The sequence below is a fragment of the Chitinophaga sp. Cy-1792 genome, from assembly GCF_011752935.1.
In the GTDB taxonomy this organism is placed as follows: domain Bacteria; phylum Bacteroidota; class Bacteroidia; order Chitinophagales; family Chitinophagaceae; genus Chitinophaga.
The window spans coordinates 1211102-1326444 of sequence record NZ_VWWO01000001.1 but is presented as its reverse complement, the minus strand read 5'-3'; the positions used below and the strand labels follow the sequence as shown (position 1 = coordinate 1326444).

The window sequence follows — 115343 nt, the reverse complement described above, 5'->3', positions numbered from 1 at the left end:
GCCGTGAAAGGATGGAGCAGCAGCTATGCCCCTGTAGGCATGGCCGGCACCAATACCGGCGTACTGGAAGTAAGCACTATTCCTAGTCTCAACCTGGGCAAACGCCTGGAATGGCTGATAGGTTATCCACATGGCTGTATCGAACAAACCACTTCCGGTGTGTTCCCGCAACTGGTATTAAACCAGCTGATGGACCTGAAAGACAGCCAGGTGGCTGAGATAGATCGAAATGTGAAAGCAGGTATCAATAAACTGCGCTCCTTCCAGACCTCCGATGGCGGCTTCGCTTATTGGCCGGGAGAGCCTAAGTCGGACGAATGGGGCACCAACTACGGCGGACATTTCCTCGTAGAAGCACAGTCGCGTGGTTATTCCATTCCTGCAGGCTTACTGGATGGCTGGAAGAAATACCAGAAAAACAAAGCCAATACATGGTCGCCGAATTCCACCAATTTCTATGGTGCGGATCTTACACAGGCATATCGTTTATACCTGCTGGCATTGGCAAAAGTGCCTGAGCTGGGCGCCATGAACAGACTGAAAGAATTCAAATACCTTTCTGTACCTGCAAAATGGCGGCTGGCAGCAGCCTACAAACTGGCTGGTCAGCCAGAAGTCGCTAACAGTCTCACACAAAACCTGGGCACTGAAGTAAAAGCTTATAACCAGCTGGGAGGAACGTTTGGTTCCGATCTGAGGGATAAGGCAATGATCCTGGAAACAGAGGCAGTATTAGGTCAGAATACCAGAGCCACTGCACTGGTGAAAGAGATTGCAGCCAACCTCGCGCAAGATAACGCTTGGTACAGCACGCAAACAACGGCTTACTCACTGATAGCAATTGCCAAATATTGTGGTGTTAATAAAGGAAGCAGCAAGATGAACTTCAGCTATACCATCAACGGTACAAAAGGTACGGTAAACAGTAGCTCCTTTGTTTCACAGATTCCTTTGACAGCAAATACTGCAGGTAACATCACGATCAATAACAACGGCAACAACCTGCTGTATATCCGTGTCATCCTTCGTGGACAACCGGAAGCAGGCCAGGAACCGGTGGCTACCAACAACCCTGATATACTCGACATGAAAGTGCAGTACCTCACCAGGGAAGGACATGCAATTGATCCTACCAAACTGAAACAAGGGGAGGACTTCGTTGCATCAGTAACCATCCGTAATCCGGGCAAACGCGGCTACTATGAACAAATGGCGCTTTCACAGATATTCCCTTCCGGATGGGAGATCCTGAATACCCGCCTGATGGGCAATGACAGCGCAAATCACTCTTCACCGGCTACGTTTATGGATATACGTGACGACAGAGTTTATACCTACTTCAATATTGAAGAAAATAAAACCCGTACTTATAATGTATTGCTGAATGCAGCTTACCTGGGAAGGTTCTATCTGCCGGCAACTACTACAGAAGCAATGTATGATAATACCATTCATGCATTTGCGCCGGGTAAATGGGTAGAAGTGACGAAGTAGGAGAAAGATAACGTTAAATAGCAAGGCCGTCTCTAGTGAGTAGAGACGGCCTTATTTGTTATGTGATTTTAATATGAGCTGTATTATTTCCACAGGTCTTCGTTTTCCCAGCCGGGAAGGAAGCCCATTTTTTGTAATGGAACATTTGGAGATTTTTCAATTAAGTACTTTAGCCGTTCGCTAAAATCATTATATCCACAACGATCAAGCAAGTATTTCACTGTACATAACTGAGTATATAAGTAACGTTTACCCAATCCTTCAGGATATTTCTTTATCCAGTAATTATTGGCCTTAGTTAATTCTTTGGGAATAAAAACAAACCAACGGTAACATAAACGGTTATGATGAGCACAATGATTTCTCAATGCAGAGACTACCATAAGCCAATTATCTAACCAAACATATGTTGGCAAGCCGAATTTTATAGCTATTATTTTTTTCTCTGGCAATTTCCTGGCAATATTTCTGTACAGTTTGGAAAGAGTACCAAAACTTAGTACCTGTACAATTTTCCAAGCGGGTGGATATTCCGCTGTTCCGTATCGTCTGGTATGAATTGTTAAAAATTCCTCAGTGTTTCGTTCCAATTCCGATTTAATAAAATCCATATTATCATTAAATCGGTCTACATCTTCAGCATTCCTTGGATCACTATACCATTGCCCTCCATAGGCCAAAGACATTGTGTCTGTAATACTCGCACGTAAAGAAATCTCTATTCGTTCAATAGCATCGAGTAACAATAATCTTAACCCCCTATCAAAATTATATAGCTCTACTACAGAATTGAATTTAGTTCCCTTAATGAAAATATTATTCGTTGTATCACGTTGTAATACTTGCCAGAAATCGGCTAATCTGAAAAAACCTACGTGGGTCAAATACTCTTCTGCTAAAGTTACATTCTCTATTAGAAGACCACGACGCTTAAGGAGAATAATTTGTTCAGATATGGTTGTTGCGGGCTTATTATATGAGGAGATCATATAAAAAAATGTCTCGCCGTGGGACGCTGATCTGAATGGGTAGCGTGGCGAGATCTGTCAATTCAAAATTAACTTAAAATATTTTACCAGCCAAATTCATTTTCATAAAAAATAACAATTCTCACCAAATTATTTTTCAGATTAAAAATGAATTATTAGAATGACAGGATGACAAACAAAATGATAATACAATTTAACAAAATCGTTATCATATAAAATCTGCGATACCTGACGCAACCCGCTACCCATCTATATAATAGCAAAACAATAAATCTGATTTAATCATAAAATATTTTTCAAGGTTATAAAAAAAATTCATTCAAACAATGATGATGCATCAAATCATTGCATGCAATTTATAGCGTTAGACAATACAAACCCTGTTCATTTTCATTCAGGGATTTCATCAAAAAACCTGATAATGAACAGATCACTTATAAAATCCTTTATGAGAAATACAGGCTAAAAACAACACACAAATACGCAGCATGAATCTGCTGATATCAACATGAAATCATTTTTACAATTATCTGCTGAGAAAAAATCTGGAGAGAGAATTATGGGAAGTGATTAAAAAAAAATGTTCCGCCGTGGGACGCTGATCTGAATGGGTAGCGTGGCGGAATCTATTAAGTCAAATGTAGTACAATAAACATTACCAGCACTGTTCATTTCATTCAATCACCATCTTACAAAACATGATAATGAACAGATCACAAAATGTACTATCATTGTAGTCACATGACCCTGGAACAAATTAAAAAGTGGAGTAAAAAAAGAAAGTGGTGGCTCATCGCCGGCACCATCATCCTCATTGCCTATTATTGCTGCCTGCCACGACAACTGTTTACCAGTCCTACTTCTTTTGTACTGGAAGATAGCAACGGCGACTTACTGAACGCTACCATCGCCACAGACGGACAATGGCGCTTCCCCTACAGCGAACACGTACCTGATAAATTCGCTAAATGTATTATCGCCTACGAAGATAAACGCTTCCGATACCACTGGGGCGTAGATCCCATCGCTATGGCCCGCGCAGTAAAACAAAACTTCAGCGGACATAAAGTAGTCAGCGGTGGCAGTACACTAACCATGCAGGTGATACGTATCGCAAGAAATAAACCACGTACTATCTGGCAAAAATGCATCGAAGCAGTACTTGCTACCAGACTGGAATTCGCTGCCTCTAAAAAGAAAATCATCGCCTTATACGCCGCCAATGCACCTTTCGGGGGAAACGTTGTTGGCCTCGAAGCCGCCTCCTGGCGCTATTACGGCCGAAAAGCCGAACAATTATCCTGGGGGGAAATGGCCGCTCTCGCCGTATTACCCAATAGTCCGGCATTAGTACACCCCGGTCGCAACAGACAAACGTTAATGACTAAACGTAATCAGTTGCTGCAAAAACTCTGGCAAAATAAAACAATCGATAAAACCACTTACGAACTGGCTAAGCTGGAACCATTACCAGATCAGCCGCTTGCGCTGCCGCAATATGCGCCGCACCTGCTCGACCGCTTCAGAAGCGACTATCAGCAGCAAAAACAATCCGGCGAAACACGCATACAAAGCACACTTGATGCCTCGCTGCAACGCAATGTAACGGACATCACCACCAGGTACCACGCCACTTATAGAGCCAACGGCATTAACAACGCTGCTGTGCTGGTACTCGATGTGGAAACAGGCAACACCCTCGCATACGTAGGAAATATCTACAATCCCGCTGATTCCGAACTGGAAAGTCATGTGGATATTATCCAGGCCAGAAGGTCTCCGGGAAGTACACTGAAGCCCGTACTATACGCCGCCATGCTGCATGATGGGCTTATCCTCCCGCATACGCTGATACCAGATATTCCAACGCAAATTGCCGGCTATTCACCGCAAAACTTCGACCTGGGCTATGATGGCGCTGTTCCGGCCTCCCGCGCACTGGCAAGATCCCTCAATATCCCTGCCGTTCGCATGCTCCAGATATACCGCTACGAACGTTTCCATACGTTACTGAAACAGATGGGAATCACCACACTCAATAAGCCCTCCGACCATTACGGCTTATCCATGATCCTCGGCGGAGGTGAAACAACACTCTGGGAAATGTGCGGGATGTATGCCAGTATGGCCCGTTTGCTATTGCATGTACAACAATACAATGGAAAATATGATATGGATGATATCCATCCACCTAACTATAAAAAAGACGCGGTACAACCTTCAGAACACGGCCTGAGTAAAAACACTCCACTGGACGCTGCCTCCATCTGGTGGACCTTTGAAGCCATGACAGAAGTCATGCGACCTGGCGAAGAATTGCTATGGCAGCAATTCTCCTCTACTCAGCGCATTGCCTGGAAAACAGGCACCAGCTTCGGCTTCAGAGACGGATGGGCGATCGGTGTAACACCGCAATTTGTAGTAGGAGTGTGGGTAGGAAATGCTGATGGAGAAGGCAGACCAGGATTGATAGGAGTCCAGACCGCCGCACCGATTCTCTTCGATGTATTCCGTCAGCTACGTACCAACGGCTGGTTTGAAGAACCCATCCATCTGATGAAAAAAGTGGAAGTATGCCGGAAAAGTGGCTACCGCGCTACTGAACTCTGCGAGGAAAAAGATTCCATACTGGTACCCATGGCAGGTATCCGTGCCGGCGTTTGCCCATACCATCAGCTGGTCCACCTCGATAGAACCGGGAAATACCGCGTAACTGAAGCCTGCGAATCGCCGCAATACATGCAACATAAATCATGGTTTATACTGCCGCCTTCACAGGAATATTATTACAGAAGTAAAAACTATTATGAGGCACTGCCTCCCTATAAGCCGGATTGTCTGGCATCATTAGGACAGGAAAAGGCACCGATGGAACTGATATACCCACGCCCTAATGCACGCATATTCGTTCCCGTAGAAATCGACGGAAACGCCGGTCAGGCTATCTTTACAGCCACGCACCGGAATACGTCCGCCAAAATCTTCTGGACACTGGACAATGATTTCCTGGGCACTACCGTCGAATTCCATCAGATGGCACTCCGGCCTAAAGCCGGCAAACATACTATTACATTGGTAGATGAAAACGGAGAACGGATTTCCTGCGATTTTACTATTCTTGATAAGAACAGAGATTAAAAAAAGACGTGCCGTATGGCACGTCTTTTTTTAACAAAACACAGGTCTTTACTACTCCGCCGCAGGAAACCCAAAGGCCTTCCTTCACTGGCTTTGCGGGAAAACTAGTAATTGTACTTATCTTTCCACAACTGCTTCAGATATCTCCTCAACTCATCTTCCCTCGGATTTTTCCCCGGATCATAAAACTTCGTCCCTTTGATGGCATCAGGCAGAAATTCCTGTGACACAAAATTATTTTCATAATCATGTGCATACTGATAGCCTTTATTATAGCCCATTTCTTTCATCAGTTTCGTAGGTGCGTTCCTGATATGCATGGGCACCGGCAGATCACCGGTTTTAGCTACTATAGACTGAGCTGAATTAATGGCCATATATGCAGCATTACTTTTCGCTGAAGAAGCCAGATAAGTCACGCACTGTGAGAGAATAATTCTCGACTCCGGATACCCTATCAGGTTAACTGCCTGGAAACAATTTGTTGCCAGCAACAATGCATTGGGATTGGCATTTCCAATATCTTCAGAAGCAAGAATCACCAATCTTCTGGCAATAAATTTCACATCTTCTCCGCCGTCGATCATACGCGCCAGGTAATATACGGCAGCATTAGGATCACTCCCGCGAATAGATTTTATAAATGCTGAGATAATATCATAATGCTGCTCACCACTTTTATCGTAGATGGCTACCCGCTGCTGCGCAATATCCATTACCTGCGCATCTGTGATGACGATAGGATCTGTTTGGATAGTTCCGGCTACCAGCTCAAACAGGTTCAGGAGTTTACGGGCATCACCGCCGGAAATATTAAATAAAGCAGTTGTTTCCTTTAACTCGATATTTTTCGATTGCAGCCATTTATCTTTTTCCATGGCCTGTTTCAGCAACTGCATCAGTTGCTCGGGGCCTAGCGGTTTCAGCACGTATACCTGGCTCCTCGACAATACCGCCGCATTTACTTCAAAAGACGGGTTCTCTGTGGTGGCACCTATCAGGGTGATAATCCCTTTTTCTACGGCACCCAGCAAAGCATCCTGCTGCGATTTATTAAACCGATGTATTTCATCTATAAACAGCACCGCATGTTGTTGGCGGCGGGCCATTTCAATTACTTCTCTTACTTCTTTGACACCTGCAGAAATCGCACTCAGCGTGTAGAACGGTACGTTGAGGGTATGCGCAATAATATTGGCGATGGTCGTTTTACCGACGCCGGGAGGCCCCCATAAAATCATAGATGGAATTCTTCCCTGTTCGATGGCTTTACGGAGTATACTATCTTTTCCTGTCAGGTGTTCCTGCCCTACCAGCTCATCTAATGTAGCTGGCCGTAGCCGCTCTGCCAGTGGTTGCATAAGCTATTCTTTTTGTTTGCCCGGGTTAACGAGCGGAATTTTTGTCTTATCCTGTTCAGGATGATTGATGGAATTCATTTTGAAATTCATGATCTCACTGATCGACCTGGCCCTCGTAATAGCCAGTTCAGCAATTTCTCCGCTGAATAATTCATGGACCGTACCTTCAAACAACTGCAGCCAGCGCTGAAAATGAACCGTCTCCAATGGTACCAGTTTATTGATACGGAAATGAGGCTGCATGGCATTGCCTTTATAGGTGCCTTCCAGCAACAGGCTCTCCCAGAAATCATACATGACAGGAAGATGTACCGGCCAGTCTACTTTAGCAATGTCATTAAAAATATATCCGATCACGTCATCTTTCCTGGCACCTTCATAAAAAGTATTCACCAGCCTTTCAATATCCTCACGGGTGTTAATGTCGTGCTTTTCCATGACGTATCATTTATAACATAAGGTTATCATCTTCCGGATGAATATGATCAGTGTGGTCGTTCTGTTCCTTATATACTTTCAGAAACCGGAACGACATCGTCGCAGTTAACAGAAACAAGATACAGATACACAGGAAGAATTTAACCATTCCGCTAAAAGCCCCGGAAGCAATCATCTCCCGCTGATCGGCAGGCATATTACTCTTTTCCATGGCCTCTTGTATGGCTACAGGAGAAGTATTCAGGTAAGATACAATGAGAAATATCATCAGCACAGAGAAAGAGATCATGACAATACCCGTAATCCGCAGTCGGGATGGGGTGCTTTCTTTCAGGTGTATCTCCGGCGACATAATACTCCTTTGCAGGTACAATGATAATATACTGTGCACCATACAGGATCCTACTACCGCCAGTAATATTAATGACTGTAAATTCAAGCCAGTCATTAATAGCGCTGCCAGAGAGGAAAAGGCCAGCATTCCTGCAAAAAATAAGGCTATAACGGTAAATATCCTGTATAATCTAAACTCAAAAGTCATTGATTTCCATTTTTACGAGTTACAAACCTACCTAATAAATCAGAATTTTCCGGTTTTTAGGTATTTCTGGAAGATTTACCGAAGTTTACCGCTTATACAATAGGGATTGTGTAAGATGATCCCTTTTATATAACTTTAGTTAAAACCTGATTATAATATGAGTAAAACCAATTCGGTAAAGTTATCGATGCTGGCTGCGGTAATTGCATTCTCAGCATGTAACTCCGGCAACTCCTCTCAAAACACTGCCGACACCACAAAGGTTCCCGCCTTCAATATGGCAGACATTGACAGCACCTTCAAACCCTGCGACGACTTCGACAACTACGTTAATGGAAACTGGAAAAAACACAACCCGGTTCCTTCTACAGAAAGCCGCTGGGGCGCCTTCGGAATCCTCGATAAGGAAAATAAAGAAGTCCGCCTGAAAGGTATTATCGCCGAAATCAGTAGCCAGAAAGACCTGAAAAAAGGTACCGAAGAACAACAAATTGCTGATTACTACGCTTCTTTCCTGGATACCGCTACCATCGAAAAACGAGGCATCACTCCCTTACAGCCTTACCTTGATCAAATTAATGGTGTCAAAACCCTTGCCGACTGGGCCAGCGTTACCGGCGACCTCCAGCGAATCGGTATATCTACTTTCACTGGCTTTGGCGTAGACGCTGATGCAAAAGATAGTAAAATGAACATCCTCTACCAGGGCCAGGATGGTCTGTCTCTGGGAGAAAAAAGCTATTACGAAAGACAAGACTCCGCTACCAAAAACGTTCGCGACGAGTTTGTTAAACATATCGATAAAATGTTTACCCTGGCAGGCTTCACCGAAGCTAACCCTGGTAAAACCATCCTCGACTTCGAAACCAAACTGGCTAAAGCACAGCTCTCTAACGTAGAACTCCGCGATCCGGTTAAAACTTATAACCGTGCTGCCTACGGCGAACTCAAAAAACTGGCACCGGATTTCGACTGGGATGCCTTCACCCAGAAACAGGATATCAAAGCTGATACCCTCATCATTCAGAACAAAGCATACCTCACCGCTGCCAACGGCATCGTGAAAGCTACCCCGCTGGATGTACTGAAAACTTACTCCAAATGGCAACTGCTGACCCGCTTCGCTGGTTACCTGCCTAAAGGCCTGGATGATGAAAACTTCCGCTTCTTCGGCACCGTTTTAACCGGTAAAAAAGAACAGAAACCTCGCGTAGAACGCTCTATCCGCTCTACAGACAATACCCTCGGCATGCCACTGGGTAAACTGTTCGCTAAAAAATACTTCCCTGAAACTTCTAAAAAGAAAGTTTCCGAGATGATCGAAAACGTACGTACCGTATTTGGTGAAAGAATCGACAAACTCTCCTGGATGGGCGATTCTACCAAAGCTATGGCACATAAAAAACTCGCCACCTTTACCTACAAAATCGGTTATCCTGATAAATGGAAAGACTATTCTTCTATTGATATCCAGAAAGATAAACTGGTGGAAAACACCGTATCTGCTATTCTGTACCACCATAAAGAAGATGTAGCTAAAATCGGTAAACCTGTGGATAAAGCAGAGTGGATGATGACACCGCAGACCGTAAACGCTTACTACAACCCATTAAATAATGAAGTAGTATTCCCTGCCGGTATCCTCCAGCCTCCTTTCTACAACGCTAACGCTGATGACGCTATCAACTACGGCGGTATCATCGCTGTGATCGGACACGAATTTACCCACGGCTTCGATGACCAGGGTTCTCAGTTCGATGCAGATGGTAACCTGAAAGACTGGTGGACAAAAGCTGACCGCGCTAACTTTGATAAACTGGCTAACCGCTACGCTGATTACTTCAGCAGCATCCAGGCTTTACCAGGCTTCAATATCAACGGTAAACTTACCCTCGGTGAAAATATCGCTGACCTGGGTGGTCTGACACTGGCCTACCACGCACTGGAAAAATCCTTCGCAGGTAAAGAACAACCTAAACCTATCGACGGATTTACATGGCAGCAACGCTTCTTCCTGGGCTGGGCACAGGTTTGGCACGAAACCATCACCGATGCGGCACTCCGCAACCAGGTACAAACCAACCCTCACTCTCCGGCAAGATATCGTATCCTCGGCCCACTGCCTCACCTGGTGGAATTCCAGCAGGCATGGAGCTGTACCGATTCTACCAAAATGGCTTTGCCAGCAGATAAACGTGTAGTTATCTGGTAATAAATAATAATATATCAGCGCTGTAAAAGAGAATAAAAACGAAATCCCCCCAGTGTAAACCGGGGGGATTTCGCTTTAAATGACCGACCTTTGCAACTTCAGCATCTAAAAATTATTACAGATATGAAATATGTTCTCGTAGCAGCGGCATTGTTTATCATCTCCTGTGGTCAACAATCCAAACCGGCACAATCAGATAGTAAAAGCACCGAAACACAGGAAACCGCAGCTCCTGTAGCAGCGTCAGACAAACTCCCTGATCCTGTATGTGAAATGCCTTACGATACCAGCTATCACGAATGGACTGTTTATAAAAACGATACCATCCATTTCTGCTCTAATACCTGCAAGGAAATCTTCCTGAAAAATCCGGAAAAACAAATGGCCAAACTGGGAAAATAAACCCGGTCATATAAATAATTATCAACTAATGGCAGTGGTTCAGGTAACCGCTGCCATTTTTTATTGCAGAAAATCACCATCTATAATCAACAGCTTTACTCCTGATTCCGTACTCGAACGATGATTACTCAACTCGTCCGAAACAACGTATGTCATTCCCTGCTGCAGCTCAAACTGCTCCCCGTTATCCAGCTCACTGATAAAACTACCCTCCAGGCAATGGACGATATGTCCCTTCTTACACCAATGATCTGCAAGATAACCAGGCGAATAATTTACAATACGTAAGCGTAAACCAGGCAATTGGAGCGTTTGCCATAATGCCGTGCCAGTAATGCCCGGATGGGTGGTAGAGGGAATAGCACGCCAGTCTATACACTGAAAAGGATGTTTCATAGTCCCGTAAAATATAAAAGTCCGGCTGCTGCTGCAACCAGACTTTATAAAACAATTACGGTTTAGCTTAGATTAAAAAGAAATATTTTGTTGGGGAGATTGCCTGTTATTATTCATCAACATATCCAGTGAGATATCCAGCTGATAATTCCTTTCTTCTTTTTTAGGCTGAAGAGAGGCAATCTGGTATATATGCTGACTTTTATTGGTAAAGGGCTTATTATCTTTATTACATAACTCTAAAGTGAAATTGAAGCGTTCTTCTACTTCTTCTTCAAATTCTCTCAGACTTAAAGTTTCATCAATAGGGAATTCCACCAGTGAATCTTCATCAAATCCGGCTTCCTTCAGTGTATCGAATGCATTGGCAAGGGAATGACGCATATATACTGTCACGTTACAGGACAGCAGACGTTGGATCTGCATCTGCAGGAGGGAAATGGTCATTAGTGGATGTAACTTCAGTACTTTCATTTTGCTGTATGATCTTTCAATTCCAAATGGTCCAATACGGATACTTAATAATTTATTTTTCAGCAAAGCTAGCTGGCTACTTTTAATTTAATATTAAGTACCTGTTATGTTTATGTGAAAATTATGAATGAAATAGACATTAATAAATAAACGAATACAAAAGGTGGTTTATTACCTCAGCGCAGACCAAAATCATTGGGAGTAGGAAATACGAGGGGGAGATCATCTTCATCTTCCGGAAGTACTACTTTAGATTTAGATACGGGATGTTGGTATAAGGTCCATTGGTGGTTGGCATATTCCAGCGCGGTAAGGCTTTCTACCCAGTCGCCGGAGTTCAGGTAGGTCACCGTTTTACCGGCTACCTGCATTTCTTTGATCAGTGGCTGGTGGATGTGTCCGCAGCAAACCACGTCAATATTTTTATCAACAGCGATCTCTGCCACTGTCTGTTCAAAGTCGGAAATAAATTTCACCGCCTGTTTTACCCCTTGTTTTACTTTTTTGGAGAAAGACATCTTTTCCCGCCCAAAGCGCTCTAAGGTGTTATTTACCAGTCGGTTAAGAATAATCAGCAAATCATATCCCTTCCCGCCCAGTTTGGCCAGCCATTTAGAGTTTTTCATGGTGATATCATATACATCTCCATGGAAAAACCAATGTCTTTTGCCATCAACTTCAAGGAATAACTTGTCATCGATACGGAAATTACTCAGTTCAAAGCCTGAATATTTACGTAAAGCCTCATCATGGTTACCGGTCAGGTATACCACTTCGGTTCCTTTTCCGATCATTTTCAGGATGCGGCGGATGACTTTAGTGTGTGCTTTAGGGAAATAGCGCTTGCTAAACTGCCAGATATCGATGATATCCCCGTTCAGCACGAGGATCTTCGGATCTATGCTATCCAGGTACTGAATCAGCTCTTTTGCATGACAGCCGTATATTCCGAGGTGTACATCGGAGATTACTGCTATTTCTAATGAACGCTTTTCTGACATCAATTGTAGGTATGAACAAGTGGCTGCCCAGCTTGCTTTATGAGTGTAATTTTCAATACAAAGGAAAAATCGCTATATTACTTTTATATTAATCCAATGTTAAGGAATTATTAATTCCTGCTTTGGATTCGAACCAATGCGTCAGGCGGACTATTTTTGCGGCAAAATTTTTAAACTCAAACGTATGGGAGGCTTCAATTCTTTTGTTAAATTATTCATGCCGAAAGACCGGGTATTTTATTCTCTGTTTGAAGATGTAGCTTCCAATTTAGTGGAAATGGCACAGGTCCTGAACGAACTGGTTGCCACTACAGACCTTTCTGTCAGAAAGGATAAAGTACACCTGATCGAACGTCTGGAGCACAAAAACGATGATTACACCCACCGCATATTTGTTGAATTAGGTCAGAACTTCATTACCCCGTTCGACCGTGAAGACATCCACTACCTTGCTGCTACTTTAGACGACGTTGCCGATTATATCCATGGCTCTGCCAAAAGAATGGATATCTATAAAGTTCATAATATCAACGACAGCATCCGTAAACTGGCTGAACTCATTCACCTCGGTGTGCTCGAACTCCATAAAGCTATTCATGAGCTCCGTACCATGGCCAACATGCGCATCATCACCGATGCATGTGTAAAAATCAACAGCCTGGAAAACCATGCTGATGACATCTACGACATGGCAATCGCTGATCTGTTCGAAACAGAACAGAACGCAGCTGAACTGATCAAAATGCGTGAAATTTACCAGGCACTGGAAATCGCTACAGACAAATGCGAAGACTGCGCCAACGTAATCGAAACCATTATCATTAAGTACTCTTAATCAGAGTCACTTTGCCTGTCCTGAACGTATAATCACGGTAGCACCATGACATTACTCGTAGTTATTATTATTCTGGCATTCATTTTCGACTATATCAATGGTTTTCATGATGCCGCCAACTCTATCGCAACGATAGTATCGACCAAAGTACTGACGCCGTTTCAGGCCGTACTTTGGGCCGCCTTGTTCAACTTTGCCGCCTTCTTTATTGCCAAATACATAATTGGAGAATTTAAAGTAGCCAACTCTGTTGCCAGCTCAGTTTTTGAACAATACATTACACTTAAAGTGATCCTCTGCGGCCTTATTGCTGCTATTACCTGGAATCTCTTTACCTGGTGGCTGGGTATCCCGTCCAGTTCCTCCCATACCCTTATCGGAGGCTTCATCGGCGCCGCTGTTACCAGCGCCCGTACCCTGGATGTGATCAACTACCACAAAGTATTACCTATCGTATACTTCATCGTACTGGCGCCACTCATTGGTATGGTGGTGTCATTTATTATTACCCTTATCATTGTAAACGTTTGCCGCCGCGCCAATCCTTTCCGTGCGGAAAACTGGTTCAAACGCCTGCAGCTGGTATCCAGCGCGGCACTGAGCCTTGGCCACGGTAGTAACGATGCACAAAAAGTAATGGGTATCATCGCAGCAGCCATGGTCTCTGCAGGTTATATCCCTAACCTCAAAGCCATGCCAGACTGGATTCCACTGGCCTGCTTCTGCGCCATCGCACTCGGTACGATGAGCGGCGGTTGGAAAATCGTTAAAACAATGGGTACCCGTATCACCAAAGTAACTCCGCTGGAAGGCGTTGCTGCTGAAAGTGCCGGTGCCATCACCCTCTTCTTTACAGAACACCTCGGTATCCCGGCCAGTACCACACACGTTATTACCGGTGCCATCATGGGTGTAGGCGCAACAAAACGCCTCTCCGCTGTAAGATGGGGCGTTACCGTTAGTCTCCTCTGGGCATGGGTACTCACCATTCCTATCAGCGGACTCCTGGCAGCACTGGTGTATGCGATCACCAGCATCTTCATTTAATCATCTGATAATAACAATATTGCCAAAACCGGAATCTATGATTCCGGTTTTTTTATTTTATCCCTATTAAATATTGCTGAAACCAGCTTTCAGCATTTTCCCCGACCTTCAAATCCTGCTTTATTATCTGTTAATCTCTCTAAAAAATAATTCACGCAAACGTGTGCTCTTTATTTCTACCTATAAACTACTATTTTTGTACGATTACTAAAGCAATCCAAAACCAATGAAAGGAATTATCCTGGCCGGCGGTTCCGGCACCCGACTCCACCCCATAACATACGCGATCAGCAAACAGATAATGCCAGTCTATGATAAACCAATGATCTATTATCCGCTGTCAACCTTGATGCTGGCGGGTATTAAAGAGATTTTGATTATCTCCACTCCTCATGATCTTCCTGCTTTTCAACGCCTGTTTGGTGATGGAAGCCAACTTGGACTGAAACTTAGCTATGCAGAACAACCGCAGCCTAACGGCCTCGCGCAGGCATTCGTAATCGGTGAATCGTTTATTGGAAAAGATAATGTTGCGCTCGTTCTCGGTGATAATATTTTCTACGGCGCAGGCCTCGGTACACAACTCGCCAACAACGCAACTCCTGATGGCGGTATCGTATATGCATACCAGGTATCCGACCCAGAAAGATATGGCGTGGTTGAATTTGACGACCAGATGAACGTAGTATCCATAGAAGAAAAACCCACCCAGCCTAAATCTAACTACGCTGTTCCCGGACTTTATTTCTATGATAACGAAGTAGTGGAAATCGCTAAAAACCTGGAACCTAGCCCCCGCGGTGAATATGAAATCACAGATGTGAATAAGGAATATTTGAAGCGCGGCAAATTAAAAGTTTCTATCTTACCCCGCGGTACCGCATGGCTGGATACCGGTACCTTCGACTCCCTGATGCAGGCTTCACAGTTTGTTCAGGTAATAGAACAACGACAAGGCATAAAAATTGCCTGTATCGAAGAAATTGCCTACCGTAAAGGATTTATTGATGCTGCTCAACTGAAGCAACTCGCCAAACCTTTGCTGAAAAGCGGTTATGGACAATACCTTGAAACTGTCCTCCAACAAAAAATGATCTGATATAAAATAAAATCGTAAATCGAAATTATCATGAAGGTTCTTGTTACCGGTGGTTGTGGCTATATTGGCGCCCATACTATTGTAGATCTTATTAATCATGGATTCGATGTTGTTTCCGTAGACAGCAACATCAGAAGTACCACACAATTGTTGGACGGCATCGAAAAAATTACCGGAAAAAAAGTCCGTAATTACAAAGTAGACCTTTGTAACCTGGAAGATACCCATGCTGTATTCCACGAAAACCGTGATATCGTTGGGGTTATCCACTTCGCTGCTCTCAAAACCGTCCCTGAGTCTGTAGCTGATCCTTTACTGTACTTCCACAATAACCTGACCTCTCTCATCAACGTACTGAAATGCGTGAAGGAATTCAATATCCCTAACCTGGTATTCTCCTCTTCCTGCTCTGTTTATGGTAATACCAAAGCATTGCCCGTTGTAGAAGAAACACCATTAGGCGAAGCTCAATCTCCTTACGCACGTACCAAACAGATGGGCGAACAAATCATACAGGACTATAGTCATGTAAATGATACCCAGTCTATTATCCTCCGGTATTTCAACCCGGTTGGTGCACATCCATCAGGGCTGATCGGTGAATTACCACTGGGCAAACCGGATAACCTGGTACCTGTAATCACCCAGACAGCTATCGGAAAAATCCCGAAAATGACGGTGTTCGGAGAAGATTACGATACCCGCGACGGTTCTTGTGTACGCGACTATATCCATGTTACGGATATCGCCAACGCACACACGAAAGCATTACAATACCTGATCGAAAAACGTAATAATACCAATTGCGAAATCTTTAACCTGGGTACTGGTAACGGTGTTACCGTACTGGAGGCTATCAAAGCATTTGAAAAAATCTCCGGTGTAAAACTCAATTACGCCATGGGCCCACGTCGTCCGGGGGATGTAATCGCTATTTACGCGAACAACACCCGCGCAAAAGAAAAATTAGGCTGGTTACCTCAGATTGGTATAGAAGACTGCATGCGCACCGCATGGCAGTGGGAGGTAAGCCTTCGCAATAAAGTGCTGAGTAATTAGAACTCATCAACCTAATTGTTTACTTTTACGACATAATTTTAAAAGAACCGCAATGGTAAAAGATATTCAACCGATGAATGAGAAAGAAACCCGCGCCGGATTCGGTGAAGGGATTCTGGAACTGGGTCGTAAAAACCCTAACGTCGTAGCCCTGACAGCTGACCTGCTCGGCTCCATGAAACTCAATGCCTTTATTAAAGAATTTCCTGAACGTTTCGTACAGGTTGGTATCGCCGAAGCTAATATGATCGGTATCGCCGCTGGTATGACTATCGGTGGAAAAATTCCATATACTACCACTTTCGCGAACTTCTCTACCGGCCGTGTTTACGACCAGATCCGTCAGTCTGTTGCCTATTCCAACAAAAACGTAAAGATCTGTGCTTCCCACGCTGGTCTGACCCTCGGTGAAGATGGTGCCACCCACCAGATCCTCGAAGATATTGGTATGATGAAAATGCTGCCAGGTATGGCTGTGGTCGTTCCATGCGACTTCAACCAGACCAAAGCTGCTACCATCGCTATCGCTGACCACGAAGGTCCTGTTTACCTCCGCTTCGGTCGTCCGAAATGGCCTAACTTCACCCCGGAAAATCAAACCTTCGAACTCGGAAAAGCACAGATTCTCCACGAAGGAAACGATATCTCCCTCTTCGCTTGTGGCCACCTCGTATGGATCGCCATCGAAGCCGGTAAAATCCTGGAAGAAAAAGGTTATAGCGTGGAAATCATCAATATCCATACTATCAAACCACTGGACGAAGAAGCTATCATCAAATCCCTCACCAAAACCGGTTGCGCTGTTTCTGCAGAAGAACACAACGTACTCGGCGGCCTGGGAGACAGCATCGCACACGTAGCAGCACGCCACATCCCTGTTCCTATCGAATACGTTGGTACCAACGATACCTTCGGCGAATCAGGTAAACCTGTGGAACTGCTGACCAAATACGGTCTCGATGCAGCTCATATCGTTGCAGCAGCTGAAAAAGCTATTGCCCGTAAAAAGAAATAATGCTATTTTTATATAGATAGAAATTGGAAAGGTCTCTACTAAGTAGAGACCTTTTTAATTTATTCTCCCGTGAGATGTGGCCCCACCACTGGTGGGGCTACATCTCACGGGGTTTTGACTGAAGCCGGAGGCTTCGGCCAAAACCCCGGACATTCGCTAAAAGAAAGTCTGGCTGAGCCTATTAAACTATTTGATCTTTTTTTTATCTATATTGAAGACATAAACCTGTCATGAACCATTTAACCTATGGCCGTTACACAGGACGATAAAGAATTACTTGGCTTATACCGCAACGCGGATACCCGGGAAAAAGGCTTTACGCTCATCATACGCAAATACCAGGAACGGCTCTACTGGCACGTTCGAAGGCTCGTTGTTGACCACGACGACGCTAACGATGTGCTGCAGAATGTATTCATTAAAGTCTGGAAAAATCTGGAAGGATTCCGCGAAGATGCACAGCTATATACATGGCTGTATAAAATCGCCACCAACGAATGCCTTACCTTTCTTGAACAGTTGAAGAAAAAACATTCAGTATCCCTCTCCGATGTGGAATCAGGACTAGCTAACAAATTAAAATCTGATACGCAGTTCGATCCCAATAAATTGGAATGGAAACTACAGAAGGCCATCTTACAATTACCTGAAAAACAGAGAATTGTATTTAACCTGAGATATTACGATGAAATGCCGTACGAGCAAATGAGTAAGGTGTTGGAAACCTCGGAAGGCGCTTTGAAAGCCTCTTATCACCATGCGGTGAAAAAAATAGAGGAATTTATTAAAAATGGTTGATATGCCCCAGTGTATCAGGTATTTTAATCAAGTTTTAAACTTTTTTAGAGAAAGATTAAAATATCATTAAACCATTAGCAACGGTAGCTGTCTAAAAAACGAGATGAAAAGGGGAAACGACATATTACATGAACTGCAACAAATAGCTCCTCTGGCCCAATGGCCTGAGAACCTGCCCTTTACGGCACCGGAAGGCTATTTCGAGCACCTGCCTGAAATTATTTCAGACAGATTACGCATGTACGATGCACTCAATATCTCTTCCATTAACCCATATACTGCTCCTGACGGCTACTTTCAAAGCTTACCCGCCATCATCCTTCAACGGATACATCATGAAAATGAATCATCCGTAGAGGAAGAACTGGAAGAATTGTCTCCTTTCCTCGCTGCTATGCCCAGGAAATCGCCATTTTCCGTTCCCACCGATTACTTTAATCAGCTAGATTTTATTAATCATAATGATGAACAGGTAACACCCCGGCCAACCCCGGTTATTCCCATTAATCGCCCTGCTAAACGCAATAACTGGAAGAAATGGGCTGCTGCTGCATGCCTCGCCGCAATTGTCAGCACCAGCGCACTACATTTCCTTAACGGCGCGCATCACCACGATACCAGCTACTTCGAACAGGAACTGGCCAACATCAGCGATGAAGCCATCGTCAGTTACCTGCAAAACCATGCAGACCCGCTGGACAACGAATCCATCTTCGCACAGGTGGCCCAATCCGGCCAGCTCAACAAAATGGATGACGCCGCCCAGACAGGCGAACAATCACCTACATCCGCATTAGATAAATATCTTCAGGAAGCAGATCTATCTAATGAGTTACCTAATAAGTAATCAATGAAACAGTTTTCGAAAATATGGTTTCTAGTTGTTGTAATGCTCATCAGCATTACCCCCCATATCTTCGCGCAGGAAGATGATGCAGAGAAACTTAAATCACTACAGGTTGCATTCCTCGCCAGCAAATTAAACCTCACCCCACAGGAGGCACAACAATTCTGGCCGGTCTACAATAATTACAGAAGCGAAATTGACCAGCTCCTCGCCGATAAAGCAAGGAATAAAAATATCGATGCCAAAATGGACCATGCCAGCGACGCTGATGCTGTCGCCAGAAACAGCATGGACAAAGACCTTAACTTCGATAAACGCTACCTCGATATCAAAACAAAATATACCGCCGAATTCCAACGCGTACTGCCCGCCCGAAAAGCCGGCCAGGTCTTTAACAGCGAAAAGGAATTCAGACACCTCGTGATATCACGGCTGAGTAGCAACGCCCAGCAACAACAACGCATCAATCGCCTTAACCAGCAACAAATGCGAACCGGCAGACACTAACATTCTTTCCAATAAAAAATGGGCAGACGTTACTAACGTCTGCCCATTTTTATTGCTGAAAATCTTTATCAGGACATCGCTTTATAATGCGCCCTTACCTGCTGCACCAACCCCTTCTCATTTAATACCATCAGTTCCGCACTTAAACTGTTATTCACACTTTTATAGTACAACACCACTGAACTCATGCCTTCCAGCACATGGTACAATTCAAAATGTAAATCAGGATAGGCCTGCAAGGCACGCTCAAAATAGGAACGCAACGCCGCCTTTCCCTTAATACGTCCGGCCGGATCATTGTTGATACGCACAATTACAGGTGAATAAAATTCAATATCATCATCATAATGGGACATAATCGCATCCATGTCATGGGCATTCCAGGCTTCCAGCCACGCCATTGCTACTGCTGTTAATGAAGTCATCTTTTTTTAACGGCAAGATAGAAATTACCACCGCTATGCTATTGGCTGAAAAGCTCAAATCAAATGGCTTCCCGCCATTGCAGCGGCGTCATGCGGAAATATTTTTTAAACTGGTGATAGAAGTGAGATAAGTCCGAAAACCCGGTACTATAGGCTATTTCGTTGATAGGAACCGCCGCGGTACGCAGTAGCAACGCCGCCCGTTGTAAACGCATCTCCCAAACCCACTGCATCGGGCTTTTATCATAAATATCCTTGAAACGCCGCTTCAAGGTAGCCACACTCATATGCCCCAGCTGTGCCAGCTGCTCCAGCGACCGGGTTTCAGGTATACCCATCCCCAGATTTTCCATGACTACCGGCCAGTCATGCGCTGCGGTATTCCCCAGCATCTCTGTAACATAAGGATGGGCCGACATCAAATGCGCTATCTTCTCCAGCAGTTCCTGTGGCTCACTGACAGGTGAACTGCTATTGAAATCCTTCATCAGCTGCCCGGATAGGGAATGCCAGTCTGCTGTTACCGGTAAATCCAGCATACCTGCTGATATGGTATTGGCAGATGTCCGCTTTTTTTGTGGAAATAGATGGGTAGGCAGAATGATATTGATACTGGAGAAGGGTTCACTCGTACGGAGTATTTCAGAACTGATCAGGGTGCCGGCAGGTATCAGGAAAACATCGCCCTGCTGCAGTGAAAAGACCCTGCCACCATTGTACATGCGTTTCCGACCGCTGGTGATCAGGTTCAGAATAGTGACTGGGGTAAATAATTCATGTGTGGCTGCCTGCGGAAACCTGCCACAGGCAGCCCAGTCGCGCCCCTCGTGCTGCCACGTGGTTATCTGCGACTGCCCACTCAAATGAAAAGAATCATACCTGCTGTACATCCTTATGGGTGGAATGGGAAAATCTGTTTATTCGAATGTAGTCGTTGGCGTTTTTACATCATGGTAGAAAAGGAAATTCCAGCCTTCCTGTCTGCCACGCTCCAGGTACTCCTGACGCAGTTCCATGGCGCGTTTGCCATCGTAGTCGTATTTGGCTACAAACCTGTTCTTCATCTGCGACAGCTGTGGTGCTTCATCTCCTCCAAAGAAAACTTTATCTTCTCCGTCATCTACCAGGAATACCTGGTGGTAAGGGCAATGGCCGCCGGATAATTCATAATGAATATACCCGTCGATAGTACCGTTGCCGGAGGTAAAGATGACGTTATCACGCTGCTGTAGCAGGATGATATCTTCTGAATGATAGGATTTACCGGCATGCTCCATCGCATATAACATCTCCTCATTATTCACATAATAAGTGGCATTGGGAAAAGTCAGGGTACGCTCGCCGGTAACTGGATCCACGGCTGATACGCCACCAGAGTGGTCTTTATGAAGATGGCTCATCAACACCTTGGTAATCTCCATGGGGTTGATGCCATTGTCGATCAGGTGTTGATGAATCTGTAAGACCCCGTCGTCGTTACGAAAGCCGAGGCCGGTATCAAAAAGTATATAATCGCGGTCTGTGATGACCAGGAATGGTTGAATTTCTACCAGCAGAGAACCTTGCGGTCTGTCCTGCATTTTGTCTGTTGCCAGGTTAAAAGGCTTGAAAAGCTTGGTCCCGTCTACTGTAAAAGACCCTTCTGAAAGAGGAATAATACGTGCCATTTTGCAAAGATACTAAATATCAAATCCCCGTTTCGGACTGATCAGCTTATCTCAATACCATCTGCCTGTCGGCATCCAGTCGGAGCATAATGAATATCAGCATCGTGAAGGCCAGCAAAGAGCTACCGCCATAACTTACCAGTGGTAGCGGGATACCGATTACCGGCGCCAGCCCTATGGTCATGGATATATTGATAGCGAGGTGGAAGAAGATGATACTAGCCACCCCATAGGCATAGACTCGTGTAAATGTCGATCGCTGTCGTTCCGCCACATGTATGATCCGGAAGAGCAATGCCACATAAATAGCCAGGAATATCACACTGCCGAAGAAGCCAAAGTCTTCCCCGATGGTACAGAAGATAAAGTCGGTACTTTGTTCCGGTACGAAGTCGTAACGGGTTTGCGTTCCTTTCAGATAGCCTTTACCCCAGAAGCCTCCGGAGCCAATGGCGATCATACTCTGACGGGTATTATATGTAGCTTTCGGATCGTTCTCTTTACCCAGCATTACCTCGATACGTCGTACCTGGTAGTCTTTCAGGACTTTGGTAAATGCAAATGGTACGATAAACATTACGAAGAGGGAGCAGAATGCATAGACACCGAGTATCACCAGCAGCCTGGACCGTTTTCGTTTTATTTCCCGCCTGCTGAAGTAGATGATCAGGGCGGTTATAACAGAGAAGATAATGAATAGTATTTGCTTATCGACCAATAGTGCCGACAATACCAGCACAATACCGGAGAATGCGATCACCAGTAATACCCCTGGCAAACCTTCGCGGTACATTACCAGGAAGAAGGAGAAGTACACCAGTGCCAGCCCTGTTTCAGACTGAAGAATAATGATACCTGCAGGTACGAGGGCGATGGCTGCTGCGATAAGCCGGGATCGTAACTTATTAAAATCCGTTTCCTGCGACGATAAATACTTGGCAAGCGCAAGGTTTGTACAGAGTTTAGTGAGCTCTGCCGGCTGAAACTGGAAACCTCCTATTACCAGCCAGGAGTGCGATCCTTTAACGTCTTTACCTATTCCCAACACCAACAACAGTAATAAAATCCCGCCCGCATAAGCCAGGTTGGCCGTAGCCGTAAAGAACTTACTATCCGTCAGCCATATGACCGATGCAATTATTATGGAAATACCGAACCACATCAACTGCCTGGAATAGTTTTTATTGAGATGGATAATATTTTGCCAGATATTATCATCCCCCCGGTATTCCGCAGCAAATATGGACATCAGGCCTATGATCACCAATGCCAGGTAGAGGCCTACTATAGGCCAGTCTATCCCTTGGGTCAATTTGGTTTGCGCGCGGTTCATTATCTGTTAATTCGTTTGTCGTTTATGGGAAAATGTTATTGTTTTTTTCTGATAACGGTAGCATTCAGTGAATCCAGTTTAGACCTGTTTCTCATGTTTTCAGGAATAGTAACTGTTTCCATTACTGTTTTCAGCAGCGGCTGACGCTTGGTAGCGATAGAATCTTTCAGGTATTTTTCTATCATCAGGGAAGCGATAGGCGCTGCGTATTTGGCACCGAAGCCGGAACGTTCTACAACTACACAGATGGCGATCTTTGGATTTTCTGCCGGAGCAAAAGCGATGAACTGTGCGTGGTTAGGCATTTTGGTGCGCTTACCATCAACGATGGCGTAGTTTTCTGCCGTACCTGTTTTACCACCGATGGTAATGCCATCGATTTGTGCCACACGGCCGGTACCACTTTCCACCACATCTGTCATCCCGTGGATTACAGCGCTATAGGCGGTATCAGAGATATGGGCCACCACGTGACGTTGTTTATACTTATCCAGCAGGTGTGTATCATCATTATCGATACTTCTCACGAAGTGAGGAATATAGAATGCGCCTTTATTGGAGACAATACACATGGCGTTCGCCATCTGGAGCGGTGTTGTTTCTACCTCACCCTGGCCGATACCGAGGAACACAGATGTACAGGAATTCCAGCTGCCTTTATATTTGGCGTCGTAGTATTTTTTGTCAGGGATACGGCCTGGTCTTTCAGAAGGCACGTCTACACCGATTTTATGACCGAAACCGAAGCTATTCATATAATCCGCCCATTTCTGCATACCGCCTACCCGTATACCACCCCATTTAGGTGCATCCACACAAAGGCGGTAGGTATGGGAGAAGTATGCGTTACAGGAGTGGGAAAGGGCTAATCTCAGATTAGCAGCATGGCCTGGATCATGGTGTTCACATTTGATGGGCCTGCTACATCCGTAATAGGCACCAAAGCATGGATAACCGGTACTAGGCGTAATAACGCCTTCATCGAGGCCCACCAGCGCGATCATTGGTTTAAACGTAGATCCGGGAGGATATTGTGCCTGGATAGCACGGTTAAACAGCGGTAAGGTGGTATCTGTATAGAGTTTATTAAAGTTGGCACTTCTGAAGGAACCTGTCAGCAGGTTTGGATCGAAGCTGGGACCACTCACCATGGCTAATATACCGCCATCCTGCGGGTCTATGGCTACGATGCTGCCTATTTTGCCATGCATCAGCTGTTCACCGAAGGCCTGTAATTCTATATCGAGGCTGAGGCGCAGGTTTTTTCCGGCGATGGCAGCACTGTCAAATTCTCCGTTTTCGTAGGCACCCTGTGGTCTGTTCAGGTTATCTTTTACGAGGTACTGAATACCACGCTGTCCCATCAGGACACTTTCATATGTTTTTTCCAGACCTGTCATACCGAGATAATCACCGGAGTTATAGGAGGCGTAGTTGGAATCCTTTAACATGGTAGGGGAAATCTCCGCGATATATCCCAGGATATTGGCGGCGGCGCCATAAGGGTAGGAGCGGATCTGTCTTGGAATCAGTTCAAACCCTGGCTGGAAGTTGTACATACTTTCCTGTAGTTGTCCGTATATTTCAGCAGGGAGCAGGGAAGAGAATACCGATTGCCTTACTGCACCATTCTTTTTGATACAGTCGGCAATTTTCTTTCTGAATTCCTCTTTATCGATTTTGAGGATACGGCAGAGGTAGGCAGTATCGATATTTTTTACGCTTTTGGGCGTAACGACGAGGTCGTAGAGGACGTCGTTGCTGAGAACGGGACGACCTTTACGATCATAGATGATACCACGGCTTGGGTATACGACTTTTCTCAGTACGGCGTTGGCATCGGCGAGCTTGGCATATTTTTTCTCTACTATCTGTAGGAAAAACAACCTGGCAACGATGATGCAAACCATGCCAAGAATAATCAACATTATTACTCTTCTCCTGGGCTGATTAAAAACAGACATGCTATAGTTGTAGCTTTTAGCTATGGGCGCTTAGCTTTGCGAAATTAAGCGTACCAGCTTTTATTATTTGCAAATTTAAACTATCAATTGATCCCACGCGCAGCAACCTACGCTTTCCGCTATTTTCTGGAAAAGAATAACATTTCGTACAGAAGGATGAGGAAAAGACTGGCTGCGGATGACAGGATTATCTTAAGCAGCAGGTATAACGGGTTTGCAAAGCTGAATACTTCAAGTGTAAAGTAGACGGCATGGTGCAGGAATACCAGGATCGCTGCATAGATCATGAATTGGGACACGCCCATACTGGTCATGGAAGGGGTTTTCTGGGTTGTTTCGAACCCACCCTGCGGTGACAGTATATTTATAATAAACGGGCGCAGATAAGCTATAAAAACACAGGCAGCAGCGTGTACACCCATGGTGTTCATGAACATATCGAGGGAGATGCCCATTAAGAAGCCAAGCACCATCAAAGCGGGGCGGGGCAGGTTAAAGGGAAGTACCAGGATGAAGAGCATGTACAGGTATGGACTCACGAGCTGGTGAATCAATATTTTATTGAGTACAAACACCTGTATCAGTAACAGGAGCACAAAGCGGATAATATTTCTTAACAGTATACTCATTTAATCAGCTTGTAAGTCGAATCTTCCAGACTTTGTTGTTCATCTTTCAGCAGGTTCTCGATCACGTAAACATATTGGAGATTATAGAAATTGGTCGCCAATCTCAGTTTTACGGTGAGGGAGGTGCTTGATTTATCCCCTTGTGAATATCCTTCGACATAACCGATAGGGATATTTTCAGGGAATAATGCGGAGAATCCGCTGGTTACGACGGTATCACCTTTGTGCATTTTGGCACTTTTCGGGATATCGCGGAGGGTAGCATATTCCGGGTCGTCGCCGTCCCAGTGTACGGAGCCCATTTCTTTTCCTTGTGCCAGACGGGCGGAGATAGAAACGGAATTGGATTTAGATAGCAGGGAGAGGACAACCGCGTAGTTATCACTTACAGACCTTACTACCCCTACCACACCACTAGGGCTGATAACACCCATATTAGGGCGTATACCTTGTTTGGAGCCACGGTGGATGGTGATATAGTTCATTGGTTTATTCAATGAGTTGTTCACTACTTTGGCTTCGAAGTAGTTGAAGCGTCTTATTTCGGTGCTGATCACTTTACGGACGGAGTCATCGCTGTATTTGCGAAGGGTATCTATTCTGACACCGTTGGTGGTGATCATGCTGTCGTAGCTGCTGCGGAGGTCATTATGCAGGCGCATGTTTTCTGCTACGAGACTGTCGTTGGTAGCTTTCAGGTGAAAGTAGTACTGTATATTGTTGTATTTGTCGTAGAGCTTACCGCTAATATTGTTGGCGGAGTTAATGTAGGCGGTATGCTGCAGGTTATTGTTTTGAAATACCAATACAATACAAATCACTTCCAGCAGCAGAAATAAGAAGAAGTTGAAATATCGCCTAAAGAAAATGATAAGATTTCGCACAAGCGCGCTGGGATTTTGAGATTTGTTGATTTAGGGTAACAGTTCCCTGCTACCCTAAATCTCAAAATAGGTTTTATTGCATCAGGAACGGATACTTACCAACATGCTTGAGGGCGATGCCGGTACCTCTAACTACTGCACGCAGCGGATCATCTGCTACATGAACAGGGAGTTTGATTTTCTGGGCAAGGCGTTTGTCCAGACCACGCAGCAGTGCACCGCCGCCGGTCAGGTAAAGTCCTCTGCGGTAAATATCTGATGCCAGTTCCGGTGGCGTTGTTTCCAGCGCTTTCAGGATGGCTTCCTCAATTTTAAAGATGGATTTATCCAGTGCTTCCGCGATTTCCTGGTAGGAAACCATGATTTGCTTAGGAATACCGGTAACGAGGTCACGACCATTTACCGGGATGTCATCAGGTGGGTTGTCCAGTTCTTTCAGGGCTGACCCGATGTGGATTTTGATTTGTTCAGCGGTTCTTTCACCGATGAGCAGGGAGTGGTAGCGACGGAGTGCTTCCATGATATCGGCAGTGAATTCATCACCGGCGATACGGATGCTCTGGTCGCAGACAATACCTGCCAGTGCAATAACGGAGATACCAGTGGTACCACCGCCAATATCGATAATCATGTTACCCACAGGCTCTTCTACGTCAATGCCAATACCCAGTGCGGCAGCCATTGGTTCATGAATGAGGTAAACTTCTTTCGCTCCGGCCTGTTCGGCAGAGTCACGTACAGCTCTTTTTTCCACTTCAGTAATACTGGAAGGGATGCATATTACCATACGCCAGCTGGGAGCAAACAAAGGCTTCTTGGGGTAGATCATTTTTATCAGTTCCCTGATCATGCCCTCCGCGGCGTTGAAGTCCGCGATAACGCCATCTTTCAGGGGACGTATAGTACGAAGATATTCGTGTGTTTTTTCGTGCATCATCATGGCTTTCTTACCAACCGCCACAATTTTGCCGCTAGCCCGTTCTATCGCTACAATGGAAGGCTCGTCCACAACCACCTGGTCATTATGTATTATCAGCGTGTTAGCTGTACCTAAATCAATCGCGATTTCCTGCGTTAAAAAATTAAAAAATCCCATTGTTGATACGGTCAAAAATTAGAATGCAAAAATGAATAATTCCAACGAATATACGATGCAAAAAATGGATATTCCTGCAATAATACGGCTAAATATTAAAAAATCTTATTTGTTGTATAAACGGCATAGTAACTGCTCTCTTTAAGTACCGATCAATCCAACGGATTTAATCCCGTTTTAATAATTCCTAGTCTAAAAATAACGCCTTACGTGTCCCGCTTTGTGATAGAATAACAGTCCCCCTTACTGTTTACAGTTAACAAGTTACAGAATTGAAATGACCAAAAAGTAAATTTATGCAAAAAAACCGCAGTAACCGCGGCAAAGCCCCATGCAATCTATCTACTTTCTGGCCAGGCCGGTATAAACATTTGGTTAAATAAACTCGTAACCTATATCCCTGCGGAATGTTTTCCCTTCAAACTCAATCTGGTTGGCGGTTTGAACGGAGTGTACCAGTGCAAGGGCCAGCGTATCTGCCAGTGAGGTAATTGCCAGTACACGACCGCCGTTAGTCAGTACTTTATCCCCATCATGGCGGGTACCTGCATGAAATACGATCTGATCATGCGTAGGAGCAGGAATATTTGTAATCACCTTATTCTTCTCATATGCCTCCGGATACCCCTGAGACACCAGCATCACAGTAGCTGCTGCACGCGGATCTGTGTAAATCGTCTGCGAAGAAAGCTTTCCTTCGTTTACAGCTACGAAAAGCTCCAACAGATCGTTTTGTAAACGTGGCATTACTACCTCCGTTTCCGGATCGCCCATCCGACAGTTATATTCTATCACGAACGGCTCTCCACCTACATTAATCAGGCCAAAAAACACAAATCCTTTATAAATAATTCCTTCTTTTGAAAGTCCGTCAATCGTCTTACGGATGACCTTGTCTTCCACCAGTTGCATAAACGCCGCATCCGCAAAAGGAACAGGAGATACAGCCCCCATACCACCGGTATTCAGCCCCAGATCTCCCTCACCAATACGTTTGTAATCTTTCGCCTCCGGCAGGATCTTATAAGTATGACCATCTGTAATAACAAAAACAGACAACTCAATACCCGTCAGAAACTGCTCTATCACCACCTTCTTACTGGCATCACCAAATTTAGCAGATTTAATCATCTGGCTAAACTCTTCCAGTGCCTCATCATGGTTAGAGGTAATCACCACACCCTTACCTGCTGCCAGACCATCGGCCTTCAGTACAATTGGTAAGGAATGCTCCTTAATGTAAGCTACCCCTTCTTCATAATTATTTTCGTCGAACTCTCTGTAAGCTGCGGTTGGAATACCCTGACGCTCCATGAACAGCTTGGCAAACGCCTTACTTCCCTCCAGCTGGGCACCTACTTTGGAAGGTCCCATCACCGGAATATGCTTCAATGCCTCATCCTGTACGAAAAAGTCATAGATACCATTCACCAGTGCCTCTTCAGAACCAGGTACCACCAGGGTAATTCCGTTCTCCAGACAGAATGATTTTATCTTGTCAAATTCGCTTACACCCATGTTCACATTGGTACCACATTGAGAAGTACCAGCATTTCCCGGAGCAATAAACAGTTTTCCGCAGAGCGGACTTTGCGACATTTTTAAGGCCAGTGCATGTTCCCGACCACCACTTCCTAATAAGAGTATGTTCATAATGAATTAATACAGATGCGAAAGAAAGTGCAAAGAAAGTTCAAAAAAGCGCAAAAATTGTCCTTTTCTACCATTTTTTTACTGAGATAGATGATTTTCTTTAAATTGCCTGTTTAAAGCTATACAGTACCTTAAAACAATCTTGAATAAAACTGACCATTTATGACGCAAACTGCTGTCGCACAGGGCCCGGAAATCGTCTCAGAAAAGGGACATCCGAAAGGCCTCTCAGTGCTATTTGCCACGGAAATGTGGGAAAGGTTCAACTTTTATGGGATGAGGGCATTATTGACCCTCTTTCTGGTAAATGCACTGCAATTCTCTGAAGCTGAATCATCTTATGCCTATGGCGGGTTCCTCGGACTCTGCTATCTTACTCCAATGCTCGGTGGTTATATCTCTGACCGCTACCTCGGCAACAGGAATTGTATCTTATTAGGTGGCTTTGTAATGGGTATCGGACAACTACTCATGGTACTCAGTGCTACCTTATACACCGGCAGTGTAGACACCGCCCGCCTGGTAATGTGGCTGGCCCTCTTCGTAATCATCTTCGGTAATGGCTTCTTCAAACCTAACATTTCTTCCATGGTAGGTAGCCTGTACCCTAAGAACGACAGCCGCCTCGATGCCGCATTCACCATCTTCTACATGGGTATCAACATGGGTGCATTCCTCGGTATGCTCATCTGCCCTATCCTGGGTGATGTGAAACTCACCGACGGTACCCGCGTAGTAGCCGCCTTCAAATGGGGCTTCCTCGCTGCCGGCCTGGCCATGTTCCTCGGTACCGTACTGTTCTACTTCCTGAAAGACAAGTACGTGGTTACACCGGAAGGTAAAGCCATCGGCGCCAAACCAACCTTTAACGCAGCTGCCAGCACAACGGGCGAAGCTGATAAAGCGAAATTTACTTCAGGCGCCATCGCTGGCTGTGGTATCCTCCTGGCAGCCTTATTCCTGATATTCCACTTCGTAGCCAATGATCCAAATCCAATCAAATCATGGATTTATCCATTTATCTACGCTACAGGTATCTCACTGGCTATATTAATTCTGACAGATAAATCTATCACCCGCGTTGAAAAACAAAGAATCCTCGTGCTCTACTTCGTGGCATTCTTCGTGATCTTCTTCTGGGCTTGTTTTGAGCAGGCTGGTTCTTCCCTGACATTCATTGCCGACAAACAGACCGACCGTCGCCTCTTTGGATGGGATATGCCTCCTAGCTTTATCCAGAACGCCAATTCCATCTTTATCATCATATTCGCACTGCCTTTCTCCTGGTTATGGATCAAATTGCAGAAACGTAACATGGAGCCTATTTCTCCTGTGAAACAGGCATTAGGTCTGGCCCTGTTATCCCTCGGCTTCCTGATCATTGCCTTCCAGGTAAAAGGCCTCGGCGATGCCAAACTGGGTGTTATCTGGCTGATCGTGATGTACCTGTTCCATACCCTCGGTGAATTGTGCCTTTCTCCAATCGGCCTTTCCCTGGTAGCGAAACTGGCACCTCACCGTTTCTCCTCCCTGCTGATGGGTGTATGGTTCCTGGCAAATGCCGCTGGTTATGCACTGGCAGGTACCCTGGGCGCATTACTGCCTCCAAATCCGGAAAACTATGCTGATGCTGCAAAAGCAGGCGTAGATCTGAAAGGTATCCTGGACGGCACCGTTTCCGCTACCCCGGATATGCTGGCTGCACTGGAAAAATTGAAATTGGCGGCTCATTACCCTAGCTTCGTAGGCTTCACCATCCATAACCTGTTCGAGTTCTTCATGATCTTCGTGATCCTCCCGGGTGTGGCTGCAGTGCTGCTCTTCATGATTTCTCCATTCCTGAAAAGATGGATGCACGGCGTTAAATAATAATATTACCGCTAAAAAGCGTTATTATAACGTATAAAATAAAAAGCCCCGCTACTTGCAGCGGGGCTTTTTATTTTGTACGTTATATTTGTTTTTATTCAGATCTTATAAATTATGTCCGACAACAACTTCAAACCTTTTGTTCCCGCCAGTACCAACATGAAAGAGCTGACACTCAAGTCAATACTGCTCGGTTGCGTATTCGGTGTCATCTTCGGTGCGGCTACGGTATACCTGGCCCTGAAAGCCGGCCTCACTGTATCTGCCTCTATCCCCATCGCGGTGATCGCCATTACATTAGGCAGAAAGTTTTTCGGCACCACGATCCTTGAAAACAATATTATCCAGACAACCGGATCTGCCGGCGAATCCATTGCCGCAGGTGTTGTGTTCACCCTTCCCGGCTTCCTTTTCCTCAGCGACGGAGGCGGCACTGAATTCTTTAACTATATCACCATCCTTACCCTGGCCATTATCGGTGGTATCCTGGGTACCCTGATGATGATACCTTTACGCCGCTCCCTCATCGTAAAGGAACATGAAACACTCCCTTATCCTGAAGGTACCGCCTGCGCAGATGTACTCATTGCCGGCGAAAAAGGCGGCGACTTTGCCAAAACAGCCTTCTGGGGCCTCGGCTTCGCCTTTGCCTATGCGATACTCCAAAAGATATTCCATGTAATCGCGGAAACTCCCGGCTACATGACCAGACAGGTGAATAAATTCTTCCCATCCGCCAACCTCAGCGCAGATATCACCCCGGAATATATGGGTGTGGGTTATATCATCGGCCCACGCATCGGTGGTGTACTGGTAGCCGGTGGTGTACTGTCGTGGCTCGCACTCATTCCCCTGCTGGCGTCTTTACTGCCTGCAGACATGATTGCTACCCAACTCGTTAAGTTAGGTTACCTGGCCAATCTTCAAACGCCGGGCGGACAAGGTACCTGGGACCCGGCTACCCATACCTTCAATGATTATGCCTCCGCGATTTACTATGCGTACGTTCGCCAGATAGGCGCCGGCGCCGTAGCTGCGGGTGGCTTCATCACCTTACTCAAAACAATCCCTACCATCATATCTACTTTTAAAGGTAGTCTGGGTGCTGTGAAAAGCAGTGCTGCCGGCACTACCGGCGAAGTTCCAAGAACGGAAAAAGACCTGAGCCTCAAAGTAGTAGGTATCGGTAGTCTGGTACTGATCGTACTCATGGCATTATTGCCACAATTACCTGGTGGTTCTGTAGGACAGAAATTACTGGTAGGATTACTGGTTGTTATTTTTGGTGCATTCTTCGTAACTGTTTCCAGCCGTATCGTAGGTCTGATCGGTTCTTCCAACAACCCGATCTCCGGTATGACCATTGCCACCCTGATGGGTACCTGCCTGGTTTTCATCGCAGTGGGCTGGACTGGAAAAGTTTATGAGCCGATGGCATTGGTAGTAGGTAGTATGATCTGTATTGCAGCAGCGAATGCAGGTGGTACTTCCCAGGATTTGAAATCCGGGTATATCGTAGGGGCCACACCTATGAACCAGCAGCTGGCATTGTTTATCGGCGCCATTGTATCTTCCATCGTTATCGGTCTTACCGTTAAATTCCTGGACCGTCCTACAGCAGAGATGATCGCGCACGGCGTAAAAGACCATGCTATAGGCAGCATATATTTCCCAGCTCCTCAAGGTACATTAATGGCAACATTGGATAAAGGTATCCTTGATGGTCACTTAGATTGGCAATTTGTACTTGTGGGTGTGTTTCTGGCTATAACTATTGAGCTCTGCGGGGTTAATGCTTTATCATTTGCGGTAGGAGCATACCTGCCACTTTCTACCACGCTTCCAATTTTTATCGGTGGTGTTATCCGTGGTGCAGTCGATTACAAAAAGAAAAAAGATAATATTCAGACTACACCGGAAGAAGAAGAATTAGGTAAAGGAAACCTTTTTGCTACAGGATTAGTGGCCGGAGGTGCTGTAGCTGGTGTTATCATCGCTATCATGGCTGGTTTCGACAGCACTGCCGGATTCCTTGCCAAACTAAATCTCCAGGAAGGTTTCACAAAAACTTTGGGAGAAGGTGGATACTTTATACTTGGAGCAGCATTCTTTGCGTTTATGGGTTGGTACCTGTACCGAATTGCGAGAAAATAACAAATTGATCGAAATAATATCTTAATTTTATCAGATATATTAAGAAAACCTATGCGTATTTTGATATCCGCACTGCTCGGCGCTATACTTATGCTGGGCGTGTCCTGTGAAAAAAGCACAACGAATCCGAATGAAGCAACCGATAGAAAGTTTGTTTCCATGAAACTGGATAACAGGATCTATCTGGCTGAAAAGCCCCAGGCTACGATTTACACTCCCAACCTGGTAGATGAGGATCCGAATAATGATTATCTGACCATGGAAATTCTCGCTACTACTTACAGTGGTGATAATATCAGTTTCAAACTGGCTACCGATCAGCCAACGTTTGTACCGGGCGTATACTATACCAATACTACCGGTAACAGCATGACGATGTACCTCCTCAGCCAGAGTGGGTCGACCCTCGTTACTGATCCTACCAGCTCAGGTTTCACCATTACCATCAGCAGGATCAACAGCTTATACGTGGAAGGTACTTTCAGCGGTACACTCAACGATGCAACAGGTGGTACAGGTACAAGAACCGTTAGAGATGGTAGCTTCCGCTCCCTCGTAAGGTGGGTACAGAAATAAACCGTTAAATTAAGCATTGCCATAAAAGAAGAAACCCGGTCCAGCGACCGGGTTTCTTCTTTTATACAAAGTTTAAATGCTGGTAATCTGCTTTTAAAATCGCTTTATCATCTGCCCCTAACCACCTGGATAACAGGGTCGCATATACGCTTTTGAAATCTACGTTATACCGTAAATCGCCATCCATCAGGTTCATCAGGTCAGGGCCGTCGTTCAGTACGCCCTTTTCCTGCAAACCGCCGCCAATCAGGAACATATTATTGGCAGTTCCATGATCGGTGCCACCACTGGCATTCTGACTCACCCTACGACCAAATTCAGAAAACGTCATCACTACCACATCCTGAAAACGGTTGTTCTTTTTCAGGTCGCCGGTAAAAACAGTCACCGCATCACTCAGCTGCTGAAACAGCCGTTCCTGCTGTTGCTGCTGGTTTACATGCGTATCAAAGCTGCCGTGCGACACGTAATAAACTTTGGTATTGATATCTGACATAATCAGATTGGCGATCGTTCGCAAGTTCTTACCCAGCTCCGTATTAGGATAGCTTTCTTTAGACTGATATGTCTTAAACTGTTGCTGGATATAGGACGCAGACGAAATCGTTTCGCTCATTGTCTTATACAGGTAATCCACATTATGATGTTCATCATCGTGGCCGCCATGTTGCAGCAGATCTTTAAAGAAGGGATTATTACTTGTTCCGAATAACCGTGTAGGATCCGTCAGGGCAAGGCCTTTGGCACTATCTCCCTTCAGCGCCAGGCTCAGCGTATCATCAATTTCAAGTGCTTGTGTAGGCTTATCACAACCCTTACATTGCGCATCCAGGTAACGTCCTATCCAGCCATCAGACCAGATCTCGTTAGACTGACTGGCCGTATGCCAGATATCCATTGAACGGAAGTGCGAACGGTCAGGGTTGGGATAGCCCACATTATTCAGAACACCCAGGGCGCCATCGTCGTACAACGATTTAAAACCCTTTAACGCGGGATGTATCCCCAGATTATCAGTGAGCGACAAAGCATCGGTTCGCTTAATACCCAATGCAGGCCGCGACCTGTAGTAAATATCATTACGGTAAGGTATAATCGTATTCAGGCCATCATTTCCGCCGGATAACTGAATAATCACCAACACTTTATTGCCCGGAGGCACCAATTCGCCACGCTCCAGTGCTTTCAGAAACTTAGGCATCATCATCGCTGCTGAGGCCAGTGAGCCTACCTGTAGAAATCGTCTGCGGTTTATTATATGCATAATTATTTTTTTGGGAGATGAAGAACAGATTAACACAACTGGTATTCCGGCATACTCATTACATCGATGGATACCGTTTTAATATAGGCTTCCCTGTTAGACATATCTGCATATTTTTCCAACAGTTGCTTATTGGCATTACCTGGCACCACCAGCAAAGACCCGGCTATGCTATCTGCCAGCGCTTCTCTTGGCACCTGCTCAAAACCTTTAATGTAAGGATCCCAATCTATATGTGCGTTAATCTTTTTCGAATATTGCTTTTTAAGAAAATCATTGATCTGTAACGTCATCTTATAATTTCCACCATCTCCCATCTCCGGCATAATTTCCTTGGGTTGTATATTCAATGCCTGTGAATAGAAAATTATCTGTGGTACACGTAACCTGAACATCAGGCTCGAGCTATCGATCCAGTTCCTGCCGCCAGGCCATCCGGCTACGTTTGGCGGATAAAACAGCACCTGTCCGAGTATACGCTGAAATACCAGCATCGTTGCCTCTTCATCAAAAGTCATTGGTACCGCACGTCGAATACCTACCAACAATTCCACCGGTGATTTTATTTTGTTACCCACATACTTCGGGTCATAAAACCAGTCAGACATAAATATCTCCCGCATCAGTGATTTTATCTCATAACCAGAGTGGTAAAAGCTCTCGGCCAGCTGATTAATTCTTACTTCATCAGGATTATCATCTACAAAAAAGCGATAGATTTTTGTGGTAATAAATTTTGCACATTGCCGCTGGTCCAATAAAATCTTCAACACATCATCGCCATTGTAATTACCATGTTTTCCGAGAATATGTTTATCACCATCATCATGCAACTTATCTCTGAACTTAAACTCTCCGGTTTCGTCAAAACTCCATCCTGTAAAGGCTCTTGCCGCTTCCTTCACATCTGTTTCCGTGTAATTTCCACGGCCCAGTGTAAAGAGTTCCATTACCTCACGCGCAAAATTTTCATTGGGATGCTGTTTCCTATTTTGTTGGTTGTTTAGAAACTGCAACATCGCCGGCGATTTAGAGACTTCTGTTAACAGATCGCCAAAATTGCCGAGCGCATTCTCCCGTATAACACCTAATAATTGCTGGTTGTATAATACATCCTGCGTACGGCAGGCAAAGTGTCCATGCCAGAAGAGACTCATTTTTTCGCGCAGCGGATGCTCACTGCCGGCCATTTCCTTCATCCAGGAGAGGTTCAGGTCTTTGATTCCCTGTACATTTTTCTGCTGTACTGCCTTTTTCTCGTCGGGTGTCATGCCTTTGATTTTTTTAAAATCAGGCATATCGGCATCGCTCATCACATTTACGTCAGGAGTCCTGTTTCTTCTACCAATGAGTATTTGATTTACAACAACTTTCAGTCGTTTATCCGACCAGTCGTTGATTACAGAAAGCGGCTCTCCAAAGCCTGCACGCCAGGCCAGGTGTTGCATTTGTATTTGCGGAGAGAGTGAGGCCATAGGTTTTTGATTATTTACACTATGACAGCAAATAGGATTCCGGGTTTAACGGAATTTATATATTGGGAAGGAATCGCCTTTTTTGAACACAGATTCTCCTACCGGCAGTACCATGAACGCATCGGCCAGCAGCAAGCTGGCAAGGTCTCCTGAGCCTTGGTAGGGTTGTGGAACTGCCATTATTTTTCCGTGTGGCTGTGCATGCAATTTAACAGGAAGATAATACTCCAGGTTAGGCTCAAAAACCACTTTGGAAGACAATACAGCATATTGGGGAGGAGTGGGTACACATCCCATTGCCGCTAACAACCAGGGTTGTACGTAGCGGTAAAAACACATGAAGCCGGAAACCGGATTTCCCGGCAAGGCAAAAACCACAGGACCTTCCTGGAAAGTGCCGAACAGAAAGGGTTTCCCCGGGCGTTGTTGCACTTTATGAAATACCTGTTTCATGCCCAGCTGCTCCAATACTTCCGGCAGGTAGTCAAATTTTCCGGCAGATACGGCGCCGGAGCTGATCCATACATCCGTATCAGCGATCAGTGGCTGCAGCTGTTCTGCCATGCTGGCCGGATTATCTTCCAGGTGCACCACCGTAGCCGTGATGCCCATTTGTTCCAGAGAAGCACTGAGACTGTACACATTAGACATGCGTAGCTGATGTGGCAATGGAATGGTATCTACCGGCACAAGTTCATTTCCGGTGGCAATCACCACTACTTTCGGTCGCTGGCTCACCATTACCGTGGTTTTGCCCACAGTAGCCAATACACCTGCTTCTGCGGGCCCTAATACAGTACCGCTGTCCATCAATACGGCATCCTGGCTCACATCACTACCTTCTCTGTGGATATGTTGTCCCTTTTTTACGGGATGTTTTATAATAAATCTTTTAAAGCCCTCATTTTCAGAACCTTCCAGCTGCTCATATTGTACAATGGTATCTGTCAGGTCCGGCAATACGGCGCCGGTCATTACTTCCAGGCAATTAGCAGTATTAGACAACTGCAACTGCGGTGCGCCGGCAGCCTGCACATCTTCCACCACGAATACACGCTGGCCACGGGCATAGGAATCATACCTGATGGCGATGCCGTCCATCATCACTCTGTTAAAGGGAGGAAAAGGTCTGTCGGCCAGCACAGGTTCTCTCAGAATGCGGCCTGTAGCCTGCGTAAACGGCACCATTTCCGTTCCGGTATCGCGTACTGTTTCCAGTACAGCATTATAGGCTTCAGTGACAGTCAGCATCATTTGTATTATTTTTGTGGGTGGAGTAGTGCTCTAAATTTATGCTTTTATGGCCAATCAATCAAACACCGGTTTTACACACCTCAATGAATCCGGGCAACCAGCGATGGTAGATGTCAGTGAAAAAAGCCTGACTTCCCGTGTAGCTGTTGCGGAAAGCAGGGTTTATCTTCCTGCAGTAGTAATAGAACAGTTTCAGGGAGAAGATATCCGTACCCGCAAGGGTGGCGTATTTCAGACGGCCATCATTGCCGGTATTATGGCAGCCAAGAAAACGCCGGAACTGATACCATTGTGTCATACCTTGCTGCTAGATGGTTGTGACGTAAAAATCAGTCTGGAAGGAGAGGAGGCCGTTATCAGGTGTACGGTTAAAACTACCGGCAAAACCGGCGTAGAAATGGAAGCCCTGACCGGTGCTTCAGTAGCCGCGCTCACTGTTTATGATATGTGCAAGGCGTTTACTCATGACATGATTATCCGGGAAACAAAACTGATCAGTAAAACAGGAGGAAAAAATGATTTCAGCCGATAAAGCGCCTCTGAAAGGCCTGTTGCTCTGTGGTGGCTACAGCACGCGTATGCAGGAAGATAAAAGCAGTATCGATTACTATGGCATGCCGCAGTGGCAATACATGGTACAGCTGTTATCCACACAGCTACCCGAAGTATATATTTCGTGTCGTCCCGACCAGATCAATACCGGCACGGGTTTCAGCAGTTATCCACATCTCATTCCTGATGCGGTAGATGCCAGCGGACCGTCTGCGGGGCTACTGAGCGCCCATGCTCTTCAACCGGAAACGGCCTGGCTGGTGGTGGCCTGCGACCTGCCATTGCTGACAGCGCATAGTCTGGCGTTATTAATAGCAGAGAGAGATAGCGACAAAGCGGCTACCAGCTTCATCAGCCCGTTCAATCATCTACCCGAGCCATTGATTGCCATATGGGAACCGACAGCCCTTGCACAGTTGAAAATCAATGCACTCGAAGGACAAAAGCAATGTCCCCGCAAAACATTATTATCTGCAGATATAAAAATATTGGAAAATCCCTGGTCGGATGAGCAGTTCAATGCGAATACACCAGCAGAGAAATCTGAAATTTTAAATAAGATCAGATAACTTCTCCGTCAGCAAAAAATTCTTTTTTCCAGATAGGAACTTTGGCTTTGAGGGTATCAATTGCATATTCACAGGCGTCGAAGGCTACGCCCCTGTGTACAGAAGAAACGGCTACAACCACGGCTACATCTCCCGGCAACTTATCACCTACGGCATGTAACAGTGCGATTTTATGTATAGGCCATTGGTTTTCTACTTCTATTGCAATTTTCTCCATTTCTTTAATGGCCATTTCCTTATAGCTTTCATAGAAGAGTTTGGTAACAGCGCGTCCTTTGGTATCGTTGCGAACCTTACCTGTAAAAACTACTTCTCCGCCACAGGCAGGAGAATGAATAAAATCCAATGCTTCCTGGATCGTAATTTCGGTCTCTATTTTGATTAATACATCCATTATTGTAGAAATTTCCGCGATCAGCCCCCGCTTACAGGTGGAATAACTGCTATCTCATCAGCAGGGCTAATAACCTGTGTATCAGCCGCATATTCTTTATTAACCGCTATCATTAATGAGTTGAGCCGCGCCATTCCGGGATATTCCTGCAACAACCGCTGTTTCAGCTCACCCACAGAATGAATACCCGAAGGGAGCTCCATCTGTGAAACGCCTGTTATATCTTTGGTCACACCGAACAGCAAAAGGCCCATATACGTTAAAATTATTGGTTAAAACTACGATATCGCGCTGATAAAGTAGTAATTTTAGTACGAGGTAAAATCATATTTTATGAAGATAAGACTCAGAGCAAACAGTATCAGGTACCGCCTTGACAAAATCGATATGGAGCTGCTGGAAACGGTTAGTAAAGTTGAGTCTATCACACATATCGGCACTGGTACCCTGCACTTTGTGATCAGGGGTAAAGATATTCCTGCACCAATCGCCAAGCTGGAACATGACGGTGTACATCTTCTTATTCCAATTCCACAACTGCAACTTTGGATCAGCTCCGGTGATGTGGGCTTCAGCCTGGATATTCCCAATGCCGATGGTTCCACTCTCGCGATACTTGTAGAAAAAGATTTTAAATGCCTGTCCGATCGTGATGAAGATGACAGCCAGTCATTCGATAACCCGATGGCCAGCAAAAACTGTTAGCCGATGCTTGTGGATACCCATGGCAGAATGGTGGATTATGTAAGGCTTTCAGTGACTGATCGCTGCAACCTCCGCTGCACTTACTGTATGCCTGCCAATATGAAATTTGAGCAGACAACAGCCCTACTTACTGACGATGAAATTATCCGGCTGATAAAAATTCTCAGCTTTGATGGTATTACCAAAATAAGGATTACCGGAGGAGAACCATTTTTACGTCCTAATCTGATCTCGCTGATAGCGCGATTAAAAAATATTCCCGGCATCCAGGAAGTGGCCATCACTACCAATGGCGTCTTAACAAAAAAATTCATTCCTGATCTTATCTCATTGGGTATCAATAAGGTGAATCTAAGTCTGGATACCCTTGACGCCGCAAAATTCGAACGTATTACCCGCCGTAATAAATTCAAGGATGTGCAGGAATGCCTCCATGCCATGCTTTCGCACCACATGCAGGTAAAAATCAATATGGTGGTGATGGAAGAGGTGAATACAGATGAGATCATTGATTTTGCAGAGCTCACCTGTCTGCAGCCCATATCTGTAAGATATATTGAAGAAATGCCCTTTAATGGCCAGGGGAATGAGTTTTCCGGCATTAACTGGAATTATAAGCGTATAATCGATACCGTTAGATCAAAATACGAACTGACTAAACTCGAAGATGCGCCCAACGCTACTGCCATGAATTACAAGATTCCCGGCTACTATGGCAATATAGGCGTCATACCTGCGTATAGCCGCACTTTCTGTGGTACCTGCAACAGATTACGTATATCCGCTACCGGTAGTATAAAAACCTGTTTGTATGGTAATCATATGTTCAATGTCAGAGACCTGATGCGGTCCAGGGATTTTGAGGATATTAATATTCGTGCTGGCCTGAAGGCCGCTATCAATGCACGTTTTATTGATGGGTTTGAAGCAGAGAAGTATTTTATTCAGGATCAGAAAGAGAGTATGAGTATTATTGGAGGATAAGGTTGTCTATTCCAACGCCCTTAATACATTAAATGTTTTCACGACATCACTCATAAACTTTCTGTCAGAAGCACCTGTTGTTTTCATCTCCCAACTGCGCGTCAGGCTATTGAAGGCAGGCAAATGCCGCACAGTAAACTGTGTATTATTGATACCATCCAGGTAATCCAATGCATGCATTACTGATACCTGATCAAAATAGAGATTGGTTTGGAGGAGATAATATTCAAGATAATTGTCGAGATATTTTACTGATGCAGGGGTATTGAAATAAGATAGGACATGTGCATATGTCTCTCCCGCAAAACATACTTCACTCTTCAACAGGTGTACACCGATGATCTCAATAAGATCGTCATAACCTTTTACAGCGGCAAAATAAGCCCCAACAGTGCGCGTGCGCCAATCAAAATGTCCCAATAACTGCAAACAGATTTCCTTGTCAACAGCTCTTATATCATCAGCCAATGACTGAAATATCTGTGCTGGTGTATTTGGAAGCACCATACATAAGGCGCCCCATCTGTTTAAAAAATCCCGGGAAGGTTCAGTTGCATTTTTATAAGATTCCAGTGTCTGAAACGGAGAGGCATGGCGTACGGTAGCGCCGGCAACATGCAATGCTATGGCTTCTTTTTCTGTCGTTCTGTTAAATAGGTCTCTAAAAAACTTTATCATCAGCTATCTATTTAATCAACATCCTCACACCTGCATACAAAATCAACACTGCTGTAGCACCCGCTACCCACTTAGGTTTCAGTACTTTGGCACTCAGTCGTGCGCCTATTTGCCCGCCTAAAATAACAGCTATCAGTAACGGCAATACGAAATCTATATTAAATACAACCTGCTTCTTTACTATCTGTCCGAAGATGCCTGAAATAGAGTTTACCAGGATAAAAAAGCTGCTGATACCGGCGATATTTTTAGAAGTATCGTACTTACCCAACTTCAGGACTGGCGCCAGATAGATACCGCCACCAATACCCGTCATGCCCGACAGCAGCCCGATGGCGCCACCGATAAGTCCGTAGACGGTATTATTGTGAGATTTTACTTCTTCTATCTCTTGCTTACGTTCAAAAAACAAACGGATACACATCAGCACCGCCGCCAATGTAAGTGCGATGCCCAATACCAGGAAAAAGGTAGACTGCTTGATTGGCAGCCAGCTTCCCAGGAAGGCCAGCGGCACACTCACCAGGGATATCTGTAATGCTTTTTTCATAGGAAGATGGCCTTCCTTATAGAAATGATAAACACCGCCCACTACAACAGCTATGTTGCACAACAGCGCTGTTGATTTCATCAGCTGGAAATCTACGCCCCATAAGGCTAAAATAGCAAGGTAACTGGAGCCGCCTCCAAAGCCGGCAGCAGAGTACATGAGGGCTACCAGGAAGAATAGTAAACAAAGGGTTGTGATCACAGCTGTAATATTAATAAGTTGCCATAGTATCATCTATTGCACAGGCCCAGGCATGAATGCCACCTTCCACATTATATACATTTTTAACGCCCATTTCTGTGAGGCGCTGCGCCACCGCACGGCTCCGCATCCCATGATGACAAAGCACCGCCACGGGGCCTTTCAGTGTTATCTTCGGAAAAGATTGTATCACCGTTCCCATCGGCATCAGCAGGGAATTATCTATATGACAGATCTCCCACTCATCTTCTTCACGAACATCTAACAATAAAAATTCTTTACCTGCATTTCTCCAGGCCTCCAGTTGCTGTACAGACAAAGATTGTACACCGGTAATCTCACATACGTCCTGGGCATAATCTGGTTGTAACGCAGCAATTTTTTTATTCTCTTCCACAGCTTTTATATTGAAGATATGCTGTGTATTATGCAGCGTATCTATCGTCATTAATTGATTTTTTAAAGGAGTACCGATACCGGTAATGATTTTCACGACTTCGTTGGCCTGATAGGTGCCGATGATGCCAGGCAGCACACCTAACACCCCAATTTCGCTACAGTTAAGCATTTCGCCAGGCGCGGGCGCCTCAGGGAAAATACAGCGGTAGGTGGCGCCATCTTCATAATTGAAAACGCTTACCTGTCCTTCGTATTTATAGATAGCCCCATATACCAGCGGTTTGCCGGCAATGACACAGGCGTCGTTGATCAGGTATCGGGTACCGAAATTATCTGTACAATCTACTACCACATCATATTTCTCTATGATAGACAATGCATTAGCTGTGGTGAGCCAGGTATCATAGCTATCAAAAGTAACTTCAGGGTTCAGTTGTTTGAGGCGGCCCACAGCCAGAGCAATTTTAGGCTTGCCCTGGTCGGCGGTGGTATAAAGCACCTGTCTTTGCAGGTTGGTGATGGACACGGTATCATGTTCTACGATGCCGATCCTGCCTACGCCCATGGCTGTCAGGTATTGCAGCACGGGCACTCCCAGTCCGCCGGCGCCAATTACCAATACGGCTGCCTGTTGCAGCAATTGTTGTTTAGCGGGTCCAAATCCTTCGAGTCTTGTTTGCCTGTCGTATCTCATCTTGAGCTGATTGAGGATTAAAGGTAATAAATCAGGCGTCGAAATAATAGTTATACACGTCTGTACATTGTCACGAGATCGCTGTAAATGCCTGGACGGAGCTGGATACCATCGGGGAGGCGCCCGCACTCGTGGAAATCGAAGTTCCTGTAAAGCTGCATGGCTCTTTCGTTGGCGGCAGCCACCTGCAGGTACAGCAGGGAAATATCTTCGTGTTGTTCGGCCCAGCGTAGCATGGCCGTCATCAGGCGGCGGCCTACGCCCATACCATGATAGGCTTTGGCCACGCCAATGCCCATTTCCCCGATATGCGGCCGCTTATCATGGCCGGTGTTATCCACATTAACGGCGCCGATGATACGGTCATTTACGGTAGCCACCAGCAATAGCTGCCGGTGTTTGTCGATGTGCGCTTTAATAAATGCTTCTTCAGATTCAGCGTCCAGCTCCAATGCTTCCTGTGGTGTCAGCAAAAGGTAGTCTGTTTCGGTGGTCATGCGTTGGTAGTTAGAGAGCAGATTTGCGGCGTCTCTCAGTCTTGCCTCACGTATTACCAGTTCTTCCCCGTTGGGTAAAAAGTGTCGCATGGCAAAGTTGGTATTATTGCAACGAAAATAAAAAAAGCGACCGTTTCCGGTCGCTGATTGTTTTAAACCTTACTAAAAAAGTTGATTATGATGCTTTAGCATTTGTTTTTACAAAGTCCAGTACGGCCGCTTTCTGGTCATCTGTTAATTTGGCTTTTCTGGCCATTTTATCAATAATACCAGGCCACTGTGTTGCGGTACGGGTTTCTGGCAATCTGTACCCGTGGCACTTGTTGCAATTTTGGCGGAAGACAGTTTTACCGTCAGAATCCGGGTATTTTGCGAAAGCAGCTTCCGTCTTGGCTGCGCTGTCTGATGGTGTTGAACTTTTGCTGCAACCCCACAGAACAACAGCGATGACTGTTAACTGGAGTAGTGTTTTCATAAAATTAGTTTGTGTAATACCAGATTAATTTGACCACACTCAAGTTACTAATATTTATGAAATTTATCATTACTGGATTTTACCCGCACCAAAATATGCCTGCAGCACAGCCGGAATATGGATACCATCCGCAGTCTGGTTATTTTCCAGGATACATGCCATGATACGTGGCAATGCCAAAGAACTACCATTTAATGTATGTGTCAGCTGAGGCTTACCGTTGGCTTCCTTAAAACGGATTTTCATACGGTTAGCCTGGTAGCTTTCAAAGTTGCTCACAGAGCTCACTTCCAGCCATTTCTGCTGTGCAGTGCTATATACTTCAAAATCGTAAGTTATAGCAGAGGTAAAGCTCATATCGCCACCACAAAGGCGGAGAATACGATAAGGCAGCTGTAAAGATTGTAACAGGCTTTCCACATGGGCTACCATTTCATCCAGGGCTTCAAAAGATTTCTCCGGATGAACGATCTGAACGAGTTCCACTTTATCAAACTGGTGAACACGGTTCAGGCCACGAACATCTTTACCATAAGAACCGGCTTCACGGCGGAAACATGGTGTATAGGCAGTCATCCGAACAGGCAGATCGGTATCTTTCAGGATCTCGTCGCGGTAAATGTTGGTAACCGGAACTTCTGCTGTTGGGATCAGGTAGAAATTATCTGCTGTGGCGTGGTACATCTGGCCTTCTTTGTCTGGCAGCTGACCGGTACCAAAGGCACTGGCTTCATTAACCAGGTAAGGAGGTGCATATTCAGTGTAACCCGCATTGATGTTATAATCCAGGAAATACTGGATCATAGCGCGTTGCAGACGGGCACCCTTGTTTTTATACACAGGGAATCCGCTACCGGTGATCTTATTACCCAATTCGAAATCGATCAGGTCGTATTTTTTTGCGAGGTCCCAGTGAGGAACAGCTCCTTCATGTAATTCAGGAATGTTACCGTTGCGGCGTACCTCTACGTTATCTTCCGGTGTTTTACCTGCTGGCACCTGCGCTGCCGGCAGGTTAGGCAGTTTCACCAATGTATCGATCAATTCTTTTTCAGTAGCGTTCAGCTCTTCATTTACAGGAGCCAGGCGTTCTTTCAGTGCATTTACTTTCGCACGCATCTCTTCACCAGCCTCTTTATTGCCTGTGGCCATCAGTTTACCAATTTCCTTGGACAAACTGTTTACCTGTGCCTGGGTTTCATCATATTCGAGGGTCAGCTTTTTACGCTTGTCGTCCAGCGCAATTACTTCATCTACCAGGTTTATCTCTTTAAAATTCTTGAGTGCCAGTCTTTCCAGCACTAACTCTTTATTTTGACGTATAAACGGTACTTGTAACATTATTACAGATTAAAAATTTGAGCAAATATAAAAGCTTTTGGCTGTTAGCCCATTAGCAGGCTAACTTTCCTGGGCTTATATGAGATATTTTCCTACTATCGGCACCCTGCGACCCACGCCAAAGGCTTTTGAAGATACCCGGATAATAGGACAGAACTGATTTCGCTTGTATTCATTGGCGTTGACCATCTTTAAGGTCCGCGAAACCAAAGCTGAGTCGAAGCCATGTGCAACAATCTCACGAGGGCCCTGATGGCGCTCTATGTACTGATACAGCAGTTTGTCGAGTACAGCGTAATCAGGCAGACTATCAGAATCTTTCTGACCAGGCCTGAGTTCTGCCGAAGGCGCTTTCTCAATAATATTTACCGGGATAATTTCCTTATCTCTGTTAATATATCTTGCCAACGCATACACCTGCATTTTATACACATCCCCTAAAACGGACAATCCGCCAGCCATATCTCCATATAAAGTGCCATACCCTGTGGATAACTCACTTTTATTGCTGGTATTCAATAAGATATACCCGAATTTATTAGATAATCCCATCAACAGGTTCCCCCTGATGCGAGACTGTGTATTTTCCTCTGCCACATTAAAAGGCAGCCCCTGGAAATAGGGCTCCAGGGTTTCCAGGAAGGTTTCATAAATTTTATTGATACGAATGATATCGTATGGATTATCCAGATTTTTGGACAGCGCGACAGCGTCGTCCACGGAATGCTCCGTAGAATAAGGGGAAGGCATCAGTACGGCACGTACATTTTCCTTGCCCAGGGCGTCGCAGGCGATGGCCAGGGTCACTGCGCTGTCGATACCACCGGAAGACCCGAGGATGGCCTTTGTAAAGCCCATCTTCTTAAAATAATCTTTTATACCCAACACCAGCGCATCATAGATACGATCGATATTATGGTCAAAAACCAGTTCTGTCAGCGGCGTAAACACCGGCTGATCAGCCACTGGCTTACCATTACTCAGCAAGGGTTCCAGCTCAGCGCCGCCCATGGCCTCTTCGAAGTAAGGCAGTTCTTTCACAATATTACCCTGCGCATCAAAGATCAGGGAACCACCGTCAAATACGATTTCTGTCTGGGAGCCAACAGTATTGCAATAGAACATCGGCAGGCGGTATTTCAGCACATTCGCACGAATGATCTCTTTCCTGTCTTCGTCGTGGTCGTAATCAAAAGGAGACGCACTCAGATTGATCATTACGTCCGGCTGCTGCTCCATGAGTTTATCCATCGGGCAGATGCGGTAGAGGAGGTTCTCACCGAGGTTCCAGATATCTTCACAGATGGTAACCGCCAGCCTTTTGCCTTTGAACGGAACAATATTCCATTCGAAGGAAGGTTCAAAGTAGCGGTATTCATCAAATACATCGTAGGTGGGGAGTAAGGTTTTGTGGATAACCTGTTTTACTTCCCCTTCGTGCAGAAACCAGGCAGCATTGAACAGATGCTTACCCTGCGCCTGTTCGTTACGCGCCGGACAACCAACCAGCACGCCTATATCTGTGGCATGTGCCTTTATCGTATCGATGGCAGCATAACACTGGCGGATAAAATCATCGAATTCGAGGAAGTCACGCGGAGGATATCCACATACAGAGAGTTCAGAAAACACTACCAGGTCGGCGCCCTGCGCCTTAGCGGCAGCAATGCCTTCAATAATTTTAGCAGTATTCAGTTCGAAATTGCCTATATGATAATTCTGTTGTGCCAGTATAATCTTCATAAAATCAAAATTAGTGATGCTTAGAAATAAACACCTAATCGCAGTGCAAAGCTATTTAAATTCACTCTGCCATCATTCCATTTGGCGTTACGGGTAACGTCGATGAAACCGTTCTGGTAAATAAGACCTACAGAACCGGTCAGGTTATCACCCAAACGGTAGTCTACGCCTGCACCTATTAACATACCGATATTGATTCTGTTTATATCGGAGAGAATATTCACCTTATCGAAAGTCTGGGTGGCGGTGGTTACATCCGTTCTGGCGCTAACCGGGAACGCGAAATAGGTTCCGAATTGTCCCCAGAAAGCCATTCCCATATCGTTTTCATTGGTTTTCAGCTTTAAAGCCACGGGAATCTGGATATGAGTCAGCTTAAAATTATATTCCGAAGGCAGAGCTTTATAGTCGCTCAGTCCTTTACCGGCATCATATTTCAGTTTGCTTCCGCCCAGTACCACGTTAAAACCGGAGGCGATGGCATAATTCCCTTCCGGGTTCAGGCTGAAGTCGGCCATAAGACCGAATCCCAGTCCGGCTTTGGCGCCTGTTCGCGAGACGCCCGATTCCTGTGGGTTCATTATTGAGATCATCGGGTCGAGATTAAAACCCAATCTTACTCTTTTTCCAAAGTTGTCATAATTGTGCTGTGCCATTGTCCCTTTCACTACTCCCAACATCATCATTAGCAATAAAATCCGCTTCATATTAAGGATATTGTCTTTTTTTAAGTACAAGGTAAATAATAAATTTACCCTTTATTCAGTTTTTAAGAGCGATGCAAAGTTACACTAATATACACACCCGTTTTAGCTGGCTGTTGCTGGCTTTTCTGGCATTTGCTGCCTGTAAATCCGGTCCCAGGGCTCCTGATGTGAGTAATATATCCGTCAACGTTAGCCCGGAAAGGTTTGATTCTGCGTTATTTACGTTAGATACGAACCATCTTCAGCCAGGCCTGCAGCAGCTCCACGCTGCCTACCCGATGTTTCTGCCGGTATATATGACCGACATTATGAACCTCGGCGCCTATTCGGACAGTAGTCAGCAGATCCTGCAACAATTGCACCTGTTTCTGACCAACAAGGACTTCCGTCAGCTGCAAGTGGCTGTAAAACAGAAGTTTGGCAATCTGGAGCCGGTAAAAAAAGAGCTGACACAGGCCTTTCAATATACCAAATACTATTTTCCTAAATTCAGAACACCGCAGGTGGTTACTTTCATATCCGGCATCGCCAATTATGGCGCGGTAACGATGGATACCATCCTGGGTATTGGCCTTGATATGTATATGGGGGAAGATTTCCCGCCATATCATATGATCGAGGACTTACCTGATTATATGATCCGTCGTTTTTCACCGGAATATATCACCGCCAACTGCATGCAGGTGCTGGAGCAGCAAATGTACCCGGCTGGCCGCGACGGTGGTCACCTGCTTTCCCAGATGATCGATGCCGGCCGTCAGCAGTATTTCCTCGATAAAGTATTACCTAACACTGCGGATACTATCAAGCTGGGATATACGAAAGCACAGCTAAGCTGGTGTTATGATAATGAGCAGATGATCTGGCAGTTCTTCATACAAAATAACCTCCTTTATAATACCGACTGGCAGGAAATCAGCCATTTTATGGGTGATGGCCCTGCTACACAGGGTATGCCTGAAGGCTCACCGGGTAAGATTGGTAATTTTGTAGGCTGGCAGATTGTGAAGAAATACATGGATAAGCACCCAGAGCTGAGTTTGCAGCAACTGATGGAAATCAAAGATCAGATGCAGATCTTTAACGAGGCGAAATACAGACCGAAATAGATGATATGTCAATAAAAGGACAGGTCCGACCATATGGCCGGACCTGTCTTTTTTTATAAAGTTAAATAAGACTAGTTCAGCTTAAATGGTACAATCATCTGGAATTCCGGAATCTTCACGTCGAACAGCTTTTTATCCAGCTGGTTTTCCATCTGGTAGGTGCCGTACATTTTGCCGATTTCGGTGCGGAGGTTCGATCCCGAGACGTACTGATAAGTTTCGCCGGGAGCCAGTAATGGTTGTACCCCTACTACGCCTTCACCTTCCACTTCGCGGTGGTTACCATTGGAATCGATGATGTACCAGTGGCGACGGAGCAGCTTGATAGGGAAAGTATTGTTGTTTTCAATAGTAATACGGTAGGCGAACATAAATTCGCTGCCAATAGGATTTGAATAATCCGGTTGGTAGAATGTTTCCACGCTGATTGTGATTCCTTCTGTTACCTTCTTTACCATATAACAACCTTTAACGTAAAAATAAGGAAAAATACGGGCCAATTTCCTGCTTTAACGATTTTTTAGAGAATTTCCACGTCCCGCAGTACACCGGGATCCCGTTCTGCAGCCCTGGCGGCCACTTCAAAGTGATTATTATAGTACCCTTTCCGGATCCATTCTACAATATAAAAATACAGGAAGCGAAAAGTGCCGAATTCACGGTATTGATGCAGGTGGCAGGCTTCATGTCGTACCCAATGGATATCTGACAGGAATTCTTCCCTGGTGGTACCATGTAAATGAATAGTTGTTCCTACTACCATTGCAAGGCGCTCAGACTTCATCCTTTTTGCAGCCACTGCGGCCAGCCGGGAGTCTACCCGGATCGTTGCCTTTATTTTTTCCACAGTATCTATCTCCTTAACGTAAATCTAGCAGAATTATTGAAATTGGGGAAAAGCTATTTACCCATTGCCATGTAAGTACCATTGACAGTAACAGCTACTACTTCCGCAATGTTCTTTACAATGATGGTTGGGATCTTAATATTATGGTCTGCCAGTCGCACATTGAATTTGGCGTTAGCTTTGAGCGCACCGCCCTGGGCTACGATCGTAGCTTTTACGGTATAGGCTTTACTAACCCCATGCAGATTAAGCGTACCGGTTACAGTTACATTATAGGTACCATCCTTACTCAGGTCGACGTTATCCGTGATTTTCCCGTTAAACACCGAATTAGGGTATTTTCCACTTTCCATATATTCCGAATTAAAGTGCTCCTGCATCAGGCTTTCTTCAAACTCAAAGGAAGTAATAGGTACCTGGAAGTTAATCGCTCTTGTTTTGATGTTTATAGCAGATACAGCCTGGGTACTTTTGGCTTCAATATCCTCCAAGGGTGCGGATGAGTAAAAGGAGATCGTGGCTCCTTTGGCAGTAACAATATCCTGAGAATATCCGATAATACTTAATGCCATACATAGGGCCAGCATCAGGAAGCGTTTCATGACAGTTGATTTTATATTGCAAAGGTAGCAGCTTTTAGTTCTCATAGCGACCTAAAGATTTAGCATAGCAGTCTGATAACGATTATGGATCAGCTGTATAACTTGTGTCTCTGGCAGAAAAAATTATCTTTGTAACAAACACCATTGACTGTGAATATTGATCAACTCTATAACATCTACCTCCAATACCCGTCTATCCAAACAGACACCCGTAAACTGAAAGCCGGCGATATCTATTTCTCGCTGAAAGGCGCCAACTTCAACGGGAATGAATTTGCAGCCAAAGCTCTTGAAGCAGGAGCAGCCTTTGCTGTGGTAGATGAAGAAAAATATTTTACCAATACCGATAAGATGATGCTGGTGGATGATGCACTGGAAGCCTTACAGCAACTGGCGCTGAAGCATCGTCAGCAGCTGGGCATTCCTTTCCTCGCCATAACAGGCACCAATGGTAAAACTACTACTAAGGAACTGGTTAATGCCGCTTTATCTTCCAACTATAAAACCTACGCCACCGTTGGCAACCTGAATAATCACATCGGTGTTCCGCTGACGATCCTCAGTATTAAGTCTGATGTAGAAATTGCCGTTATTGAAATGGGTGCCAACCATCAGCACGAAATTGAAGCCTATTGCAAAATAGCGCTGCCTACGCATGGTATCATTACCAATATCGGTAAGGCCCACCTGGAAGGATTCGGCGGTGTGGAAGGCGTAAAGAAAGCCAAAGGAGAGCTATACGATTACCTGCGTGCACATAATGGCACCGTGTTCGTATGCAATGAGTATGATTACCTGGAAGAGATGAGCAAAGGTATCCCACATATTGTGACCTATGGCCGCAAAGCAGCAGATTATACCGGCAATCCCCTTGCTGAAAAAGCATTCCTGGAAGTACAAGTTACCGGCGACAGCCAGGTTGGACTCATACAGACCCAACTGGTAGGCGCTTATAATTTCCCGAATGTTATGGCTGCGGTAGCCGTTGCCAGTCATTTTAAGGTACCACAACAGAAAATTGCACCGGCCATTGCTGCGTATGTTCCTTCCAACAACCGCTCACAGGTAATGAAGCAGGATAGCAATACCATCATTATGGACGCTTACAATGCGAACCCATCGAGTATGAAAGCAGCGCTGGAAAACTTTGCCGGATTGGATGCCCCTAAAAAGGTACTGATGCTGGGCGCCATGATGGAGCTGGGAGAAGATAGCGTTAAAGAACACAAAGCATTGGTAGAACTCCTGGAACGCCAGCACTGGGACGCAGTTGTTTTAGTAGGTGGCGATTTCAAAAAAGTAAACCATCCATATATCTATTTAAATGATGCATTGGAGGCCAGGGACTGGCTGGCACAACAGCATTTCACCAATACCTACATCCTCGTAAAAGGCTCCAGAAGCACTGGTATGGAGCGTGTTATCTCATAAACAAAGGCAGATTCCGGTTAAAAACACATAGAACAAATGTTAATGATTTCATAATTTTTATATATCTATGCATTAACATAGGTTCATGACCTTTAACCAAAATCTGAATTAAATGAATCCCAAACTTTCCCATGTTCTGTGGAGTATACTCTGCTGCGTACTCCTGTTGCCCCGTTTGCTCTATGCCCAAGAGACCACTGCCGATATTTCCGGAATCGTCAGCAGTGCAAAAGACCCGGTTCCGGGAGCCAGTATTGTGGCGATACATCAGCCAACAGGTACTAAGTACACTGCGTTATCCCGTAAAGATGGCCGTTTTAACTTACCCAACCTCCGCGTAGGTGGTCCGTATGTAGTAACGGTCACGTATGTAGGATTTAAAGACGAAAAGAAAGATAACATCTTCCTGTCCCTTGGCCAGGACTATAAGGTGGATATCAGTCTGCAGGCGGCTACCAGCGCATTAAGTGAAGTGGTAGTAAAAGCTGCCGGCGCACAAAACAAAGTATTTAACAAGAGCCGTACCGGTAGTCAGGAAGTGATTACCCGTGCGCAAATGGACCGCCTGCCTACGATCAGCCGTTCCATGCAGGACTTCACCAGGTTAACACCATCTGCCAACGGTCTGAATATTGGTGGCAGAAGTAATCAGCTCAACAACATTACCGTTGATGGCGCCAACTTCAACAACGCATTTGGTTTACAGCCCACCCTTGGCTCTCAAACCAGCTCTCAGCCTATCTCTCTCGAAGCACTGGAACAGATCCAGGTGAATGTTTCTCCTTTCGATGTACGCCAGGGAGGCTTCTCCGGCGCCGGCATCAACAGCGTTACAAAAAGTGGCACCAACGATTTTAAAGGTACCGTGTATACCTACGTACAAACGCCGGGATTGCAAGGTCTGAAAGTAGGTACCGCCACGGTTCCCAAGCCTACATTCAATTATAACCTGCGTGGTTTTAACGTAGGTGGTGCAATAGTTCAGAATAAATTATTCTTCTTCATAAGCGCCGAATCAGAGCGCATCGATGCACCAGCAACCAGTCTGGTAGCCAACAAACCTGGTCAGGTAGCAGGAGGCAACGTATCACAGGCAGTTGCCGATACGCTGGATGCACTGAGAAAATTCCTGATCGATAAATATAACTATGACCCAGGTGCTTATCAGGGTTATACGTATAAAACATACAGTGATAAAGTAACGGTAAAACTTGACTGGAACGTTAATTCCCGTAACACATTTACGTTTAAGTATAACTACCTGAAATCTTATAAAGATATTCCGGCCAGTAACAGTGGTGCTCCCGGCAGCAACCGTCAGCCAAGCAATACAGGCCTGCCTTTCAGCGGAAGCGGTTACAGGATCAACAATAACTTCAACATCCTTATTGCCGAGCTGAATACCCGTATCGGTAATAATGCTTCCAACAAGTTACAGGCAGGATTTAGTGCCATGCGCGATTTCAGGTCTTCTCTCTCTGCAGGTCAGTTCCCGCTGGTAGATATCATGAATGGCCAGGGCGCCAGCTATACCGCTTTTGGCTATGAGCCTTTTACATACAATAATAAGCTGAACACCAATGTATTTCAGCTGTCAGATATCTTCAATCTCTATCGCGGCGCACACGAAATCACCATCGGCACTCAGAACTATTACAAAACTTTCGTGAATGGTTTTGCACCAAACTATGTAGGTAACTATCGTTATAATACCCTGAGCGATTTTTATGCCAGCGCAAAAACAGGTGCATTGACAACGGCCCGTTATGCGCTGTCATACGCCAGCACACCTGATGGTTCCTTTCCATTTGCCAAAATCAACTCCCTGGAATTAGGGTTATTTGTACAGGATAAATGGAGTGCTACAAAATATTTCACCCTGACATACGGTTTACGTGTAGACGTTCCCATAATTGGCAATACCTTCACCAGAAACGATTCCCTGACAACACTTACCTTCAGGGATGGTGCAAAACTGGATGTGGGCCAACGTCCTAAAACAGCGCCGTTACTGAGTCCGCGTGTAGGCTTTAACTGGGACATCACCCACGACAATCAGACGCAGCTCCGCGGTGGTATTGGGTTATTTGCGGGTCCTCCGCCGGCAGTATGGTTAAGCAACCAGGCCGGTAACAATGGAGTACAGTTCGGATCATTTACCTATACTGCTACTTCCACCACTACCATTCCTTATCCTTTTGATCCAAGTGCCGACAAATACCGTCCGGGCCCGGGTCAGTTATCCACAGCATATAACGTAGCCGCCATCGATAAGAATTTCAAATACCCACAGGTACTGAAAGCCACGCTGGCCGTTGACAGAAGGCTGCCGCTGGGCATCGATGCAACACTGGAAGCTAACTACTCCAAAGATATCAATGCAGTATATTTCCAGAACGTGAACCTGCCTGCAACAGGCCTGGTGCTGGATAGCACACCGGATCACCGCACCCGCTATGCGTCTTCACAGATTTATGGTCCTGGTAAAAATACGTTGAGCAATCCGAATATCAGCGACGCCATTCTGATGAAGAATACCAATAAAGGATACAGCTATTTCATCACATTACAGTTACAGAAAAATACACAACATCTGTCGCTGAGTGCAGCCTATACTTACAGCAAGGCACGTAGCGTAAACGATGGCGGAAGCATTGCACAGAGTAACTGGCGCGATCGTCCGGTGAGCGGCGATCCTAATGCAGATGTATTGGGATATTCCAACTTCTATCTGCCGCATCGTGTTATTGCTACTGCATCTTATCGTTTTACCTGGGCGAAGCATTTTGCCACCTCTTTCGGTATGGTATTCGAAGCAGCGCCTAATGGTGTAGTTAGTTATACTTACAACGGAGATCTTAACAACGATGGATCTAACGGCAACAACGACCTGATCTTTATTCCTGCCAATGCCAGCCAGATCAAACTGGTGCCGGTAGGTTACGGGGATGCCGGTTATAATCAGGCGACCAATGCTGATAAACGCAGCAGCGGCGTAATCTGGAACCAGCTGGACAACTTCATTAAGCAGGATAATTACCTGAGCAGCCACAGAGGAGAATATGCAGAACGTAATGGCGTAGTATTACCATTCTTTAAACGTGCAGACCTGAATATCACACAGGATATTTTTGTATTCACAGGTAAAGACAAAACCAAACATACGATCCGTCTTACCTTCGATATTATCAACCTGGGTAATTTCCTGAACAGAAGATGGGGTACCTATAAAATTTCCAATGTTAGTTCTTTCCTGAAATACGAGGGATTATATCGTGATCCGGCTACCGGTCAAACGACCGCTGCACCTGCGTTCTCGTTCCCTTACCTGGATGCGAAGAATGAAATTCCGGTAACAACATCCTATAGAGATAATACCGGTACTATCAGCCGCTGGCAAGGACAGTTTGGCGTGAGATATATTTTCAATTAAGACATTTGTTTACATCAAAAAAAAGTCATCTCTTTTGAATAGAGATGACTTTTTTTATACGATAAAAAAGTTAAAGATTATTTGTGTGGCTGTGTATTTTCCAGCGCGTTCTTTTGTTCAAATTTTAAGCTGATATTCAGATCACCAAAGGTTTTGATAAACAACAGTATGGCGAGAATAAGCGTAAACAGGAAAGAAGCGATGACACCGGCTAAAACGTTAGTACCAAATGAAGTAGTAAATGGTTTAATAACATTCTTTAGTATTTCAGCCTGATTTTGAATTGCCAGTGTTCTTTGATTCTTTACCTCCTCAGTAAGAATATATTTAATAAACTCCTGAACAATTGATTCAGCTTGAATTCTGTAACTATCTAATGCGCTATCAGAAGAAGAAAAATTATTGAATGGGACTAAATCAATATCCGTTAAGACATTCCCACTTTCCCTTTGTTTTTCGATATATTCAATTTTACTTTTTTTGTACATCGAATAGGCGATGGGTCCAACAATAATATCATTCCCTTCTATAATTTTAGCATAGACATGATTATAATTTCTTTCCATACTTTCCAAAAGCTTTAGCAGCGGCTTCATTAATTTCTTCCCAGCTATATTCTATAACTCTTTCAACCCCATTCTCCATCAATTTGATGGTAACGATTCCGTTGTATTCATCTAAATAATGCGGCTTGCGGCCCGCCATTCTGCTAGCCCGTCTGATCGCCTCACGGGAGATTGTAAAATGTTGGTTTTTCATTTTCTGTATTTTTAAAGATTAATCAAACAATGAGTATAAGTTACGATAAAATTATTCAGCTACAAAGTAGATGTGGCACGCATCTACATATTAGAAAGTTGAAATGGAGATACTACGTACTATGGTTACGGAAATATATATACGAAAGAAGCCGGCTCATAAGAGTCGGCTTCCGTTTTTTGATTATGTCAAGCTCTATTTCTAATTGTAAATAACTAAGATGAGAAAGTTAGTTTGCGCTTTATATATTATGTAAGTAAAAATATAATGCACTGCACAATTCAAAGAAAAAATAAAGCGTTTATAAGAATGTATAACGTCATAACTATCCCACAAATTCGGTTGGCCTTTACATTTTAGATAAAAAAAAAGACCTGCAAGCTAAAAAACCCGCAGGTGTTCATAACCTATGCCAACTTTAGAGTAATCGTTAAGAACTTAAACAGACTGAGCTGTATTTTAAGCTCCAATATTTTTATGTGATTATGTTATTGTTTTTGTGTGTTTATATAGATAACGTAGTAGAAAATACTTTTGTTCAGTTATTTTGAAATTTTTTTTGGTTTTAACATCGCCCTTTCTGGCGGGGTTGTATTATAACTTACGAGCCCTTAAATATTTTGGATTGCTAAAATGGAAAAAAAATAAAAAAAATTATAATTAAATATTTTTTAAATATTTAAGGTATCTGAAATAAGTATTTTAGCAAATCTCCTCCCAAATAGCAACCCGGGTACTCTTCCTATTCTCAGGATGGACAAAGCATATCAGCAAATTGCCCTGCCCCTTTTTTTAAGATTTTGTCCGGGAATTTAACTCCTTCCTTCTTCAGACATTACATTTCTCCATAGCTTTCCTATACTTCAATAGCGGTAAGATCCATACCTTGAGTCCGGAACTTATTTTTGAAAGGTCGTATTTTTGTTGAATGCTGAAACTCCCGATATATCTGGATAATAATGCCACTACCGCTGTAGATCCGAGGGTACTGGAAACGATGTTGCCGTACTTTACCACACAATATGGTAATGCAGCCAGCAGGAGTCATCCCTTTGGATGGGTGGCGGAAGAGGCTGTTGACTATGCCCGGGAGCAGGTAGCACAGCTGATCGGGGCCGTAAAACAGGAAATCGTTTTCACCTCCGGCGCTACAGAGGCCGCTAATCTGGCCATCAAAGGGGTTTATGAAATGTACGCCGGCAGTGGTAATCATATTATTACCTGTGTTACCGAGCACAAAGCCGTCGTAGATACCTGTCGCCACCTGGAAAAAAAAGGTGCCCAGGTAACATGGTTACCGGTTAACGAGCAGGGCCTCATCTCTATCGAAGCACTGGAGGCGGCCATCACCCCGCAAACCATCCTCATTGCCATCATGTATGCCAATAACGAAACCGGCGTCATCCAACCGGTGAAAGAAATTGGCCGGATTGCTAAAAAACATAACGTAATTTACTGCTGCGACGCCACACAGGCAGTAGGCAAGATCCCGGTGAATGTGCTGGAAGATGATATTGACCTGATGATGTTTAGCGCACATAAGATTTATGGTCCTAAAGGCGTTGGTGCTTTGTATGTGAGACGTAAGTCGCCAAGGGTAAGACTGGCGGCCCAGATAGACGGCGGCGGTCATGAAAGGGGTATGCGCTCAGGCACCCTGAATGTGCCAGGCATAGCAGGTTTCGGGAAGGCATGTGAATTATGTGGAGAAGAAATGCGTACAGAAGGCCCCCGCCTGGCCGTATTGCGCGACAAGCTGGAGCTGGGCCTCCTGCAACTGGAAGCCTCCAGGCTGAACGGCGGCGGCGCTCCAAGGTTACCACATACGGTAAACATCTCCCTAAACTACCTCGAAGGACAAACACTGATCATGGGCTTTGCTAAAAAAATCGCCCTCAGTTCCGGGTCGGCCTGTACTTCTGCATCCATGGAACCCAGCTACGTGCTGAAAGCCATGGGTATAGATGATATGCTCGCCAGAAATGCCCTCAGAATGGGTGTTGGCAGATTTACTACTCCGGAAGAAATCGATTTTACCATCGATACCATTACCAGGGCAGTAATAGCCATGCGGGAGATCAGTCCGGCCTGGGAAGCCTACAAACAAGGCCAATAGCCTATGACATTATTATTTTGCCGGACAAAATTCCGGTCATCTGCACAATAATAATTCAGTTATAACCAATATCTAATAACTATATATTTGCATCTTTACTAATTACTATTCATGCTAGCCATCTTTAAGAAAGAGATAAACCAGTTTTTCAGCGGCGTAACCGGCTATGTAGCCATTATACTGTTTTTACTGGCAAACGGGCTTTTTCTGTTTGTATTCCCGGATACCAGCCTGCTGGATACCGGCTATGCAAACCTGGACCCGCTCTTCGACCTCGCACCACTGTTATATCTGTTATTGATTCCTGCCATTACGATGCGCAGCTTTGCCGATGAGTTCAAAACCGGCACCATGGAATTACTCAGTACCAAGCCGCTTGGCGGCTGGCAAATCGTGCTGGGTAAATTCTTCAGCTCCCTGCTCATCGTGGCCATCTCCCTGTTTCCTACCATTATCTACTATTTCGCCATCCGGCAGCTCAGTGTTAATCCGCTGTTGCTCGACAATGGCGGCATCATAGGTTCCTACATCGGGCTATTGCTGCTGGGAGCAACCTTCACCGCCATCGGTGTATGGTCGTCTTCCCTGACAAGCAATGCCATGGTGGCTTTCCTCATCGCAGTTTTTACCAGCTACATTTTCTACAACGGGTTTGATGCGATCAGCAAAATCCCGGCATTCAGCGGGGGCGCCGATTTTTACCTGCAAATGGCAGGAATAAAATTCCACTATGTGTCTATCAGCCGCGGCGTGATCGACAGCAGAGACGTGATCTACTTCCTGAGTATCACCGGACTGATGCTGTATCTGACTAAACTATCTCTCCAACGAAAACTCTGGCAAAACGGATAAGGATCTCATGGCAACGACTATACGAAAAAAATATTTCCAGCGGGCAATAGGTGTTATACTGGTTCTTATCGGGGTAAACATAGTAGCAGCCTATATCCACGGCCGCTGGGACCTCACCGCAGAAAAAAGATATACGCTCTCTTCCAAAACTATCAAACTGTTAAAAAAACTGGATAGTCCGGTGGAAATCGAAGTGTACCTGAAAGGCGACTATCCCGCCTCCTTTAAGCAGCTGGCGCAGTCCACACAGGAGCTGCTGGAAGAATTCCGGGAATATGGTAAACAGAATATCCGCTTCACCTTTGTAAATCCAGGCGAAGGCCTCAGCGATACCGCACGCATGAAATTCCTGGGCGAACTCACCGCACAAGGTATCATGCCTTTTAATATTAAAGTACAGGAAGATGCACACGACAGCTATGCGCAAAAACTGATCTTTCCTGGTGCCATGCTGCATTACAAAGACAAAAAAACAGGTGTCAACCTCCTGAAAAATCAGGGCGGACAGGATCCCATGCAAACCATGAACAGCTCGGAATCCCTGCTGGAATACCAGTTTACCAGTGCTATCAGCAAACTGATGGAGTCCGAAAAACCACTCATCGGTTATATGATGGGCCATGGCGAAAGCCTGGGCGCTGAAGTCTATGACGCACTCACCACCTTACAGAGCAATTATAATTTAGATACCCTTACGCTTCAGACCACTCCATACATACCAAAAGATTTTGATGTGATACTGTTCGCCAAGCCGTCAGATGCTTTCAGCGATGCTGATAAATTCAAAATCGACCAGTATGTAATGAATGGTGGTAAGGTGATGTGGTTTATTGATGAAACCAACGCCTCACTGGACAGTCTGCAGAAAAAGGAGTCCTTCCTCGCGTTCGACAAGGGTTTGAACCTGGAAGATATTTTATTCCGTTATGGCGTACGCATCAACCAGGACATCATCCAGGATTTGCAAAGTGATGCGGTGCCCCTGGTGGTAGGCAATGTTGGCAACAGGCCACAGATACAGCCTTTGCCATTCCCGATGTTTCCGTTGCTGACCCCGACAGGTGCGCATCCGATTGTTCGTAATATGGATTTAGTGCTGAGTCATTTTGCGAGTTCACTGGATACCATCCGGAATGATGATATTAAGAAAACGATTTTGCTGACCAGTTCACGCACCAGTAAAACAATGCGTGTACCGGCAGAGATAAGCTGGGAGAGCCTGAAAGTGCAGCCAAATACACGGGAATACCGTAAATCCTTTATTCCGGCAGCAGTGTTGCTGGAAGGAAAGTTCACTTCTCTATATCATAATCACGTAGACCCTGCTGTGGCCGGGCCTTTGGAGCAGGCTTCCCGTACACCGGTGAAGTCGGTAACTGATAGCGCCAATGCGATGATCGTTGTGAGTGACGGGGATCTGATCGCTAATGCGGTGTCCCGTAAAGAGGGGCCATTGCAGATGGGTATCAATGAGTACAATCCTGGCTATGCCTTTGCCAATAAGGAGTTCATGCTGAACTGCCTGGAATACCTGACGGGCAGACAAGACATTATGGAAAGTCGTAATAAGGAAATCACTTTACGATTGCTGGATGCAGAAAAGGTAAAGAAAGAAAAGACCAAATGGCAGATTATCTGTTTTGCAGTACCAGTGGGATTAATCCTGCTGTTCGCTATGGTCTTCCTGTTTATTCGTCAGCGGAGGTTCGCAGAATAGATCCCACTTAACTTATTATCTTTGCCTTTCACATAATTCAACTGTCTTATGACACCCACGCAGTGGACGTACGTTATTTTCGGGATTGTGATCATTGTGGCATTGATCTTTGACCTGGGGTTACTCAGTAAGAAAAATGAGCAGGTTACAATCAAAAAGGCACTGATTCAGACTTGTTTCTGGGTAGGGTTATCGTTACTGTTTTTCGGTTTTATGTGGCTGGAAGATGGCCATGAGGCGGCAATCAGCTATCTGAGTGCCTACCTGATGGAGTGGTCTTTATCGATCGATAATATTTTTGTATTCATTCTCATATTTGGATTTTTTAAAATTAAAGAAGAGAATTATGCCAGGGTATTACTGATAGGTATCCTGATGGCAATTATATTCAGAGCAATATTTATTAGTCTTGGTGTTGTTCTGATTCATAAATTTGAGTGGATTCTCTATATCTTCGGGGTATTCCTGGTATATACGGGTGTGAAGATGTTCAGCGCGAAGGATGATGATGAATTCAATCCGGAGGATAATTTTGCATTACGATTCGTAAAGAAGTACATGCGCTGGACGACAGAAGATCCGCAAGGGAAATTTCTGATCAAAAGAAATAACAAAACCTACCTGACTACTTTATCTGTGGTAGTAGTAATGCTGGCGGTTACAGATATTGTATTTGCACTGGATTCTATACCGGCAGTATTTGCGATATCACAGGACCCGATGGTAGTGTTTACATCTAATATCTTTGCAGTACTTGGGTTAAGGTCTTTATTTTTCCTGTTGAGAGGAGCGGTAGATCAGTTCGACTATCTGCCTAAAGGCATTGCCACTGTATTAATTTTTATTGGCCTTAAAATGCTCGCAGAGTATTTTATACATATACCAGTATACGTATCACTGATCGTGATTGTAGTATGTCTGGGTGGTTCTATTCTTTATTCCCTTTACCATAAAAAGAAAGAATTACCGAAAGGACAAGTGAAGTAAAAGGCAGCTGCGAAATTCGTTTTTGTAGCCGTCAAGTGATTATTCAAACTGATAAAAACGTGTATAACGCAGCGAGTATCAACAAAGTCCTGAAAGGAGAGTTGTTGCAGGAGACTGGATTTTCAGAAATTGATAACATCTTATTGGACAGCCGTAAGCTGATATTTCCGGAAACATCCATATTTATTCCTTTGGTGAGCACCAGGCGTAATGCTCATCAGTACATTGACGAATTGTACAAAAAAGGGGTCAGCAACTTTATTATCAGTGAGGCTGTACCATTGGAGAAATATCCCAAAGCCAACTTTATTCTGGTGAAAGATACACTACATGCATTACACGCATTAGTGGCCTGGCACCGGGCACAATTTCATATCCCTGTCATCGGGATTACAGGAAGTAATGGTAAAACCATTGTGAAGGAATGGCTTTTCCAGTTGCTGGAAAAGGATTACAACATCGTTCGCAGCCCAAAAAGTTATAACTCACAGATCGGGGTACCATTATCTGTATGGCAGATGCAGCCCGAACATCAGCTGGCGATCTTTGAAGCCGGCATCTCCCAGCCTGGAGAGATGGTCAACCTGGAAAAGATCATCCGCCCAACCATAGGCATCTTCACCAATATCGGAGAAGCACATAGTGAAGGGTTTCTGAATATCCGTCAGAAAATAAATGAGAAGCTGATCCTCTTTATGAAGAGCGATATTCTGATTTATTCCAAAGATTACCTGGTACTCAATGAAGCCGTTTTGTCTTTCCACAACCAGATGGGAGAGGAAGGGCCTGAGCTGTTTTCCTGGTCCAGGAAAACGGATGCAGACCTGCGTATCGTAAGCACCGATAAGCATGATCATCATACCACCATTGAAGCGACCTATAAAGGGGAGCACCTGAATATACGTATTCCTTTTACAGACGAAGGCTCTGTGGAAAACGCCATTCATTGCTGGGCGCTGATGCTGTATCTGGGTAAGGAACAGGATGTTATTCAGCAACGTATGGACCTGCTGAGCAACATCGCCATGCGACTGGAGCTCAAACAGGGCATCAACAACTGCTCTGTTATCAACGACAGCTACAACCTGGACCTCGGTTCACTGACCATTGCGCTGGATTTCCTGCAGCAACAGCAGCAACACCAGATCCGCACTGTTATCCTCAGCGATATCCTCCAGAGCGGAAAAAGTGATGCCACCTTGTATGAGGAAGTAGCCGGACTGCTGAAGCAGAATGGTATCAATAAACTGATTGGTATCGGTAAGAATATCAGCAGAGAGAAAAAAAGTTTTCAGCAGGTAGAAGAACTGAAATCCCAGTTTTTCAATACGACAGATGAATTCATCCAGCAATTCAGCGCGGACCAGTTCCAGTACGAAACCATACTGGTAAAGGGTTCCCGGATATTTGAGTTTGAGCGCATCGGTAAGCTGCTGGAGCAGAAAGCACATCAGACGATTCTGGAAATCAACCTGAGTGCGATCGCACAAAATGTAAAGTATTATCAGTCGCTGCTGAAGGCGGATACCAAGCTGATGGCTATGGTAAAGGCATTCAGTTATGGCAGCGGCAGTTTTGAAATAGCTAACTTATTGCAATTCCATGGGGTGGATTACCTGACGGTAGCCTATGCCGATGAGGGGGTGGAACTGCGCAGGTCTGGAATTACCATGCCAATCATGGTAATGAACCCTGAGCCGGCCAGTTTCGACGCCATTCTTCACTGGAACCTGGAACCAGAGATCTATTCAATGGGTATCCTGATGCAGTTCCTGGAAGAAGTGAATGCGGCGGGCAAAACGGATTTTCCGGTACATATCAAGCTGGATACCGGTATGCACCGACTTGGCTTTGTAAAAAAGGATATTCCTGAACTCATTCAGGTACTGACAGCAGGTCAGCAGCTGAAAGTGCAGTCGGTGTTCAGTCACCTGGCTGCCAGTGAAGATCCTGCGGAGGATGCCTTTACGCAGCACCAGGGCCGCCTCTTCTTTGAGATGAGCCATGATCTGCAGAAGGCGCTGGGCTATACTGTTATCCGCCATATCAGCAACAGTGCAGCCATTGCACGTCATCCGGAATTGCAACTGGATATGGTGCGTCTGGGCATTGGCATGTACGGTATTGATAGCACCCGGGATGTACAAGATCAGTTGAGGAATGTAAGCACCTTAAAAACTACGATTGCCCAGCTGAAAGAGCTGGAGGCAGGCGATACCGTTGGCTACGGCCGTAAATGGGAGGCTAAGCAGCCGGCAGTAACGGCAACGGTGCGTATTGGTTATGCCGATGGCTATAGCCGGAAAATGGGGAATAGTCGTGGTAGCATGCTCATCCGTGGCAAGCTGGCACCGGTAATAGGTGTTGTGGCGATGGATATGTGTATGCTGGATGTGAGCCATATACCGGATGTTGCAGAGGGTGATGAAGTCATTGTATTTGGCCAGGATTTGCCGGTACAACAGCTGGCAGATTGGGCGGAAACTATACCTTACGAAATATTAACAGGAATTTCACAGCGCGTCAAAAGGGTATATTTCCAGGAATAAAGCAACTTGCAGGTACAGTTTGTGCCGAACGGGTTTCCGACTTTGAAATAAACCATTATTTTTGATAAAATTTTAATATCACTTGAAGTATCGTCACGTCATCATCATTGTCTTACTCATTTTGGTCGTTGACCAGTCGCTCAAATTCTGGATTAAGACACACATGTTCATGCAGCAGGAGTATATTATATTCCCTAACTGGTTCCGTATCCATTTCATTGAAAATGAAGGGATGGCATATGGACTTTCCTTCGGTGGCGACTTTGGGAAGATTTTCCTGACTTTGTTCCGATTGGGTGCTGTAGTAGTAGGTTTCTATTACATGAAGAAGCTGGTAAAAGAGAAATACAGCACTGGCTTGCTGATCTGCGGTTCCTTAATTCTGGCTGGAGCAGCCGGTAACCTGATCGACAGCATGTTTTATGGCCTGATCTTCAATGATAGTATTGGTTACGAAGTAGCACAGTTCCTGCCCGCAGGCGGTGGCTATGGCAAATTCCTTCATGGCCGCGTGGTAGATATGCTGTATTTCCCATTGTATGAAGGGTATCTTCCTAAATGGATCCCATTCAAAGGCGGGGATTACTTTGTGTTCTTCCGTCCGGTATTCAATGTGGCTGATGCCGCGATATCCGTAGGCGTAGTAGCTATTCTGCTGTTCCAGAAACGTTTCTTTGGCAGACATATGCATCCTAAAAAACCTGCAAGTAACGCTATTGCAAATGATCATGTAGCGTAAAAGCTCATCATCTTATATTATTAAACGGCAGCTATCTGGCTGCCGTTTTTTTGTGCCTGTTGCTCGCAAGCGCGCCTTCGGCGCTGTTATTTTGCTCGCAAAGCAGCATAAGTTGCATAAGCAGCAAAGGCCTGCGTTTTGCTGTTTAGTGTTTTATAGAGAGATTTTGCTTTTCCTCTCGCCCTTCGGGCAGATGCCTGTATTTTTTTTGCAGATGATTAAATTATACCCGAATCTCTTATATATCAATATCTTAATACCAGATATTTCTACCTGACAAAACCCTTTCCTGCTGCAATTTTCAGAGATTTCCGGCCTTTTGCTTTGAAATAAAAAATTCCCGACCTACATTTGTCTACCAATTCTATAGACTATATGGTTTTAATAATGGCAAATATAATCCTCCTCTCTCGATGTTGTTGATTAACAACCGATAGTGGCTTTCCTTACCCCTTTTTTCAATCAATAATCTAATAACGCACTGATTTTTATGCAAAAGTTTTTACCTATAGTGGTTAAATACCTGCTGATAGCGCTGGTATTTAGTCCAACCTTCGTACAGGCCCAGTTAAACGGGTCGTATATCATCGAAGGGAAAATTGTAGATGCCAACGGCGCTGGCTTACCTGGTGCTTCTGTACAGATAAAAGGAACTTCATTTGGTACTGCAACAGATACAACCGGTCATTTTTCCCTGACCAACAATGCTAAATTCCCCTACAAACTGGTAATCCGCCTGATCGGGTATCAGCCGCAGGAGTTTGAGGTAAAGAATAGCAACAGCAAACTGGCGATACAGTTATTCACACAGTCGCTGCTGGTAAATGAAGTGGTGGTATCCGCCTCCCGTCAGCAGGAGAAGCTGTTACGTTCGCCGGTAGCCATTGAAAAGCTGGATATCCGCGCTTTGAAGGAAACACCTTCTTCTACCTTTTATGATGCCCTCGGCAACCTGAAAGGTGTACAGATGACCACAGCAGGACTTACCTTCAAGGTGTTCAACACCCGTGGCTTCAACGTTCCCAACAACTTCCGTTTCATGCAGCTGGTAGATGGTGTGGATAACCAGGCCGCTACGCTCGGCGTACCACTGGGTAACGCCATCGGCCCTACGGAGCTGGATATCTCCAGCGTGGAAGTGACGCCAGGTGCATCTTCCGCCCTGTACGGTATGAATGCGATCAATGGCATGTCTAACCTTACCACTAAAAATCCATTCGAATACCAGGGCGTCAGCGTATACCAGAAATTTGCTGTTAACCACGTCGGTGAAAAAGGCGCCAGTGCAAAACCACTTACGGAAACGGCTGTACGTTATGCACAGTCCTACGCTCCCTGGTTTGCCTGGAAAATCAACTTCAGCTATATGGAAGGCACCGACTGGTATGCCGACAGTCATAACGACTTTAACCCGCAAAGCAAAGCCAATCCCGACTTTCCGGAACTGAGCGGCCCTAACAACATCGCCAATGATGCCTGGAATAAATATGGTGATAACGCCAATATTCAGATCATCGATAAAGATAACAGAGCGTATAATGTACACCGTACCGGTTATTGGGAGAAAGATCTCGTAGGAGATTATAAAGTAAGAAATACTAAAGTAGATGGTAGTCTGAATTTCCGCCTGCCACATAAAATAGAACTTTCCTACGCATACCGCTATGGCCTGATGGATGGCTTCTTTCAGCGTGGTAACCGTATCGGTCTGAAAAATGTATCTGTTCAAAACCATAAAATCGAACTGGTACATCCCGACTTTACCCTCCGCTCTTATGTATCTATCGAAAATACCGGCGATAGCTATAATATGAACCCGCTGGCAGACAACCTTGAGAAATCATTTAAGTCTGACAAGGTGTGGACTGCGGATTATACCAAAGCCTTAAATACCGCGCTTACCAATGGTGCCAGTCTCGTAGACGCCCACGCAGCTGCACGCGCAGCAGCCGATGCCGGCAGATGGACACCAGGTACCGCAGCCTTTGATGCACAGGTGGCAAAAATCAAAAGTGTAAATGACTGGGACATCTACCCAACATCTAAAAATCCGAATAACACCACAGGTGGTGCTGCATTATTGCAGATGAGCCGCTTCTATCATACAGAAGGAACCTGGAACCTCCGTAAATACGTGCATTTCATGGATGTATTGGTAGGTGCCGACTACAGAACCTACGAAATCATTCCAGACGGTAATAACTTCGTAGACTTTTCCCTGCCGGCAGACAAACGCAATCAGCCAGGCGGTAAGCATATCTGGTACGGCAAAGCCGGCGGTTTTGCGCAGGGAGCCAAAACCTTCTTCAACGATGCCCTGAAGATCACAGCTTCCCTTCGCTACGATAAAAACCAGCAGTTTGAAGGTAAGCTGAACCCACGCATAGCTGCGGTTTACAGCATCAAAGACAAACATAATTTCCGCCTCTCCTGGCAGAACGGTTTCCGGTTCCCATCATTATTTGAAGCCTATTCTTTTGTGAATAACGGGCAGGTTAGGCGTGTAGGTGGTCTGGCGTTCATAGAACAGGGGCTTGGCTATTTCAAGAATTCCTTCCTTACCAGCACCGTGGATGCCTTTGGTGTAGCGGTAAATAAGACCATCAATGCGGATCATGTCACCAAAGATCAGGCGGCCGCCAAGAATGCAGGCATCCTGAAAGTGGCAAATCTTGATCCGATCGTTCCTGAAGAGATTCATTCCTTCGAAGGTGGCTATAAAGCAGTATTGATCAACAACAAATTATTTGTTGACGTAGATGGTTATTATAGTTCTTACAAGCATTTCATCGGCCAGATAGAAGCAGTAGTACCTACCAGCGGCAACGTTAATACCCCTGATCAGTCTGTGCTGAATCAGATGCTGGATAAGAGTTTACAGAATCGTTACCGTGTATGGACCAACAGTAAATCCACCGTTAGCAACTATGGATTTGCGGTAGCGGTGACTTATGATATTTACAAGTCTTACACCGTGAGTGCCAACGCCAACTACAACAAGCTGGTAACGGATAAAACCAAGGATGATGCACTGGTACCGGGTTTCAACACGCCGGAATGGTTTACCAATATCAGCTTTGGTAACCGTAATGTATTGCCAAACTTTGGCTTTAACGTAGTATGGCATTGGCAGGATGCATTCTACTGGCAGAACCTGTTCGGTAATGGTAATGTGCCTGCCTACAGCACCGTTGATGCGCAGGTTACGTATCGTGTTCCGAAGATCAAAACTTCTTTTAAAGTGGGTGCTTCCAACCTGTTTAATACTTCATATTTCCAGTATGTGGGTGGGCCTACGATTAAGGGATTGTATTATGTGACGCTGACATTTGATGATGTGTTTAAGAAGAAATAATTTTTAGGGAATGTTGGCCTTCGGCCAACATTCTTTTCTTAAATTGGCCCCCCGCGCTGACGCGCGGGGGGCCAATTTATATATAGACAATGCAGCCGGGATTATTTTATATCTTCACCTGGTTGGTGAGTGGCAGGCCTTTTTCAAATTGCTGAATATTATTCAAGGTTGTTTCAGCAATTTGTGTGAGTGCTTCACGGGTGAAGAAGCCCTGATGAGAGGTAATCACTACATTCGGGAAGGTGATAAGCCTTGACCATACATCATCCTGGATGATGACATCAGATAAATCATGAAAGAACAGGTTTTCTTCCTGTTCGTACACATCAATGGCCAATGCGCCGATATGTCCGTTCTTCAGCGCCTCCACCACAGCTTTTGTGTCTATCAATCCGCCGCGGCTGGTGTTTAACAGGAATACACCACGCTTCATCTGTGAAATAGTGTATGCATTAACGAGATGTTTTGTTTCCGGCGTAAGCGGACAATGCAGGGAAATAATATCTGCATCTTTCAAAATTGTTTCCATGGAAACATATTCTACACCGGCATCTTCCAGACTTTTATTATTAAACATATCATAGGCTAATACCTTACAACCAAAGCCCAGCATAATTCTGCAGAAGATAGCGCCAATATTTCCTGTACCAACCACCCCAACCGTTTTACCATACAGGTCAAATCCTTCGAGTCCGTTTAAGGTGAAATTATTATCACGGATACGGTTATACGCTTTATATATTTTTCTATTCAGTCCCAGTAATAAAGCAACGGCATGTTCGGCTACCGCATGTGGGGAATAAGCCGGAACCCTAACTACCGGCAGGTTTAATTCTGCAGCTACTTTCAGGTCTACGTTATTAAAACCGGCGGCGCGGAGAGCGATCAGTTGAATGCCTTTTTCCTTTAGCTGACGGAGTATGCCGGCATCGAGGTGGTCGTTGACGAAGGCACAGATGACTGATTCTCCGGGTTTGATAAGTGCGGTATTATCAGCGTTGAGCGGGTATTCGAGGTAACGGAGATTATAATTAAAGGCAGCATTGGCTTTGTTGAAATATGCGATATCGTAGGGCTGGGCGCTATAGAAAAGTACATTCATTTCCGTTAGTATTGAGTTATACTAAAGATAGCAAAAAGAAAGGCGCCTCTACTGGGTAGAGACGCCTTGTATACAGATAAAAATATCTCTTATTTGATATCACCCACCATGTGAGCAGGAACTACCCATTCGTCGAATTCAGCAGGGGTTACATAACCCAGTTTCACTGCCATTTCTTTTAGTGTAGTACCTTCTTTATGTGCTTTCTGTGCGATTTCAGCTGCTTTATAGTAACCAATTTTGGTATTCAGCGCAGTAACCAGCATCAGCGAGTTTTCCACATGCTTTTTGATATTAGCTTCGATCGGTTCGATACCTTCCGCACATTTATCGTTGAAGCTTACGCAACCATCACCGATCAGGCGTGCAGAGTGCAGGAAGTTATAGATCATTACCGGTTTGAACACGTTCAGTTCGAAGTGGCCGGTAGCGCCGCCGATGTTGATGGCAACATCGTTACCCAGTACCTGTGCAACGATCATGGTGAGCGCTTCACACTGTGTAGGATTTACTTTACCTGGCATGATAGAAGAACCTGGTTCGTTGTCCGGGATGTGGATTTCGCCAATACCGGCACGAGGGCCAGAGCTGAGCATACGGATGTCGTTCGCGATTTTCATCAGGCTTACTGCAACAGTTTTCAGGGCGCCGTGCGCTTCAACGATAGCATCGTGAGCAGCCAGGGCTTCGAATTTGTTTTCAGCGGTGATGAAAGGCAGACCGGTCAGGTCAGCGATATTTTTAGCTACGTTTTCAGAGTAGCCTTTAGGCGTGTTGATACCAGTACCTACGGCAGTACCACCCAGTGCGAGTTCGCTGAGGTGAGGCAGGGTATTGTTGATAGCTCTCAGACCGTGGTCCAGCTGAGATACATAGCCGCTGATTTCCTGACCCAGTGTGAGTGGGGTAGCGTCCATGAAGTGGGTACGGCCGATTTTCACGATATGTTTGAAAGCTTCGGCTTTCTGGGCGAGGGTATCGCGGAGTTTTTTGATACCTGGAATGGTAGTTTCCACCAGAATTTTATATGCAGCGATGTGCATGGCAGTAGGGAAGGTATCGTTGGAAGACTGTGATTTATTCACATCATCGTTAGGATGGAGGAATTTCTCTTTATCAGTCAGCTGTCCGCCATGAACTACGTGGCCGCGGTAAGCTACCACTTCGTTTACGTTCATGTTAGACTGGGTACCGGAGCCTGTTTGCCAAACTACCAGTGGGAATTCGTTATCCAGTTTACCTTCCAGGATTTCATCACATACACGGCCGATCAGGTCGCTTTTTTCCTGTGGCAATACGCCAGCCTGGAAGTTAGTCAGTGCTGCTGCTTTTTTCAGGTAAGCAAAAGCTTTGATAATTTCTTTAGGCATCTTGTTGATGTCCTGTGCGATCTTGAAATTTTCAATGGATCGCTGTGTCTGAGCGCCGTAATAAGCATTAGCAGGCACTTTCACTTCGCCCATTGTGTCTTTCTCTATTCTGAATTCCATAGCGTAAACTTTTAAGGCTACAAAAGTAGCTAATTACAGGTTATTCCCCTTTGAAATTCGGTTGTCTTTTCTCCACAAATGCGCTGGCGCCTTCTTTAAGGTCTTGCGTAGCAAAGCATGCCGCGAATTCTTCAATTTCCAGTTCGAAGCCATTTTGTTCTTTATCGATGGCAGCATTTACGCATTTGATGACCCTGGCAACGGCCAGGGGTGCTTTTGTATGGATTTTAGCGAGCAGGGATTTAGCTTTAGGGAGAAGATCGGCCAGGGGGGTGATATGATTCACCAATCCCCATTGGAAGGCGTTTGCGGCGTCGATCATATCGCCTGTCAGCATGAGTTCAACGGCTTTTCCTTTACCGATCAGCTGGGTGAGGCGTTGGGTACCGCCATAACCGGGAATGAGGCCCAGGTTGACTTCCGGCTGTCCGAACTTAGCATTTTCGCTGGCAATACGGAAATGGCAGGCCATGGCCAGCTCACAACCGCCTCCCAGGGCGAAGCCATTCACGGCGGCCACTATTGGTTTAGGGCAATTTTCTATACGATGGAAGACCACATGACCTTTGGATGCCAGTTCTTCCCCTTCTGAAGGCGTGAGTTGAAGGAATTCTGAAATATCCGCACCGGCAACAAAAGCCTTCTCGCCGGAACCGGTGATGATGGCGCTCTTTACTTCTTTTTTACTATATACTTCATCAATAGCCAGGGCCAGTTCCGTCATGACGGTCTGGTTGAGGGCATTCATCTTATCCGGGCGGTTGATGGTAATAATGAGCGTATTATCTTCCAGTTTGGTGCTGATTGTCTGGTACATGCGTCTACATTTTTAGTGTATCCAATATTAAGAAATTTTCCGCGGAGGCATAAAAAAACCAGCCGGATTTACGGCTGGTCTATTTTGGGGTGAGGGCATTCGTATTAGTATTCTACTTCCATTTTGGCGTTGCCGCTTTTGAAGCGTACATAGTTGGTCTTTTTATGTGCATACCTGTATACATGGCTGTTGAAATTGTAGCTGAGTGTTACGAAGAACAGCTTGGCATCCAGGTTTTTGTATGGGTAAACGGCGTTGCCGGAAAGTTTATCTGTTTCTTTAAAATCTTTATTGAAGAAATTCTGCGGGTAGTACTGCACTTTCAGGCCGAAAGAAGGGGCGAAGCGCATACCGGCAAAGAAAGATGGCATAATCAGCGGGGTACGGTCGCTGAACCACTCATTAAATTTGTGGACTTTATCACCGTTTACGAACTGTTTTTCCTTGTAGTTGAAGGCCAGATCGGCTTCCGCACCGGCAAAGAAGAAGAAGGTACCTCTGTGAAGGTCGCCGACTTTGAAACCCAGCGGAATACCGAAGGTATAGACGCGTTGTTTCAATTTAAGGCTATCGTAAGGCTTGGAAATCAAGCCGATGTTCTTGATATTGAATCCGGTGAAGATGCCGAAGTGACGACCGAAGTCCTTGTTATAGTTGGTTCCTACGTTAAAAAACAGGGAGAATCTCGGGATATTACGCATATGTTCTCCGTTATTCTGCATATTGGCAAAGGAGAGGATACCTACATCCCCGCCACTGGTACGGTAAATTCCTTTACGATACTTAGGATATTTTCCAAATATGATACTCAGGAGTGGCCCTTTTTCTTTGGTAATCGTACTATCGTTTGCGTTAGTTGTGCTGGTTTCAGTTGAATCAGTTTTTTCCTGGGCAAAGGTGCTGGTAGTGGCCAACAGCAGCAGCAACAGGAGTACAGGTATCGATTTGGTCGTCATAAATGGCGGGTTTATTTAAGTATAATTATGATGTATCTGATCAGAAGACGACCCGAAAATCAAAAAGTTACGGCTACAAGATAATTTTTTAAAAAATTTCCGGGAGCGACTGTCAATCGTGTTTTTTCTATGCTATTTTTTCTTCCCGGGGACATCAAAATAAAATTAATTATTATATATTCCGGGAAATATGTGAAGGCTGGGCTTATCCATATCCAACAGGATAATGAATAGCTGAAAGCTAAGCACTATTCCTTACATTTGCAGACACATTTATATTCTTATGAGCGAAGAAAGGTCACTCAATTTTTTAGAACAAATAGTAGAAGAAGATCTGGCCAGTGGGGCCACAGGAGGCCGTGTGCTTACACGTTTTCCACCAGAACCCAACGGCTACCTGCATATAGGTCATGCCAAGTCGATATGTCTGAACTTCGGCCTGGCTCAGAAATACAATGGTAAAACCAATCTCCGTTTCGATGATACCAACCCGGTAACTGAGGACACGGAATATGTGGAATCTATCAAAGCAGATATCCGCTGGTTGGGATTTGAATGGGAGAAAGAGCTGTATGCCTCCGATTATTTTGAGCAACTGTACCAATATGCGGTGGAGCTGATCAAAAAAGGGCTGGCATATGTGGAAGATGCTACTGCAGAAGAAATTGCTGCCATGAAAGGTACGCCTACCACGCCAGGTACCAATAGTCCGGCCAGAAGCCGTTCTGTAGATGAAAACCTGGACCTGTTCGAGCGTATGCGTAAAGGAGAATTCAAAGACGGAGAAAAAACCCTCCGGGCCAAAATAGATATGGCTGCTCCCAACATGCATATGCGTGATCCGCTGATGTACCGCATCAAACATGCACATCACCACCGTACCGGCGATAAATGGTGCATCTACCCGATGTATGATTTCGCCCATGGCCAGAGTGACAGCATTGAAAATATCACGCATTCCGTTTGTACACTGGAATTTATTCCTCACCGTCCGCTGTACGACTGGTTTATCAAGGAGCTGGACATCTTCCCTAGCCACCAGTACGAGTTTGCCCGCCTGAACCTGAACTACACCGTTATGAGTAAGCGTAAGCTGAAACAACTGGTGGAAGAAGGTATCGTAAATGGCTGGGACGACCCGCGTATGCCTACTATCAGTGGTTTACGCCGCCGTGGCTATACACCGGCAAGTATCCGCAGCCTCTGCGAGCGCGTAGGTATCCAGAAACGTGATAATATTATTGAATATAGCCTGCTCGAGTTCTGTATCCGTGAAGAACTGAACAGAACCGCCAACCGTGCCATGGCTGTACTTGATCCTGTAAAGCTGGTGATCACCAACTATCCTGCAGATCAGGTAGAAGAAATGGAAGCAGAGAACAATCCGGAAGACCCGAATTCAGGTACCCGCAAGCTGTACTTCAGCAATACCCTGTATATCGAGCGTGAGGACTTTATGGAGAACCCTCCTAAAAAGTACTTCCGCCTCGGACCAGGTATGATGGTACGTCTGAAAAATGCTTATATCATCAAAGGGGAAAGTGTAGAGAAAGATGCTGATGGTAATATCACCACCATCTATGCTACCTATCTCCCGGAAAGCAAAAGCGGCGGCGACACCAGCGGCCTGACCGTAAAAGGTACCATTCACTGGGTAAGCGCTGCACATGCTGCCACAGCAGAAGTGCGTATTTACGACAGGCTTTTCAATGTGGAAAACCCTAACAGTGAAGAAGGCGACTTCAAATCCTATATCAACAAGGATTCGCTGCAGGTAATTACCAACGCCTACGTAGAACCAGGCCTGCTGCAGGCAAAACCTGGCGACAGGTTCCAGTTTATGCGTAAGGGTTATTTCAGTGTAGATCCGGACAGCACGCCTGAAAAGATCGTGTTCAACAGAACTGTTACGCTGAAAGACAGCTGGGTAAAAGAAACAGCTAAAACTAAATAATCAGCTTACTATAAAAGAAAAGCGCTCTCTACCAGGTAGAGAGCGCTTTTCTTTTTATACTTCGTATAGACTATACGGTTAGGATTTTGCCTGGGTTTCGTCCCATGCTTTACGATAGGTATCGATACCGATAGCGATACGTTTCTGGGTTTCTGTGATACCCAGCGTAGCAGCGATATCGAATACCGGAGGACCGAATTTGCCACCGGTGAGCATGATACGGAAAGGCAGCTGCACATCGCCCATTTTGAGTTCCATTTCAGCAGCCAGCTGTTTGAAGCTCTCTTCCAGTTCTGCGGCCATAGGCGCAGGGAACTTAGGCAGTTTATCGATATTTTTCAGCCAGGTGTTGAAAAACTTCTCTTTATAGATGGTCCATTTAGGTACAACAGGCGTTGTATCCAATGATTTAGGACGTTCGAAGAAGAAGAAGCTATGTTCGTAGAAGTCTGCAAGTAAGTGCAGACGGTCTTTCACCAATGCAACTACATCAGAAACGAAGCGGATATCGGCGTGGATGTCATGCTCTGCCAGCATAGGCTGCAGGAGTTCTGCCAGGCGGTCTTCATCTGCTTTGAGAATGTACTGATGGTTGAACCATTTGGCTTTCTCGAAGTCGAATTTAGCACCGGCTTTATGTACGCGGTCCAGGGAGAATTTCTGAATAAGTTCTTCCATGGAGAAGATTTCCTGTTCAGTACCGTCGTTCCAGCCGATCATGGCCAGCATGTTAACGAAAGCTTCCGGCAGGAATCCGAGTTCGCGGAAACCTTTGGTGAACTCGTTGGTGCGAGGGTCTGTCCAGTTCATGGCGTATACCGGGAAACCGAGGCGATCGCCATCGCGTTTGCTGAGTTTACCGTTGCCATCTGGTTTCAGGATCAGCGGGAGGTGCGCCCATTCAGGCATATCTTTTTCCCAGCCCAGGTATTTCCAGAGGAGGATATGAACAGGAGCGGAAGGCAGCCATTCTTCTCCGCGGAAAGCGTGGGATATTTTCATCAGGTAATCATCTACTACCACGGCGAGGTGATAGGTAGGCATACCATCAGCTTTCAGCAAAACTTTATCATCTACCAGACCGGTATTGAAAGTTACTTCTCCTCTGATCATATCGGTGAAGGTCAGGTTGTCGTTTTCCGGCATTTTGATACGGATAACGTGTGGCGTGTTACGTGCCAGCAATTCCTGTACTTCGCTGTCGAGCATATTGAGAGAGTTCTTCATTTGCTCACGAACGATGTGATTGTATTGAGGGGCAGGATTTTCAGGGCTTTTCAGCCTTTCTCTCATGCTTTCCAGTTCTTCCGGGGTATCGAAAGCGTAGTAGGCATGACCGGATGCTACCAGCTTATCCGCGTATTCGCGGTATAATGGTTTACGCTCGCTCTGGCGGTATGGTTCGTAAGGGCCACCTACACCAGGGCTTTCGTCTGGCTGGAGACCACACCAGCGGAGACATTCATTGATATAATCTTCAGCGCCCGGAACGAAGCGGGTCTGGTCAGTATCTTCGATGCGAAGTACAAAATCACCGTTGTGGTGTTTTGCAAATAAGTAGTTGAATAAAACGGTGCGCACACCACCAAGGTGTAAGCCACCAGTAGGACTGGGCGCAAAACGCACTCTAACTTTCCTGTGATTCATAGGAGACAAAGTTAAGGGTTTTAGGAATTGGCTTCCAGCAATTAGCATCAGCAGATTAAAATTTTTTAATCCTGTCCCGTTGCCATTCACATTGAGTATATTGCATACATATCATGTAAAATGTTGCCTCTTTCATGTTCTATCTGACCAAAACACCCGGCATAATAAAAGCCATATACAGCAGCTGTATCTGGAATATGCCAGCAAGCAGTAACTCCGTTTACCTGACCTTTGATGATGGACCACATCCCGAAGCTACTCCTTTTGTATTGGACCAGTTAAAGAAGTATGATGCAAAAGCTACTTTCTTTTGTATTGGTAAAAATGTGATTGAATATCCCGAAATATACCAGCGGATATTGGAAGAAGGCCACAGTACGGGTAATCATACACACAATCATCTCAACGGATGGAAAACCAGTACAGACAAATATATTGAGAATATCCTGCAAGCCAGGGAATATATTGATTCTCCACTATTCCGGCCTCCATATGGGAAAATAACACCTTTTGAGATCAGGATGTTGAAAAAAAAGATCCCGGGGGCGAATGTAATCATGTGGGACATTCTGAGCGGTGATTTCGATGTGGATATTAACGGAGAGGCCTGTGTTCAGAATGTTGTTTTCAAGCTGAATCCGGGCGCTATTGTCGTTTTCCATGATAGCACCAAGGCCTGGAGCCGTTTATCCTATGCACTTCCCCGTGTGCTGGAATTCTGCAAAAAGCAGAAGTATGCCTTAAAGGCACTCTAAAAATAAAGGCAGCCGGTACGCCCGACTGCCTGTTGCACTATTAGTCCGTATAAGTATTTACTAGAGTGTTATATCCTTCACTTTGTCGCCAACAGTGATAGTAGCCTTATTATCACAGGTACCATCGCCATAGTCGATCGTTCCGGTTACAGTACCAATAACGATTTGCAGTTGTCCTTTTGAGATATACTGGCAGTTCCAGGCTTTCACCAGGGCTACAGGCGTAGATAAAGCAGCGCTGTATGCTACTGTACCGGCAGCATTGGCGCTGGAGATAGTACCGTTGCCAGTTACTGAGAATACATCATCACCAGGATTTACAGGCGTTTTACCGCCAGCGATCTGTTTTACCGTTTTGGTAGTGTTGTAAACGATATAGGTAGTATCGTTCAGTTTCACCTTTCCATCAGTGATTTTCTGGGTATAGGTAAGTCCGCCGTCTGCTGTTGCGTGATAGCTGATACCGGAATAGGTAACGGTACCGGAAACAGGGTAGCCATTCACCGTGTAATTGGAGAACGTTACAGTAACGGTAGCGTTGCCAGACCACAGCGGAGCACTGAAGGTAGCATTAACAATACCTCCGCGAACACCGATAAAAGAATTGGAAGAGCAGGATGTACCGTAGTTAATGGTTACTGTTCTTGGCCATACACCTGCGCTATAGGTGTCCATTGACACTTCCGGGCAGGAGCCGGATGCCTGCAGGCTTTTATCTCCAACAGCTATACGTGCCGTATTGGAGTCGAGGCCCTGGCCGGAAGACGCGCTGGAAACAGATGCAAACACATCCGCATAGATGGCGTTTACCTGCGTTTCGTGGCTGCCTGCCAGTATCACCTGATTATCTGTCTGATTGTTGCCAACAGGATTAGTAGGTGGATTCGTAGTTGAACTATTATTGTTATTGTCTTTTTTACAGGCAAAGAACAATCCGGTCGTCAATATACCGGTGAATGCCCATGCCAGCACGCGATTTGTGCTGAAATAGCTTTTCATAGTGATAGATTTTTAGCAATTCGGTTTTTCTGGCTGTACCTTTGTTATTCCATAAAGATAGGATTTTATATTATAAAAATAATGTTATGTTTTGGATAGATACCCACGCACATTTATATTCAGAAGAATTTAGTACTGATAGAAAGGAGATAATAGCCCGGGCATTATCAATGGGCGTGGAAAAGTTATTTCTACCGAATATTGATGAGGATTCCATTCCGGGCATGCTGGAGCTGGAGGAGGCATATCCGGCGCATTGTTTCCCGATGATGGGGATACATCCCTGCTATGTAAAGCCCGATTATGCTCCTCAGCTGGAATTAGTTCGGCGTCAGCTGGAGCAGCGAAAATACTGGGCGGTAGGAGAGATTGGATTGGATTTTTACTGGGACAAGACTTATGTACCGCAACAGTATGAAGCATTCAGGGCACAGCTGAAAATGGCCAGGGAACATGGTTTGCCGGTAGCCATACACAGCCGTGAATCGACACGGGAGTGCATAAACGAAGTGAAAGCCTTACAGGACGGCAATCTGAGTGGCGTATTCCATTGCTTTTCGGGCACGCAGGAAGAAGCGCAGGAGATCATCGACCTGGGATTTTACCTGGGAATAGGCGGAGTAGTGACTTTCAAGAAGGCCGGACTGGACAGGATCATAGAAGGAATAGACCTGCAGCACATTGTACTGGAAACGGATGCACCGTATCTGGCGCCGGTTCCATACAGAGGTAAGCGCAACGAGAGCAGTTATATTCCGTTGATAGGTGAGAAAGTAGCGGATGTAAAAAATCTAAAAATAGAAGAGGTAGCCGCTATTACCAGCAGTAATGCCCGGAAATTATTCAAAATGCTCTAACCTTTTAAAGGATAACTTTGCATAGAACTGGCAGACTTAGCACAATGAGTAAAATATTGATTATTTACACGGGCGGAACTGTAGGGATGATCTATGACGACAAAACCAAAGCACTGCGCCCGATAGGATTCAACGAGATCAGGAATAACTTGCCTGAGCTATATAGGATGGGAATAGACTTCTATGTTTATGCATTTAATCCACCTATTGATTCCTCCGATATGCAACCTGAAATATGGGTGGAACTGGCCAGTATCATTGAGGACCGTTATGACCGTTACGATGGATTTGTAATTCTTCACGGCTCCGATACAATGGCGTTTACCGCATCGGCATTAAGTTTCATGCTGGAGAACCTCTCCAAGCCAGTGATACTTACCGGATCACAACTTCCAATCGGAAAGATACGTACAGATGCCAAGGAGAACATTATTACCGCAATGGAGATTGCCTGTGCCAAGCACAATGGCAGTAATGTAGCGATGGTACCGGAAGTATGTATCTACTTTGACTTTTCCCTGTTCAGGGGAAATCGTTCCAAGAAGTACAATGCTGAAAAGTTTGAAGCATTTTATACCATGAACTATCCGCAGCTGGCGGAAGCAGGTATAGATATTAAATACAAGACGCAATCTATTTTACCGACACCGGCTGCATCATTGAAAGTTCACAAGGAGCTGGAAACGAATATCACGGTACTGAAACTGTTTCCGGGTATTACCCGCAGGGCAGTGGAGGCAACGCTGAATATACCGGATCTGAAAGGCGTTATCCTGGAGACTTTCGGTAGTGGTAATACGACCACGCAATCGTGGTTTGTTGATTGCATCAAAAGGGTATCTGATGCAGGCGCGCTGGTATTGGATATTACGCAATGTGATGGTGGTTCTGTGGAACTGGGTAAATATGAAACCAGTCAGCACTTGCTGGACATGGGCGTTGTAAGTGGCCATGACCTTACATTTGAGGCGGCGGTAACGAAGCTGATGTTTGTATTGGGTCAGGGGCTTACACTGGAAGAAAGTAAGACAATGATGGAAACACCGCTCCGCGGGGAGTTAACGATTGCTGAAGTGTATTAGTAGCAGTTATATTTTATGCAAACGGGAAGATGTCGAAAGATATCTTCCCGTTTTTTTATGTTCATCAATTTGTGATATATTTATAGTATAGATTGTTTATTACCCTGTACCCCAAGATTTTATATAACCTCTAAACAATTGCTCTTATGAATGTCTCTTCTTCGCAAAAATTCATTGCAGAATTCTTCGGCACCTTCGTGTTGGTGTTTATGGGCACAGGCGCGGCTGTACTGGCCGGGGCACATGTGGGCTTTTTAGGGATCGCATTTGCATTTGGGTTATCAGTACTGGTAATGGTGTATGCTATCGGTTATATTTCCGGCTGTCATATCAACCCTGCTATTACTATTTCCATGCTGGCCTTTGGCAAAATTTCCGGTAAGGATGCGGTGTCCTATATCATCGCACAGGTATTGGGAGCTATTGTGGCATCCGCGTTACTTTACTTTATTGCTCAGGGCAAGGCTGACTATTCACTGGCAGCAAATGGCCTGGGTGCAAATGGTGTAGGTGAAGGTTCTCCTGATCATTACAATCTTGTCAGCGGTCTGGTAGCAGAAATAGTGCTGACAACCATCTTCCTGGTAGTTGTGCATGGCAGTACCAGTAAAAACACCACCAATATTGGTTTTGCAGGCGTCGCTATTGGCCTCTCCCTTACCCTGATCCATATTGTGGGTATCCCTGTTACAGGAGTGTCCGTAAATCCGGCCCGTAGCATTGGTCCTGCGCTCTTCGTTGGAGGTGCTGCTTTGTCTAACCTATGGGTATTCATCGTTGGGCCTATCATCGGAGGCCTTATTGGTGGCGCGATTTGGAAACTATACGATAATAAATAAAAAAAAATTGGAAATATTAATTTTAAGATTATCTTTGCAACCCTGAAACGGAAAATCAACCTCTCCGTTTTAGTATCAAAAAGATAATCACGGAAGAGTGCAGGAGTGGTTGAACTGGCACGCCTGGAAAGTGTGTATAGGTGAAAGCCTATCAAGGGTTCGAATCCCTTCTCTTCCGCAAGCTTTAAGCCCTCAGATCGAAAGACCTGGGGGCTTTTACTTTTAAGGCTTCCTCACCAGCACCACATGCAGGTCATCATCTTTTTTAATTTCCCAGCCATTATTTAACTGCAACTCCCAGCCACTTCCTTTTGCTGTATTATTTTCCACAGAGATGTATTCTGGCGCTGACAATGTAACCACTTTCCAGTCTTTCATCAACATACCGCCATCGGTAACAATCAATTTACCCCATACATCATTTACTTCTGCGGTAGGATATACTGTTCCCAATTGGCCTAAATCGAATAAATTGTTGGGGTTGAAGCCGATACTCATGTTTTCGAGATTAATGACCAATACCGGCAGTTCAGCAAAACGGTGCGTATACCTGGCCACCTTCACTAATCTTTTATCTTCTTTCTCTTTCTCTGTTTGAAGAATAGCCGCTCCATTATACTGCTTTGCCATCTTATTTAGCGCAACATCCGTAATTGGTTCGGGTGTTTTCAGGTGGTAGTATTTCTCCACAAGGGCAGACAAAGAGGACGTTGAGTCGATGTTGCGTGTCCAGGCAGGAAATTTCTCATACAACAAATACCCGTATACAGGGCCTGTAACATATGCCATTGATCTGATAATTGATTTCTTTGAGGCTGTTTTATCAATTTCATCGTTTAAGTGCTGGTGTATGCTTGCTGCGGGGCGTCCTAATATCATTCCGGTGTACTCTGCCAATCCTTCGTTCATTTCAAGGATACGTTCTCTGGGGAAGGTAGCAGGGAACAGCTGTTGTCTTTTTCTATGGAATAACAAAGCATTTGACAGATCATTTTTACGCTGCTCAACCGGTTTGTTGAGTGCGGCTTTTAATGCCTGCAATTCCAGCAAAAAGTACACACGTCCGTACATGGTTGCCAGGTGATCCACTGTTGGGCTATTATCCGGTAAATTAAGCTGGCGTTGTATCCGGTGAAAGCTTTCGTGCATCATCAGACTAAGGCGCTCATCTTTGTCGGACGGCAATGGCCATAATACGAGTGTCCATAAACGATTTTGCCAAAGCGTAGCAGTATTGGCAAGGATAATATCAGCGGGCAGCTTTCCTACATAAACCCCTTCCTGTTTTTTTATGAAGATGCCTGCGCTGTCTGGTACATTGGTATATGCTACTCTTGAATTGGGTTCTACAAATATCATCGGGCCATACAGTGGTAAATTCCATACTTTCTGGCCCCTGGCTGCCGAATCAGCTTCACTGAAGTAATGGGCAGCCTGCAGGACAACAGTATCACGATCCTGCGCATTGCCACTGTATATGGCGGTAAATAGCAGCGTGACAACAAGGATTGTTCTCATAGTTTCTTTTTACGAAAAATACGCTTCAGACAGGGAAGAATCAGCCGATTTACATAAAGTGAAGGATTTACTATACTATCGGTGTTTCCTATTGCTATCTGCCATTAATCCCGCTTTTATGTCTGTTGCTATAATGGAAAAGACTTACTTTCCCGTTTTGCTTAAATTGGAACATGAGACGTTTTTTAATGCATTCCTTCTTCTGGCTTGGTTTCTACTTTATGTGGAACCAGATCATGTATTTCTACATTAGCGATACTGGGAACCGTCTTTATTTTTCTGCACTGGATGTCAGCTTGATTATCTGTGCGTTCTATGGCGTATATGCGTGGCTGATGCCATCCTACTTTAAGCATAAACAGCTGCTTAGGTTGCTGGTACAGTCATTTATCTGGCTGGGTTTACTGGCAGGAGGCTATGCATTTATCATGAAGATATTCCTGACCCACATGCTGGTGCCCATCCATTTTGATTTTTCCTGGAACTATACAGACCTGCAGTACAATCGTTTTTTTATAGCTTTAGTGGGGATACTTGGGGGCGCCTTTCTTAAGCTGGCGCTTGATCGCATCAATACTCAACGTAAACTGGATGCTATGGAAAAAGCCAATTCTCTCGCAGAACTAACTTACCTCAAAGCACAGCTGAATCCACATTTTTTATTTAATTCTCTCAACAGCCTGTATACACAGCTAGACTTTGACGTACCGCAGGCAAAGGTTACATTGATATCTATTGCTGATTTGCTGCGTTATCAGTTGTATGAATGCAATAGCGATTATATTCCGTTGTCAAAAGAATTCATCTACCTGGAAAATTATTTTAATCTTCAGCGAATCCGCACAGATGCCACGGCCAGTCTGAATATCATCGCTATGAACCAGGACCTTAAAATTGCGCCTTTGTTACTGATGCCATTTATAGAGAATGCATTTAAATATGTTTCTGATGATGACAACCGGGAGAATATTATTCAGATTGATATTCAGCTGACAGATGACCAACTTCATTTTTATTGCATGAATTCTACTGCCAGGAAACAACCCACCAACAACCGCCATGGTGTCGGGTTACAGAATGTAAGGCAGCGACTGGAATTAATGTACCCTCATCAACACCAGCTGGAGATCAGCGAAAATGACAACAGCTTTTCCGTTCATTTAAATCTAACATTACAAAGATGCTAAACTGTATCATTGTGGATGATGAGCCATTGGTCCGCAAACAAATTGAAAGCTACATTGAACAGATACCATTTCTACATTTAGTGGGCACTGCCCGTAATCCGGTTGTAGCACAGGCTATATTGTCTACCGAAGCTGTGGACCTGATTTTCCTGGATATTAAAATGCCACAAATGAGTGGCATCGAGCTTTTGCAAAAACATAGCATTTTTCAGCAGGTCATCTTTATTACTGCTTATCCTGAATATGCCTTACAGGGCTACGAACTGGATGTTACCGACTACCTGATGAAGCCTGTTACTTTTGAGCGCTTCCTGAAAGCCTGTGAAAAGGCCAATGCCAAGGTATCCGGCGCTTCCACGGTAAAAATGAACAGGGAACAGCCGGATTCATTATATGTACGATGTAATCATCGGCTGGAAAAAATACTGCTCGCTGATATTCTCTTCATTGAAGCGAAGTTGAACTATGTACAGATTGTAACTCCCAATAAAAAATATATTGTCTACGCCAGTTTAAAATCAATAGAAGAATGTTTACCTGGGACAGACTTTCTCAGAATACACAAATCCTATATTGTAGCTTTACAACATATAACAACACTGGAATCTTTACAAATCAGCGTTGCAGCATATACTTTACCAGTAAGCAGAAAGAGTCAGCAGATTTTAAAACAAAGCTTTTCTGCTATTCAACAACGGCGTTTAAAAAAATAGTGAGGTCTATATGCGCCGCTGTGGCTGCATAATGTCTGCCGGGCTTATTGTATACTCCAATTCAGGATAAACAAAATTCAGACTTCTATTTTCTTCTCCTCTCAGTTTATAAAATGCTGTTTCCTGGTCTTTATCTGCCATTGTTAATACGTTTCCATTGGCAAACATTGGTAAGTCATCTTTAAACAGAATATATGTTTTTGACGTGCGGAATGTAATGCCCAGCCATTTATTGTCAGGCGAGTTGACAGGAACAGGATCCAGTATGATCTTATGCTGAAATCGTTTATTCGTTTCCGTTGAGAATAGGATAACTGAGTTATGTGTCAGTGAATATTCAAATTCTTCGTCGGTCACTTTATCCTTAATTCTTAATTTTCGTATATGTTTTTCTGTTAGTTCATCCGGATTTTCGTAACAGGAAAATACCGCAATGAGGGAGTCATCTACCAGATCCAGGGCCTGATCCGAATGATAGCCCATTTTTGCATAACTGGCATCGTACACCTCGATCAAAGCATTATTGAAACCTGCAGGATTGGGCCCCTGCAGGCTTTGTCTATTGATAGTTTCAAGGATATTATCAGCTACTGCTTCATGGATAGGAGCAAAGAACTGCGCCGGAATGCTGTATTTTGAAGTAGTTCTTACAACAGGTACTCCATTGGTCATTTCTCTTACAAGATGATTGCCAATTCTGCCTTTTGAAAGTGCTTCAAAAATAGTTGCCTTCGATAATGCTTCAAACAAATTTGAGTTAAAATCAAGTACGATTTTATTAAACGCAGCAGCCATGTCTCTTTAAAAAATAGGTTTTTCGTAATCGCCGGCATTCATGCTGAAATGCACTTTACCATAGGTCATCAGTTTTTCTGACTTATTCTCCTCGTAATAAGAACTTCTCAATTCTTCCTGCATTTCCACGGTCATCTTCTCCAGTTCAATGAACTGGCCATTGTCTTTGATGAATGTCTGGTTATTGGTATGTACAGCTTCCAGGTTTGAGCAGCGCACCACATACCCCAATCGCGTTGGGATCATATCCACATTTAGCATAGACGGCCTGATTTCATGTGTATATAAACGGTTCGTTGAAAGCGGAATCATGAACACGGAATTCGGATACAGGGTAACGCTGAAATCCTTTTCCAGGGAATCATCCTCTACCGTACTTTTCAATTTGAAGAAAAGCCTTGTAAAACCACTGACATCTTTATAACATCTATCGTACCTGTCAGCTTCAACAGGTTTAAGATGTGCGAGATCGGCAGTATCATAAAAAGTACAGAATACGATCAATCCTTCGGCAGGCATGTCTTTCGTTTTGTCGGAATGAGCCTTGATCCTTGATTTCACCTCTTTATCCGTATCCTCTGTTTTGGCTTTATTCTCATAAATCTGCGCTAATACGTGATTGAGGTCTGTCCTTTCTTCAAAAACATATTTTACTTCTTCATTTAATCTATCTATAATCTGACGATCTGTGGTCCTGAAATTATCCGTAGGTCCGGTTAAATTACTCGAACACCTCAACAGGCGATAGTGCAGGGCTTCATTTCCGGCAGCCGCTTCTTCCTTCCTGATATCTGTTAAGTAAATCCCTTTCCTGAATGCTTTAGACGGCTTATTCGACTCTGTCAGCTCCTGGAAAGCATGTTCTGATTTTATCTTATCAAAAAAATCATCTCCCGTAAATAATCTTCTGAAATACACACCGGCATTACTCACTATAACAGGCACTTCACCGAGCGTAATGAGGTGGATATTATTTTCATGGAGATGTTCATAATTGCGGGAAAGTTCCTGGATGATAAATAATGGGAGCGATTGTTCTTGCAACAAGCTGATATCTCCACATACATACAATCTTTTACCCGCTTGTATTTCAGCAACATTATAGATTATTTTCCCACAGAATCTCTTGATAAGATCTTTTGTTTCTGCATCTGAATTTTCAACTTCCTGTAAAACCAACAGGACATTTCTTTCTTTGGTGATGCTATTTTCTCCGTACAGCGTGTTCATAGGTATATCAGGTTTAATAATCAGGATTTTTCACTTTTCGGGTCAATTCTATCCTGCAATGTATTACTTTCTGACAATATCCTCATTAGCCGTAACTCCTTTATTTCTAAACTTCTCTAGATAAAAATCTTATTATAATCCACTAATATTGTGCTCTGATAATTAAACACCCAATATCCTATACCAACAATTATATTATACCAAAGAGTAACTAAATGAGAACCATTTATCTGTCCCTTAGTCTGGCTTTGTTTAGCCTCACTACCTATGCCCAGAAACCCGCTGTCACCTGGGGAGAAGACTTCAATCTTAAAAAAGGCACCTCTGATCTGAAAGTAGTAGCCGTAGATAAGACCGGCGCTTATCTTGAAGAAAGTCATGATATCACGAAGAGCTACTTTGTTGTCACTTCAAAGAGAGGCTCTGCTACACTTGTAAAAGTAGATAATGATTTAAAAGAAGTTTATCGCAATGATTTCAACAAGGAATTAAGAGGAAAAGAGTTTGAACAATTCCTTCCGTTTGATGACAAAATTTACATGTTCTCATCGGAATATAGCAAACGCGATAAACAGCTAGCCATTTTTGCTTCTGCCATTGATAAAAAAACCGGTGAGTTAACCGGCGAATGGAAGCAGGTAGCCACTTATCAGCAGGAATCTAAAAGCGATGACATCAACTTTAAGATTACCTATAGCGCCGATAGTTCAAAGGTTATTATCGTTAGCAGCCTGGAAGGAAAAGAAAAGAATGCCTACATGATCCAGGAACTTGGCAAAAACCTGAAAACTACTTCCAAACCTGTGACGCTTTCCAATGAGTTCGAACATGACAAGTATGAATTAGAGGATGTACTGTATACCTCCGACAAGCGTATTGTACTGGTTGGTCGTATGTACGAGTATGAAGAAGGAAAAAGGAAAAAAGCTAAATTCCTCGATTTCGCGAACTATAACATCCGTATCTACGACGAGAAAGGAAAACAACAGACAGAAGTGAATACGGCCATCAATGGTAAATGGCTGATTAGCACTAAGTTAACACAGGAAAAAAGTAAAGACCTAGTACTGGCAGCCTTCTATTCCAACGAGAAAAGAGGGAAAAAATTTGATGGGTTACTGGTACAACGCATCGATATAAACAATGGAACGGTGTTATCTACCAGCGACAAAACCATCAATACTGCCATGTTGTCCGGCAACCAGGATAGCGATGATAATGATGATGACGACGACAAAGAGGAAAGCAAAGAAGAAAGAAAAATGCGTCAAAGTCTGAATAAAATGAAAGACGAAGGAGAAGGTTTCTCCAAGTACATGCAGTTCAGAAATATTTTCTATACCCCAGACGGTGGTCTGGTGATTCTGGCGGAATACTACCACCATTACATCACTTACTCTACCACTACGACCTACAGTGGCGTAACCGGCATGATGGGCAGCAGCCGCACCACTGCCAATTCCAACTATATTTGCGGTGACCTGATGATGTGTAAAATAGATGCCGCCGGCAATATAGGATGGTTACAGGTACTTCCTAAAACACAGCGTGAGGTAATAGCTGGTGCTACCAGTGGTATTGGTATCGGTGGCCTAAGCTATAGCTACAGCTATTTCAATGATGGCAACAGACCTTTCTATTCCGGTTTTGGCGCTGTGCAATCTGGCAATAAGATTCACATCTTATTCAATGACAATACCAAAAATGCGAGTGTAGTACAGGCAGGACAAAAGGCCAAAACCACTATGCGCTTTAGCAAAACAGATTGTTATGTTTTAGACCTGGACGCTACTACCGGTACATTTAACCGTAAAACATTCTTCTCCAATAAAGAAGTCCCTACTGCAATGCCGCGTCTGGGAGCTGTTATTGGAAATGATATGTATATGGTAGGAAAGTCGGACAGATGGCTTGGAAAAACAAAAATTGCTGTAGCTAAGATCAGCATTAACTAAGCATATCTATATAACTTTCAGGGCCCTCCGATCCAGTCGGAGGGCTTTTTTGTATCTTTATACCAATCACCTTTTCCACAACCATGCGTATGTTATTAGCTTTTCTTCGCAGTCTGAGCAATACTTTCAGTGATGATGCATGGCATCAGTTGCAGCCCGCCCTGACTACGCATACCTACAAAAAGAATGACTTTTTGCTGAAAGCTGGTGAAGTATGTAAATCCCTGTATTTTATTGAAAAAGGGGCTTGCCGGAGCTTTTATGACATGGATGGTATAGAGAAAAATACCGGTTTTTTTTTCGAAGGTCAGATTGTTACCAATATTACCAGTCTGGGCAATGGCGATAAATCAGCGTATAGTATAATTGTTACTGAGCCTACGACAGCCATCTGTTTCGATAGGGATAAATTGTTTGAGATTTCCAATGGCAATAAAGAAATTGAGTTGCTCGGCCGGCTCTGTATACGTCGGTTTGCATCTATACAGGAAGAGTTCTCAAAACTATTTCAGCTATATTCTGCGGAGGAGCGACTTATATACCTTGAAAACCACCATCCGGAGATACTACAAAGAGTCTCCTTATCGCAGCTAGCCTCGTTTCTGGGTGTAGCACGCGAAACGTTGAGCCGGATAAGAAAACGCAGGGCAATACGATAACTTTTGTGACGATCGTCACAGGTTGGGTTGAACTACATTACTCAACTTTGCATCAAACAAAAGTATATGAGTCTACTGAAAAAAATTGATGCAACCACCAATGTAATTACCTGGTTCGAGATACCTGTATCGGATATAGCAAGCGCTAAGATATTTTATGAAACCATTCTGGATATTGAAATGACGACGCGTAAAGATGGCGAAAATGAAGCGGTGTTTTTCCCCTATGATCCTGCTGTGGTGCAGGCTACTTCCGGAAGGGTTACCGGTGTTTTATCGAAATCATCTAATAACAAGCCTTCTGAAAACGGGACAACCGTATATCTCAATGCCAGTCCTTCGCTGGATAAAGTTCTTGGAAAGGTAATAGCAGCAGGAGGGAAGATCGTCCTTCCCCGGACGCCTATTCCAGCAGGATTCATCGCTATCATTCTTGATCCGGAAGGCAACCGGGTAGGGCTACACGCCGAATCGTAAAAGGTTGATACCCTGATTAATGGGGGCTCCAAATAGTAGTCGCCATTTACTAACATTTCAGATAAATAACAGCAACAGGCCATACAACGTATAACGGTGTGGTCTGTTTTATTTTTCATATGTATGATGAGCCCCTGTTATGCTGCACTTATAGCCAGGAACCCGCGTCCGCATAGTTTTCAAGTTTATAAATAGTTTTTGTTTTTCATCGCACCTGCCAGTACTTTTACATGGTCGTAAAATCCACCCTATGACGCAACAGGAAATCCTCAGTAAAGTAGCATGGAAAGACTTGAAGCATCTTTCCACTAAGGAGATGTTAATTGAAAACAACATTTCCCTCCCCTGGCTTTTAGCATCCTGGTTCCTGGCATGGAAAGGTTACTACCTGGTTGCATTGCCATTCTCCGCTTTTTATTTTCTAACCGCGTTAAGGCAGGTGCATAACGGGTTCCATAATTCCCTGGGCACCAGTAAATTTCTTACCTGGCTTTCCCTGTACCTGAATAGTCTTTCCATGATGACTGCCATTCATGCGGTGAAGTTCAATCATATCCGGCATCATAAGTACTGTTTGTCTGACCAGGACTATGAAGGAAAAGCGGCCGGTATGACCTGGTATGGCGCCATTTTGTATGGTCCCATTCATATGTTCCTGATTCATAAGGTAACGATTAAGCATGGTAACAAAAATTATGTCCGGAATGTATGGATTGAAATCATTTCTATACTGGTAATGGCGGCTATTATTATCTACCTGAAAATCCCCTTCCTGATATATCATATGATCGTGATGCTGGTTGGTGAGTTGCTGATGGCTTTCTTTGCGGTATGGACGGTTCACCACGACACACACGAAACGCCGGAATTGGCCCGTACCCAGCGTAGTCGCTGGAAAAACTGGCTTACTTTCAGTATGTTCTATCACCTGGAACACCACCTGTTTCCTGCAGTCCCTACTATTAAGCTTCCTGAGCTGGCTAAGCGGCTGGATGCGGCACTCCCTGAAATGGAGAAGCGGCAAACTTTTTAACTACATCTTCCACCACTAATTCCTTCCAAATCCCGGAACCAGGATCGCCTAATTAATGAAAAGTCTGCTAATATTACTCAGCTGCTTTCAGGGAACTTTTGCTAATCCGCAAATTGATAGCACTATTCAAAAGTTCATGCAGCAATATAATATTCCCGGAATGTCCGTAGCCGTAACCTATCAGGGTAAAATGGTTTATAGTAAAGGATATGGGTTTGCCGTAAGAGAAGACAGCACACCTGTTACTACAAACAGTCTTTTTCGTATTGCCAGCGTATCCAAATGTATCACTGCGGCGGCTATACTGAAGCTTGCGGAAGAAGGCAAACTTCAGCTAAATGATAAGATTTTCGGCGAGCACGGTTTACTTGGCACGCGCTACCTTCGTAACGGGTATGATTCTTCCATCCTGGATATCACCGTGGATCAGCTGCTACACCATACGGCTGGCGGATGGCCCAACAGCGCCGGCAATGATCCCATGGCACTTCTACCCACACTACCTATAGACTCCCTGATACCTCATATATTAGCCAGCAGTACATTAAAATACAAGCCAGGAGTGATGTATATGTATTCCAACTTTGGTTACTGCCTCCTGGGACGCGTTATTGCCAGCGTAAGCGGTATGACTTACGAAGGATATATACAGGAGCACCTGCTTCATCCCGTAGGTATAAACGACATGCATATAGGCAGCAACAGCAAGGTTACACGTTTGCCTGCGGAGGTCGCCTATTATGATAACTGGCCTGGCTTAGCCTATGTTACCAATGTTTCGCGGTTAGAGGCCGCCGGTGGCTGGATCACTTCCGCTAAGGATCTGGCCAAATTCCTGCTGGCTATTGATGGTTTCGATACAGCACCGGATGTGCTTACAGCTGCATCCATTACCACAATGACAAAAGGTTCCGAGGCTAATCCCGGCTATGGCTGCGGCTGGCTTATAGATGGCGCCGGAAACCGGGGACATGCCGGCTCAATTCCAGGTACTGCCAGCGAAATATGGAGCTCCCGTAATGGCGTCAATGTCGTACTGTTATGCAATAGCCGGAATAAAGATGCATTTTTCAATGATCTGCATGGAGTTGTGCTAACAATACTCAACAATAAAACATTGCTGTCAACAGGTACCAGTCAGCCTTAAAATCCAGTCAGGCCGCTATGCCAAACTAATGGTTTATATACAGGTTGACCTAACCACCGGACTTAAAGCCGGTTATTCCGGAAAAAGATACAGAACTCTTTACCTTTCAGATTGTTAGTAGAGTATAGAACTTTCTAATACTATTACATGAAAAAGCTCCTCTTACTACTACTTATATACTTCCCGTTGCGGCTTCAGGCGCAGGATTCAGAATTCAATCCTCCCCGCTGGAAAAACCTTAGCAGGGGATATGTCTACGGTATGCTTCACCAGGATAAATTTGGCGGCGGTATAACCTATGACTATGGATTCAACAAATATCTTGCTGCCGGCCTTGGGGTAGAATTCACCTCCTTTGAGGACCACCTGCTGATTCCTACATTCATAGACCTGAAAGCCAGGTATCCATTTGGAAAATTTGAACCGTTCATCAATGGTCAATTTGGATACAACAACTATCGGGTTACGTACCAGTATCATTATTCCGATAATAATGGCAATCCGGCCACTACGAATTATCAGAAAACCGGGAAGCTATTCTATGGTGTCGGCGCCGGCGTTTCTTACCTGTTTGGCCATATAGGTGTATTTGCGTCTTATACATTCCGTGGCTACACTTATAAATATGCCAGCTTTACTGCCAATAATTCGGTGGTGTCGTTTCCGGATGACAAGCCTACAGCGAATCTGATATCAGCAGGTATCGTATTCTGATGCTCATCGGCGAAACGAATAATCAGTTTCATCTATGAGCGATTTCAATAGAGGACAGGTCTTAAAATCTGCCTTTACCAATTCCTGTATAAGCGGTTGATCCTCTTCACACACGTCTTCCACGAAGTCGGTAAAACCGGCTACTATGGCTGCATTTATCAATTTTCCAATTTCCAGCGGTGCCACTTTCATCATTCGGAGATATTGAATGGTACTAACGGTATGCACAAACAAGGCAGGTTTCAGCTCCTGTATTAGCAACAGCCTGTTTTCACGCAACATTAGTTTTCCGGCCTGTTGGTTCCAACCATATATGGTCCTGATAAAATCTGCCCTGCCTTCGGCGTCTTCGCTGATACCCGCGATCATCCATTTATTCAACGGTTGGGATATTGAATATCCGAGATCAAAAAAAATGTTCTGCAAGGCTGCGCCATAGTGATATTTCACCATAGGAAATAAGCTGGTATCGTTATACACCAGGAAACGATTAAAAGCCAGCAGATAATGAAAGAACCGTTCGCTCCATTGGCTTATTGGAATGTCTATTACCTGATGATGTTCGTCGTAGGTATCACAAAAGTTTTCCAGGTCTTCATCCGGAATAAGGATCCGAGCACTGCGAACGGCCCATATATCGCTTTTCCCAGGCTCTTTTGTGTGCATTAACCTGATATCATTATACTTACTATCTGCCAGTGAAATACCAGCCAATTCCTGCACGATCCTTTCAAACGCTGCAGGCTCCGGGAACTTGTATCCCAGCAGCTTTAGCTTATTACATATTTTCTGCGTTTCCTTGTTACTGATACGCTGATTTACTGGTTCTTCCATGAAGCTATTTAACGGCATAACGGGTAGTATAGTGATGAACTTAAAGTACAGCAACAATACTGTGCTGAATGATTGGCTGAACATAATTCAATGATTAATTAGTGAGTAATATGACCTGTCCATTTTGTGCTCCCTACTGCAGGATCATTCCAGGTAGTGGTATCTACCTCCCGTGGTTCAAGGATTACACGGACCGTTCTGCCGTTATCCTGCTGGGCAACAATATCCAGGTCAGGGATATTGGCATACAGTTCTCTTACCAACGCATTTTCGTGAAAAGAGTACCCTCTTGAATGGGTGGTCAGGCAGCCAATGCTTCCTACAGGCCAGCCGCCATGAATCGCTATGCCTGTACGTTCGCCGGCCGCCCCCGAAACAGATGCACTTCCAATACCTTTTGTATCAGAGAGGTACATCCTGTATTTCTGGGAAGACAATCCCGGATTCAGGTAATATTCACCGGGTGGACATTCATTCATATATCCATAACGTGCGGCATCATGTTTTCCGTAAGTTTCGCCATGCCCATCCCTGGTGAGCCAGGTGGCATAGTCCGGGGCAGGCAACTTATTGGCTGCCTTCAGTTGTTTATACTGCGCCAGCGAAAGCCGGCGGTATACCTGTGTGGCATAAACCGGCCATGTTGCATCTATATTTATTTTGCCACTTTTCTTTACATAATGCTCATTGCCAGTACCGGATGCGGTACCAGATATAACCACTATCGTATCCTGGTTGGGCTCCTGCCATTGCCGGGATTGGTAGCGTTTGCAACTGCTTACCTGCAGCGACTTACAAGCCTCCCTGAAAAAGCGTTTCCGCTCTGCAATATTATCCAGGGCAGCATTGATAAGTCGGCTTACGCTTTCAACCGCATAGCCATCGGCATAATCGGCCCGGTAGGCAAGGGCATGAGAACGCCAATAGATCATAGCCGCCGCCATGGCATGACGGGCGTTGGAGGAAACCTGTTCCGGCGAAGATTCCCAGTCGACAGTACCCGCATTCATCCATTTGGCGTACAGACTGGCAGCGAGCTTATAATTGCCACGGCCCGTCAGCTGAATAAATCCGCGGCCACGGTAATTCCACCCATCAGCAGTTTCATAGGCACCATTGCCATTAATGCCGGCATATGCCCAATTGGCTATTTGCTGCTGATGCTCATTGGATACTGGTGTATCATCATTTTCTGCACGCCCCCAGGCCGTGGCCCTGCGGCTTCCTTCATTGGTTTTAAACCGTTTGAATTTCTTTACCAACACATCGGCCGCATAGTTGAAACCCTCTTCCAGCTGCTGAAACCTTGTTTCAGTCGCAATCTGTGCCAGGAAGTGCGCCTTGCGGGCACAGGTATCCAGCTGAAATGCCGCCCTGTGCTGATTAAGTACTTCCAGCCCTTCCCTGATTTTATGCTCATCTTTCAGGAACATCTTACCATCTTTATTGACGGCCATATTCCGTATATGCGTCATGGTTATTTCTTCTTCGCAAGCTGCACACAGGACAGGTTCTTTCCCGGCACCGGCAGCATTAATAACCACCGCGCTATTACGTTGCTTTTCCGGAGCAGCAATTACCGGAAAGGCATTTAGTGTTTTCCACCAGGCATACCAGTTAAGTGATTTTACGGCCAGATAAAAACGTTGCACCCTTTCATCATATTCATTTTCCCACTCTTTTTTAATAGTGAACTCAAATTCAATATACCCGTGATCGTTAAAGGTATAGGTGCCTTGAAATATAGTCCGGTCAAGTCTTTCCAGATCTTTACCATTTGCCTTTTCCAGTCTTTTTATCTTTACCGCAATGGTTTCTCTGCACATGTTGACTGCCACCAGTTTACAGGTAATTGTATCTCCATAATGGGCCGTGACCAATTCATTACCTTCTCTATGAAAGCTGACTGTTCTGATTCCCGGGCGTTCCTTAAACAGCAATGGCCGTCTGGGCTGCAATACATTTGCGCCTTTGATAGCTATGCCATTCGTATAGATACGCGCATATAGCAGGTCGCCATCTTTCAGTAAATCGCTTTGGAGTTTATCTGTGCGGAATGGGACGATGATACGTCCCTCTGCTGATTGAAACGCAGTAGCAGACATAATGGTAGTAAAGTGCTGCAGATGCATGTCTGTAGCTACAATTTCCACTTCAACATCAATAGTCGTAATGCCTGAAAACATCAGATGGAGATACGATATTTCATGCCACCCGGTTACTTTTTTAAGACTCCCTTTATCATCCCGCCATGATGCATACATCAATGCGATAGGCCTGGTATCTGCCTCAGACTTCCCGGTGCCTGGTGCCTCAGTAGCTGTTGGTTGCGTTTCAGGGGTCTGTTTTTCCTCCGGTTGTGCTTTGGGGGCTGTAGTCTCATTGTTTCCCGGTACTGCCACAGGCATATCACCGGGATATGGTGGCAGCTGGCCATGTTGCTGCAGTTTTATCGTTCCTCCTTTGACACAGCTGGCCTCACTATCGGCTGTCAACGGATATACGCCCCCAGGCAATATCATCTGTTTATAATAATGCTGCCACTGTAGCTGCGCGGTACAGGGAACGGGGTTCTTCGGGTCCGGAATTCTGCAGAGCGAGAAATTCAGCGCAAGTACGTTGTTATCTGCTGTGGTAGCGACATTTTTCCCATTGGCGTCCCGGATAAAATACTTGTTGTTGCTGATTACATGCAATGATATGGGGGCCGGACTAAGTGCTTTGTCGCAGGTACACAAAGCTCCGGCACATACCAGGTGCAATGACTGGTTTGCGTTTTTCATAGTTTATTGTTGATATGGTTGGTTGCTTAATGCATATTGATTTTCTCTTCTCCCTGTATATGTAATGCTTTTGCCGATTTGATCAGGAAATCGCCTTTTGTGGAATGTAATGCTGCATTTTCCGAAACGGCTTTCAGCTCGGCTGCAAACAGGGAGAGTTGTTTATCTGTAATAAGACTTAGCTCTCCGGCCGACAGTACTGCTGTTGCGGTTGCATATTGGTAAAGGTTGCTGGCAGCTGATATGGAAACATCGCCTGCAGCGGCTAATGTTACCGCCGCATCTGCTTTTAGCAGAATATTTTTACTGTGCAAGGTTATTAATTCAGGTGCCTGTAGCTGCATCGTTCCGCTGGAAGTATCCAGCAATAACTGGTTTCCACCTTTATCTGCAATGTGTACCTGTTCTGCGCCGGGAGTATCGTCCAGGGTGATGGTATGCCCGCTTCGGCTACGTATCACCTTGAGGTTATTCTGTACTGCTGCCGGAGCAGGACGCTGGCTATTGTTATAGAAGGATCCCGCCACAAATGGCTTGTCTGAATGCTGTTGTTCATAACCAATCCATACCTCTTCATTGATTTCAGGAAGAAAATACCAGCCTTTTCCATTTCCGGCTACAGGCTGCATTATCCGCATCCATGGAGAACTTCCTGTAGTTTGCCATTGGTACCGAACCTTCACGCGTCCTAAATTCTCAGGGTCCTCATTATCCGTTACTACAGCGCTTTGTCCATGACAACGCGGGGTTTCAACGTTGTATCCCGGCGCTTCCACTGCTGTAGATATAGCTTGGAACGTATTGTAATAACTATGGTCTCCTGTCATGAAATGCCGGACAGCCATCACCCTGAAATCGCCGTAGGACTTACTTTTATCTGCCGGCTCCACGCGGATAATATCTCCGGGACGAATACCGGCATGGATACTCCTGCCGCGGAGCTGCAACCCTTGTGTGAATAAAGTCCGCGTTTGTTTGTCTACCGCTTGTTGCATTATCGCTTCAGATTCCGCTGAGGCGCCGGCTGATATTAATGTTGAAGCATTATTCAATACTGTTACTTCATCAAAGAGGTGATGCAGGTAGTTATCTTTGGGCAAATCTTTTACGGTAGCATATTGCTGGCTGGACAGCATATAGTCGAAACAATGCACCTGTGCGGCCGGCGCAGGCATGGCAACACTGATTTCAAAATCCAGTAGCTGTATTCCTGTCTGTAAAGAAATATATGCAGGCTGATAGTTACCGAAATGAAAGGTGGTGCCGTCATAAAAACACCATTCCTTGTACAGGACGGCGATGCGCTGTAGCAATAGCAGATTGGTTTCCTGGCACTGTAACAGGTAGGGGATTGGTTCGTGTGCCTTAGGGCTGATATTGGTTTGTCGCAGGGACGTGGTGAAATCTTTTGCCAGTGTAGCTGCCGATTTGTTCTCAAACACCTGCATTGCTGCAGTACGGTGCAAGGTTATGTCCGGACTGCTGCCTTTCACGATACAGCTGCCATGGCCGGCAGCAGTGGCATTGATATGCACACTTGTTACCAGGCCTCGGAAAGTATTTTTCTGCCGGCTGCCGGTTTGAAGATTTATTTCCAGCTGTTTACCCAGTAGTCTTTGTACTAACTGTTCGGGTGTATGCTGCTGCTGTAGCCAGTTTCCCGGTACCATCAGTTCGAAACCATGTGGCATATGTAGGTATTGTTCCAGCTGTAGCGACAATACATTGGTATATTGCTCTCCGTCGAGGATGACGGAAATAGTAGCGATAGCAGTCATAAGCAGTAGTTTTATCAGGCTGGCCATTGATGTTCGAATGTGGAATTGTTTACCTGAATTTTCCTGGCAGATAACAGCAGTTTTATCTGCATGGGTTGTTCATTGGCAGCATTAAAATGCTCCGAATAGCCAATACAGTAGGTGTCGGAAAACTTCAGCTCTTTCAGCCGTGACAATGCATCCCGGCGGTAAAAGGTAATACTGCCGTTATGTGTGGCTGTATCGCTGATCATCCAATCCAGCAAACTGGTTTCTGATGAAGACTCCAGCAACAATTCCAGGTGATGGGCCAGTGTACTGGCATTGGGCCTGCCGCAATAATCTGTGCTTTGAAAAAAGGAAAACCGGCATTCAAGAACATTGAAATCAAGGCCGTTTATAGTACAACGTGCTTTAAAAGACATGGTAAAACGGTTAAACAAACAAGATCGGGTTAACAGATATCCTGATGCATCAATAGGACATCCAACTAAAATTACATTTTTAAGATTAATCAAACATCAACCTATAAAAAATTCATAAGTGCATAAAATCGTTTTAACAAAAAACACTTCTCCACAAAACCCTTTAATAGCGGCACTTTCATCTACCTAAAAAAATTTTAGGTATAATATCCAACAACAAAATATTGTTAATATTATATCATCTTCTTACAAAAAATAATAACAAAATCAGATCATATCAAATGCCTGGGCGAACTGCGTAAGATCATACATAGATTCTGCATTGATTTTTGATTTGATATTTCTACGGTGGGTGACAACTGTTTTTTCTGATATATGCAGTTCCCTGGCCATTTCTCCGGCACTGTGACCTAATGCCGTCAATCGGAGAATTTCTTTTTCTCTTTTGGTGAGTTCAGCAAAAACGTGCTGGTGCTGTCGCAGAAAAGTATTTTCCTTTAACAGTCTTTTTAATTTGCTGGTAACGTGATGTAGCGGATCTATGGGAATAGCGCAGGTAATCAGGTGTGTAGGCAGCCCTGTTTCATCGCGGAAAAAAACACGGGTCGTGCTCAGGTGCCATTCGTAATCCTCACGGCCCGCCAGCCTTACCTGCTGAAAAAAAGAAACGATCCTGTCCTCTTCGGCAGGGGATTCCACCAGTTCCAGAATTCGTGGTACAAAATCTTCCACGTCCTGTGGATTGAATACACGCTGGTAATACTCCTGGCCCAGGGCAATGATTTCTTCCAGCGTATAGCCAAGGGCATGACAACCCCGTTGCGACATATGCACCACTCCTCCTTCCGGAAATTTATGGATCAATAGAACAGCCGGCAATTCATCTTCAATAGATTGCAATGCTTTTATCTTCTCTTCCAGCGTTACTCCTGACATGTTTGACTCGTATTCTACGTTGATATACAATTAAGACAAAGCGGGAAAAAAACAATAGTGAACCCCATCTTCTACATACACACTATTCCGGAACTGATGGCAAGAGGTTTTTACAGGTGGTTGGTTTTGGTCTATTTTCTGCAAATGTAATTAGAAATTTATAAAAACAGTTTGGGTCCCATCCATAACGGTGAGACCCAATTTTGGGGGTAATTGACCGATTTTACGGTCGTAGAAAAATTTTATATGGAAAAAGACTCTTTAAGTGAGTCCGACATTTTAAACGTGCTCACCGCAAAAGTAGCTGAATAGCAGGGAGTATAAAATACCTAGATGTTGGTATTTTTAGATTGCCCGCCAGACCCATTAAACACTATACTTTTCAAGTAGTTATAATTATCTGCCGTAAAAATTCTTGAACTATTTATATCTTAACCGCCGTTAAAATTCCGCTATGAAACGAATACTGTTCCCGTTTTTATTACTTGGCTGCCTCCATGGTCAGAGCCAGCAATTGAAGCCGGCAGCACCTGAAGAGGCGCATATGTCGGCCGAAAGATTATCCAGGATAGACTCCCTTGTAAATAGTTATGTAAAGAAAGGGTATGTGAATGGCGCCACCGCCATGGTCATCCGTGACGGAAAGATCGTGTATGACAAAGCATTTGGTTATAGCGACACGGATAAAAAAATTCCCGAAAGGACCGATAACATATTCAGGATTGCCTCCCAGACCAAAGCTATCACCAGCGTCGCAGCCATGATGTTATACGAAGAGGGTAAATTTCAGCTGGATGATCCGCTGTCTAAATATCTCCCGGAATTCGCTAATCCACAGGTAATCAGGTCTTTCAACAGTAAGGACACCACCTGGACAACGGTGTCGGCTACACGGGAAATTACCATCCGCGACCTGTTCAGGCATACCTCCGGATTGGGTTATGCCCAGATCGGCGGCCCTATGGAAACGGCTATTTATGCAAAAGCCGGTATAGTAGGTGGTGTTGGACTGAAAGACCAGGTGGTGGGCGATAAGATGAAAATACTTGCCAAACTTCCATTGCTGCATAACCCCGGCGAGAAATGGACCTATGGCCTCGGTGTAGATGTACTGGGATACCTGGTGGAAGTCTTGTCCGGCAAGTCCCTGGACCAGTTTTTTAAAGAACGCCTGTTCCAGCCCCTGGGCATGAATGATACCTATTTTTATCTTCCGGAAGATAAAAAGTCCCGCCTGGTACCGCTTTACACAGAAGACCCTAACACCCATACGGTACATAACATCGGAAAATCGGTGAACCTGAAGGGTGTTGACCTATGGGCCGACTACCCTAAATTTAACGGTACCTACTTTTCCGGTGGTGGCGGATTATCGTCTACCACAAAGGATTATGCAATTTTTTTGCAGATGCTGGTCAATGGAGGTATTTATAATGGCGTGAGAATATTGAGCAGAAATACCGTACGTATTATGACAATGAACCAGACCGGCGACCTGGAAGTGGCCTGGGACAAATACAATTGTTTTGGTCTTGGCTTTAAGGTGACTACAGAAAAGGGAAGTGCGGTTTCGCTACAGCCTGCCGGCGTATTCCAGTGGGGTGGCATGTTCTGCACCACCTACTGGGCCGATCCTAAAGAAAAAATTGTGGGATTGATCTACACGAATGTCTGGCCTACCTCTCACGGAGATATGAACGAGCTTTTTAAAAACCTGGTATACCAGGCTATCAATGATTAAGCGCTGATAGCAACACGATTATCGATTGCAGCCAGTATATCCGCTGGCTGTAATTGTTTTTCCAGGTAGAGATCTGCAAAAGCATACCTGATCTGCAACGATGGTGTTACCACAAATACTGCCGGTACCGGAACATCTTCATTTACGCCAGCCACAAAACCCCAGATAGGATCCGACTTTTTATAGATACCCGTCTTACGGGCGATATGCTTATCCGCATCAAAAGCCACATCAAAAGGAACCTGACCATTTACATTTTCAAACGCCTGTCTGCCCTCACTGGCAACCACCAGTAATTTAGCGCCAGCCGCTTCTATAGCCGGTTGCAAAGCTTTCAGCTGCTCAATCAATGTATCTGCATAACCATTCCAGTGAATAGAATAATACACCACTACCAGTGGCTGCGAAGTTAAAGTGTGAATACTAGCCCCCTGTGTTAATAACCCGGCATCCCGGATTACATCGGACCTGTCAAGGAAAAACTCAGGAAAACGCTGACCGGATTGAATCGGCGAAACCTTCTCTCTATGATATCCTGTTTTAGGAAAGTTCTCCGGAATTGGCTGCTGGAGGTAGTCGGCGTAACGGTAAAGTGTAGACATCCTGGTATATTTTAAAATGGTTGGAATGATTGCAACAGGTTTCTTACCAATTGTGAAACAAATATAGGGAGATTATTTTAATTTCCTACTAATCCTATAGACTAATAGAGTAATTAATTTTATAACGCATTGAGTATCTATGGGCTTCGCCGGAAAAAAATATTGCATTTCGTCAAAGCCAGTATGCAGAACGTCAAAAAACAGCCGGCAGGGAGGTGGGTAAACCTTAAGTTTGTAAAATCCTGATTAGGATGAAATCGCTTGTGTTTAGCCTGATCGGAAAACAGTATTTTTTATTTATCTTAATAATAATGAAGAAAATCTGGCGAATATACCTTTTCCCCATCTTCTACTCATTGATGGTATATACCAGCCTGCGGCTGGTAAATGATGTCATTTCCGATACAAGATTCTGGACGAGGCCATGGATAACCACCGCCATTGAAATAGCGGTCACGATCATCGCCAGCTATGTATACATTGGAGCACTTCGGCTGATAGCCAGGCGGCAGGCAGAAAAGAATATACCATTACCGGTCTGGAAGGAATATGGTTTTGTTGCTATAATCATTACCCTTATCAGCTATACGCTCATCATTCCGATGGTGGCCCTTACGGACGATGGTCTGCAATGGTACGATGTGGTGAATGTCACCCTGTTGCCGTTTTTATTTTCTATGCTGTATTACGCGATTATCCGTGCTACGGCATCACTGCATAAAAACTATGAACAGCAGCTCTTACTGGAAAAAATCAGTAACGATAAACTCAATACAGAACTACGTTTCCTGAAAGCGCAATTCCATCCGCATTTCCTGTTCAATGCGCTGAATATGATCTACTTTCAGATGGATGAAAGTGTGCAGGATGCCAAACTCACCGTCGAAAAGTTATCAGAGCTGCTGCGCTATCAACTATATGACCAGCGCCAGACCGTAACGATAGGGCAGGAGCTGCAATACCTCCACTCTTTCATAGAGTTGCAGCAACAACGCATGAACGAACACCTGCAGCTGAAAGTGGAGTTCGACCCGGCATTGCAGCATCAGTCCGTATACCCGTTGCTGTTATTGCCTTTGGTGGAAAATGCCTTTAAATATGCCGGCGGCGCTTACTGGATCAACATTTCGGCGAAGCTGGAAGCGAACAGGTTAACGTTTGATGTCAGCAATGCGGTGCCTGCCAACAGGCAGGTATTCAAAAACGGCGGTATCGGCCAGGAAAACCTGCAACGCAGGCTGGCATTGCTTTACCCTGATCAGCATGAATTTACTGCCAGCCATAACGGCGACCATTATACGGCCACGCTAAAAATTATATTATGAAAATTAAATGTGTAATCACCGACGATGAGCCAGTGGCCCGCAAAGGCATCGCCTCCTATGTGGAAAAAGTGGACTTCCTCGAACTGGTAGGTATTTGTGAAGATGCGGTGAGTTTGAACAACCTCCTCCGCCAGCAGCCGGTAGATTTGATTTTTTTAGATATAGAAATGCCGTATGTGACCGGACTGGAGTTATTGCAAAGTCTGGACCACCCGCCAAAAGTCATTTTTATCACGGCCTATGAACAATACGCCATCAAAGGATACGAGCTACAGGTGCTGGATTACCTCCTGAAGCCGGTGTCTTTCGACCGGTTTTTAAAGGCGGCAAACAGGGCTTATGAAAGTTTTAGCCAAACAATACCGGCCGATCCGGCGTATATATTCGTAAAGACCAACGAAAAGCTGGTTAAAATTTTCTGTGAAGAGATCTTTTACCTGGAAGCAATGGAAAACTACGTGAATATTTACACTGCCGACCAGCGTTATGTGATCCATGCAACCCTGAAATCCGTCGTCGACAGCATCAATAGCAAAGATTTTGTGCAAACGCATAAATCATATGTAGTAAATAGTAAGAAGATTACAGGGATAGATGGAAATTTAGTAGAGATGGGAAAGGCCACCGTACCATTTTCCAGGGGTATGAAAGAAATAGCGATGGAAAAGATCCTCCAAAACAGGCTATTGAAAAAATAAATTTTCGCGTATGCTGATAAGATCCAGGTTGTCATTAATGCAGGTATTCTCCTTCACCTGGAAGGTGGATTTGCTCCTACTCGTTTGCTGTACCATCGTATATTACCTGGATATCACCTGGCTGAAATCCCATATCGCCATTCCTGTGTCCATTTCGGCGGTATTGGGTACTGCCATCGCCTTTTTCGTGGGTTTTAACAATAACCAGGCCTACGACCGCTGGTGGGAGGCCCGCATCATCTGGGGCGGACTCGTAAACGATTCCCGGTCCTGGGCCCGGAGTCTGCTACAGTACTACGCCTCCGACAATCCGGAACAGCGCCAGACCACCGCCAGGAACATGGTATACCGGCACCTGGCTTTTCTATATGCCCTGAAATCGGCCCTCCGCAACCGCCCTGATAATTATTACCACCAATATTTAAGCCCCGAAGACCTCGCCCAGGTACAGCAGGAAACCAATATCCCCAATGCCATCCTCTCCCTGCAGGCCCGCGACCTGCAAAAACTCAAGCAAACCGGCACTGTAGACGGATTTCAATTTCTGGAAATCAACGACCTGCTGGTGAAACATACCGATAGTATGGGAAAATCCGAGCGTATCAAAAGCACTGTTTTCCCACCCAATTATGTTTTTTTTACCAAGATGTTCATCTGGTTTTATGTGATCATGAATACGATGATGATGGCAGAAACCATCGGCGCCTGGTCTATCCTGTTTGGATGGGCCTTTGGCTTTGTGTTCCACAGCACCCACCTGAATGGTATCGCCCTCATGAACCCATTCGAATATAGTCCGCTGGCCATGCCACTGGACAGCATTACCCGCAATATAGAAATCAATCTGTTACAGGCCCTGGGAGAACCAGAGATACCGGCTCCTGTGGAAGCCCGCGCAAATGGCCTTTACATCATGTAAAGGAATACCTTTTTTCCTTATTTTTACCCCATGACGTACGACCAATTATGTATTCTGTTTGCCCAGTCAGTAACCCTCAAGATACTACGGGCTCGCAGTGCTCCCATGATGTTGTCATTTTTTCATTCGGTATTTAAAGAGAAAAACCAGACGATCATCACCAATGCTGAACTGGTTACCCGTTTGTCAGATTACCTCAGCCACACCGGCTACCGCGCTACAGATGATGAAATAGACGCTAACAGCCTGCTGGAAGACGACGATATTAAAGCCAGAAAATATATTGACCAATGGAGTAACCAGGGCTTCCTCAGGAAATACCCTGACGACGATGGCGTGGACATCCATGAACTAAGCAGCGATACAGAAAAAGTATTGCACTTCGTTTCTACACTCCAGAAAAGAGAATTTGTCGGCACAGAAAGCCGGTTTAAAGATATTTTCTCCAAATTAAAAGAACTGGTAGACCAGAGCAATAAAGACCCTCAACAGCGTATACAGGAGCTGGAAAGGAAAAAATTCGAGATAGAACAGGAAATTCAAGCCATCAGCATCACCGGAAAAGTGCAGGTTTTCGACGATACCCAGATCAAAGAAAGGGTATACGATGTAAACCGCATGGCCCGCGAACTGCTGGGCGACTTCAAGGAGGTGGAAGGTAACTTTGAGCAGATCACCCAGGAAATATATCGCAAACAAAGTGAACGCGATGTAGCCAAAGGTACCCTGCTGGCCTATACACTGGACTCTTTCGAGGCGCTGCGCCAGAAAGACCAGGGAAAAAGCTTCTACTCATTCTGGCAGTTCCTCATGGACGAAAATAAACAGAATGAAATGCGTGAGCTCATTGAAAAGCTCTACGAGCTGATGGATGACCGCGACATTGAATATAAAGACGACCGCTTCCTCAAAAAGCTGAAACAGCTCCTGCACGCCTCCGGGAAAAAAGTAATTGATGCCAATAAAAAGCTGAGCGATAAACTCAGCCGGGTACTCAATGAAAAAAATATGACCGAACGCCGCAAAACCATGGAGCTGATAAACGATATCCGTGTACTCGCTTTCCAGGCGCTGGGCAACCACCCTACGGATGAATACTTTATCGAAATTGAAGAAGATCCGGAAATAGATCTGCCCGACAGATGGGACATGGCGGATGAAAAAACAGCTCCTCCTGTCTTCCAGCTACCGGAAGGTGTTGGCGGAGACGATTATTCCATGGAAGATATGCAGGCATTATTCAATCATTTCCATATAGATCGTACTCAACTCGAAAACCGCATCCAGCAACAACTTGAAAACAAAAAACAGGTCAGTCTGAAAGAACTGGTAGATATATATGGCACCGAAAAAGGCCTCACTGAGCTGATCACCTATTTCGCGATCGCCAGCCAGTCATCTTCCCATATCATCCTGGAAACACCAGACCCTGTCAAACTTGGTAACCGTATCATTAACCTGCCAATGGTATTGTTTACCAACAGCAAAAACTAACCTTTATGTCTGAACGAAATATAGCTCCCTTTGCACATGTGTTTCTGAAGCTGATGCAGGGAGTCATTTACGAAGAAGAACGCAGCTACTGGAAAGACCTGCTCTCCTGGCAAACAGAATTGCATAAATACCTTCAGCAGGTAGGCCTGCAACTGGTGATCAACGAAGCAGACGGATTTGCCCGTATAGTGCAGCCGGAGAATGAAGACAATGGCGAAAAACAGCTGCCAAGGCTCATGCGTAAGGCCAAACTTACCTATGAAGCAACCTTGCTCTGTATCGTGTTAAGGGAAGCACTGGAAGAATTTGACCTGAAAGGCAATGGTACAAAGCTTTTCCTCACACAGAAAGAAATTAAGGAACGCCTCGCCCTGTTCTTCAAAGAGCGACATAACCGCTCTAAAATGCTGAAAGATCTTAACAAACCTATCAATAGTCTGTTATCCATAGGTATTCTCCGGGTTTCCAGAGAAGATGTTACCAACAAGGAATTGCAGCAGTATGAAGTGAAACGTGTCATCAAAGCCATCGTAAATAACGAGAAGCTGGAAGAAATTAAAACAAAACTCAACTTGCATGTCAACCCTATTCAATAGTGAAGCACAGGAAAGTGGATTCCGTTTACAGTATTTCGAAGTATATAACTGGGGTACCTTTCACAATAAAATATATCGTGTAAACACGAATGGTAACACATCACTCTTAACCGGCGCCAACGGTAGCGGAAAAACTACCCTCATCGACGCACTGTTAACATTGCTGGTACCATCCGGTAAACGCTTCTATAACCAATCCTCCGGCACGGAACAACGCCGCGACCGTGGCGAAGAATCCTACTTCTGGGGATACTACGGTAAAACCTTCTCCGAAGAGTCTTTACAGTCCAAAACAGAGCAGCTGCGCCATAAAGACCAGAACCCGTACTCCGTACTGCTGGCCTACTTCTACAATGCTGCTACCATGCACACCATCACACTTGCACAAGTACGCTGGTATGCCGGAGAAATGAAACGTCAGTTTATCGTTTCTCCACATAAACTCAATATCAACGACCATTTCGGCAATGGTAAGTTCGATGCAAAAGGCGACTGGAAAAAACGCCTGCGCATGGAATTCCCTAAAACCGAAGTCACCGACAGCTTTAAAGAATACGCCACCCTGTTCAGTAATATCTTCGGACTCAGAAGCGAAAAGGCCCTGGCTTTATTCAACCAGACCGTGGGTATTAAGGTTTTGGGAGACCTGAACACCTTTATCCGCCAGCATATGCTGGAAGAAACAGACAGTGAGGCGGAATTCCTTAAACTGCGTGAAAACTACGACAGTCTCCTCTCCAGCCACCGCGCCATCCAGAAAGATGAAATGCAGCTGCAACTGCTGGAGCCTATCGTATTACAGCGCGAAGAATGGGAAAGACTTCAGGACAAAGGCAGAGAGCTGCTTTCCTTACAAGACACCCTTCCCGGTTATTTCAACAAACAGGAAAGAGAACTCCTGCAACAGGAAATCCAGCAACTGCAACAGGAACTGGAAGTGACTGCCAGCACCTTAACAGGTATCAACACCAAACTGGAAAAACTCCATCTCCGCAAAGATGAGCTGATCGCTCAAAAGGCCAACAGCAGCGTAGATGAACAGCTCCGCTCCATAGAAAAAACTATCCATTACGAGCAGAAGTCGCTGGAAGCCAAGCGCAGCAAAATGGAGGACTACAATAAACTCGCAGAGCGGCTGGGCCTCATCACCTCTCCCGGTGAACAACAGTTTCATGACAACCTCAAAGGTGCTGAGAAACAGCTGAAGGGTATCGACAAACAACTGGAACAGCTACAGGAAGAAATCTTTCTACATAAAAGCAATCTGACAGCAGAAAAGAACCATGCTGCCGCACTCAATGAAGAAATAGAATCACTGCTCAACAGAAAAAATAACATTCCTTATGAACTGATCCGCATTCGCCAGCAACTGGCCGACATGCTGGACGTTCCTGAAGAAGAGCTGCCTTTTGCCGGCGAACTGCTACGGGTAAAAGAAGATGAATCTCACTGGGAATTCGCCATAGAAAAGGTTTTGCACAACTTTGCCCTGCGTTTGCTGGTACCGGAAGGTTATATCACCCGCATCAACAGGTATATCAACGAAAACAACCTGCAAACACGCCTGATCTATCATAAGGTAGAAAACGAAACCTACACCATGCTACGCATGCCTAAGGAAGAAGATAGTCTGCTGCAAAAGATAGAAATCAAGCCCGGTACGGAATTCAAAGACTGGCTGCAAAACCAGCTGCTGGAGCAGTTTGATTTTGTTTGTACCGATGATATGAATCTCTTCAACCGTGCCCGCAAAGCCGTTACCAGCAATGGACTAACGCGACAGGCCACACGACATGAAAAAGATGACCGTCCGGGAAAATCGCAACGTAACAACTTCGTATTAGGCTGGAATAACAAAGCCAAACTTCGCCTCCTGAAAGAGGACATGGATGAATGCGATGCGGCCATCAACGAGCTGCAATCAGGACTGAACGAACTGGAAATCACGCGCAAAGAGCTGGGCGCCATGCAAACAGTACTGAGCGCATTCCTTACCCAGCGCAACTTCGACGAGATCAGCTGGCAACAGCACGCCATCGTTATCGAAACGCATACCCGCGAAAAAGAAACACTGCTGCAAGCCAGCGACAAATATAAAGTGATCTGCGAGCAGCTGGATGAAGCCACTGCAGCCATCAAAGACCAGGAAGAGTCGAAAGCTGACACCCTGCAACAGAAAGGTCACCTGGATAATAAACTGGCAGAAAAACAAAACTATTATGCACAGCTGAAAGTCACCAATACCGACGAAACAGCCCTGCAAAGAGCCATCGACTTCCTCACGGAACTCGCTATCACAGCTCCTGCCACCTCTGCGGCGCAGTTGTACAACTACCGCAAACGTGCTGAAGAAAGCCTGAACGTATCCCTGAAAGAAGCACAGCGCAACAGTTCAGAGAAACAGACGGAGATCACGCGGCTGCTGGCGGCGTTCGTGAATCCGCCTAAATCCATCCACGACACTTTCCCTGACTGGCTCGGCGATGTTACCGACCTGCGTGCTCATGTGGAATACCTGGATGAGTTCATTTCTTTATATGAGCAAATCAAGTACCAGCGCCTGATCGAGCATAAAGAGCGCTTCCGTAAATACATGGATACCAGTATGCTCAATGCCATCACCAACTACCGTGCATGGATATACGGACAGGAAGATGCCATCCGCGAAGTGATGGAAGACCTGAACGAACCGCTGCGTAACATTACCTTCAATAAAAACCCGGATACATATCTCCAGCTGGAATGCAGGCATGTACGTGATGTGGAAATCAGGAACTTTAAAGAGAAGCTGAGCAATGCCGTTCCTGATACGCTGAAATACCAGACAGAAAAAGACACTGCCTATGGCGAACAGCTGTTCCAGAATATACAGGCGCTGATCACAGAGTTACAGCAAAATGAAGCCTGGAGACGTAAAGTGACGGATGTCCGCAACTGGCTTGATTTCGGCGCCAAAGAATACTACATCGCGGATAACAAGGCATTTAAGTATTATGAAGATACAGCCAGTTTGTCTGGTGGAGAGAAGGCCCAGTTTACCTATACGATCTTGGGAGCGGCTATTGCGTACCAGTTTGGTATCAACGAGGCGAACAGGCAGCATAGAAGTTTACGCTTTATTACGGTGGATGAGGCTTTCAGCAAGCTTGACCCGGAGAAGAGCCATTACCTGATGGAATATTGCGGTCAGCTGAACCTGCAGCTGCTGGTAGTAACACCATTGGATAAACTGAATATTGCCGAACCATATATCCACGCCTGTCACTTTGTGGCCAATAAAAACAAACGCGATTCGGTGGTATATAACTTCACGATGGAGGAATACCGCGAGCGTAAAAAAGAGTTCGAATCAATGGCTATGGCCTGATCTGACAATATTTTCAAATAGAAAACGTCTCTACTCTGTAGAGACGTTTTCTATTACAGGCATTATGATTGGATAACATTCATGGCCATCATCTAAAATTTTGGTGCGGCCCCATTCTGCCAGCAGCATAATGAACGGTATCAGTTCCCTGCCGGTGGCTGTCAGGGAATACTCCACTTTCGGCGGTACTTCCAGGTATACACGTCTGGATATCAGGCCGTCTTCTTCCAGCTCCCTTAATACCTGTGTGAGCATTTTAGGGGTGATGCCGGTGAGTCGGCGTCCCAGCTCCCCGTAGCGCTGTGTTCCGCCGGCAAGGTGATATAGCAGCCTCCCTTTGTGCTTTCCTCCGATACGCTGAAAGGCGTAATCTACCGCGCAAATAGTAGTCGGGTTATTATTTTTTTCAGGTTTCTTCATTTTTTGGCATTGATTATCAACAATACTACCTATTAGGTAAGTAGATTCCCAAAAGGTGCATACTTGACTAATGTATGCATACTACTCAATTTTGCCTTATAAAATTACTATTTATGAAAACAATTCAGATAAATCAGTCCGGCATAGATCAACTCACCCTGAATGAAGTTCCTGCACCGGTTCCTGGCGATTACGAAGTATTGATCAAAGTGGAGGCTGCCTCTCTTAATTATTTGGAAACCGCGCTGGTAAAGGGCCAATATAAAGATGTGGCCTTTCCATTTACGCCAGGGGCTGAAGGTGCCGGCGTGGTGGCGGCAACCGGCAGTAAAGTTACTGCCTGGAAGCCCGGCGACCGGGTGACGACCCATTATAACCAGTTGTGGCAGAACGGCCCGATAACACCGGAAGTAAATAAGGTACGCACAGGGGTCAATGCCCCCGGATTGCTATCTGAATATTATGTAATTCCTGAATATGCGCTGGTGCCTACTCCGGCTAACCTTAGCAGCGTGGAAGCTGCTACCTTACCTGTTGCCGCCTTAACTGCATGGAGCGGGTTAATGCAATATGCCGGCATTAAACCTGGAGATACGGTGCTTACACAGGGGACAGGCGGCGTATCGCTGTTTGCCCTGCAAATAGCCCTGATAGCGGGCGCTAAAGTCATCGCTACCACCGGCGATGAAAGTAAAATAACAAAACTGAAAAGTCTCGGAGCTACGGAAGTGATTAACTACCGTCAGCACCCTGAATGGCATGAAGAAGTAAAACGGCTGACGCATGGGAAAGGTGTTCAGGCCACATTGGATGTTGCAGGCAGCAGTACCATCAATCACTCTGTTAAGTCGCTGGCCTATAATGGGTTTGCAGGTCTGGTAGGTTTTATGTCTGGCTTTGCGCTGCCGCTGGATTTTATGACGCTGATGCAGAACTATCCGAGGATACAGGCTTTCTCTGTAGGTAATAAAGAAAATTTCCTGCAAATGGCGAATGCGTTTGAGGTGAATAATGTGAAGCCTGTTATTGATAGTGTATATGATCTGGAAGATATACAAGCTGCATTTTATCATTTAGAGAGTGGGAGGAATTTTGGAAAGATTGTTGTGAAGATTGGATAAGCGCACCACTCATATTTTTTCGGGGGAGGGGTCCCGTCGCCGGCGGCGACGGGACCCCTCCCCCTTACAGCGATGCCGAAGGCATTGCTGTAAGGGGGAGAAAACGACATAACATAAGCTGCTATCCCATAATGTAGCTGCCTGTTTTATATTTTGCTATTGCCTTTGAAATAGGTTAAATTTAGTAAACATGATAAACATCAGTTTCGTGAGTGCAGGGCAGGAATAACTTTGTAAAATATCCGTACAAATTATGCCGTCAGTTGAAATCCTTTCCCGAATTCAGTTCGCCTTTACTGTGGCGTTTCATTACATCTATCCGCCGCTAAGTATAGGGCTGGGAGTATGTTTGGTAATCATGGAAGCACTGTACCTTAAAACAGGCTTACCGGTTTATAAAGATATTACGCGATTCTGGATAAAGATTTTCGCGCTGATATTTGGTATTGGCGTGGCCACCGGTATTGTGATGGAATTCGAGTTTGGCACTAACTGGGCTACTTATTCACATTATGTGGGCGATATCTTCGGTAGTGCGCTTGCGGCGGAAGGCATCTTCGCCTTTGCCATGGAGTCGGCCTTCCTGGGTGTATTGCTTTTCGGATGGAATAAGGTAGGGAAGGGGGTTCACTTCTTTGCTACTATCATGGTGGCGTTAGGGTCTATCTTCTCGGCGCTGTGGATCGTTATCGCCAATTCCTGGCAGCAAACCCCTGCCGGGTTTGTAATTGAAGGCCACGACCTGGCCGCCAGAGCTGTTGTTACAGATTTCTGGGAAATGGTCAACAACCCTTCATCCTGGGACCGTTTTTCACATGTGGTGATAGGCTCCTTCCTCTCCGGATCATTTTTAGTCATTAGCGTAGGTGCTTTTTATATAGTGAAGAACCGGTTCGTTCCACATGCAAAAGCCATGTTTAAAATAGGGCTTGCAGTGGCTACTGTAGCCTCTTTAGCGCAGTTATTCACCGGGCACCGCTCTGCAGAATATGTGAGCAAATACCAACCCGCCAAGCTCGCTGCTATGGAAGGGCATTATGATAGTCTGGCCGTGGCCGACATGTATATCATGGGATGGGTCAATAATAAGGAAGAGAAAACCAGTGGCATCAAAATTCCCGGCGGACTCTCTTTCCTGACCCATGGCAGCTTTAGCGCGCCTGTACAAGGCTTGAGGGCTACTCCTCCGCAAGACAGACCCGGGGCTGTTAATTTCGTATTCCAAACCTATCACTTTATGGTCGCTATCGGCATTACGTTGATAGGGCTTTCACTGCTGGCGGTATTCCTGTTGTGGCGTAAAAAACTCTTCGACAAACGGTGGCTGATGTGGATATTCGTTTTCTCTGTATTGCTGCCACAGATAGCTAACCAGCTGGGATGGTATGCCGCCGAGGTAGGCCGTCAGCCATGGGTGGTATATGGACTGCTACGCACTTCCGACGCACTTTCTAAAAAAGTAACGGCGGATGAAGTCGTGTTTTCGCTCGTACTATTCACGTTCGTCTACCTGTTGCTGTTCACCCTGTTTATCTTCCTGCTGACGCGTAAGATCGCCCATGGTCCTGATGTTACAGCTACTCAGTCCGACGACAGCGACAACCACAATAACGACGATTCTTTCTATACATCTAATGTACCCGCTTAAATAAATCTGCATGGAAACAATACTCGGAATAGATCTTCCAACCTGGTGGTTTCTGGTAATTGGTGGCTTGATCACTGGTTATGGTATGCTGGATGGGTTCGACTTAGGCGCCGGTGCGCTTCACTTGTTTTTTAATAAAGAAGAAAGCCGGCGGCTGGTGCTGAATGCGATCGGCCCGGTATGGGACGGCAACGAGGTATGGCTGGTAATTGCCGGAGGTGCTTTATTTGCGGGCTTCCCGCTGGTATACGGGGTAATATTTTCCACCTTCTACATACCCTTCATGTTATTCCTGGTGGCGTTGATTTTCAGGGCTATTTCCATTGAATTCAGGAGTAAGGAACCCTGGAAATGGTGGCGTAAAATGTGGGATATCAGTTATTGTGTGTCGAGTATATTGATCACCTTCTTACTCGGGTTGGTTTTAGGGAACCTTATTCATGGCCTGCCGATCAACAGTCAGCGGGAATTCACCGGAAATATACTTACCTTCTTCAATCCATATTCATTACTGATAGCCTTTACCACACTGGCTTTGTTCATGTTGCATGGCGCCATTTACCTGGTCATGAAAACTGAGCATCGTTTGTATGCCAAACTAACGGTGCTGGTAAATAATTGCAGTAAGTTTTTCATTCTTTGTTTCATATTAACGTCTATGGCTACACTCATTTATATTCCCCATATGACGCAGGCATTCAAAAATAACCCGGTATTATTTGTGCTGCCGATGATTGCCGTATTTACCCTATTGAATATCAAGCGTAATGTAGATGCCCGCAATTATCTGACGGCCTTTTTGTTCAGTTGTATTATTATGTCGTCGTTGCTGGTATTATTTGCGATAGGATTGTATCCTAACATTGTGATTTCCTCTACAGATCCTGCTAATAGCATCAGTATCTATCAGGCAGCGTCTTCGAATAAATCTCTGAAGATTATGCTACTGATTGCGGCAATAGGAACACCGCTGGTAATATCTTATACGGTATTTGTCTTCTGGACGTTTAGAGGTAAGGTGAAGTTGAATGAGATGAGTTATTAGATATATATTTTTTTATCGAAAGATAAATGATAGCCTGTTGTTTCCTTCAAATAAAAAGCGATGCCTTCGGCATCGCTTTTTATTTGAAAATAGCCCGTCGCCTGCGGCGACGGGCTATTTTCAAATAAATATTATTAGGTGAGAATATAGGGCGGAAGCAGAAAGTGCCTAAAAAAACAGGCCCCCGCAAGAAATTGCAGGGGCTTACCATTTAACCTATATTCTGTACTGTAGCATCGAATTGAAATCTCTTAGAACATCTACTTAATCTCTTGCACTCTATTTCTTTCGCGTTCCAAAAGAGGTGTTATATATAAGAGACTGGGTTAATTGAACGAAGTTTAATCTCCGGTAAAAAAAATTTAAAAAATTTTTTCGGACACCCGACCTTAGTGGTAATTTCCAATCCCCATGAACCGTATAGACAGACTAACAGCCATACTTATCCAACTGCAGGGTAAACGAGTAGTAAAGGCCTCCGAGATATCTGAGCGCTTCGATATCAGCCTGAGAACGGTATACAGAGACGTGAAAGCCTTGCAGGAAGCCGGTGTGCCCATAGGGGCAGAAGCTGGTACCGGTTATTATATAGTAGATGGATATCATTTGCCCCCCGTAATGTTTTCCAAAGAAGAGGCTGCCGCACTCCTGACAGCTGAAAAGCTCATGGAAAAATACAGCGACCACTCCAATGAAAAGCAGTTCGGCTTTGCCATGCAGAAAATCCGGTCCGTACTGAGAGGCAGCGATAAAGACTACCTGGAGTCCCTCGATGATAACATTGCCGTTGTCAGATACCAGCCCATCCATCCGGAAGATAGCAGT

General features: G+C 45.0%; 103 protein-coding genes and 1 tRNA gene (2 of these 104 running past the window's edge). 54 read left to right on the top strand and 50 right to left on the bottom strand.

Going from position 1 to position 115343, the window contains the following annotated elements:
* A protein-coding gene (locus F3J22_RS05505; protein WP_167015089.1) for an alpha-2-macroglobulin crosses the window boundary here: on the top strand, positions 1-1494 show its final stretch. It extends 4089 nt beyond the left edge of the window; the window shows 1494 of its 5583 coding nt (coding positions 4090-5583); the start codon falls outside the window, past its left edge; its stop codon occupies positions 1492-1494.
* Between the two features lie 83 nt (positions 1495-1577).
* Here F3J22_RS05505 and F3J22_RS05500 read toward each other — a convergent pair whose 3' ends face one another.
* Positions 1578-2483, bottom strand: coding sequence for an Abi family protein (locus F3J22_RS05500; protein ID WP_167015087.1), 906 nt, complete (start codon positions 2481-2483; stop codon positions 1578-1580).
* 741 nt (positions 2484-3224) lie between these two features.
* Between F3J22_RS05500 and pbpC the strand changes: the two genes are divergently transcribed.
* Positions 3225-5621: a penicillin-binding protein 1C gene (gene pbpC, locus F3J22_RS05495; protein ID WP_167015086.1), complete on the top strand. Its 2397-nt coding sequence runs from the start codon at positions 3225-3227 to the stop codon at positions 5619-5621.
* Positions 5622-5725: 104 nt separating this feature from the next.
* Here the strand turns inward: pbpC and F3J22_RS05490 are convergent, their stop codons facing one another.
* From F3J22_RS05490 to F3J22_RS05480, 3 genes are read right to left on the bottom strand one after another with little or no spacing between them, the layout of a single operon-like run.
* The gene (locus F3J22_RS05490; RefSeq protein ID WP_167015084.1) at positions 5726-6982 is read right to left on the bottom strand and encodes a replication-associated recombination protein A; all 1257 of its coding nucleotides are present in this window, start codon (positions 6980-6982) and stop codon (positions 5726-5728) included.
* Between the two features lie 3 nt (positions 6983-6985).
* Positions 6986-7420 carry a group III truncated hemoglobin gene (locus F3J22_RS05485; RefSeq protein WP_205195145.1) on the bottom strand — a complete coding sequence of 145 codons (435 nt, stop codon included), beginning with the start codon at positions 7418-7420 and terminating at the stop codon, positions 6986-6988.
* Positions 7421-7430: 10 nt separating this feature from the next.
* Positions 7431-7961, bottom strand: a complete 531-nt coding sequence (locus tag F3J22_RS05480) for a hypothetical protein (RefSeq protein ID WP_167015082.1) — start codon at positions 7959-7961, stop codon at positions 7431-7433.
* 157 nt (positions 7962-8118) lie between these two features.
* On the opposite strand from F3J22_RS05480, the gene F3J22_RS05475 reads away from it, so the two are divergent.
* Complete coding sequence (locus tag F3J22_RS05475; protein WP_167015080.1) at positions 8119-10173, top strand: M13 family metallopeptidase; 2055 nt, start codon at positions 8119-8121, stop codon at positions 10171-10173.
* A 123-nt stretch (positions 10174-10296) separates the two neighbouring features.
* Positions 10297-10575 (top strand): YHS domain-containing protein, encoded by a 279-nt coding sequence (locus tag F3J22_RS30380; RefSeq protein ID WP_205195144.1) that lies wholly within the window; start codon positions 10297-10299, stop codon positions 10573-10575.
* Between the two features lie 60 nt (positions 10576-10635).
* Here the strand turns inward: F3J22_RS30380 and F3J22_RS05465 are convergent, their stop codons facing one another.
* The 3 genes from F3J22_RS05465 to F3J22_RS05455 form a co-directional block, all read right to left on the bottom strand.
* Positions 10636-10971: a DHCW motif cupin fold protein gene (locus tag F3J22_RS05465; RefSeq protein WP_167015078.1), complete on the bottom strand. Its 336-nt coding sequence runs from the start codon at positions 10969-10971 to the stop codon at positions 10636-10638.
* 72 nt (positions 10972-11043) lie between these two features.
* Positions 11044-11445 carry a hypothetical protein gene (locus F3J22_RS05460; RefSeq protein WP_167015076.1) on the bottom strand — a complete coding sequence of 134 codons (402 nt, stop codon included), beginning with the start codon at positions 11443-11445 and terminating at the stop codon, positions 11044-11046.
* 176 nt (positions 11446-11621) lie between these two features.
* Positions 11622-12446, bottom strand: a complete 825-nt coding sequence (locus F3J22_RS05455) for a UDP-2,3-diacylglucosamine diphosphatase (RefSeq protein ID WP_167015074.1) — start codon at positions 12444-12446, stop codon at positions 11622-11624.
* 184 nt (positions 12447-12630) lie between these two features.
* Here F3J22_RS05455 and F3J22_RS05450 point away from each other — a divergent pair, with 184 nt between their 5' ends.
* From F3J22_RS05450 to F3J22_RS05415, 8 genes are all read left to right on the top strand, one after another.
* The gene (locus F3J22_RS05450) at positions 12631-13281 is read left to right on the top strand and encodes a DUF47 domain-containing protein (RefSeq protein WP_167015072.1); all 651 of its coding nucleotides are present in this window, start codon (positions 12631-12633) and stop codon (positions 13279-13281) included.
* 45 nt (positions 13282-13326) lie between these two features.
* Positions 13327-14328 carry an inorganic phosphate transporter gene (locus F3J22_RS05445; RefSeq protein WP_167015070.1) on the top strand — a complete coding sequence of 334 codons (1002 nt, stop codon included), beginning with the start codon at positions 13327-13329 and terminating at the stop codon, positions 14326-14328.
* 226 nt (positions 14329-14554) lie between these two features.
* On the top strand, positions 14555-15427 hold the full coding sequence (gene rfbA / locus F3J22_RS05440) for a glucose-1-phosphate thymidylyltransferase RfbA (RefSeq protein WP_167015068.1): 873 nt from the start codon (positions 14555-14557) through the stop codon (positions 15425-15427).
* A gap of 30 nt (positions 15428-15457) precedes the next feature.
* Entirely contained in the window at positions 15458-16486 is a 1029-nt protein-coding gene (galE, locus tag F3J22_RS05435) for a UDP-glucose 4-epimerase GalE (RefSeq protein ID WP_167015066.1), read from the top strand.
* 52 nt (positions 16487-16538) lie between these two features.
* On the top strand, positions 16539-17501 hold the full coding sequence (locus F3J22_RS05430) for a transketolase family protein (RefSeq protein ID WP_167015064.1): 963 nt from the start codon (positions 16539-16541) through the stop codon (positions 17499-17501).
* Between the two features lie 246 nt (positions 17502-17747).
* Positions 17748-18299, top strand: coding sequence for an RNA polymerase sigma factor (locus F3J22_RS05425; protein ID WP_167015062.1), 552 nt, complete (start codon positions 17748-17750; stop codon positions 18297-18299).
* Between the two features lie 103 nt (positions 18300-18402).
* Positions 18403-19146: a hypothetical protein gene (locus tag F3J22_RS05420; protein ID WP_167015060.1), complete on the top strand. Its 744-nt coding sequence runs from the start codon at positions 18403-18405 to the stop codon at positions 19144-19146.
* Between the two features lie 3 nt (positions 19147-19149).
* Positions 19150-19653, top strand: coding sequence for a hypothetical protein (locus tag F3J22_RS05415; protein WP_167015058.1), 504 nt, complete (start codon positions 19150-19152; stop codon positions 19651-19653).
* Between the two features lie 68 nt (positions 19654-19721).
* Here F3J22_RS05415 and F3J22_RS05410 read toward each other — a convergent pair whose 3' ends face one another.
* The 9 genes from F3J22_RS05410 to purD form a co-directional block, all read right to left on the bottom strand.
* Positions 19722-20078, bottom strand: a complete 357-nt coding sequence (locus F3J22_RS05410) for a nuclear transport factor 2 family protein (protein WP_167015056.1) — start codon at positions 20076-20078, stop codon at positions 19722-19724.
* Between the two features lie 59 nt (positions 20079-20137).
* On the bottom strand, positions 20138-20968 hold the full coding sequence (locus tag F3J22_RS05405; RefSeq protein ID WP_167015054.1) for an AraC family transcriptional regulator: 831 nt from the start codon (positions 20966-20968) through the stop codon (positions 20138-20140).
* Positions 20969-20995: 27 nt separating this feature from the next.
* Positions 20996-21745, bottom strand: a complete 750-nt coding sequence (locus F3J22_RS05400) for an MBL fold metallo-hydrolase (RefSeq protein ID WP_240155006.1) — start codon at positions 21743-21745, stop codon at positions 20996-20998.
* Positions 21746-21791: 46 nt separating this feature from the next.
* Complete coding sequence (rodA, locus tag F3J22_RS05395; RefSeq protein WP_167015052.1) at positions 21792-23078, bottom strand: rod shape-determining protein RodA; 1287 nt, start codon at positions 23076-23078, stop codon at positions 21792-21794.
* A 35-nt stretch (positions 23079-23113) separates the two neighbouring features.
* A complete protein-coding gene (gene mrdA, locus F3J22_RS05390) occupies positions 23114-25042 on the bottom strand; it encodes a penicillin-binding protein 2 (protein ID WP_167015050.1) in 1929 nt (642 codons plus the stop codon).
* Positions 25043-25161: 119 nt separating this feature from the next.
* Positions 25162-25671 (bottom strand): rod shape-determining protein MreD, encoded by a 510-nt coding sequence (gene mreD / locus F3J22_RS05385; protein WP_167015048.1) that lies wholly within the window; start codon positions 25669-25671, stop codon positions 25162-25164.
* Positions 25668-26555 carry a rod shape-determining protein MreC gene (mreC, locus tag F3J22_RS05380; protein ID WP_167015046.1) on the bottom strand — a complete coding sequence of 296 codons (888 nt, stop codon included), beginning with the start codon at positions 26553-26555 and terminating at the stop codon, positions 25668-25670. Before mreC ends, mreD begins: the two co-directional genes overlap by 4 nt.
* 73 nt (positions 26556-26628) lie before the next feature.
* A complete protein-coding gene (locus tag F3J22_RS05375) occupies positions 26629-27651 on the bottom strand; it encodes a rod shape-determining protein (protein ID WP_073078293.1) in 1023 nt (340 codons plus the stop codon).
* 375 nt (positions 27652-28026) lie between these two features.
* Positions 28027-29304 (bottom strand): phosphoribosylamine--glycine ligase, encoded by a 1278-nt coding sequence (purD, locus tag F3J22_RS05370; RefSeq protein WP_167015044.1) that lies wholly within the window; start codon positions 29302-29304, stop codon positions 28027-28029.
* 162 nt (positions 29305-29466) lie between these two features.
* Here purD and F3J22_RS05365 point away from each other — a divergent pair, with 162 nt between their 5' ends.
* From F3J22_RS05365 to F3J22_RS05355, 3 genes are all read left to right on the top strand, one after another.
* Positions 29467-31173 (top strand): peptide MFS transporter, encoded by a 1707-nt coding sequence (locus tag F3J22_RS05365; RefSeq protein WP_167015042.1) that lies wholly within the window; start codon positions 29467-29469, stop codon positions 31171-31173.
* A gap of 114 nt (positions 31174-31287) precedes the next feature.
* Positions 31288-33327, top strand: a complete 2040-nt coding sequence (locus F3J22_RS05360) for an OPT family oligopeptide transporter (RefSeq protein ID WP_167015040.1) — start codon at positions 31288-31290, stop codon at positions 33325-33327.
* A gap of 51 nt (positions 33328-33378) precedes the next feature.
* Entirely contained in the window at positions 33379-33903 is a 525-nt protein-coding gene (locus F3J22_RS05355; RefSeq protein ID WP_167015038.1) for a hypothetical protein, read from the top strand.
* A gap of 61 nt (positions 33904-33964) precedes the next feature.
* Here the strand turns inward: F3J22_RS05355 and F3J22_RS05350 are convergent, their stop codons facing one another.
* The 3 genes from F3J22_RS05350 to F3J22_RS05340 are packed head-to-tail and all read right to left on the bottom strand — an operon-like array spanning position 33965 to position 37896.
* Complete coding sequence (locus F3J22_RS05350; protein WP_167015036.1) at positions 33965-35167, bottom strand: DUF1501 domain-containing protein; 1203 nt, start codon at positions 35165-35167, stop codon at positions 33965-33967.
* 29 nt (positions 35168-35196) lie between these two features.
* On the bottom strand, positions 35197-36642 hold the full coding sequence (locus F3J22_RS05345) for a DUF1800 family protein (protein WP_240155005.1): 1446 nt from the start codon (positions 36640-36642) through the stop codon (positions 35197-35199).
* Between the two features lie 45 nt (positions 36643-36687).
* A complete protein-coding gene (locus F3J22_RS05340) occupies positions 36688-37896 on the bottom strand; it encodes a molybdopterin molybdotransferase MoeA (RefSeq protein WP_167015034.1) in 1209 nt (402 codons plus the stop codon).
* A gap of 46 nt (positions 37897-37942) precedes the next feature.
* Here F3J22_RS05340 and moaC point away from each other — a divergent pair, with 46 nt between their 5' ends.
* Both moaC and F3J22_RS05330 read left to right on the top strand, forming a co-directional pair.
* Positions 37943-38428, top strand: coding sequence for a cyclic pyranopterin monophosphate synthase MoaC (gene moaC, locus F3J22_RS05335; RefSeq protein ID WP_167015032.1), 486 nt, complete (start codon positions 37943-37945; stop codon positions 38426-38428).
* Positions 38412-39017: an NTP transferase domain-containing protein gene (locus tag F3J22_RS05330; protein ID WP_167015030.1), complete on the top strand. Its 606-nt coding sequence runs from the start codon at positions 38412-38414 to the stop codon at positions 39015-39017. Before moaC ends, F3J22_RS05330 begins: the two co-directional genes overlap by 17 nt.
* On the opposite strand, the gene F3J22_RS05325 is transcribed toward F3J22_RS05330, so the two are convergent.
* Positions 39010-39411, bottom strand: coding sequence for a molybdenum cofactor biosynthesis protein MoaE (locus F3J22_RS05325; protein ID WP_167015028.1), 402 nt, complete (start codon positions 39409-39411; stop codon positions 39010-39012). The two genes, F3J22_RS05330 and F3J22_RS05325, sit on opposite strands and share 8 nt — an antisense overlap.
* Positions 39412-39431: 20 nt before the next feature.
* On the bottom strand, positions 39432-39665 hold the full coding sequence (moaD, locus tag F3J22_RS05320) for a molybdopterin converting factor subunit 1 (RefSeq protein ID WP_205195143.1): 234 nt from the start codon (positions 39663-39665) through the stop codon (positions 39432-39434).
* A gap of 79 nt (positions 39666-39744) precedes the next feature.
* On the opposite strand from moaD, the gene F3J22_RS05315 reads away from it, so the two are divergent.
* Entirely contained in the window at positions 39745-40116 is a 372-nt protein-coding gene (locus F3J22_RS05315; protein ID WP_167015026.1) for a hypothetical protein, read from the top strand.
* A gap of 3 nt (positions 40117-40119) precedes the next feature.
* On the top strand, positions 40120-41100 hold the full coding sequence (moaA, locus tag F3J22_RS05310; RefSeq protein WP_167015024.1) for a GTP 3',8-cyclase MoaA: 981 nt from the start codon (positions 40120-40122) through the stop codon (positions 41098-41100).
* Between the two features lie 6 nt (positions 41101-41106).
* On the opposite strand, the gene F3J22_RS05305 is transcribed toward moaA, so the two are convergent.
* From F3J22_RS05305 to F3J22_RS05270, 8 genes are all read right to left on the bottom strand, one after another.
* A complete protein-coding gene (locus F3J22_RS05305; RefSeq protein ID WP_167015022.1) occupies positions 41107-41778 on the bottom strand; it encodes a DUF6000 family protein in 672 nt (223 codons plus the stop codon).
* Positions 41779-41785: 7 nt separating this feature from the next.
* Complete coding sequence (locus F3J22_RS05300; protein WP_167015020.1) at positions 41786-42529, bottom strand: sulfite exporter TauE/SafE family protein; 744 nt, start codon at positions 42527-42529, stop codon at positions 41786-41788.
* 10 nt (positions 42530-42539) lie between these two features.
* Entirely contained in the window at positions 42540-43622 is a 1083-nt protein-coding gene (locus tag F3J22_RS05295) for a HesA/MoeB/ThiF family protein (RefSeq protein WP_167015019.1), read from the bottom strand.
* Positions 43623-43672: 50 nt separating this feature from the next.
* Complete coding sequence (locus F3J22_RS05290; RefSeq protein WP_167015017.1) at positions 43673-44209, bottom strand: GNAT family N-acetyltransferase; 537 nt, start codon at positions 44207-44209, stop codon at positions 43673-43675.
* Positions 44210-44294: 85 nt separating this feature from the next.
* On the bottom strand, positions 44295-44594 hold the full coding sequence (locus F3J22_RS05285; RefSeq protein ID WP_167015015.1) for a cytochrome c: 300 nt from the start codon (positions 44592-44594) through the stop codon (positions 44295-44297).
* A gap of 69 nt (positions 44595-44663) precedes the next feature.
* Positions 44664-45935, bottom strand: coding sequence for a serine--tRNA ligase (serS, locus tag F3J22_RS05280; RefSeq protein ID WP_167015013.1), 1272 nt, complete (start codon positions 45933-45935; stop codon positions 44664-44666).
* Positions 45936-46010: 75 nt separating this feature from the next.
* Positions 46011-47678, bottom strand: a complete 1668-nt coding sequence (locus tag F3J22_RS05275; RefSeq protein WP_167015011.1) for an NAD+ synthase — start codon at positions 47676-47678, stop codon at positions 46011-46013.
* Between the two features lie 20 nt (positions 47679-47698).
* Entirely contained in the window at positions 47699-48385 is a 687-nt protein-coding gene (locus tag F3J22_RS05270; RefSeq protein ID WP_167015009.1) for a porin family protein, read from the bottom strand.
* A gap of 71 nt (positions 48386-48456) precedes the next feature.
* Here F3J22_RS05270 and F3J22_RS05265 point away from each other — a divergent pair, with 71 nt between their 5' ends.
* Complete coding sequence (locus F3J22_RS05265; RefSeq protein WP_167015007.1) at positions 48457-49494, top strand: hypothetical protein; 1038 nt, start codon at positions 48457-48459, stop codon at positions 49492-49494.
* Between the two features lie 71 nt (positions 49495-49565).
* Here the strand turns inward: F3J22_RS05265 and apaG are convergent, their stop codons facing one another.
* The 3 genes from apaG to F3J22_RS05250 all read right to left on the bottom strand — a co-directional run bounded on the left by apaG (position 49566) and on the right by F3J22_RS05250 (position 50943).
* Entirely contained in the window at positions 49566-49952 is a 387-nt protein-coding gene (gene apaG / locus F3J22_RS05260; RefSeq protein ID WP_167015005.1) for a Co2+/Mg2+ efflux protein ApaG, read from the bottom strand.
* A gap of 62 nt (positions 49953-50014) precedes the next feature.
* On the bottom strand, positions 50015-50341 hold the full coding sequence (locus F3J22_RS05255; RefSeq protein ID WP_167015003.1) for a DUF4157 domain-containing protein: 327 nt from the start codon (positions 50339-50341) through the stop codon (positions 50015-50017).
* A gap of 53 nt (positions 50342-50394) precedes the next feature.
* Entirely contained in the window at positions 50395-50943 is a 549-nt protein-coding gene (locus tag F3J22_RS05250) for a YceI family protein (RefSeq protein WP_167015001.1), read from the bottom strand.
* 150 nt (positions 50944-51093) lie between these two features.
* Between F3J22_RS05250 and murF the strand changes: the two genes are divergently transcribed.
* A complete protein-coding gene (gene murF, locus F3J22_RS05245; RefSeq protein WP_167014999.1) occupies positions 51094-52374 on the top strand; it encodes a UDP-N-acetylmuramoyl-tripeptide--D-alanyl-D-alanine ligase in 1281 nt (426 codons plus the stop codon).
* A gap of 112 nt (positions 52375-52486) precedes the next feature.
* A complete protein-coding gene (locus tag F3J22_RS05240) occupies positions 52487-55807 on the top strand; it encodes a carboxypeptidase regulatory-like domain-containing protein (RefSeq protein WP_167014996.1) in 3321 nt (1106 codons plus the stop codon).
* A 77-nt stretch (positions 55808-55884) separates the two neighbouring features.
* Here F3J22_RS05240 and F3J22_RS05235 read toward each other — a convergent pair whose 3' ends face one another.
* Both F3J22_RS05235 and F3J22_RS05230 read right to left on the bottom strand, forming a co-directional pair.
* Positions 55885-56373 carry a hypothetical protein gene (locus tag F3J22_RS05235; RefSeq protein ID WP_167014994.1) on the bottom strand — a complete coding sequence of 163 codons (489 nt, stop codon included), beginning with the start codon at positions 56371-56373 and terminating at the stop codon, positions 55885-55887.
* Complete coding sequence (locus F3J22_RS05230; RefSeq protein WP_167014992.1) at positions 56357-56566, bottom strand: hypothetical protein; 210 nt, start codon at positions 56564-56566, stop codon at positions 56357-56359. Before F3J22_RS05230 ends, F3J22_RS05235 begins: the two co-directional genes overlap by 17 nt.
* Before the next feature lie 931 nt (positions 56567-57497).
* Between F3J22_RS05230 and F3J22_RS05225 the strand changes: the two genes are divergently transcribed.
* The 7 genes from F3J22_RS05225 (at position 57498) to F3J22_RS05195 (ending at position 68881) form a co-directional block, all read left to right on the top strand.
* Entirely contained in the window at positions 57498-58682 is a 1185-nt protein-coding gene (locus tag F3J22_RS05225; RefSeq protein WP_167018318.1) for an IscS subfamily cysteine desulfurase, read from the top strand.
* A 111-nt stretch (positions 58683-58793) separates the two neighbouring features.
* Positions 58794-59534, top strand: coding sequence for a gliding motility-associated ABC transporter permease subunit GldF (gldF, locus tag F3J22_RS05220; RefSeq protein ID WP_167014990.1), 741 nt, complete (start codon positions 58794-58796; stop codon positions 59532-59534).
* 7 nt (positions 59535-59541) lie between these two features.
* The gene (gene gldG / locus F3J22_RS05215) at positions 59542-61251 is read left to right on the top strand and encodes a gliding motility-associated ABC transporter substrate-binding protein GldG (RefSeq protein WP_167014988.1); all 1710 of its coding nucleotides are present in this window, start codon (positions 59542-59544) and stop codon (positions 61249-61251) included.
* A gap of 48 nt (positions 61252-61299) precedes the next feature.
* The gene (locus F3J22_RS05210) at positions 61300-62238 is read left to right on the top strand and encodes a TerC/Alx family metal homeostasis membrane protein (RefSeq protein WP_167014986.1); all 939 of its coding nucleotides are present in this window, start codon (positions 61300-61302) and stop codon (positions 62236-62238) included.
* Positions 62239-62297: 59 nt separating this feature from the next.
* Positions 62298-64787: a bifunctional UDP-N-acetylmuramoyl-tripeptide:D-alanyl-D-alanine ligase/alanine racemase gene (locus F3J22_RS05205; protein WP_167014983.1), complete on the top strand. Its 2490-nt coding sequence runs from the start codon at positions 62298-62300 to the stop codon at positions 64785-64787.
* An 82-nt stretch (positions 64788-64869) separates the two neighbouring features.
* Positions 64870-65526, top strand: coding sequence for a lipoprotein signal peptidase (locus F3J22_RS05200; RefSeq protein ID WP_167014981.1), 657 nt, complete (start codon positions 64870-64872; stop codon positions 65524-65526).
* A gap of 490 nt (positions 65527-66016) precedes the next feature.
* Entirely contained in the window at positions 66017-68881 is a 2865-nt protein-coding gene (locus F3J22_RS05195; protein ID WP_167014979.1) for a TonB-dependent receptor domain-containing protein, read from the top strand.
* A gap of 106 nt (positions 68882-68987) precedes the next feature.
* On the opposite strand, the gene F3J22_RS05190 is transcribed toward F3J22_RS05195, so the two are convergent.
* The 4 genes from F3J22_RS05190 to F3J22_RS05175 form a co-directional block, all read right to left on the bottom strand.
* The gene (locus F3J22_RS05190) at positions 68988-69983 is read right to left on the bottom strand and encodes a 2-hydroxyacid dehydrogenase (protein WP_167014977.1); all 996 of its coding nucleotides are present in this window, start codon (positions 69981-69983) and stop codon (positions 68988-68990) included.
* Between the two features lie 89 nt (positions 69984-70072).
* Entirely contained in the window at positions 70073-71473 is a 1401-nt protein-coding gene (gene fumC / locus F3J22_RS05185; RefSeq protein WP_167014975.1) for a class II fumarate hydratase, read from the bottom strand.
* Positions 71474-71513: 40 nt separating this feature from the next.
* Positions 71514-72290, bottom strand: coding sequence for an enoyl-CoA hydratase/isomerase family protein (locus F3J22_RS05180; protein ID WP_167014973.1), 777 nt, complete (start codon positions 72288-72290; stop codon positions 71514-71516).
* 104 nt (positions 72291-72394) lie between these two features.
* The gene (locus tag F3J22_RS05175) at positions 72395-73246 is read right to left on the bottom strand and encodes a hypothetical protein (protein WP_167014971.1); all 852 of its coding nucleotides are present in this window, start codon (positions 73244-73246) and stop codon (positions 72395-72397) included.
* Positions 73247-73529: 283 nt separating this feature from the next.
* On the opposite strand from F3J22_RS05175, the gene F3J22_RS05170 reads away from it, so the two are divergent.
* The gene (locus F3J22_RS05170) at positions 73530-75200 is read left to right on the top strand and encodes a glutamine--tRNA ligase/YqeY domain fusion protein (RefSeq protein WP_167014969.1); all 1671 of its coding nucleotides are present in this window, start codon (positions 73530-73532) and stop codon (positions 75198-75200) included.
* 78 nt (positions 75201-75278) lie between these two features.
* Here F3J22_RS05170 and gltX read toward each other — a convergent pair whose 3' ends face one another.
* The gene (gene gltX / locus F3J22_RS05165) at positions 75279-76847 is read right to left on the bottom strand and encodes a glutamate--tRNA ligase (protein WP_167014967.1); all 1569 of its coding nucleotides are present in this window, start codon (positions 76845-76847) and stop codon (positions 75279-75281) included.
* 134 nt (positions 76848-76981) lie between these two features.
* On the opposite strand from gltX, the gene F3J22_RS05160 reads away from it, so the two are divergent.
* On the top strand, positions 76982-77602 hold the full coding sequence (locus F3J22_RS05160) for a polysaccharide deacetylase family protein (protein ID WP_167014965.1): 621 nt from the start codon (positions 76982-76984) through the stop codon (positions 77600-77602).
* A 60-nt stretch (positions 77603-77662) separates the two neighbouring features.
* On the opposite strand, the gene F3J22_RS05155 is transcribed toward F3J22_RS05160, so the two are convergent.
* The gene (locus F3J22_RS05155; protein ID WP_167014963.1) at positions 77663-78601 is read right to left on the bottom strand and encodes a hypothetical protein; all 939 of its coding nucleotides are present in this window, start codon (positions 78599-78601) and stop codon (positions 77663-77665) included.
* Positions 78602-78687: 86 nt separating this feature from the next.
* Between F3J22_RS05155 and F3J22_RS05150 the strand changes: the two genes are divergently transcribed.
* The 4 genes from F3J22_RS05150 to F3J22_RS05135 all read left to right on the top strand — a co-directional run bounded on the left by F3J22_RS05150 (position 78688) and on the right by F3J22_RS05135 (position 81557).
* Entirely contained in the window at positions 78688-79458 is a 771-nt protein-coding gene (locus F3J22_RS05150) for a TatD family hydrolase (protein WP_167014961.1), read from the top strand.
* A gap of 44 nt (positions 79459-79502) precedes the next feature.
* A complete protein-coding gene (locus tag F3J22_RS05145; RefSeq protein ID WP_167014959.1) occupies positions 79503-80540 on the top strand; it encodes an asparaginase in 1038 nt (345 codons plus the stop codon).
* A 146-nt stretch (positions 80541-80686) separates the two neighbouring features.
* Entirely contained in the window at positions 80687-81379 is a 693-nt protein-coding gene (aqpZ, locus tag F3J22_RS05140) for an aquaporin Z (RefSeq protein WP_167014958.1), read from the top strand.
* Between the two features lie 91 nt (positions 81380-81470).
* A tRNA-Ser gene (locus F3J22_RS05135) sits at positions 81471-81557 on the top strand.
* A 44-nt stretch (positions 81558-81601) separates the two neighbouring features.
* Here F3J22_RS05135 and F3J22_RS05130 read toward each other — a convergent pair.
* Complete coding sequence (locus F3J22_RS05130; protein ID WP_167014956.1) at positions 81602-82897, bottom strand: hypothetical protein; 1296 nt, start codon at positions 82895-82897, stop codon at positions 81602-81604.
* Positions 82898-83070: 173 nt separating this feature from the next.
* On the opposite strand from F3J22_RS05130, the gene F3J22_RS05125 reads away from it, so the two are divergent.
* Both F3J22_RS05125 and F3J22_RS05120 read left to right on the top strand, forming a co-directional pair.
* Complete coding sequence (locus F3J22_RS05125) at positions 83071-84084, top strand: sensor histidine kinase (RefSeq protein ID WP_167014954.1); 1014 nt, start codon at positions 83071-83073, stop codon at positions 84082-84084.
* Entirely contained in the window at positions 84078-84797 is a 720-nt protein-coding gene (locus tag F3J22_RS05120) for a LytTR family DNA-binding domain-containing protein (protein ID WP_167014952.1), read from the top strand. The genes F3J22_RS05125 and F3J22_RS05120 overlap by 7 nt, the downstream gene beginning before the upstream one ends.
* A gap of 6 nt (positions 84798-84803) precedes the next feature.
* Here F3J22_RS05120 and F3J22_RS05115 read toward each other — a convergent pair whose 3' ends face one another.
* Positions 84804-85592, bottom strand: a complete 789-nt coding sequence (locus F3J22_RS05115) for an alpha-ketoglutarate-dependent dioxygenase AlkB (protein ID WP_167014950.1) — start codon at positions 85590-85592, stop codon at positions 84804-84806.
* Positions 85593-85598: 6 nt separating this feature from the next.
* The gene (locus tag F3J22_RS05110) at positions 85599-86822 is read right to left on the bottom strand and encodes a hypothetical protein (protein ID WP_167014948.1); all 1224 of its coding nucleotides are present in this window, start codon (positions 86820-86822) and stop codon (positions 85599-85601) included.
* A gap of 215 nt (positions 86823-87037) precedes the next feature.
* Here F3J22_RS05110 and F3J22_RS05105 point away from each other — a divergent pair, with 215 nt between their 5' ends.
* The 6 genes from F3J22_RS05105 to F3J22_RS05080 all read left to right on the top strand — a co-directional run bounded on the left by F3J22_RS05105 (position 87038) and on the right by F3J22_RS05080 (position 92807).
* Entirely contained in the window at positions 87038-88777 is a 1740-nt protein-coding gene (locus tag F3J22_RS05105) for a hypothetical protein (RefSeq protein WP_167014946.1), read from the top strand.
* Between the two features lie 89 nt (positions 88778-88866).
* Positions 88867-89436 carry a Crp/Fnr family transcriptional regulator gene (locus tag F3J22_RS05100; RefSeq protein ID WP_240155004.1) on the top strand — a complete coding sequence of 190 codons (570 nt, stop codon included), beginning with the start codon at positions 88867-88869 and terminating at the stop codon, positions 89434-89436.
* Between the two features lie 66 nt (positions 89437-89502).
* The gene (locus F3J22_RS05095) at positions 89503-89913 is read left to right on the top strand and encodes a VOC family protein (protein WP_167014942.1); all 411 of its coding nucleotides are present in this window, start codon (positions 89503-89505) and stop codon (positions 89911-89913) included.
* 250 nt (positions 89914-90163) lie between these two features.
* Positions 90164-90946, top strand: coding sequence for a fatty acid desaturase (locus F3J22_RS05090; RefSeq protein WP_167014940.1), 783 nt, complete (start codon positions 90164-90166; stop codon positions 90944-90946).
* A 55-nt stretch (positions 90947-91001) separates the two neighbouring features.
* On the top strand, positions 91002-92093 hold the full coding sequence (locus F3J22_RS05085; protein WP_167014938.1) for a serine hydrolase: 1092 nt from the start codon (positions 91002-91004) through the stop codon (positions 92091-92093).
* A gap of 147 nt (positions 92094-92240) precedes the next feature.
* Positions 92241-92807: a porin family protein gene (locus F3J22_RS05080; RefSeq protein ID WP_167014936.1), complete on the top strand. Its 567-nt coding sequence runs from the start codon at positions 92241-92243 to the stop codon at positions 92805-92807.
* Between the two features lie 3 nt (positions 92808-92810).
* Here the strand turns inward: F3J22_RS05080 and F3J22_RS05075 are convergent, their stop codons facing one another.
* From F3J22_RS05075 to F3J22_RS05055, 5 genes are all read right to left on the bottom strand, one after another.
* Positions 92811-93725 (bottom strand): hypothetical protein, encoded by a 915-nt coding sequence (locus F3J22_RS05075; RefSeq protein ID WP_167014934.1) that lies wholly within the window; start codon positions 93723-93725, stop codon positions 92811-92813.
* A gap of 14 nt (positions 93726-93739) precedes the next feature.
* Complete coding sequence (locus F3J22_RS05070) at positions 93740-96424, bottom strand: PAAR-like protein (RefSeq protein WP_167014932.1); 2685 nt, start codon at positions 96422-96424, stop codon at positions 93740-93742.
* A 26-nt stretch (positions 96425-96450) separates the two neighbouring features.
* Positions 96451-98202 (bottom strand): phage baseplate assembly protein V, encoded by a 1752-nt coding sequence (locus tag F3J22_RS05065; protein WP_167014930.1) that lies wholly within the window; start codon positions 98200-98202, stop codon positions 96451-96453.
* 14 nt (positions 98203-98216) lie between these two features.
* Positions 98217-98606: a type VI secretion system tube protein TssD gene (gene tssD, locus F3J22_RS05060; RefSeq protein WP_167014928.1), complete on the bottom strand. Its 390-nt coding sequence runs from the start codon at positions 98604-98606 to the stop codon at positions 98217-98219.
* A gap of 267 nt (positions 98607-98873) precedes the next feature.
* Positions 98874-99542 carry a helix-turn-helix transcriptional regulator gene (locus F3J22_RS05055; protein WP_167014926.1) on the bottom strand — a complete coding sequence of 223 codons (669 nt, stop codon included), beginning with the start codon at positions 99540-99542 and terminating at the stop codon, positions 98874-98876.
* A gap of 454 nt (positions 99543-99996) precedes the next feature.
* On the opposite strand from F3J22_RS05055, the gene F3J22_RS05050 reads away from it, so the two are divergent.
* Positions 99997-101283 carry a serine hydrolase gene (locus F3J22_RS05050; RefSeq protein WP_167014924.1) on the top strand — a complete coding sequence of 429 codons (1287 nt, stop codon included), beginning with the start codon at positions 99997-99999 and terminating at the stop codon, positions 101281-101283.
* Here the strand turns inward: F3J22_RS05050 and F3J22_RS05045 are convergent.
* A complete protein-coding gene (locus tag F3J22_RS05045) occupies positions 101280-101885 on the bottom strand; it encodes a redoxin domain-containing protein (protein ID WP_167014922.1) in 606 nt (201 codons plus the stop codon). The genes F3J22_RS05050 and F3J22_RS05045 overlap by 4 nt on opposite strands.
* Positions 101886-102196: 311 nt before the next feature.
* Here F3J22_RS05045 and F3J22_RS05040 point away from each other — a divergent pair, with 311 nt between their 5' ends.
* From F3J22_RS05040 to F3J22_RS05015, 6 genes are read left to right on the top strand one after another with little or no spacing between them, the layout of a single operon-like run.
* Positions 102197-103210 carry a sensor histidine kinase gene (locus tag F3J22_RS05040; protein WP_167014920.1) on the top strand — a complete coding sequence of 338 codons (1014 nt, stop codon included), beginning with the start codon at positions 102197-102199 and terminating at the stop codon, positions 103208-103210.
* The gene (locus F3J22_RS05035; protein ID WP_167014918.1) at positions 103207-103908 is read left to right on the top strand and encodes a LytTR family DNA-binding domain-containing protein; all 702 of its coding nucleotides are present in this window, start codon (positions 103207-103209) and stop codon (positions 103906-103908) included. Before F3J22_RS05040 ends, F3J22_RS05035 begins: the two co-directional genes overlap by 4 nt.
* Positions 103909-103918: 10 nt before the next feature.
* The gene (locus F3J22_RS05030; protein WP_167014916.1) at positions 103919-104827 is read left to right on the top strand and encodes a bestrophin family protein; all 909 of its coding nucleotides are present in this window, start codon (positions 103919-103921) and stop codon (positions 104825-104827) included.
* Positions 104828-104857: 30 nt separating this feature from the next.
* Positions 104858-106321 (top strand): DUF3375 domain-containing protein, encoded by a 1464-nt coding sequence (locus F3J22_RS05025; RefSeq protein WP_167014914.1) that lies wholly within the window; start codon positions 104858-104860, stop codon positions 106319-106321.
* A gap of 5 nt (positions 106322-106326) precedes the next feature.
* Positions 106327-106917: a DUF4194 domain-containing protein gene (locus tag F3J22_RS05020; RefSeq protein ID WP_167014912.1), complete on the top strand. Its 591-nt coding sequence runs from the start codon at positions 106327-106329 to the stop codon at positions 106915-106917.
* The gene (locus F3J22_RS05015) at positions 106898-110284 is read left to right on the top strand and encodes an ATP-binding protein (RefSeq protein WP_167014910.1); all 3387 of its coding nucleotides are present in this window, start codon (positions 106898-106900) and stop codon (positions 110282-110284) included. Before F3J22_RS05020 ends, F3J22_RS05015 begins: the two co-directional genes overlap by 20 nt.
* A 30-nt stretch (positions 110285-110314) precedes the next feature.
* On the opposite strand, the gene F3J22_RS05010 is transcribed toward F3J22_RS05015, so the two are convergent.
* Positions 110315-110704, bottom strand: a complete 390-nt coding sequence (locus F3J22_RS05010; RefSeq protein ID WP_167014908.1) for a helix-turn-helix domain-containing protein — start codon at positions 110702-110704, stop codon at positions 110315-110317.
* 113 nt (positions 110705-110817) lie between these two features.
* Here F3J22_RS05010 and F3J22_RS05005 point away from each other — a divergent pair, with 113 nt between their 5' ends.
* From F3J22_RS05005 to F3J22_RS04990, 4 genes are all read left to right on the top strand, one after another.
* On the top strand, positions 110818-111825 hold the full coding sequence (locus F3J22_RS05005) for an NAD(P)-dependent alcohol dehydrogenase (protein ID WP_167014906.1): 1008 nt from the start codon (positions 110818-110820) through the stop codon (positions 111823-111825).
* A gap of 253 nt (positions 111826-112078) precedes the next feature.
* Positions 112079-113473 (top strand): cytochrome ubiquinol oxidase subunit I, encoded by a 1395-nt coding sequence (locus F3J22_RS05000; protein WP_167014904.1) that lies wholly within the window; start codon positions 112079-112081, stop codon positions 113471-113473.
* A gap of 10 nt (positions 113474-113483) precedes the next feature.
* Positions 113484-114518 (top strand): cytochrome d ubiquinol oxidase subunit II, encoded by a 1035-nt coding sequence (gene cydB / locus F3J22_RS04995; protein WP_167014902.1) that lies wholly within the window; start codon positions 113484-113486, stop codon positions 114516-114518.
* 411 nt (positions 114519-114929) lie between these two features.
* Positions 114930-115343 carry the 5' end (the start) of a YafY family protein gene (locus tag F3J22_RS04990; protein WP_167014900.1) on the top strand. 561 nt of this gene lie beyond the right edge of the window, so the window shows 414 of its 975 coding nt (coding positions 1-414); the start codon lies at positions 114930-114932; the stop codon falls past the right edge of the window.

Coding starts and splice junctions, on each gene's coding strand:
- fumC (WP_167014975.1), bottom strand. CDS start 71,473: ATGGAATTCAGAATAGAGAAAGACACAATGGGCGAAGTGAAAGTGCCT.
- F3J22_RS05005 (WP_167014906.1), top strand. CDS start 110,818: ATGAAAACAATTCAGATAAATCAGTCCGGCATAGATCAACTCACCCTG.
- F3J22_RS05460 (WP_167015076.1), bottom strand. CDS start 11,445: ATGAAAGTACTGAAGTTACATCCACTAATGACCATTTCCCTCCTGCAG.
- F3J22_RS05230 (WP_167014992.1), bottom strand. CDS start 56,566: ATGAAAAACCAACATTTTACAATCTCCCGTGAGGCGATCAGACGGGCT.
- F3J22_RS05130 (WP_167014956.1), bottom strand. CDS start 82,897: ATGAGAACAATCCTTGTTGTCACGCTGCTATTTACCGCCATATACAGT.
- F3J22_RS05500 (WP_167015087.1), bottom strand. CDS start 2,483: ATGATCTCCTCATATAATAAGCCCGCAACAACCATATCTGAACAAATT.
- F3J22_RS05085 (WP_167014938.1), top strand. CDS start 91,002: ATGAAAAGTCTGCTAATATTACTCAGCTGCTTTCAGGGAACTTTTGCT.
- F3J22_RS05170 (WP_167014969.1), top strand. CDS start 73,530: ATGAGCGAAGAAAGGTCACTCAATTTTTTAGAACAAATAGTAGAAGAA.
- rfbA (WP_167015068.1), top strand. CDS start 14,555: ATGAAAGGAATTATCCTGGCCGGCGGTTCCGGCACCCGACTCCACCCC.
- F3J22_RS05020 (WP_167014912.1), top strand. CDS start 106,327: ATGTCTGAACGAAATATAGCTCCCTTTGCACATGTGTTTCTGAAGCTG.
- F3J22_RS05270 (WP_167015009.1), bottom strand. CDS start 48,385: ATGAAGCGGATTTTATTGCTAATGATGATGTTGGGAGTAGTGAAAGGG.
- F3J22_RS05420 (WP_167015060.1), top strand. CDS start 18,403: ATGAAAAGGGGAAACGACATATTACATGAACTGCAACAAATAGCTCCT.
- F3J22_RS05275 (WP_167015011.1), bottom strand. CDS start 47,678: ATGAAGATTATACTGGCACAACAGAATTATCATATAGGCAATTTCGAA.
- F3J22_RS05360 (WP_167015040.1), top strand. CDS start 31,288: ATGTCCGACAACAACTTCAAACCTTTTGTTCCCGCCAGTACCAACATG.
- moaA (WP_167015024.1), top strand. CDS start 40,120: ATGCTTGTGGATACCCATGGCAGAATGGTGGATTATGTAAGGCTTTCA.
- moaD (WP_205195143.1), bottom strand. CDS start 39,665: ATGGGCCTTTTGCTGTTCGGTGTGACCAAAGATATAACAGGCGTTTCA.
- F3J22_RS05265 (WP_167015007.1), top strand. CDS start 48,457: ATGCAAAGTTACACTAATATACACACCCGTTTTAGCTGGCTGTTGCTG.
- F3J22_RS05040 (WP_167014920.1), top strand. CDS start 102,197: ATGAAGAAAATCTGGCGAATATACCTTTTCCCCATCTTCTACTCATTG.
- galE (WP_167015066.1), top strand. CDS start 15,458: ATGAAGGTTCTTGTTACCGGTGGTTGTGGCTATATTGGCGCCCATACT.
- F3J22_RS05445 (WP_167015070.1), top strand. CDS start 13,327: ATGACATTACTCGTAGTTATTATTATTCTGGCATTCATTTTCGACTAT.
- mreD (WP_167015048.1), bottom strand. CDS start 25,671: ATGAGTATACTGTTAAGAAATATTATCCGCTTTGTGCTCCTGTTACTG.
- F3J22_RS05455 (WP_167015074.1), bottom strand. CDS start 12,446: ATGTCAGAAAAGCGTTCATTAGAAATAGCAGTAATCTCCGATGTACAC.
- F3J22_RS05210 (WP_167014986.1), top strand. CDS start 61,300: ATGACACCCACGCAGTGGACGTACGTTATTTTCGGGATTGTGATCATT.
- F3J22_RS05160 (WP_167014965.1), top strand. CDS start 76,982: ATGTTCTATCTGACCAAAACACCCGGCATAATAAAAGCCATATACAGC.
- F3J22_RS05100 (WP_240155004.1), top strand. CDS start 88,867: ATGTTATTAGCTTTTCTTCGCAGTCTGAGCAATACTTTCAGTGATGAT.
- mrdA (WP_167015050.1), bottom strand. CDS start 25,042: ATGTCTGTTTTTAATCAGCCCAGGAGAAGAGTAATAATGTTGATTATT.
- F3J22_RS05110 (WP_167014948.1), bottom strand. CDS start 86,822: ATGAACACGCTGTACGGAGAAAATAGCATCACCAAAGAAAGAAATGTC.
- F3J22_RS05365 (WP_167015042.1), top strand. CDS start 29,467: ATGACGCAAACTGCTGTCGCACAGGGCCCGGAAATCGTCTCAGAAAAG.
- F3J22_RS05055 (WP_167014926.1), bottom strand. CDS start 99,542: ATGTCAGGAGTAACGCTGGAAGAGAAGATAAAAGCATTGCAATCTATT.
- F3J22_RS05340 (WP_167015034.1), bottom strand. CDS start 37,896: ATGATGCTGACTGTCACTGAAGCCTATAATGCTGTACTGGAAACAGTA.
- F3J22_RS05295 (WP_167015019.1), bottom strand. CDS start 43,622: ATGAGATACGACAGGCAAACAAGACTCGAAGGATTTGGACCCGCTAAA.
- F3J22_RS05010 (WP_167014908.1), bottom strand. CDS start 110,704: ATGAAGAAACCTGAAAAAAATAATAACCCGACTACTATTTGCGCGGTA.
- F3J22_RS05190 (WP_167014977.1), bottom strand. CDS start 69,983: ATGAATGTACTTTTCTATAGCGCCCAGCCCTACGATATCGCATATTTC.
- F3J22_RS05305 (WP_167015022.1), bottom strand. CDS start 41,778: ATGATAAAGTTTTTTAGAGACCTATTTAACAGAACGACAGAAAAAGAA.
- cydB (WP_167014902.1), top strand. CDS start 113,484: ATGGAAACAATACTCGGAATAGATCTTCCAACCTGGTGGTTTCTGGTA.
- F3J22_RS05125 (WP_167014954.1), top strand. CDS start 83,071: ATGAGACGTTTTTTAATGCATTCCTTCTTCTGGCTTGGTTTCTACTTT.
- F3J22_RS05240 (WP_167014996.1), top strand. CDS start 52,487: ATGAATCCCAAACTTTCCCATGTTCTGTGGAGTATACTCTGCTGCGTA.
- F3J22_RS05070 (WP_167014932.1), bottom strand. CDS start 96,424: ATGAAAAACGCAAACCAGTCATTGCACCTGGTATGTGCCGGAGCTTTG.
- F3J22_RS05120 (WP_167014952.1), top strand. CDS start 84,078: ATGCTAAACTGTATCATTGTGGATGATGAGCCATTGGTCCGCAAACAA.
- F3J22_RS05450 (WP_167015072.1), top strand. CDS start 12,631: ATGGGAGGCTTCAATTCTTTTGTTAAATTATTCATGCCGAAAGACCGG.
- F3J22_RS05015 (WP_167014910.1), top strand. CDS start 106,898: ATGTCAACCCTATTCAATAGTGAAGCACAGGAAAGTGGATTCCGTTTA.
- F3J22_RS05375 (WP_073078293.1), bottom strand. CDS start 27,651: ATGGGATTTTTTAATTTTTTAACGCAGGAAATCGCGATTGATTTAGGT.
- F3J22_RS05315 (WP_167015026.1), top strand. CDS start 39,745: ATGAAGATAAGACTCAGAGCAAACAGTATCAGGTACCGCCTTGACAAA.
- F3J22_RS05115 (WP_167014950.1), bottom strand. CDS start 85,592: ATGGCTGCTGCGTTTAATAAAATCGTACTTGATTTTAACTCAAATTTG.
- gldF (WP_167014990.1), top strand. CDS start 58,794: ATGCTAGCCATCTTTAAGAAAGAGATAAACCAGTTTTTCAGCGGCGTA.
- F3J22_RS05035 (WP_167014918.1), top strand. CDS start 103,207: ATGAAAATTAAATGTGTAATCACCGACGATGAGCCAGTGGCCCGCAAA.
- purD (WP_167015044.1), bottom strand. CDS start 29,304: ATGAACATACTCTTATTAGGAAGTGGTGGTCGGGAACATGCACTGGCC.
- F3J22_RS05030 (WP_167014916.1), top strand. CDS start 103,919: ATGCTGATAAGATCCAGGTTGTCATTAATGCAGGTATTCTCCTTCACC.
- F3J22_RS05080 (WP_167014936.1), top strand. CDS start 92,241: ATGAAAAAGCTCCTCTTACTACTACTTATATACTTCCCGTTGCGGCTT.
- F3J22_RS05050 (WP_167014924.1), top strand. CDS start 99,997: ATGAAACGAATACTGTTCCCGTTTTTATTACTTGGCTGCCTCCATGGT.
- F3J22_RS05235 (WP_167014994.1), bottom strand. CDS start 56,373: ATGGAAAGAAATTATAATCATGTCTATGCTAAAATTATAGAAGGGAAT.
- F3J22_RS05065 (WP_167014930.1), bottom strand. CDS start 98,202: ATGACTGCTATCGCTACTATTTCCGTCATCCTCGACGGAGAGCAATAT.
- F3J22_RS05485 (WP_205195145.1), bottom strand. CDS start 7,420: ATGGAAAAGCACGACATTAACACCCGTGAGGATATTGAAAGGCTGGTG.
- F3J22_RS05465 (WP_167015078.1), bottom strand. CDS start 10,971: ATGAAACATCCTTTTCAGTGTATAGACTGGCGTGCTATTCCCTCTACC.
- F3J22_RS05480 (WP_167015082.1), bottom strand. CDS start 7,961: ATGACTTTTGAGTTTAGATTATACAGGATATTTACCGTTATAGCCTTA.
- F3J22_RS05175 (WP_167014971.1), bottom strand. CDS start 73,246: ATGACGACCAAATCGATACCTGTACTCCTGTTGCTGCTGCTGTTGGCC.
- aqpZ (WP_167014958.1), top strand. CDS start 80,687: ATGAATGTCTCTTCTTCGCAAAAATTCATTGCAGAATTCTTCGGCACC.
- F3J22_RS05000 (WP_167014904.1), top strand. CDS start 112,079: ATGCCGTCAGTTGAAATCCTTTCCCGAATTCAGTTCGCCTTTACTGTG.
- F3J22_RS05145 (WP_167014959.1), top strand. CDS start 79,503: ATGAGTAAAATATTGATTATTTACACGGGCGGAACTGTAGGGATGATC.
- F3J22_RS05095 (WP_167014942.1), top strand. CDS start 89,503: ATGAGTCTACTGAAAAAAATTGATGCAACCACCAATGTAATTACCTGG.
- rodA (WP_167015052.1), bottom strand. CDS start 23,078: ATGAACCGCGCGCAAACCAAATTGACCCAAGGGATAGACTGGCCTATA.
- gltX (WP_167014967.1), bottom strand. CDS start 76,847: ATGAATCACAGGAAAGTTAGAGTGCGTTTTGCGCCCAGTCCTACTGGT.
- F3J22_RS05400 (WP_240155006.1), bottom strand. CDS start 21,745: ATGGCACGTATTATTCCTCTTTCAGAAGGGTCTTTTACAGTAGACGGG.
- F3J22_RS05105 (WP_167014946.1), top strand. CDS start 87,038: ATGAGAACCATTTATCTGTCCCTTAGTCTGGCTTTGTTTAGCCTCACT.
- F3J22_RS05195 (WP_167014979.1), top strand. CDS start 66,017: ATGCAAAAGTTTTTACCTATAGTGGTTAAATACCTGCTGATAGCGCTG.
- F3J22_RS05045 (WP_167014922.1), bottom strand. CDS start 101,885: ATGTCTACACTTTACCGTTACGCCGACTACCTCCAGCAGCCAATTCCG.
- F3J22_RS05490 (WP_167015084.1), bottom strand. CDS start 6,982: ATGCAACCACTGGCAGAGCGGCTACGGCCAGCTACATTAGATGAGCTG.
- F3J22_RS05475 (WP_167015080.1), top strand. CDS start 8,119: ATGAGTAAAACCAATTCGGTAAAGTTATCGATGCTGGCTGCGGTAATT.
- F3J22_RS05155 (WP_167014963.1), bottom strand. CDS start 78,601: ATGAAAAGCTATTTCAGCACAAATCGCGTGCTGGCATGGGCATTCACC.
- F3J22_RS05405 (WP_167015054.1), bottom strand. CDS start 20,968: ATGTACAGCAGGTATGATTCTTTTCATTTGAGTGGGCAGTCGCAGATA.
- F3J22_RS05350 (WP_167015036.1), bottom strand. CDS start 35,167: ATGCATATAATAAACCGCAGACGATTTCTACAGGTAGGCTCACTGGCC.
- tssD (WP_167014928.1), bottom strand. CDS start 98,606: ATGTCTTTTAAAGCACGTTGTACTATAAACGGCCTTGATTTCAATGTT.
- F3J22_RS05285 (WP_167015015.1), bottom strand. CDS start 44,594: ATGAAAACACTACTCCAGTTAACAGTCATCGCTGTTGTTCTGTGGGGT.
- F3J22_RS05330 (WP_167015030.1), top strand. CDS start 38,412: ATGATTTCAGCCGATAAAGCGCCTCTGAAAGGCCTGTTGCTCTGTGGT.
- serS (WP_167015013.1), bottom strand. CDS start 45,935: ATGTTACAAGTACCGTTTATACGTCAAAATAAAGAGTTAGTGCTGGAA.
- pbpC (WP_167015086.1), top strand. CDS start 3,225: ATGACCCTGGAACAAATTAAAAAGTGGAGTAAAAAAAGAAAGTGGTGG.
- apaG (WP_167015005.1), bottom strand. CDS start 49,952: ATGGTAAAGAAGGTAACAGAAGGAATCACAATCAGCGTGGAAACATTC.
- F3J22_RS05355 (WP_167015038.1), top strand. CDS start 33,379: ATGCGTATTTTGATATCCGCACTGCTCGGCGCTATACTTATGCTGGGC.
- F3J22_RS05345 (WP_240155005.1), bottom strand. CDS start 36,642: ATGGCCTCACTCTCTCCGCAAATACAAATGCAACACCTGGCCTGGCGT.
- F3J22_RS05075 (WP_167014934.1), bottom strand. CDS start 93,725: ATGTTCAGCCAATCATTCAGCACAGTATTGTTGCTGTACTTTAAGTTC.
- F3J22_RS05325 (WP_167015028.1), bottom strand. CDS start 39,411: ATGGATGTATTAATCAAAATAGAGACCGAAATTACGATCCAGGAAGCA.
- F3J22_RS05410 (WP_167015056.1), bottom strand. CDS start 20,078: ATGACTTCATTAACAGCAGTAGCAATGGCGTGGCTGGAAGCCTGGAAT.
- F3J22_RS05090 (WP_167014940.1), top strand. CDS start 90,164: ATGACGCAACAGGAAATCCTCAGTAAAGTAGCATGGAAAGACTTGAAG.
- F3J22_RS05180 (WP_167014973.1), bottom strand. CDS start 72,290: ATGTACCAGACAATCAGCACCAAACTGGAAGATAATACGCTCATTATT.
- F3J22_RS05150 (WP_167014961.1), top strand. CDS start 78,688: ATGTTTTGGATAGATACCCACGCACATTTATATTCAGAAGAATTTAGT.
- F3J22_RS05290 (WP_167015017.1), bottom strand. CDS start 44,209: ATGCGACACTTTTTACCCAACGGGGAAGAACTGGTAATACGTGAGGCA.
- F3J22_RS05415 (WP_167015058.1), top strand. CDS start 19,150: ATGAAACAGTTTTCGAAAATATGGTTTCTAGTTGTTGTAATGCTCATC.
- F3J22_RS05025 (WP_167014914.1), top strand. CDS start 104,858: ATGACGTACGACCAATTATGTATTCTGTTTGCCCAGTCAGTAACCCTC.
- moaC (WP_167015032.1), top strand. CDS start 37,943: ATGGCCAATCAATCAAACACCGGTTTTACACACCTCAATGAATCCGGG.
- gldG (WP_167014988.1), top strand. CDS start 59,542: ATGGCAACGACTATACGAAAAAAATATTTCCAGCGGGCAATAGGTGTT.
- F3J22_RS05425 (WP_167015062.1), top strand. CDS start 17,748: ATGGCCGTTACACAGGACGATAAAGAATTACTTGGCTTATACCGCAAC.
- F3J22_RS30380 (WP_205195144.1), top strand. CDS start 10,297: ATGAAATATGTTCTCGTAGCAGCGGCATTGTTTATCATCTCCTGTGGT.
- F3J22_RS05250 (WP_167015001.1), bottom strand. CDS start 50,943: ATGAAACGCTTCCTGATGCTGGCCCTATGTATGGCATTAAGTATTATC.
- F3J22_RS05430 (WP_167015064.1), top strand. CDS start 16,539: ATGGTAAAAGATATTCAACCGATGAATGAGAAAGAAACCCGCGCCGGA.